Source organism: Flavisericum labens (assembly GCF_045446075.1).
Lineage (GTDB): Bacteria > Bacteroidota > Bacteroidia > Flavobacteriales > Flavobacteriaceae > Flavisericum > Flavisericum labens.
The window spans coordinates 57,672-173,014 of record NZ_JBJJBQ010000003.1; the positions used below are offsets into that span (position 1 = coordinate 57,672).

At 36.4% G+C, this 115,343-nt stretch carries 115 protein-coding genes and 1 pseudogene (2 of these 116 cut by a window edge); 64 read left to right on the top strand and 52 right to left on the bottom strand.

Going from position 1 to position 115,343, the window contains the following annotated elements; all coding sequences use genetic code 11:
- The 3 genes from ACIEHO_RS06680 to ACIEHO_RS06690 form a co-directional block, all read right to left on the bottom strand.
- A protein-coding gene (locus ACIEHO_RS06680) for a M3 family metallopeptidase (RefSeq protein ID WP_406969949.1) crosses the window boundary here: on the bottom strand, window positions 1-1,488 show its 5' portion. Its footprint begins 564 nt before the window's first position; only the first 1,488 of its 2,052 coding nucleotides appear in the window; its start codon is at window positions 1,486-1,488; its stop codon lies off the left edge, out of view.
- 148 nt (window positions 1,489-1,636) lie between these two features.
- Window positions 1,637-2,116 (bottom strand): 5-(carboxyamino)imidazole ribonucleotide mutase, encoded by a 480-nt coding sequence (gene purE, locus ACIEHO_RS06685; protein ID WP_406969951.1) that lies wholly within the window; start codon window positions 2,114-2,116, stop codon window positions 1,637-1,639.
- Window positions 2,117-2,119: 3 nt separating this feature from the next.
- Window positions 2,120-3,274 (bottom strand): 5-(carboxyamino)imidazole ribonucleotide synthase, encoded by a 1,155-nt coding sequence (locus tag ACIEHO_RS06690; protein ID WP_406969953.1) that lies wholly within the window; start codon window positions 3,272-3,274, stop codon window positions 2,120-2,122.
- Window positions 3,275-3,411: 137 nt separating this feature from the next.
- Here ACIEHO_RS06690 and ACIEHO_RS06695 point away from each other — a divergent pair, with 137 nt between their 5' ends.
- The 3 genes from ACIEHO_RS06695 (at window position 3,412) to obgE (ending at window position 5,799) form a co-directional block, all read left to right on the top strand.
- On the top strand, window positions 3,412-4,521 hold the full coding sequence (locus tag ACIEHO_RS06695) for an adenylate kinase (protein ID WP_406969955.1): 1,110 nt from the start codon (window positions 3,412-3,414) through the stop codon (window positions 4,519-4,521).
- A gap of 79 nt (window positions 4,522-4,600) precedes the next feature.
- Entirely contained in the window at window positions 4,601-4,738 is a 138-nt protein-coding gene (locus tag ACIEHO_RS06700) for a PLD nuclease N-terminal domain-containing protein (RefSeq protein WP_406970538.1), read from the top strand.
- A gap of 62 nt (window positions 4,739-4,800) precedes the next feature.
- Window positions 4,801-5,799, top strand: a complete 999-nt coding sequence (gene obgE / locus ACIEHO_RS06705; protein ID WP_406969957.1) for a GTPase ObgE — start codon at window positions 4,801-4,803, stop codon at window positions 5,797-5,799.
- Window positions 5,800-5,976: 177 nt separating this feature from the next.
- Here obgE and ACIEHO_RS06710 read toward each other — a convergent pair whose 3' ends face one another.
- The 4 genes from ACIEHO_RS06710 to radC form a co-directional block, all read right to left on the bottom strand.
- Window positions 5,977-6,852 (bottom strand): hypothetical protein, encoded by an 876-nt coding sequence (locus ACIEHO_RS06710; protein ID WP_406969958.1) that lies wholly within the window; start codon window positions 6,850-6,852, stop codon window positions 5,977-5,979.
- A gap of 69 nt (window positions 6,853-6,921) precedes the next feature.
- Complete coding sequence (locus tag ACIEHO_RS06715; RefSeq protein ID WP_406969960.1) at window positions 6,922-7,614, bottom strand: YjjG family noncanonical pyrimidine nucleotidase; 693 nt, start codon at window positions 7,612-7,614, stop codon at window positions 6,922-6,924.
- Complete coding sequence (locus tag ACIEHO_RS06720) at window positions 7,604-8,905, bottom strand: polysaccharide deacetylase family protein (RefSeq protein WP_406969962.1); 1,302 nt, start codon at window positions 8,903-8,905, stop codon at window positions 7,604-7,606. Before ACIEHO_RS06720 ends, ACIEHO_RS06715 begins: the two co-directional genes overlap by 11 nt.
- The gene (gene radC / locus ACIEHO_RS06725; RefSeq protein ID WP_406969964.1) at window positions 8,905-9,603 is read right to left on the bottom strand and encodes a RadC family protein; all 699 of its coding nucleotides are present in this window, start codon (window positions 9,601-9,603) and stop codon (window positions 8,905-8,907) included. Before radC ends, ACIEHO_RS06720 begins: the two co-directional genes overlap by 1 nt.
- Before the next feature lie 49 nt (window positions 9,604-9,652).
- On the opposite strand from radC, the gene ACIEHO_RS06730 reads away from it, so the two are divergent.
- Both ACIEHO_RS06730 and ACIEHO_RS06735 read left to right on the top strand, forming a co-directional pair.
- Window positions 9,653-10,540 (top strand): dienelactone hydrolase family protein, encoded by an 888-nt coding sequence (locus ACIEHO_RS06730; protein ID WP_406969966.1) that lies wholly within the window; start codon window positions 9,653-9,655, stop codon window positions 10,538-10,540.
- A 1-nt stretch (window position 10,541) separates the two neighbouring features.
- On the top strand, window positions 10,542-10,907 hold the full coding sequence (locus tag ACIEHO_RS06735; RefSeq protein ID WP_406969968.1) for a DUF2200 domain-containing protein: 366 nt from the start codon (window positions 10,542-10,544) through the stop codon (window positions 10,905-10,907).
- 121 nt (window positions 10,908-11,028) lie between these two features.
- Here ACIEHO_RS06735 and ACIEHO_RS06740 read toward each other — a convergent pair whose 3' ends face one another.
- Together ACIEHO_RS06740 and ACIEHO_RS06745 are read right to left on the bottom strand one after the other, a co-directional pair.
- A complete protein-coding gene (locus tag ACIEHO_RS06740) occupies window positions 11,029-12,384 on the bottom strand; it encodes a UDP-N-acetylmuramate--L-alanine ligase (RefSeq protein WP_406969970.1) in 1,356 nt (451 codons plus the stop codon).
- 83 nt (window positions 12,385-12,467) lie between these two features.
- On the bottom strand, window positions 12,468-13,205 hold the full coding sequence (locus ACIEHO_RS06745; protein ID WP_406969972.1) for a tetratricopeptide repeat protein: 738 nt from the start codon (window positions 13,203-13,205) through the stop codon (window positions 12,468-12,470).
- Between the two features lie 203 nt (window positions 13,206-13,408).
- Here ACIEHO_RS06745 and ACIEHO_RS06750 point away from each other — a divergent pair, with 203 nt between their 5' ends.
- Genes ACIEHO_RS06750 through ACIEHO_RS06760 form a run of 3 tightly spaced genes read left to right on the top strand, consistent with a single transcriptional unit; the run spans window position 13,409 to window position 21,697 of the window.
- Entirely contained in the window at window positions 13,409-19,699 is a 6,291-nt protein-coding gene (locus ACIEHO_RS06750; protein ID WP_406969974.1) for an alpha-2-macroglobulin family protein, read from the top strand.
- On the top strand, window positions 19,647-20,282 hold the full coding sequence (locus ACIEHO_RS06755) for a hypothetical protein (RefSeq protein ID WP_406969976.1): 636 nt from the start codon (window positions 19,647-19,649) through the stop codon (window positions 20,280-20,282). Before ACIEHO_RS06750 ends, ACIEHO_RS06755 begins: the two co-directional genes overlap by 53 nt.
- Window positions 20,282-21,697, top strand: coding sequence for a T9SS type A sorting domain-containing protein (locus tag ACIEHO_RS06760; protein ID WP_406969978.1), 1,416 nt, complete (start codon window positions 20,282-20,284; stop codon window positions 21,695-21,697). Before ACIEHO_RS06755 ends, ACIEHO_RS06760 begins: the two co-directional genes overlap by 1 nt.
- Here the strand turns inward: ACIEHO_RS06760 and ACIEHO_RS06765 are convergent, their stop codons facing one another.
- From ACIEHO_RS06765 to ACIEHO_RS06775, 3 genes are all read right to left on the bottom strand, one after another.
- Window positions 21,698-22,420 carry an SDR family oxidoreductase gene (locus ACIEHO_RS06765; RefSeq protein WP_406969980.1) on the bottom strand — a complete coding sequence of 241 codons (723 nt, stop codon included), beginning with the start codon at window positions 22,418-22,420 and terminating at the stop codon, window positions 21,698-21,700.
- 84 nt (window positions 22,421-22,504) lie between these two features.
- Window positions 22,505-23,026, bottom strand: a complete 522-nt coding sequence (locus ACIEHO_RS06770) for a DUF4136 domain-containing protein (RefSeq protein ID WP_406969982.1) — start codon at window positions 23,024-23,026, stop codon at window positions 22,505-22,507.
- A 153-nt stretch (window positions 23,027-23,179) separates the two neighbouring features.
- Window positions 23,180-24,463 carry a replication-associated recombination protein A gene (locus ACIEHO_RS06775; RefSeq protein WP_406969984.1) on the bottom strand — a complete coding sequence of 428 codons (1,284 nt, stop codon included), beginning with the start codon at window positions 24,461-24,463 and terminating at the stop codon, window positions 23,180-23,182.
- 212 nt (window positions 24,464-24,675) lie between these two features.
- Between ACIEHO_RS06775 and ACIEHO_RS06780 the strand changes: the two genes are divergently transcribed.
- Window positions 24,676-25,398: a rhomboid family intramembrane serine protease gene (locus tag ACIEHO_RS06780; RefSeq protein WP_406969986.1), complete on the top strand. Its 723-nt coding sequence runs from the start codon at window positions 24,676-24,678 to the stop codon at window positions 25,396-25,398.
- Here ACIEHO_RS06780 and rlmB read toward each other — a convergent pair.
- From rlmB to ACIEHO_RS06810, 6 genes are all read right to left on the bottom strand, one after another.
- Window positions 25,395-26,129: a 23S rRNA (guanosine(2251)-2'-O)-methyltransferase RlmB gene (gene rlmB, locus ACIEHO_RS06785; RefSeq protein ID WP_406969988.1), complete on the bottom strand. Its 735-nt coding sequence runs from the start codon at window positions 26,127-26,129 to the stop codon at window positions 25,395-25,397. The two genes, ACIEHO_RS06780 and rlmB, sit on opposite strands and share 4 nt — an antisense overlap.
- Before the next feature lie 84 nt (window positions 26,130-26,213).
- Window positions 26,214-27,098 carry a hypothetical protein gene (locus ACIEHO_RS06790; RefSeq protein ID WP_406969990.1) on the bottom strand — a complete coding sequence of 295 codons (885 nt, stop codon included), beginning with the start codon at window positions 27,096-27,098 and terminating at the stop codon, window positions 26,214-26,216.
- 23 nt (window positions 27,099-27,121) lie between these two features.
- Window positions 27,122-27,922 (bottom strand): hypothetical protein, encoded by an 801-nt coding sequence (locus ACIEHO_RS06795; protein WP_406969992.1) that lies wholly within the window; start codon window positions 27,920-27,922, stop codon window positions 27,122-27,124.
- Between the two features lie 67 nt (window positions 27,923-27,989).
- Window positions 27,990-29,528 carry a SusD/RagB family nutrient-binding outer membrane lipoprotein gene (locus ACIEHO_RS06800; RefSeq protein WP_406969994.1) on the bottom strand — a complete coding sequence of 513 codons (1,539 nt, stop codon included), beginning with the start codon at window positions 29,526-29,528 and terminating at the stop codon, window positions 27,990-27,992.
- A gap of 11 nt (window positions 29,529-29,539) precedes the next feature.
- Complete coding sequence (locus ACIEHO_RS06805; RefSeq protein ID WP_406969996.1) at window positions 29,540-32,698, bottom strand: SusC/RagA family TonB-linked outer membrane protein; 3,159 nt, start codon at window positions 32,696-32,698, stop codon at window positions 29,540-29,542.
- 274 nt (window positions 32,699-32,972) lie between these two features.
- Complete coding sequence (locus ACIEHO_RS06810; protein WP_406969998.1) at window positions 32,973-34,664, bottom strand: POTRA domain-containing protein; 1,692 nt, start codon at window positions 34,662-34,664, stop codon at window positions 32,973-32,975.
- A 177-nt stretch (window positions 34,665-34,841) separates the two neighbouring features.
- Here ACIEHO_RS06810 and rpsL point away from each other — a divergent pair, with 177 nt between their 5' ends.
- From rpsL to ctlX, 37 genes are all read left to right on the top strand, one after another.
- Window positions 34,842-35,216, top strand: a complete 375-nt coding sequence (gene rpsL / locus ACIEHO_RS06815) for a 30S ribosomal protein S12 (RefSeq protein ID WP_053975748.1) — start codon at window positions 34,842-34,844, stop codon at window positions 35,214-35,216.
- Window positions 35,217-35,237: 21 nt separating this feature from the next.
- Complete coding sequence (gene rpsG / locus ACIEHO_RS06820; protein ID WP_406970001.1) at window positions 35,238-35,714, top strand: 30S ribosomal protein S7; 477 nt, start codon at window positions 35,238-35,240, stop codon at window positions 35,712-35,714.
- A gap of 6 nt (window positions 35,715-35,720) precedes the next feature.
- Entirely contained in the window at window positions 35,721-37,847 is a 2,127-nt protein-coding gene (gene fusA / locus ACIEHO_RS06825; protein ID WP_406970003.1) for an elongation factor G, read from the top strand.
- An 11-nt stretch (window positions 37,848-37,858) separates the two neighbouring features.
- Window positions 37,859-38,164: a 30S ribosomal protein S10 gene (gene rpsJ, locus ACIEHO_RS06830; protein ID WP_076698044.1), complete on the top strand. Its 306-nt coding sequence runs from the start codon at window positions 37,859-37,861 to the stop codon at window positions 38,162-38,164.
- A 212-nt stretch (window positions 38,165-38,376) separates the two neighbouring features.
- A complete protein-coding gene (gene rplC, locus ACIEHO_RS06835) occupies window positions 38,377-38,994 on the top strand; it encodes a 50S ribosomal protein L3 (RefSeq protein WP_406970005.1) in 618 nt (205 codons plus the stop codon).
- Window positions 38,994-39,623, top strand: coding sequence for a 50S ribosomal protein L4 (rplD, locus tag ACIEHO_RS06840; RefSeq protein ID WP_406970007.1), 630 nt, complete (start codon window positions 38,994-38,996; stop codon window positions 39,621-39,623). Before rplC ends, rplD begins: the two co-directional genes overlap by 1 nt.
- Window positions 39,624-39,630: 7 nt before the next feature.
- Window positions 39,631-39,921 (top strand): 50S ribosomal protein L23, encoded by a 291-nt coding sequence (gene rplW, locus ACIEHO_RS06845; protein WP_406970009.1) that lies wholly within the window; start codon window positions 39,631-39,633, stop codon window positions 39,919-39,921.
- A gap of 10 nt (window positions 39,922-39,931) precedes the next feature.
- Window positions 39,932-40,759: a 50S ribosomal protein L2 gene (gene rplB, locus ACIEHO_RS06850; protein WP_406970011.1), complete on the top strand. Its 828-nt coding sequence runs from the start codon at window positions 39,932-39,934 to the stop codon at window positions 40,757-40,759.
- 3 nt (window positions 40,760-40,762) lie between these two features.
- A complete protein-coding gene (rpsS, locus tag ACIEHO_RS06855) occupies window positions 40,763-41,041 on the top strand; it encodes a 30S ribosomal protein S19 (RefSeq protein WP_013869040.1) in 279 nt (92 codons plus the stop codon).
- A gap of 6 nt (window positions 41,042-41,047) precedes the next feature.
- Window positions 41,048-41,455, top strand: a complete 408-nt coding sequence (gene rplV, locus ACIEHO_RS06860; RefSeq protein WP_406970014.1) for a 50S ribosomal protein L22 — start codon at window positions 41,048-41,050, stop codon at window positions 41,453-41,455.
- 7 nt (window positions 41,456-41,462) lie between these two features.
- The gene (gene rpsC / locus ACIEHO_RS06865) at window positions 41,463-42,179 is read left to right on the top strand and encodes a 30S ribosomal protein S3 (protein WP_406970016.1); all 717 of its coding nucleotides are present in this window, start codon (window positions 41,463-41,465) and stop codon (window positions 42,177-42,179) included.
- 21 nt (window positions 42,180-42,200) lie between these two features.
- The gene (rplP, locus tag ACIEHO_RS06870) at window positions 42,201-42,620 is read left to right on the top strand and encodes a 50S ribosomal protein L16 (protein ID WP_406970018.1); all 420 of its coding nucleotides are present in this window, start codon (window positions 42,201-42,203) and stop codon (window positions 42,618-42,620) included.
- A 13-nt stretch (window positions 42,621-42,633) separates the two neighbouring features.
- Window positions 42,634-42,825: a 50S ribosomal protein L29 gene (gene rpmC, locus ACIEHO_RS06875; protein ID WP_406970020.1), complete on the top strand. Its 192-nt coding sequence runs from the start codon at window positions 42,634-42,636 to the stop codon at window positions 42,823-42,825.
- Between the two features lie 12 nt (window positions 42,826-42,837).
- Window positions 42,838-43,095 (top strand): 30S ribosomal protein S17, encoded by a 258-nt coding sequence (gene rpsQ / locus ACIEHO_RS06880; protein ID WP_139001948.1) that lies wholly within the window; start codon window positions 42,838-42,840, stop codon window positions 43,093-43,095.
- A gap of 2 nt (window positions 43,096-43,097) precedes the next feature.
- Window positions 43,098-43,466, top strand: coding sequence for a 50S ribosomal protein L14 (gene rplN / locus ACIEHO_RS06885; RefSeq protein WP_130937892.1), 369 nt, complete (start codon window positions 43,098-43,100; stop codon window positions 43,464-43,466).
- 14 nt (window positions 43,467-43,480) lie between these two features.
- Window positions 43,481-43,792, top strand: coding sequence for a 50S ribosomal protein L24 (gene rplX, locus ACIEHO_RS06890; protein ID WP_406970023.1), 312 nt, complete (start codon window positions 43,481-43,483; stop codon window positions 43,790-43,792).
- A gap of 2 nt (window positions 43,793-43,794) precedes the next feature.
- Entirely contained in the window at window positions 43,795-44,346 is a 552-nt protein-coding gene (gene rplE / locus ACIEHO_RS06895) for a 50S ribosomal protein L5 (RefSeq protein WP_406970025.1), read from the top strand.
- A 3-nt stretch (window positions 44,347-44,349) separates the two neighbouring features.
- Window positions 44,350-44,619, top strand: a complete 270-nt coding sequence (gene rpsN, locus ACIEHO_RS06900; protein WP_106687658.1) for a 30S ribosomal protein S14 — start codon at window positions 44,350-44,352, stop codon at window positions 44,617-44,619.
- 68 nt (window positions 44,620-44,687) lie between these two features.
- Window positions 44,688-45,086, top strand: coding sequence for a 30S ribosomal protein S8 (rpsH, locus tag ACIEHO_RS06905; protein WP_406970028.1), 399 nt, complete (start codon window positions 44,688-44,690; stop codon window positions 45,084-45,086).
- 19 nt (window positions 45,087-45,105) lie between these two features.
- Window positions 45,106-45,648, top strand: coding sequence for a 50S ribosomal protein L6 (gene rplF, locus ACIEHO_RS06910; RefSeq protein ID WP_406970030.1), 543 nt, complete (start codon window positions 45,106-45,108; stop codon window positions 45,646-45,648).
- A 10-nt stretch (window positions 45,649-45,658) separates the two neighbouring features.
- Complete coding sequence (gene rplR / locus ACIEHO_RS06915; protein ID WP_406970032.1) at window positions 45,659-46,015, top strand: 50S ribosomal protein L18; 357 nt, start codon at window positions 45,659-45,661, stop codon at window positions 46,013-46,015.
- Between the two features lie 6 nt (window positions 46,016-46,021).
- Window positions 46,022-46,546: a 30S ribosomal protein S5 gene (gene rpsE, locus ACIEHO_RS06920; protein ID WP_406970034.1), complete on the top strand. Its 525-nt coding sequence runs from the start codon at window positions 46,022-46,024 to the stop codon at window positions 46,544-46,546.
- A gap of 11 nt (window positions 46,547-46,557) precedes the next feature.
- Window positions 46,558-46,737 (top strand): 50S ribosomal protein L30, encoded by a 180-nt coding sequence (gene rpmD, locus ACIEHO_RS06925; RefSeq protein ID WP_406970036.1) that lies wholly within the window; start codon window positions 46,558-46,560, stop codon window positions 46,735-46,737.
- A gap of 15 nt (window positions 46,738-46,752) precedes the next feature.
- Window positions 46,753-47,205: a 50S ribosomal protein L15 gene (gene rplO, locus ACIEHO_RS06930; RefSeq protein WP_406970038.1), complete on the top strand. Its 453-nt coding sequence runs from the start codon at window positions 46,753-46,755 to the stop codon at window positions 47,203-47,205.
- Between the two features lie 14 nt (window positions 47,206-47,219).
- On the top strand, window positions 47,220-48,575 hold the full coding sequence (gene secY / locus ACIEHO_RS06935) for a preprotein translocase subunit SecY (RefSeq protein WP_406970040.1): 1,356 nt from the start codon (window positions 47,220-47,222) through the stop codon (window positions 48,573-48,575).
- A 14-nt stretch (window positions 48,576-48,589) separates the two neighbouring features.
- The gene (gene infA, locus ACIEHO_RS06940) at window positions 48,590-48,805 is read left to right on the top strand and encodes a translation initiation factor IF-1 (RefSeq protein ID WP_007094967.1); all 216 of its coding nucleotides are present in this window, start codon (window positions 48,590-48,592) and stop codon (window positions 48,803-48,805) included.
- Window positions 48,806-48,889: 84 nt separating this feature from the next.
- Complete coding sequence (gene ykgO, locus ACIEHO_RS06945; RefSeq protein ID WP_013305171.1) at window positions 48,890-49,006, top strand: type B 50S ribosomal protein L36; 117 nt, start codon at window positions 48,890-48,892, stop codon at window positions 49,004-49,006.
- Between the two features lie 2 nt (window positions 49,007-49,008).
- Window positions 49,009-49,383: a 30S ribosomal protein S13 gene (rpsM, locus tag ACIEHO_RS06950; RefSeq protein WP_406970043.1), complete on the top strand. Its 375-nt coding sequence runs from the start codon at window positions 49,009-49,011 to the stop codon at window positions 49,381-49,383.
- Window positions 49,384-49,497: 114 nt separating this feature from the next.
- Entirely contained in the window at window positions 49,498-49,881 is a 384-nt protein-coding gene (gene rpsK, locus ACIEHO_RS06955; RefSeq protein WP_406970045.1) for a 30S ribosomal protein S11, read from the top strand.
- 172 nt (window positions 49,882-50,053) lie between these two features.
- A complete protein-coding gene (gene rpsD, locus ACIEHO_RS06960; RefSeq protein ID WP_406970047.1) occupies window positions 50,054-50,659 on the top strand; it encodes a 30S ribosomal protein S4 in 606 nt (201 codons plus the stop codon).
- Between the two features lie 95 nt (window positions 50,660-50,754).
- Window positions 50,755-51,747, top strand: coding sequence for a DNA-directed RNA polymerase subunit alpha (locus tag ACIEHO_RS06965; protein ID WP_167917005.1), 993 nt, complete (start codon window positions 50,755-50,757; stop codon window positions 51,745-51,747).
- 66 nt (window positions 51,748-51,813) lie between these two features.
- Window positions 51,814-52,284, top strand: a complete 471-nt coding sequence (gene rplQ, locus ACIEHO_RS06970; RefSeq protein ID WP_406970050.1) for a 50S ribosomal protein L17 — start codon at window positions 51,814-51,816, stop codon at window positions 52,282-52,284.
- 85 nt (window positions 52,285-52,369) lie between these two features.
- Complete coding sequence (gene carA / locus ACIEHO_RS06975; protein ID WP_406970052.1) at window positions 52,370-53,497, top strand: glutamine-hydrolyzing carbamoyl-phosphate synthase small subunit; 1,128 nt, start codon at window positions 52,370-52,372, stop codon at window positions 53,495-53,497.
- Window positions 53,498-53,632: 135 nt separating this feature from the next.
- Window positions 53,633-54,925 carry a phosphopyruvate hydratase gene (gene eno, locus ACIEHO_RS06980; RefSeq protein WP_406970054.1) on the top strand — a complete coding sequence of 431 codons (1,293 nt, stop codon included), beginning with the start codon at window positions 53,633-53,635 and terminating at the stop codon, window positions 54,923-54,925.
- A gap of 171 nt (window positions 54,926-55,096) precedes the next feature.
- Window positions 55,097-56,383 carry a citrate synthase gene (locus ACIEHO_RS06985; RefSeq protein ID WP_406970056.1) on the top strand — a complete coding sequence of 429 codons (1,287 nt, stop codon included), beginning with the start codon at window positions 55,097-55,099 and terminating at the stop codon, window positions 56,381-56,383.
- A gap of 71 nt (window positions 56,384-56,454) precedes the next feature.
- Window positions 56,455-57,369, top strand: a complete 915-nt coding sequence (locus ACIEHO_RS06990) for a dimethylarginine dimethylaminohydrolase family protein (RefSeq protein WP_406970058.1) — start codon at window positions 56,455-56,457, stop codon at window positions 57,367-57,369.
- Between the two features lie 152 nt (window positions 57,370-57,521).
- The gene (ctlX, locus tag ACIEHO_RS06995; RefSeq protein WP_406970060.1) at window positions 57,522-58,454 is read left to right on the top strand and encodes a citrulline utilization hydrolase CtlX; all 933 of its coding nucleotides are present in this window, start codon (window positions 57,522-57,524) and stop codon (window positions 58,452-58,454) included.
- Window positions 58,455-58,459: 5 nt separating this feature from the next.
- On the opposite strand, the gene ACIEHO_RS07000 is transcribed toward ctlX, so the two are convergent.
- Window positions 58,460-60,523, bottom strand: a complete 2,064-nt coding sequence (locus ACIEHO_RS07000; protein WP_406970062.1) for a tetratricopeptide repeat-containing sensor histidine kinase — start codon at window positions 60,521-60,523, stop codon at window positions 58,460-58,462.
- 503 nt (window positions 60,524-61,026) lie between these two features.
- Here ACIEHO_RS07000 and argS point away from each other — a divergent pair.
- Entirely contained in the window at window positions 61,027-62,811 is a 1,785-nt protein-coding gene (gene argS / locus ACIEHO_RS07005; RefSeq protein WP_406970064.1) for an arginine--tRNA ligase, read from the top strand.
- 113 nt (window positions 62,812-62,924) lie between these two features.
- Window positions 62,925-63,491: pseudogene (locus tag ACIEHO_RS07010) on the top strand (transposase); the annotation flags it as partial.
- A gap of 267 nt (window positions 63,492-63,758) precedes the next feature.
- On the opposite strand, the gene ACIEHO_RS07015 reads toward ACIEHO_RS07010, so the two are convergent.
- The 5 genes from ACIEHO_RS07015 to ACIEHO_RS07035 form a co-directional block, all read right to left on the bottom strand.
- Window positions 63,759-64,406, bottom strand: coding sequence for a DUF4145 domain-containing protein (locus ACIEHO_RS07015; RefSeq protein ID WP_406970068.1), 648 nt, complete (start codon window positions 64,404-64,406; stop codon window positions 63,759-63,761).
- A 161-nt stretch (window positions 64,407-64,567) separates the two neighbouring features.
- On the bottom strand, window positions 64,568-65,095 hold the full coding sequence (locus tag ACIEHO_RS07020; protein ID WP_406970070.1) for a DUF6933 domain-containing protein: 528 nt from the start codon (window positions 65,093-65,095) through the stop codon (window positions 64,568-64,570).
- A gap of 71 nt (window positions 65,096-65,166) precedes the next feature.
- Window positions 65,167-67,521, bottom strand: a complete 2,355-nt coding sequence (locus ACIEHO_RS07025) for a TonB-dependent receptor plug domain-containing protein (RefSeq protein ID WP_406970072.1) — start codon at window positions 67,519-67,521, stop codon at window positions 65,167-65,169.
- Window positions 67,514-68,413, bottom strand: coding sequence for a FecR family protein (locus tag ACIEHO_RS07030; RefSeq protein ID WP_406970074.1), 900 nt, complete (start codon window positions 68,411-68,413; stop codon window positions 67,514-67,516). Before ACIEHO_RS07030 ends, ACIEHO_RS07025 begins: the two co-directional genes overlap by 8 nt.
- Before the next feature lie 126 nt (window positions 68,414-68,539).
- Complete coding sequence (locus tag ACIEHO_RS07035) at window positions 68,540-69,055, bottom strand: RNA polymerase sigma factor (RefSeq protein WP_406970076.1); 516 nt, start codon at window positions 69,053-69,055, stop codon at window positions 68,540-68,542.
- A gap of 114 nt (window positions 69,056-69,169) precedes the next feature.
- Between ACIEHO_RS07035 and ACIEHO_RS07040 the strand changes: the two genes are divergently transcribed.
- The 3 genes from ACIEHO_RS07040 (at window position 69,170) to folD (ending at window position 73,477) form a co-directional block, all read left to right on the top strand.
- Window positions 69,170-70,921: a hypothetical protein gene (locus ACIEHO_RS07040; RefSeq protein WP_406970078.1), complete on the top strand. Its 1,752-nt coding sequence runs from the start codon at window positions 69,170-69,172 to the stop codon at window positions 70,919-70,921.
- A 176-nt stretch (window positions 70,922-71,097) separates the two neighbouring features.
- Window positions 71,098-72,426, top strand: a complete 1,329-nt coding sequence (gene ffh, locus ACIEHO_RS07045) for a signal recognition particle protein (RefSeq protein ID WP_406970080.1) — start codon at window positions 71,098-71,100, stop codon at window positions 72,424-72,426.
- Window positions 72,427-72,601: 175 nt separating this feature from the next.
- Window positions 72,602-73,477, top strand: a complete 876-nt coding sequence (gene folD / locus ACIEHO_RS07050) for a bifunctional methylenetetrahydrofolate dehydrogenase/methenyltetrahydrofolate cyclohydrolase FolD (protein WP_406970082.1) — start codon at window positions 72,602-72,604, stop codon at window positions 73,475-73,477.
- Between the two features lie 47 nt (window positions 73,478-73,524).
- Here folD and rluF read toward each other — a convergent pair whose 3' ends face one another.
- Genes rluF through ACIEHO_RS07080 form a run of 6 tightly spaced genes read right to left on the bottom strand, consistent with a single transcriptional unit; the run spans window position 73,525 to window position 78,665 of the window.
- Window positions 73,525-74,292, bottom strand: coding sequence for a 23S rRNA pseudouridine(2604) synthase RluF (rluF, locus tag ACIEHO_RS07055; RefSeq protein ID WP_406970084.1), 768 nt, complete (start codon window positions 74,290-74,292; stop codon window positions 73,525-73,527).
- Window positions 74,293-74,312: 20 nt separating this feature from the next.
- Window positions 74,313-75,134, bottom strand: coding sequence for an alpha/beta fold hydrolase (locus ACIEHO_RS07060; protein ID WP_406970086.1), 822 nt, complete (start codon window positions 75,132-75,134; stop codon window positions 74,313-74,315).
- On the bottom strand, window positions 75,135-75,500 hold the full coding sequence (locus ACIEHO_RS07065) for a cupin domain-containing protein (RefSeq protein ID WP_406970088.1): 366 nt from the start codon (window positions 75,498-75,500) through the stop codon (window positions 75,135-75,137). It abuts the gene before it with no gap.
- A gap of 38 nt (window positions 75,501-75,538) precedes the next feature.
- Window positions 75,539-76,516 carry a YitT family protein gene (locus tag ACIEHO_RS07070; RefSeq protein ID WP_406970090.1) on the bottom strand — a complete coding sequence of 326 codons (978 nt, stop codon included), beginning with the start codon at window positions 76,514-76,516 and terminating at the stop codon, window positions 75,539-75,541.
- Window positions 76,517-76,520: 4 nt separating this feature from the next.
- Entirely contained in the window at window positions 76,521-77,081 is a 561-nt protein-coding gene (locus tag ACIEHO_RS07075; protein WP_406970092.1) for a hypothetical protein, read from the bottom strand.
- A gap of 42 nt (window positions 77,082-77,123) precedes the next feature.
- The gene (locus tag ACIEHO_RS07080; RefSeq protein ID WP_406970094.1) at window positions 77,124-78,665 is read right to left on the bottom strand and encodes a helicase HerA-like domain-containing protein; all 1,542 of its coding nucleotides are present in this window, start codon (window positions 78,663-78,665) and stop codon (window positions 77,124-77,126) included.
- A gap of 350 nt (window positions 78,666-79,015) precedes the next feature.
- On the opposite strand from ACIEHO_RS07080, the gene ACIEHO_RS07085 reads away from it, so the two are divergent.
- A complete protein-coding gene (locus ACIEHO_RS07085; protein ID WP_406970096.1) occupies window positions 79,016-79,645 on the top strand; it encodes a 7-carboxy-7-deazaguanine synthase QueE in 630 nt (209 codons plus the stop codon).
- A 71-nt stretch (window positions 79,646-79,716) separates the two neighbouring features.
- Complete coding sequence (locus tag ACIEHO_RS07090) at window positions 79,717-80,037, top strand: DUF202 domain-containing protein (RefSeq protein ID WP_406970098.1); 321 nt, start codon at window positions 79,717-79,719, stop codon at window positions 80,035-80,037.
- A 151-nt stretch (window positions 80,038-80,188) separates the two neighbouring features.
- On the opposite strand, the gene ACIEHO_RS07095 is transcribed toward ACIEHO_RS07090, so the two are convergent.
- The 6 genes from ACIEHO_RS07095 to ACIEHO_RS07120 all read right to left on the bottom strand — a co-directional run bounded on the left by ACIEHO_RS07095 (window position 80,189) and on the right by ACIEHO_RS07120 (window position 88,982).
- Window positions 80,189-80,716 (bottom strand): DUF2911 domain-containing protein, encoded by a 528-nt coding sequence (locus tag ACIEHO_RS07095; RefSeq protein WP_406970100.1) that lies wholly within the window; start codon window positions 80,714-80,716, stop codon window positions 80,189-80,191.
- 313 nt (window positions 80,717-81,029) lie between these two features.
- Window positions 81,030-82,304 carry a YCF48-related protein gene (locus tag ACIEHO_RS07100; protein WP_406970102.1) on the bottom strand — a complete coding sequence of 425 codons (1,275 nt, stop codon included), beginning with the start codon at window positions 82,302-82,304 and terminating at the stop codon, window positions 81,030-81,032.
- A 57-nt stretch (window positions 82,305-82,361) separates the two neighbouring features.
- Window positions 82,362-85,703, bottom strand: coding sequence for a bifunctional amidotransferase subunit GatB/aspartate--tRNA ligase AspS (gatB/aspS, locus tag ACIEHO_RS07105; protein ID WP_406970104.1), 3,342 nt, complete (start codon window positions 85,701-85,703; stop codon window positions 82,362-82,364).
- A complete protein-coding gene (locus ACIEHO_RS07110; protein WP_406970106.1) occupies window positions 85,703-87,103 on the bottom strand; it encodes an amidase family protein in 1,401 nt (466 codons plus the stop codon). Before ACIEHO_RS07110 ends, gatB/aspS begins: the two co-directional genes overlap by 1 nt.
- A 2-nt stretch (window positions 87,104-87,105) precedes the next feature.
- Window positions 87,106-87,369, bottom strand: coding sequence for a hypothetical protein (locus ACIEHO_RS07115; protein ID WP_406970108.1), 264 nt, complete (start codon window positions 87,367-87,369; stop codon window positions 87,106-87,108).
- 350 nt (window positions 87,370-87,719) lie between these two features.
- Window positions 87,720-88,982, bottom strand: coding sequence for a porin (locus tag ACIEHO_RS07120; RefSeq protein ID WP_406970110.1), 1,263 nt, complete (start codon window positions 88,980-88,982; stop codon window positions 87,720-87,722).
- Between the two features lie 433 nt (window positions 88,983-89,415).
- Here ACIEHO_RS07120 and gyrB point away from each other — a divergent pair, with 433 nt between their 5' ends.
- The gene (gyrB, locus tag ACIEHO_RS07125) at window positions 89,416-91,365 is read left to right on the top strand and encodes a DNA topoisomerase (ATP-hydrolyzing) subunit B (protein ID WP_406970112.1); all 1,950 of its coding nucleotides are present in this window, start codon (window positions 89,416-89,418) and stop codon (window positions 91,363-91,365) included.
- A gap of 73 nt (window positions 91,366-91,438) precedes the next feature.
- Here gyrB and ACIEHO_RS07130 read toward each other — a convergent pair whose 3' ends face one another.
- From ACIEHO_RS07130 to ACIEHO_RS07145, 4 genes are all read right to left on the bottom strand, one after another.
- A complete protein-coding gene (locus ACIEHO_RS07130) occupies window positions 91,439-91,894 on the bottom strand; it encodes a hypothetical protein (protein ID WP_406970114.1) in 456 nt (151 codons plus the stop codon).
- A gap of 154 nt (window positions 91,895-92,048) precedes the next feature.
- Window positions 92,049-92,639 (bottom strand): porin family protein, encoded by a 591-nt coding sequence (locus ACIEHO_RS07135; RefSeq protein WP_406970116.1) that lies wholly within the window; start codon window positions 92,637-92,639, stop codon window positions 92,049-92,051.
- 31 nt (window positions 92,640-92,670) lie between these two features.
- Window positions 92,671-93,447, bottom strand: a complete 777-nt coding sequence (locus tag ACIEHO_RS07140) for a membrane metalloprotease (protein ID WP_406970118.1) — start codon at window positions 93,445-93,447, stop codon at window positions 92,671-92,673.
- Window positions 93,448-93,557: 110 nt separating this feature from the next.
- The gene (locus ACIEHO_RS07145) at window positions 93,558-94,031 is read right to left on the bottom strand and encodes a hypothetical protein (RefSeq protein WP_406970120.1); all 474 of its coding nucleotides are present in this window, start codon (window positions 94,029-94,031) and stop codon (window positions 93,558-93,560) included.
- A gap of 360 nt (window positions 94,032-94,391) precedes the next feature.
- Here ACIEHO_RS07145 and ACIEHO_RS07150 point away from each other — a divergent pair, with 360 nt between their 5' ends.
- A complete protein-coding gene (locus ACIEHO_RS07150; RefSeq protein ID WP_406970122.1) occupies window positions 94,392-95,408 on the top strand; it encodes a DUF6588 family protein in 1,017 nt (338 codons plus the stop codon).
- Window positions 95,409-95,617: 209 nt separating this feature from the next.
- Window positions 95,618-96,544: a malate dehydrogenase gene (gene mdh, locus ACIEHO_RS07155; protein ID WP_406970124.1), complete on the top strand. Its 927-nt coding sequence runs from the start codon at window positions 95,618-95,620 to the stop codon at window positions 96,542-96,544.
- Window positions 96,545-96,604: 60 nt separating this feature from the next.
- Here mdh and ACIEHO_RS07160 read toward each other — a convergent pair whose 3' ends face one another.
- Window positions 96,605-97,252, bottom strand: coding sequence for a hypothetical protein (locus ACIEHO_RS07160; RefSeq protein WP_406970126.1), 648 nt, complete (start codon window positions 97,250-97,252; stop codon window positions 96,605-96,607).
- Window positions 97,253-97,264: 12 nt separating this feature from the next.
- Window positions 97,265-97,465: a hypothetical protein gene (locus tag ACIEHO_RS07165; protein ID WP_406970128.1), complete on the bottom strand. Its 201-nt coding sequence runs from the start codon at window positions 97,463-97,465 to the stop codon at window positions 97,265-97,267.
- Between the two features lie 177 nt (window positions 97,466-97,642).
- On the opposite strand from ACIEHO_RS07165, the gene ACIEHO_RS07170 reads away from it, so the two are divergent.
- From ACIEHO_RS07170 to ACIEHO_RS07180, 3 genes are all read left to right on the top strand, one after another.
- Window positions 97,643-98,263 (top strand): hypothetical protein, encoded by a 621-nt coding sequence (locus tag ACIEHO_RS07170; RefSeq protein WP_406970130.1) that lies wholly within the window; start codon window positions 97,643-97,645, stop codon window positions 98,261-98,263.
- A gap of 155 nt (window positions 98,264-98,418) precedes the next feature.
- Window positions 98,419-101,412 (top strand): protein translocase subunit SecDF, encoded by a 2,994-nt coding sequence (gene secDF, locus ACIEHO_RS07175; RefSeq protein WP_406970132.1) that lies wholly within the window; start codon window positions 98,419-98,421, stop codon window positions 101,410-101,412.
- 155 nt (window positions 101,413-101,567) lie between these two features.
- Complete coding sequence (locus tag ACIEHO_RS07180; RefSeq protein ID WP_406970134.1) at window positions 101,568-103,943, top strand: TonB-dependent receptor domain-containing protein; 2,376 nt, start codon at window positions 101,568-101,570, stop codon at window positions 103,941-103,943.
- A gap of 48 nt (window positions 103,944-103,991) precedes the next feature.
- Here the strand turns inward: ACIEHO_RS07180 and ggt are convergent, their stop codons facing one another.
- The 6 genes from ggt to ACIEHO_RS07210 all read right to left on the bottom strand — a co-directional run bounded on the left by ggt (window position 103,992) and on the right by ACIEHO_RS07210 (window position 109,993).
- Window positions 103,992-105,689 (bottom strand): gamma-glutamyltransferase, encoded by a 1,698-nt coding sequence (gene ggt / locus ACIEHO_RS07185; protein WP_406970136.1) that lies wholly within the window; start codon window positions 105,687-105,689, stop codon window positions 103,992-103,994.
- Between the two features lie 148 nt (window positions 105,690-105,837).
- The gene (locus tag ACIEHO_RS07190) at window positions 105,838-106,329 is read right to left on the bottom strand and encodes a DUF192 domain-containing protein (protein WP_406970138.1); all 492 of its coding nucleotides are present in this window, start codon (window positions 106,327-106,329) and stop codon (window positions 105,838-105,840) included.
- On the bottom strand, window positions 106,316-107,239 hold the full coding sequence (gene lgt, locus ACIEHO_RS07195; RefSeq protein ID WP_406970140.1) for a prolipoprotein diacylglyceryl transferase: 924 nt from the start codon (window positions 107,237-107,239) through the stop codon (window positions 106,316-106,318). Before lgt ends, ACIEHO_RS07190 begins: the two co-directional genes overlap by 14 nt.
- A 55-nt stretch (window positions 107,240-107,294) precedes the next feature.
- Window positions 107,295-108,437, bottom strand: coding sequence for a peptidylprolyl isomerase (locus tag ACIEHO_RS07200; RefSeq protein WP_406970142.1), 1,143 nt, complete (start codon window positions 108,435-108,437; stop codon window positions 107,295-107,297).
- A gap of 1 nt (window position 108,438) precedes the next feature.
- The gene (gene gldI / locus ACIEHO_RS07205; RefSeq protein WP_406970144.1) at window positions 108,439-108,981 is read right to left on the bottom strand and encodes a gliding motility-associated peptidyl-prolyl isomerase GldI; all 543 of its coding nucleotides are present in this window, start codon (window positions 108,979-108,981) and stop codon (window positions 108,439-108,441) included.
- On the bottom strand, window positions 108,974-109,993 hold the full coding sequence (locus ACIEHO_RS07210) for a DHH family phosphoesterase (protein ID WP_406970540.1): 1,020 nt from the start codon (window positions 109,991-109,993) through the stop codon (window positions 108,974-108,976). The genes gldI and ACIEHO_RS07210 overlap by 8 nt, the downstream gene beginning before the upstream one ends.
- Before the next feature lie 87 nt (window positions 109,994-110,080).
- Here ACIEHO_RS07210 and ACIEHO_RS07215 point away from each other — a divergent pair, with 87 nt between their 5' ends.
- Entirely contained in the window at window positions 110,081-110,500 is a 420-nt protein-coding gene (locus ACIEHO_RS07215) for a nucleoside-diphosphate kinase (RefSeq protein ID WP_406970146.1), read from the top strand.
- 222 nt (window positions 110,501-110,722) lie between these two features.
- Here ACIEHO_RS07215 and ACIEHO_RS07220 read toward each other — a convergent pair whose 3' ends face one another.
- The 3 genes from ACIEHO_RS07220 to recF all read right to left on the bottom strand — a co-directional run bounded on the left by ACIEHO_RS07220 (window position 110,723) and on the right by recF (window position 112,489).
- Complete coding sequence (locus ACIEHO_RS07220) at window positions 110,723-110,914, bottom strand: cold-shock protein (RefSeq protein ID WP_019386352.1); 192 nt, start codon at window positions 110,912-110,914, stop codon at window positions 110,723-110,725.
- Between the two features lie 98 nt (window positions 110,915-111,012).
- Window positions 111,013-111,309, bottom strand: coding sequence for a DUF721 domain-containing protein (locus tag ACIEHO_RS07225; protein ID WP_406970148.1), 297 nt, complete (start codon window positions 111,307-111,309; stop codon window positions 111,013-111,015).
- Window positions 111,310-111,409: 100 nt separating this feature from the next.
- A complete protein-coding gene (gene recF, locus ACIEHO_RS07230) occupies window positions 111,410-112,489 on the bottom strand; it encodes a DNA replication/repair protein RecF (protein ID WP_406970150.1) in 1,080 nt (359 codons plus the stop codon).
- Between the two features lie 137 nt (window positions 112,490-112,626).
- On the opposite strand from recF, the gene ACIEHO_RS07235 reads away from it, so the two are divergent.
- Entirely contained in the window at window positions 112,627-113,397 is a 771-nt protein-coding gene (locus ACIEHO_RS07235; RefSeq protein ID WP_406970152.1) for a tetratricopeptide repeat protein, read from the top strand.
- Window position 113,398: 1 nt separating this feature from the next.
- Window positions 113,399-113,884 (top strand): 6,7-dimethyl-8-ribityllumazine synthase, encoded by a 486-nt coding sequence (gene ribH / locus ACIEHO_RS07240; protein ID WP_406970154.1) that lies wholly within the window; start codon window positions 113,399-113,401, stop codon window positions 113,882-113,884.
- A 232-nt stretch (window positions 113,885-114,116) separates the two neighbouring features.
- Here ribH and ACIEHO_RS07245 read toward each other — a convergent pair whose 3' ends face one another.
- Window positions 114,117-114,242 carry a hypothetical protein gene (locus tag ACIEHO_RS07245; RefSeq protein ID WP_406970156.1) on the bottom strand — a complete coding sequence of 42 codons (126 nt, stop codon included), beginning with the start codon at window positions 114,240-114,242 and terminating at the stop codon, window positions 114,117-114,119.
- Between the two features lie 94 nt (window positions 114,243-114,336).
- Between ACIEHO_RS07245 and ACIEHO_RS07250 the strand changes: the two genes are divergently transcribed.
- Both ACIEHO_RS07250 and mutL read left to right on the top strand, forming a co-directional pair.
- Window positions 114,337-114,621 (top strand): riboflavin synthase subunit beta, encoded by a 285-nt coding sequence (locus ACIEHO_RS07250; RefSeq protein ID WP_406970158.1) that lies wholly within the window; start codon window positions 114,337-114,339, stop codon window positions 114,619-114,621.
- A gap of 4 nt (window positions 114,622-114,625) precedes the next feature.
- Window positions 114,626-115,343 carry the start of a DNA mismatch repair endonuclease MutL gene (gene mutL / locus ACIEHO_RS07255; RefSeq protein WP_406970160.1) on the top strand. Its footprint extends 1,139 nt past the window's final position, so only the first 718 of its 1,857 coding nucleotides appear in the window; it begins with the start codon at window positions 114,626-114,628; its stop codon lies beyond the right edge, outside the window.

The window sequence follows — 115,343 nt, forward strand, 5'->3', positions numbered from 1 at the left end:
AAAATCCCAGTACACGCTGGTGCCCGACAAACCAGGGTAAGTGGTATTGGCCAGCATGCCATGAAGGGCATGCCCGAATTCGTGAAACAAGGTTGTAACTTCGTTAAAGGTTAAAAGCGATGGTTTGCTTTTTGTAGGTTTTGTAAAGTTACAAACGATAGAAACATGCGGGCGACTGTTTTCGCCATTTTTTATGTACTGCGGTTTATATGAAGTCATCCATGCACCGTTTCGTTTACCAGGTCTTGGGAAAAAATCGGCATAATAAATGGATACTAAATTTCCGTCTGTATCGGTTACTTTATAAGTTAGGACTTCCTCGTGGTATTTGTCTATATCGTTAATTTCTTCAAATTGCAAACCGAAAAGTTTTTTGGCAATGGTAAAAGAGCCTTCAATAACATTTTCGAGCTTAAAATAGGGTTTTAGTTTTTCGTCATCTAAATCAAACCGTTTTTGTTTTAACTTTTCAGAATAATAGGCACTATCCCATTTTTCGAGTTGCTCGATGTTGTCCAATTCTTTTGCAAATTGACTCAACTCTTCAAATTCACTCTCTGCAGCAGGTTTAGCTTTTTCTAACAATTCATTTAAGAACGATTCTACTTTTTCTGGAGTTTTTGCCATACGTTCTTCCAAAACAAAATGAGCGTGTGTTTTATAACCCAAAAGCTTGGCTCGTTCGTGTCTTAATTTTACAATTTCAAGAACGATGTTTTGGTTGTCTAGCTTATCGCCTCTAAACGATTTTTCGCCAGCAGCCAATGCTAGTTTTTTTCGTAATTCACGATTATCGGCATAGGTCATAAATGGAATATAGCTGGGGTAGTGCAAAGTAAACAGCCAGCCTTCTTTCTCTTTGCTTTCCGCCAATTGTTTGGCGGCTTCTTTAGTGCCTTCAGGTAATCCTGATAAATTGATTTCGTCAGTGATTAGCATTTCAAACTTGTTGGTTTCAGCTAATACATTTTCGCCAAACTTAAGTTTTAAAGAGCTCAATTTTTTATCTATATCTCTGAGGATTTGTTTTTTATCCTCAGGTAAATGAGCTCCATTTCTAGAGAAACTTTTGTATTTCTTATCGAGAAGAGTTTGTTGCTCGGTGGTTAATCCCAATTCATCCTTTTGCTCGTAAACCACCTTAACACGTTTGAACAAACCTTGGTTTAATGTGATGTCGTTACTGAATTCAGAAAGTAAAGGTGAAACCTCTTGCGCTATTTTTTGGATTTCTTCGTTGGTTTCAGCCGAATTCAAATTGAAAAAAATGCTCGAAATTCTATCTAACTGCTCTCCCGAAAAGTCTAAAGCTTCAATTGTATTTTCAAAAGTTGCCGATTCAGGGTTGTTAACAATAGTATCTATCTCAATTTTAGCCAGTTCAATGGCCTCTTTTATAGTTGGCAGAAAGTCTGAATATTCAATTTTTGAGAACGGAGGGGTGTTATATTTAGTGCTAAAAGGCGTAATTAGTGATTTCTTTATCATTTTATCAAAGAATGTGTTAAAACTTAAATTTACTATGTATGCATAGTAAAATTTTTATATTTTTGCCGCGACAATAAGGAAGAGTGACTAACTCATGAAATTATTTGTTAATAGCTGGAAAGCCCTGAACTTGTTTCGGGGCTTTTTTTTAAAGGTCTTTGGCCGATTCGTGGACTTTAATTTTAAGTCCTTCTTTGTAAGCTACAACTTTATCGAGCACACACTTGTCGCTCGAGCCAATAATTTGGGCGGCCAAAATTCCTGCATTTTTTGCGCCATTTAATGCGACAGTTGCTACGGGCACGCCGCCAGGCATTTGTAGAATGGATAATACAGAATCCCAGCCGTCAATAGAGTTGCTACTTTTTACAGGAACACCGATGATTGGTAGTGGTGATAGAGAGGCAATCATGCCTGGTAAATGGGCTGCGCCCCCAGCACCGGCAATAATAACGGAAAAACCTCTGGTGTGTGCGTTTTTGCCGTAATCGAATAGTTTTTCTGGTGTACGATGGGCTGAAACGATATCTACTTCAACTTCTATGTCAAAACCTTTTAAGATGTCTATGGCATCTTGCATTACAGGAAGGTCGCTTTTGCTTCCCATGATCACTCCTACTTTGCTCATAATTTATTCGCTTATAACTTTTATAGTTTTCTTTACTTCTTCAGCAATTTTTCGGGCTTGCCCCAAATTTTCGTTTACAATGGTAACGTGTCCCATTTTTCTAAACGGACGGGTTTGTTTTTTACCGTAAATGTGAGGGGTAACACCGTCCATTTTCATAATGTTTTCTATATTTTGGTAAACTACGTTCCCAGTATATCCTTCAGCTCCTACTAAGTTAACCATAACCCCGCCCACTTTGCTGCCTGTTCTACCCAGAGGCAAATCTAAAATCGCTCTAATATGTTGTTCGAACTGTGAAGTATAACTCGCCTCGATACTTTGGTGCCCAGAGTTATGGGGTCTCGGTGCCACTTCGTTTATTAAAATTTCGTCGTTTTGCGTTTGAAACATTTCAACAGCCAATAATCCTACGTGATTAAATGCTTTTGAAACGTTTAAAGCGACTTCACGCGCTTTTTTAGCCACCCCTTCATCAATCCTTGCCGGGCAAATTACATATTCTACTTGGTTTGCTTCTGGGTGAAATTCCATTTCAACAACCGGGTAAGTTTTGGTATCGCCAGATGGGTTTCGTGCTACAATGACAGCCAATTCGTTTTTAAAAGGCACTAAGTTTTCGGCAATACACTCGCCTTTTGGTAAGCCTTCTAAATCAGATAGTTTCCGCACCACCTTAACACCATTTCCGTCATAACCAAATTGGGCTGCTTTCCATACAAACGGAAAATGAAGTCCGCCGTTTTCAATAGCATCTTCAATTTCAGAGATATAAGCAAAACGCGAAAAAGGGGCCGTTGGTAAATTATGGTCCACATAAAACAGCTTCTGTGTAGCCTTGTTTTGAATGGTTCGCAATGTTTTTGATTCGGGATATACTTTTACCCCCTCTTTTTCCAAGGCTTCTAAGGCATCAACGTTTACATTTTCTATTTCAATGGTTAAAACATCAACTTGTTTTCCAAAATTGTAAACAGCATCAAAATCCATCAAATCACCTATATGGAATTCATCACAGGCAATTTTGCATGGCGCATCTTCGCTCGCTTCCAAAACACAGGTATGGATATCAAACTTTCTGGTGTTGTAGAGCAGCATTTTTCCTAGTTGTCCGCCACCTAAAATACCCAGTTTAAAATCTGAAGAGAAGTAATTCATTGAAAATATTTTAACTAAAATCATTAAATTGTTACGCAAAAATACACTTAAATCTTAAATTAGTTCCCAAAACACAAATCAAAAATGGTTATTGGTTAATCTATTGATTATCTTTGCCACTTTCAAAAATAATAACAGTGATTAAGCTACACGACAAATATTTTAAGCCATTTATTTCAGCACAGCAAATTGATGACGCTCTGCAGCGCATGGTTGATGAAATTGCTGAAGATGTAGGTGATGACATTCCGGTTTTTGTGGGCATTTTAAACGGATCGTTTATGCTAACTAGCGATTTTGTGAAAAAATATCCAAAAACCTGTGAGGTTACGTTTATAAAACTGGCCTCATACGAAGGGTTGAAATCTTCTGAAGATATTCAGAGATTAGTAGGGCTTACCCAAGATTTAACTGGTCGTACGGTTATTATATTAGAAGATATTATTGATTCTGGAAAAACCTTGGCCGAGGTGTACCGAATCTTTAAAAACGAGAAGGTAAAATCGTTAAAAATAGCCACGCTGTTTTACAAGCCCGAAGCATATAAAAAAGACTTTAAGCTACACTATGTTGGTATTGAAATTCCAGATAAATTTATTGTAGGCTACGGTTTAGACTATGATGGATTGGGTCGGAATCTAACAGAAGTATATCAAATTAAACAAACGCAACATATGACAAACTTAGTATTATTTGGTCCTCCGGGAGCAGGAAAAGGAACACAAGCAGAATTTTTAAAAGGGAAGTATAATTTGGTGCATATCTCAACTGGTGACGTTTTTAGGTTTAACATAAAAAACGAAACTGCTCTAGGTATGCTTGCTAAATCTTACATCGATAAAGGTGAGTTGGTTCCAGACCAAGTAACTATAGATATGTTGAATGCCGAAGTGGAAAAAAACACGGATGCCAAAGGCTTTATTTTTGATGGTTTTCCGCGTACCAATGCGCAGGCTAAAGCTTTAGATAAATTGATGGACAGCAAAGATTCACAAATTAATGCTATGATTGCTCTTGAGGTGGAAGATGAAATTTTGGTAGAAAGACTAATTGGAAGAGGCAAAACCAGTGGAAGAGCTGATGATGCCAATGAGTCTATTATAAGAAACCGAATAAAGGAATACTACAGCAAAACAGCCATTTTAAAAGATTATTATTCTGCACAAAACAAATACCATGGTGTTGATGGTGTTGGCAGTATTGAAGAAATTACCGAGCGTTTGAGCAAGGTAATTGATAAATTGTAGCATTTTGGAAATACAAGATTTCAGTTTTGGAATTGGAATATGGCAGGTTATATTGCTATCGGTATTCATTTTGCCATTATTGGCACTTATAAATATTCTTAAGAATCAATTTAATAGCAACGACAAAATGATTTGGGTTTTGGTCGTGTTGTTTTTGCCTTTTTTTGGGCCAATACTATATTTTATTATCGGTAGACCAAAACGTTTGAAAAAATAAAGAGTAAAGGTTTAAGAGTGTAGAAACTTTTAACTTTTAACTCATAACTTTTAACTTTATTTATGACCGAAGGAAATTTTGTCGATTACGTAAAAATGTTTGTTTCTTCTGGAAACGGAGGTAAAGGTTCTATGCATTTACACCGCGAAAAATACATTGCCAAAGGAGGTCCTGATGGCGGTGATGGTGGTCGTGGTGGACATGTTATTGTAAGAGGCAATGAAAATCTTTGGACGCTTCTGCATCTTAAATTTAAAAAGCATGTACGTGCTGGGCATGGTGAACACGGCAGTAGTAACCGAAGCTTTGGTGCTGATGGCGAAGATGTATACATAGATGTTCCTTTAGGAACTGTGGTGCGCGATACCGAAACGAACCAAATACTTTTTGAAATTACCGAAGAGGGAGAAGAAATAGTTTTAGCAGAAGGTGGTAAAGGGGGGTTAGGAAACTGGCATTTTAAATCGTCAACGAATCAAACACCTCGATACGCCCAACCGGGTATTCCTTTGGAAGAGAAATACGTAACCATGGAGCTTAAGGTATTGGCTGATGTAGGTCTTGTTGGTTTTCCAAATGCAGGGAAATCTACATTATTATCGGTGGTGACTTCTGCAAAACCTAAAATTGCCGATTACGAATTTACAACCCTAAAACCCAATTTAGGTATTGTTAAATATCGTGATTTTCAGACCTTCGTAATGGCCGATATTCCTGGGATTATTGAAGGAGCGGCAGAAGGAAAAGGTTTGGGGCATTACTTTTTACGTCATATTGAACGTAATTCCATTTTACTATTTATGATACCTGCAGATGCAGATGATATTAAAAAACAGTACGATATTTTATTAGATGAGTTACGTCGTTACAATCCTGAAATGTTGGACAAAGAGCGCATTATTGCCATTTCAAAAAGTGATATGCTCGATGACGAGCTGAAGGCTGAAATGAAAATGGAATTGGATAACGAATTGCCTATACCGTATCTGTTTATTTCGTCTGTAGCCCAAAAAGGTATTACTGAATTAAAAGATAAACTTTGGAAAATGTTGAATGATTGATTTTTAGAATTTTAATCATAAGATTGCTACATTTTGACTCCCCTAAGTGCGGGCTCTTTATCGCTGTTCGGCGTTACAAATGATTTTTTGTTTTAAATAACCGTCATTCTGAGCGATAGCGAAAGAATCTGTTTAACAGGAATTTCAGACTTTTAATATGGTTTAGCAGATATCAGTTTAAAATTTAATGTTAAGCTCCTTTTGCTTTACGCCTTCATCAGTATTGTATTCATAAATCCAGTTGTCACCCTGTTTATAGATAACAGCATTTTCGCCCTCAACTAAAAATAAATTTTCTTGTCCTGTTTTTTTGATTTTATAAACCACTTTTGGCGTGGTGTCAATCAATTGAAAACCATTTTCAGTTTTCTGGGCGTATAAAACGGGAGCCAAAGAGATTTTCAGTTTTATTTCTGAGCCTTTTTGGTTTCTAGATTCAACCATTTCCATGATTTCTTTTTGCTTTTTTTGGCTCATAGCAGCATTCACTTCTTCTGAGCTTTCAATTTTGGCAGCTCCTTTTAGTTTTTTAATTTCTTGCTTGAGTTGTTCAATTTCGGCTGCTGTTTCATTTTTTGCGGGAGCTTCAGTTGCTGACATTGATGGACTGTTTTCAATCGGTTTATAGTTGTAATCGAGTGCTTCAATAGATTCAAAGGCATCCCTCAAAGCTAAATTATAGGCGCTTTTGTAATCTTTCTCGCGGCTTTCCCCGATTTTAGATGTAAATACAGCTTGGCCATTGCAATCTTTAAGTGTTAAGATGAGCTTTGTTTTGAACAGTCCTGATTCTTTAATAAGATCAGAGTTTAAAGCCAAACAACGGTTTCGAATTAAATCTTCCGGATAATCGCTTCCTTCCATAAAAGCTTCAAAGCCATGTTTATTAAATAAAAACTGGGTTAATGCATTTAATTGATACTGGTTCGCTTCTTTTAAGAAATTATAACTTCTCGGTACAATAATGTATTTGTAATTGTTAATGGAATTTTGTGAAAATACTGCGGTAGCAATTAAGCCCGCAATTAGAAATGTGAGAAACTTGGTATTCATTTTTTTAATTAAGTTTTTAAAATGTAAAGTTACATTAATGCATCCTTGATAGGCAACACAATATACAACTTACAAATATTTCTTTAATTGTATAAGATTATTGATTTTTTTAACGCCATTTTCAATAGTGGCACTGTTGCACAAATCAAAATGCACAACATCCATACCAATGTGTTGCGCTCCCAAAATATCGGCTTCAAAATTATCGCCAACCATAATACTATTTTGGGCATTGGCTTTAGCTTGTTGTAGGGCGTATTTAAATATTTTAGGGTTGGGTTTTTTTACACCTGCATTTTCTGAATTGGTAACCGTTTTAAAATAAGTGATGATTTTAGCTTTGCTCAATTTTGTATTTTGTACCTCGTCAAACCCGTTGGTAATGATATGTAAATTGTAATTTAAACTTAAATAGTCCAGAATTTCGAACGTATTTTCAAATAAATGGTTAAAACTGGTTAAATGGGAGATATAGTCATTTGAAAGTTTTTCGATTAAATAGTCTTCAACTGAAAAACCAACAGCCTGGAACGTATCATTTAGTCTGGCAAATCGAAGTGTATTTTTTACAATCTTTTCTTCTCGGTAAAGTTTCCAATATTTAAGGTTGATGGGTTCATAATGATGTAAAAATGCCTCGATATCTAATTCAATTTTATTGATTTGGAATATTTTTTTAAATGCCAAAGCAGAATTTTTATCAAAATCCCAAAGCGTATGGTCCAAGTCGAAAAAAATATCGGTTATGTCGTTAGTTTTCATTTGATGAATCCAATATCATGTTAAACAACTCTTTAAAACCTTCCCAACGGTTATGGTAACTAAAAGTGTAATTGTGAAATATGGGTACAAATAAACCGTTAACCTGTTTTATTTCTTGAATTAAGGCTTTCAATACCTGCTTTTTATCGAGTAAAGACCGGTGTTTTAAAAGTGCATAATCCATAACATGGTAAGGTACAATTTTGAGAGGTGTTTGCACTTCATAGTCTAAATCGTAAAACAAAAACGGTGTACAGGTACCGGCTCTAAAACCGATATGGTTTATATAACCCATGGTGTAATCTTTCTTCACTTCCAATGAAATCAGGTTTCTGTAAGATTCTGGTAGGTTAAGCTTGGAAAATGATTGCCTTGAAGCTTCAAGATTGGTATTCATAATCTCTTCCATTCTTAATTTTTCTTTTTTTAAGATGGACAACTTTTCAATGGCGAAATAGGAAGTTTTAAGACCAACATCGCAATAGTCGCCAATATGCTTGATAAGAGAAGCATATTTTTTTTTGTTAGGATTTATGCCTTTATCGTAAGTAGTATAATCCCCAATTAAAAAGAAAAACAGAAACTTATAAGTGCTAGTTTTTTGCCTGTTAATAATGTATTTAAATGTGTCGTGCGGATCATGTTTAAAGCCTAAAACAACGGCAAAACGGGTGTACAAGTTTTTTATTCTAAGCTTGAGCAAGTCTTTAATAGTGCCACCCATTGACCTCATGATGCCTTTTAACTTGTATTTGTAGGCCGCTGGCACATCAATTATGGGCTGGATGCTGTATGTTTTAAAAGGAAACTTAAATTCTGGAAATTGCTTTTCCAGAGCAGATTTAAACTTATAAGCCCAAATATCTACAACGGGCTGGTGTAAAAAGCCTTCATTATAAGCTAAGCTTTCGGTAGCTGTAAACCTACCATATTCATCTTTTAAATGCGGAAGATATTCTTCATAGCGCGATAAAAGATAAAATGAAGCCGAAAAAATATCAAAAGGAATAGCGCTTTTTTCACCAATATAAAAGAAGCATTTGGTGTTTTCCCATTCGTGAATGTGAATTTCAATATCGTTCAACCCCTGTTCAAATAAAATATCGTGGCTTTTTACAAAAAACTCGTTACCGAGTTGTTTGTTTGTATAAGACATTTTTAGACTATCATGCGCAATAAAAACTTCAATTTGGGTGGTGAAATTAACTTCAATACCCAAAACTCTCTTACATATATGTCTAAAAACATACTTTAAACGTGGCGATATTTTTTGGGTGTAAACTAATAGCATTATAAAATGACTTCATCAGCAAAACTAAAGTATGCTTTTTCGGTTACAATAAGGTGGTCTAATACTTTAATATCTATACTTTGGGCGGCCAATTTTAATTTTCGGGTGATTTGTTTATCGGCCTCACTTGGTTTTAAAGTTCCCGATGGATGGTTATGCGCCAAAATTAAACCTGTTGCACCAACTTCCAAAGCGTTTTTAAGTACCAATCTAACATCAACCAAAGTACCTGTAATGCCTCCTTTACTCAGTTGGTTTTTTTGGATGACCTTATTGGAATTATTTAAATAAATAATCCAAAACTCTTCGTGTTCCAATTCGCCGATAACGGGCTGCATAAGTTCAAAAACATCATGGCTGGAGGTGATTTTTTTCTTTTGTAAAGCTTCTTCGCCACGTCTTCTTCGTCCCAATTCCAATGCTGCGGCAATACTTATGGCTTTGGCTTCACCAATCCCTTTAAACTCCATAAGTTGTTTGATGGAAAGCTTTCCCAGTTGGCTCAAATTATTGTCGGCACTGGCTAAGATTCGTTTACATAAGGCCACAGCACTTTCGTCTTTATTTCCTGAGCCTATTAAAATGGCAACCAGTTCGGCGTCACTTAAAGAAGCCCTGCCCTTGTAAAGGAGTTTTTCGCGAGGCTGGTCGTCTTGGTTCCAGTTTTTTATTGAAAAAGAAGGTTTTTTTTCTGTCACGCACTAAAGATAAATATTGTAAATTACAGTAGCAATAAAAACCAATATTATGAAGCCATTAAAAAAAGAGGATATTAGCCAAGATGTGTTCGATTTGTACGATGATTACGCCCACAACAAAATAGATCGGCGTAAGTTTATTGAAAAATTATCGCTTTATGCCATTGGTGGTATTACGGTGTCGTCCTTGCTTAGCTTTGTTAGCCCTAATTATTTGGATAACCTTATGGTTAAACCTAATGATAATCGAATAGATTCTGAATATATAACTTACGAGTCTCCAAAAGGTGGGGGTACTATTAAGGGCTTGTTGTCGAAACCAAAAGATGCCAAGGGCAAGCTGCCTGGGGTTGTTGTGGTACATGAAAACAGAGGGTTAAATCCGTACATTGAAGACGTAGGCAGACGTACTGCACTAGAAGGTTTTATTTCTTTGGCTCCAGATGCTCTAACTCCATTGGGCGGTTATCCGGGCAATGACGACGATGGCCGAACCTTGCAACGTCAACGCGATAGAAATGAGATGCTTGAAGACTTTATTGCGGCTTTTGAGTATTTAAAAAACCACGATGATTGTAATGAAAATATTGGAGTTGTTGGCTTTTGCTTTGGCGGATGGATATCGAATATGATGGCTGTAAACATTCCAGATTTAAAAGCAGCAGTGCCGTTTTATGGTGGGCAACCTTCGGCAGAAGAAACGGCTAAAATAAAAGCTCCTTTGCTATTGCAATTTGCAGAGTTGGATAAACGTGTAAATGCTGGTTGGCCAGATTACGAAGTAGCTTTAAAAGCAAATAACATAGAGCATACTGCCTATTTTTACGAGGGTGTAAACCACGGATTTCATAATAATACGACGCCTCGATATGATGAAGAAGCAGCCACTTTAGCTTGGGAACGTACGATTGCTTTTTTTAAGGAGAAGTTGCGATAAAATGAAACCAACCCCTGAACACAATGCTAGAATGGCGAAAATGACATTTTCATCGGTATATCCGCATTATGTTATGAAAGTTGAAAAGAAGAATAGAACCAAAGAAGAGCTGCATCAAGTTATTGAATGGCTTACGGGGTTTGATAGCAATAAAATAAAAGAACTTATTGAGGAAAAGGTAACTTTCGAAACTTTCTTTAAAAAAGCAAAGTTGAACCCCAATGCACACCTCATTAGAGGAGTTATTTGTGGCTACCGAATTGAAGATATTGAAAATGAATTAACAAAAGAAGTTAGGTGTTTAGATAAGTTGGTTGACGAGTTAGCCAAAGGTAGAAAGATGGAGAAGATTCTGCGGAAGGGATGAAATTCTGGGTTTAATGAATCACACATTATTATTCGATAATACTCAGTGTTCATGACTGTGGGAATCTGCAAAAATAAACTTTCTAAGATGAGATTCTGAAACAAGTTCAGAATGACAAAGCTTATCTGATTAAACCCTTAACCTCGTCAAAATCCAAACCACCATAATTTCCGGAACTCATTAAAAGCAAGGCTTTATTGTCGAAATTTTGTTCAAAAAGGAAAGCTTTAAAATCGTCTGGGTTGGTGTAGATAATTAAATCGTCTTGCTGAAACGCATTGGCAATTTGCTCGTGGGTGACTTCTTCCAGTTTTTTAATTTCCACAGCATGTGGCGAGTAAAACACTACGGCAACATCGGCAGCATCGAGTGAACCTTTGTACTCTTTTAAAAATTCAGCATTTAAACTACTATAGGTATGCAATTCCAAACAAGCTACTAAGGAGCGGTTACTGTATTGCTCCTTTACCGCTTTTGTTGTGGCTTCCACTTTACTTGGTGAATGGGCAAAATCTTTATAGGCGACACTGTTTTTACTTTCGGCAATTTTTTCAAGACGTTTACTGGCCCCTTTAAATGTTGCAATAGCTTCGTAAAAGTCATCTTCGTCAATGCCCATGTGTTGGCAAATCCATTTAGCACCAGCCAAATTATTGAGATTGTGCGCACCAAAAATTTCAATCGGCAGCGGGCCTTCTCGTGTTTCTAAAAGCGTTTCGCCGTTTTCAACCGTATATTCAGGAGTTCGATAAGCAATTTTTCTAATGGTATTTTCGCTGGCTTCAACCACACATTTCACTTCGGGGTCTTCTTCGTTATAATTTATGTTGCCGCCACTAACAATCGAATCGACAAATATGCTAAACTGCTCCACATAGTTTTCGTAAGTGGGGAATACGTTTATGTGATCCCAAGCTATACCGCTTATTAAGGCAATATTGGGTTTGTACAAGTGGAATTTCGGTCGCCTATCGATAGGCGAACTCAAATATTCATCGCCTTCCAAAACCATAAAATCGTTGTGTTCGGTCAGTTTTACCATCACATCAAAACCTTCCAATTGTGCGCCAACCATATAGTCTACATCACGGTCGTGATAGTGCATCACATGCAAAATCATGGAGGTTATGGTTGTCTTTCCATGGCTTCCACCAATAACCACTCGGGTTTTGTTTTTAGCTTGTTCGTACAAAAACTCAGGATACGAGTAGATTTTAACACCTAATTCTTGAGCTTTCAATAGTTCTGGGTTGTCTGCTTTGGCATGCATTCCCAAAACAATCGCATCTAGGTTTTTAGTGATTTTTTCGGGAAACCAACCAAATTGCTTAGGTAATAAGCCCTTGGCTTCCAATCGCGATTTCGAAGGTTCGAAAATCGTATCGTCGCTACCTGTTACTTGATATCCTTTATTATGTAAAGCCAGTGCCAAATTGTGCATAGCGGCACCACCAATGGCTATAAAATGTACGTTCATAAACTAAATTTGTAGATGGTAAAGATACTGATTGAATAATTTTTAGTAAAAGTTAAAGCCTTTTTATTTCAGTTGGTATTTTATCAATAGAGCTCTTCTTTAATTTCTTTTATTTGAATCAATAAATTTTCGTCTTGGTGCTTTTTGTAAGCTTCATTGAGGTTTGAAACAGCCTTTTTAGGCTGATTTTGCGAAAGGTAGAATTTAGTCAGTTTTTCGTAACAAACTAGCGAACCTCCTTCTTTTACGGCCATTTTATAAAATTTTTCGGCAAGCTCGGGTTCATCGTCGTACTCGTAAATAAAGCCTTTCGCTAAATAACCATCCACTTTTGAAAGAGCCTCAAGTTCGTTTGCAAACTTTAGTGCTTTATTTTTACTGCCACCAAAAATCCCGGGAAGCTCCATATACAATTCTACCAAAGCCCAACGGGTACCAATGTGCGAAGGATCTAATTCGGCGGCCTTTAAAAAAGAGGACTTTATATCACCAATATAAGTGACAGATTTTAGTTTGTTTTCTAAAGCCTTCATGCCCAATGCCCCACCAAATTTATAATGGTAATTGGCATTTTGGTTATTTGCTTCGACCAATTTATTGTATTGTTTTGTAGCGGCATCCCATTTCTTTTGTTTTGAATACGTATCACCCAACAATTCTATGGCGGTTAAATCATTTGGGTTGGATGCTATAAATCCAACAAGGAGTTTTTCTGCTCCACTAAATTGTTTTTTTTCAAACAGTATTTCGGCTTGTTCAAAACTAGTTTGGCCAAAAACTAAAATGGGGAATAAAAGCACATATAAAAATTTGGACATCATATTTTAAGTAGAAAATTCAAAGTTAATCTTTTCTTCTTCACTTTAAAAATAGCTAAATTCACTCATCTAAAACCTAGGTTGGCTCATTAGGGGTTTGTTTGGTATAGCTTTTGAAACTAATTTAGAGTAAAACCAGAGATTAAAGGCCCATTTAACATGATTTTATAAATTCAAAATGGTCATTATCGGTAAAACATATATAAATGAAACGTATTCTACCCATTTTTATGATTCTACTTTTTTCTAACTTTTTAGGAGCCCAAAGCAATGATTTTAATTATTTATGGTCTGAAGTTGAAAAACTTGAAGCTGAGGGATTGCCGAAATCGGCCTTAAAAATAGTTGAGGATATCGAGCAACAAGCCCTTAAAAATAACAACAATATTCAGTTAATTAAAACCATGCTTTTTAAGAGCAAATTTGCCTTGGTTTTGGAGGAAGATGCACAACTGAACATTGTTGACGATTTTAGGAAACAAATTGAAAAAGGCACCTTCCCTACAAAAAATATTCTGGAGAACATGCTCGCCCATATGTTTTGGCAGTATTTTAAACAGAATAGATGGCAGTTTTATAACCGCACCAAAACTTCTGAAAAAGTTGATGAAACTGACTTCCGTACATGGGATTTGGAAACCCTATTTGATGAGGTGCATGTACATTTTCAAAATTCGTTGGAGAATGGATTGATGCTTCAACAGGAAAAATTGAATCAATACAGTGTTTTGTTACAAGAAGTGAAAGGCTCTAAAAAGTTCAGGCCAACTCTTTATGATTTTTTGAGCCACCAAGCTTTAAGTTTTTATAAAACCAATGAAACGCACATAACCAAACCAGCTTATAAATTTGAAATCGACAATTCTGAATTTTTGGCTGATGCCAAAACGTTTTCAGAACTGAGAATAGCTTCAAAAGATTCAACCTCTTTACAGCTTAATGCGCTAAAAATATATCAGGATTTAATTCAGTTTCATTTAAAAGATAAATCGGCATATGCATTGGCCGATGTTGATATCGAACGTTTAAAGTTTGTAAATGAATATGGTATATTCAATAATCAAGAAGCTATTCTTTTAGGGGCTTTACAAGCTCAAAGTGAACAATTAAGCGGTCATGAAACTTCGGGGTTATATGACTTTGAAAAGGCTTCGGTTTATTTTCAGAAAAGTCAAAAATACCAACCAAAAAAGAGTAAAGAATACCGTTGGAAGGCTAAGGAAGCTCTAGAAATTTGTAATACCGTTATATCAAAATTTTCTAAAAGTACAGCGGCCGAAAAGTGCCAAACCTTAAAGTCCCAAATTGAATTCCCCTCACTCCAAATTACTGCCGAAGAATTTTTGCCCATTCAAACCAACTCGAGACTATTGGTGCGCTATAAAAATTTGAATGAACTTCAATTCAAAATATTGAAACTTTCAGAAAAGGAATTTGAAAAATTCAGTAAAATATACCGCAAGAATGAACAATTGGAGTTTTTGAACAAATTAGATGTCACTGAAACTTGGAAGAGCACACTTAAAAACGAAAGCGATTACCAAATACATAGTACCGAAATTTTAGTACCAAAACTAAATAATGGTCGCTATGTGGTTTGGGCGAAGGTTGAGAACGATGACGATATGTTTGGTTATGCACATATTCAGGTTACAAATTTGGCATTGGTTGAAACCGAAACGCCGCAAAATAAAATATTCCAAATTATTGATAGAACTAACGGTGCGCCTATTGCCAATGCTAAGGTTGAACTTAGTTTTTTCAAAAACAATAATAGGGCTACCAAAACAACCACTTACAATACCAACGATTTAGGGCAGATTGAAATTGAGAAAACCCAAGCCCGTTATAGTAATGTTTTTGCAAAGATTAAGTATCAAAATGATACTGCTTATTTTGGTCATTATTATATAAGTCAGTATTACGATAGAAACGAAGAAGAGGACACTTATAAGGCCTTTGTTTTTACCGATAGAAGTATTTATAGACCTGGACAAACCGTTTATTTCAAGGCCATAGCCATGAAAACCAAAGGTAATAAATCGGAGGTGGTAGCTAACGAACCTGTTTATGCTGTGCTTTATAATGTTAATGATGATGAAGTTGCTGAGTTGGAGCTAAAAACAAATGCATTCGGTTCCGTTTCAGGTGAGTTTATTTTGCCCAATAACGGTTTAAACGGTGAATACCATATTGAGTTTGATGGCGATGAAGAAGATTTTTACTTAGAACATTATTTCTCGGTGGAAGAATATAAACGACCAAAATTCCAAACGACATTTGAGCGTGTTACCGAAACCTATAAAATCAACGATTCCATTACCGTGAAAGGGCATGCCTTGGCCTACGCCGGAAGTAATATAACCGATGCCAAAGTGGTTTATCGCGTTCACCGAAAAGTGCAATATCCGCGTTGGTATTTTTGGTATCACCCTTGGTTTAATAGTGAGCCACAGGAAATTACCCACGGTGAAAGTACAACCAATGAAAAAGGCGAATTTGAAATCACCTTTAAGGCTCTTCCAGACCAAAGTGTGGAAAAAAGTAGTTTCCCGATTTTCAATTATGAAATTATGGCCGATGTTACCGATCTTAACGGTGAAACCCGAAGTGCAACAACTATAGTCAACGTGGGTTATCATGCTTTGGTTGCCCAAATGGACGTTCCAAATATGCTGGATAAAACCAGTAAAGACCATAAAGTTTCAATTGAAACCAAAAACCTAAATGGCGAATTTGTTCCCGCGAAAGGCACTATAGAAGTCTATAAACTGAAAGCTCCAAATGCGGTTTTGCGTCCACGTCCTTGGCCAGCACCAGATTATCAGGACATCCCTAAAGAAGATTTTAATAATCTATTTCCGTACGAAGCATATGCCAACGAACATCTGCCCGATAATTGGGAAAAAGGTGAGTTGGTGCTTACAAAATCATTCGATACAAAAGTTTCAAAACAAGTTGAGCTCGGTAAAATTAAAAAATGGCCTTTGGGGCAATACCTCATAGTTTTAAAAAGTAAAGATCGCTTTGAGCAAACCGTAACAGACCAAGCAAAAACAAGTGTGTTTAGCGAAAACGAAAAAACTTTGACCGATAAACAATTGTTTAGCATTAGCAGCGATAAGGACGCTTACGGTATTGGAGATGAGGCGCGAGTAACCATGGCTTCGGCTGCAGAAAATGTATCGGTTACCGTTTCAGTTGAAAAGGGTAACAATATTATTCAAACAGAAGTCATAGCGCTTAGTTCAAATAATAAGAGCATTAATATCCCTGTGAATGCCGACGACTTAGGTGGTTTTGTGCTGCATTACAGTTTTGCGGCGTTTAATAGTTTTCATTCTGGAACTTTGCATATTTCGGTGCCGTACCCTAAAACCGATTTAGAAATTGAAACCTTAACGTTTAGAGATAAACTACAACCTGGCACAGATGAAACCTGGCAATTTAAAATTAAAGGTCCGCAAGGTGAAAAAGTAAGTACCGAATTATTGGCAAGTATGTATGATGCTTCTTTAGATCAATTTAAACCACATTCTTGGAGTTTTTCGCCATTGTATAAACCAACCTATAATTCACGCAGTTACAGCCAATCCAACAGAAGTTTTGGAACTCATAATTTTAGGGTTTACAACAGCAAAATAAGTATCAGGTATCCAGAACAAGATTATGACCAATGGAATTGGTTTGGGTTTAGTTTTAATTTCAATAAATGGTATTATGACAACTATGTAAGGACATTAAGACTGAAAACGGTATCAAGATATGATGACTCGATTAAAACAGGTTTTGTTTCTGGTATTGTTATAGACGAACAGGGAAATCCTCTTCCCGGAGTTAACGTGCTTGTTAAAGGAACTGCTCGAGGAACAACAACTGATTTTGACGGTAAGTTTAGTATAAAAGTCTCCAAAAAAGAGACTTTAGTTCTTAGTTTTCTTGGCTTCGTAAATAGATCTATAAGTGTTGGTGAGGATAATTTTTTAAAATTATCAATGGCAGAAGATAGTGCTCAGTTAGATGAAGTGGTTGTTGCTGGATATGGAAATCAAAAAAGAACTTTGAGTGCGTCAGTATCTAGCGTACAAGCAGTTCCTATACAAGAAGAAATTGATATGGAATCGAAAGATATTGAACTTGAAGAAAAACCAAACTTCGATAACATTCAAATTAGAAAAAACCTTCAGGAAACCGCTTTTTTCTTTCCAAAGTTACAAACAGATTCAGAAGGTAATGTAAGTTTTAGTTTTACAACGCCAGAAGCCTTAACCCAATGGAAATTGCAATTATTGGCACAGACGAAAAATTTAGAAAGTGCGACTAAAACCTTAACTACGGTAACCCAAAAAGAACTGATGGTGATACCAAATGCGCCCCGTTTTTTACGCGAAGGCGATAAAATTACTATCAGTACAAAAATCGCAAACTTAACCGATAGGCAACTGTCTGGTCAAGCCAAACTCATTTTAACCGATGCTATTTCAGGAGTAGATATTACCGACAAAATTATTAAGTCGAGCGAAGTCGAGGCGTTTGTGGTTAACAAGGAAGGGAACACCCAAGTATCTTGGACATTAAATATTCCTTTTGATGTCGACGCTGTTCAATACAAAATAGTAGCTAAAGCAGAAGATTTTAGTGATGGTGAACAAAGTGCGCTCCCCGTTTTAAGTAACCGCATGTTGGTTACCGAAACATTGCCCATGTGGGTAAAGAGTAACGAAACCAGAACGTTCACTTTAGATAAATTGAAAACAAACACTTCATCAACGCTGAAAAACCATAAATTAACTTTAGAAATGACCTCCAACCCGGCATGGTATGCGGTTCAGGCACTGCCATACTTAATGGAGTATCCATATCAATGCAACGAGCAAACGTTTTCGAGGTATTATGCCAATGCCTTGGCCAGCCATATTGTAACTTCTAAACAAAGAGTTCAAGAGGTTTTTAATCAATGGGCGTCTCAAGACGCTTTAATTTCCAATCTTGAAAAGAACGAAGAGCTAAAATCTATTCTAATTCAAGAAACGCCATGGCTACGTGATGCGCAGAGTGAAACAGAACAGAAAAAACGTATCGCCCTGCTTTTTGATTTAAACAAAATGAACAACGAATTGCAGTTGGCTTTACGTAAATTAAAAAATAATCAAATGTCATCAGGTGCTTGGCCGTGGTTTAATGGCGGCTATGAAAATCGATACATTACTCAACATATTATTACAGGTTTTGGGCATCTGTCAAAACTTAAGGTCATTCAGAATAATAGTGAAGAAGCTATGCTTAAAAAGGCCATTAGATATTTAGATGGTGAATTTATTAAAGAATACAAGGACATCAGGAAATATGATAAAGATGTCGAGTTAAACAAGGACCATTTAAGTTACACGCAATTACATTATTTGTATATGCGAAGCTTTTTTCCTGATATAAAAAAATCAAAAGAAGTTGAGGACATTGTGAGCTATTACCAAACCCAAATCCAAAAGTATTGGTTAAGTCGTCCGCTTTACGCCAAAGGCTTAATGGCTCTAATATCGCATCGAAATAACGATAAAAAAGCAGCTTCAAAAATATTGAAATCCTTAAAGGAAACGAGCATCTTTTCAGAAGAGTTGGGTATGTACTGGAAAACAAACACCAACTCATGGTTTTGGTACCAATCACCTATTGAAACCCAAGCCTTGCTTATTGAAGTATTTTCGGAAATGGAAAATGATATTGAAACCATCGACAACCTAAAAATCTGGTTGCTTAAAAACAAGCAAACCAACCGTTGGAAAACCACCAAAGCAACAACCAATGCTGCTTATGCACTATTGCTAAAGGGCAGTGATTGGCTGAGTGTTTCCGATATGGTTGATGTGGTTTTGGGTAATCAAAAAATAGAACCCTCTAAATTAGAGGATGTAAAAGTTGAATCTGGAACGGGCTATTTTAAAACCTTCTGGAATTCTTCTGAAATTAAACCAGAAATGGCAGAAGTTACTATTTCTAAAAAAGGAAAAGGCATTGCTTGGGGCGGATTGTATTGGCAGTATTTTGAAGATTTAGACAAGATAACTTCGGCTGAAACACCACTTAAACTTGAGAAAAAATTATTCCTAAGGTCGAATACCGATACTGGTGAGGAGATTTCAGAAATTACCGAAAACACCAATCTGAAAGTAGGCGATTTGGTTCGTGTTCGTATTGAATTACAAAGCGATAGAAGCATGGAGTTCCTTCATATGAAAGACATGCGCGCTGCTGGATTGGAACCAGTAAATGTCTTGAGTGAATACAAATGGCAGGATGGCTTGGGCTATTATGAAAGCACAAAGGATGCCAGTACAAATTTCTTTTTTGATTACCTACCAAAAGGTGTGTATATATTTGAATACGATTTGAGAGTTAATAATGCAGGTGAAATGAGTAACGGCATAACCACTATACAAAGTATGTATGCGCCAGAGTTTAGTAACCATAGCGAAGGCAACAGAATTTCGATTAAATAAGGTGCTTTACAGAACGGGTTCTTATTTGTATGTTGCATTTTATAAATCTTTATATTTGCAAGCACCGCCCTATTTCAGTTTCATGGAAAAAAATGCACATATAAAATCTAAATTTCCACTAATACTTTTAATAGTTTTGGGTGTCATATCCTGTGGAGGTCAAAAACGAATTTCGAATACCGAGACAGCAATCGAAACAGCTCCTAAAATACTCTTCATAAATTATAAGGTTGAAAAAACTGCTGATAATACTGTAAGTGTCAAACTTATTAATAACAAAGTTGTTGATGGTAAATTAAAAGCAAAAAACACTTCTGAGCAGGGGGAAGTGGGCGATTTAATTTGCCTGCAAATAGATGAAAATAACACTATTTTGCAAACCCAAATTATAAAACATCCATTTATAAAAGTGATAGAATATGTTGATGAAACCAATTCATTTCAAAAAAAACGATTAGATTTAGACAGCATGCAACTTTCGTTAAGGCTTCAGCTAAAGAAAAATACTAAATATATTATTATTGAAAATTTCAATATTGAAAAGAACAACACAAAGCCTTTAATAAAAACAAAAGTAAATTAATGAAACAGCCAATTTTTTACATGTTATTTTTGTTTTTTATTGTGCGGGTTTCATCTCAAGTTTTTGAGGTTCAGGCTTTAAAAACTGCAGGTGATATCGATAAAAGAATCAATCTCGTTATTTTAAGTGAAGGTTACCAAGAAACTGAATTTGATAAGTTCGAAACCGATGCTACGAACTTTATGAATGCTATGTTTTCACAATCACCCTTCGCTGAATATGCCGATTATTTTAACGTTTATATTATAAAAGTACCATCAAACGAGAGTGGGGCAGATCACCCTGGTACGGCAACCGATGTTACAGAACCACAATCACCTGTAACCGATGTAGATACTTATTTTAATTCAACTTTTGATGCTTTTGGATATCATAGATACCTTTATTATGGCATCGACTATGCAGATGCAGCTAGCGCAGAATTAAAAATACGCTCCGTTTTAGCGGATAATTTTCCAACGTATGATCAAACATTAATATTGGTTAATTCGTCTCATTATGGAGGTACAGGTGGGGAATTCCCAATAGCATCAATCCACATGAGTTCCAGTGAAATTGCCATACATGAATTAGGACATTCTTTGTTTAATTTAAAGGATGAGTATCTCGTCCCCGATGTATATTATGCTGAAGCTATTAATATGACCCAGGAAACTGATCCGAGTTTAGTAAAATGGACGAACTGGGTAGGAGTTAATGAGGTTGGTGTCTATCCATATGGAAGTTCTGGAACTGCAGCAACTTGGAATAGACCCCATCAAAACTGCAAGATGCGTTATTTAGGGTATTCGTTTTGCAGCGTTTGTCAAGAAGGTATGATAGAAAGAATCCATAATTTGCTATCACCTATAGATTCTTATATGCCAGTTTCAAATACGGTTGATAACCCAAGTTTACCTATTGATTTTCAACTGAACTTGATAGCGCCTATTCCCAATACATTAGAACGTGTTTGGACGTTAAATGCTGTGAATTTCGCTAATAATGTTGATAGTATTTCACTTGAAGAAATTGATTTGTTAGAAGGAGAGAATACATTAACGGCAGTCGTTCATGATGCTACAGGCTTTTTAAAAATAGATAACCATGAAACCTCTCACATTTATACCGTAAGTTGGACAATTAACTATTCTTCATTAGGTATTGGTAATATAAAAAGTAGGATGAATAACTATGTTATTTCCATGTATCCAAATCCAACCAACAATACGATAAACTTAAAATTTGAAAGTGATGACGTAGCTATCGTCAATGTCGAGATCGTAGGGTTAGATGGCAGAAAAGTAAAGTCGATGAAATTATCAAACTTTAAAAACCAACAAATAGATATTAGCGCTTTTAGTCAAGGCATATATTTGACTAATTTTTATTCAAATAAAACATTATTGGCCACCAAAAAGTTAGTGAAAAACTAACTATTTTTTAGGAGGCCTGGTTGGGCGTACTTCTATTTTACTTGGTAAGGTTCGCGGATTCATTTTTAGTAAATCTACCGTTAGTTCACCTATGTCTTCAATTTGGATTTTCCAATCGTCGTTTTCACTGGGCGTTCGATTATTAAAATAAGTGGATACCGAACCAGGCATAATGGTACTTACTTTTACCCCATGGTGACGTAAATCTAACATAACGGCTTGAGTGAATCCGGTAAGGCCAAATTTACTAGCATTATATGCCGATCCATTGGCAAAAAAGTTGGTGCCTGCTAAACTTGAAATCGTAATAAAGTATCCTTTCGATTTTTTAAGTGCTTCAACGCTCGATTTAATGGTGTAAAATACCCCGGTTAAGTTTGTGTCTATAGTGTCGTGCCACTGTTCAATTGTTAAATCTTCTATACTTCCAAAATGCCCTAAACCGGCATTGGCTACTACAACGTCCAATTGTTTAAAGTGTTCTAAAACTTTTTGAACCGCATTTTGTTGACTCTCAAAATCCCGAACATCAGCTTTAATTCCAATAGCTTCGGCTTGGTTGGCATTGGTGTTTAAAATATCAGCTGCTTCTTGGGCAGCAGATTCACTTCGGCTGGTTATGGCTACATTAACACCTTCTGCCAATAAAGCTTGTGCAATACCAAAACCTATGCCTTTTGATCCTCCAGTTATTAATGCTACTTTATGTTTTAAATCGTTCATAGTTTTATCGTTTTGTGTAAAACTACAAAATGAAATAGCGACTAAAGAATTTTAGATGTTAGGATAATTATAAAATATACTGAGTTATTGTTTTGGGGGATATTCAGATAACATTTTTTCGGCAACGGCATTGAAGGTTTCTTCACGTCTTTCGGGTGAAGATTTTATGTCAAAGTCGAATTCACTAACAGCTTGCCAAAAGAGCTGTTTTTTATTTTCATCAACAAAATCGATAGTTAGTTGTTTGTTCACGTTGGATTGCGCGACAGGAATACCTATTGAAATGCCTCCGCCAACATTTCGGCCGCTACCACCCAAACCAAAACCAACAGTACTGCGTTGTGGGTCTTGGTATTCGGCGCTTTTGATGTCGATGAAAAAGTCTGGGGTTTCTGAAAGAGTAAAACCTTTTGTTGCCATTTGGAAATCGATGGCATCTAGGAGGCGTTTATTATCTAATTCACTTAAACCTGTTTCCATATTACCATAATATTGGTAGGTTTTATAGTTATTGAAAGTGGTTTGTTTATCGTAGTCGTAATTTACGCGAATTGGGGCACAGGAAATAATCAGTATAGCTATAATGGCGATTTTTAGAAATTTCATGAGGCTGATTTTAAGTAAGTTTAATCAAAAATTATTCCAATGTAGGTTTGTAATCTCGGTTTGCGCTAGGGATTGTAATGGAAAGCCCACAGCGAGGCACGAGCGCGGACTTGAAATGAAAAGCCCGACCCTTGTGGTAGCGCCCAAAATTAATTAATAGTTGTATTTGTCTTTCCATCGTTGTTTCAAAAACTCGCGGTGTGCATTTTCTCTGGGGTTGTTTCCAGGTTCGTAAAGTTTTGTGTTTTTTATACTATCGGGCATAAATTCTTGATTGGCAAAATTGTTTTCGTAGTTGTGGGCGTATTTGTAATTGTCGCCATAGCCCAATTCTTTCATAAGTTTGGTTGGCGCATTACGGATTTCTAGAGGAACGCTTAAATCGCCCGTTTCTTTTACCAATTGTTGTGCACTGCCAATGGCTTTGTAAGACGCATTGCTTTTGGGCGAACAGGCCAAATATGTGGCGCATTGGCTGAGTATAATTCTAGATTCGGGATAGCCAATGGTGCTAACGGCCTGGAAGGTGTTGTTGGCAATGACCAAGGCTGTTGGGTTGGCGTTGCCAATATCTTCGCTGGCCGATATGAGTAAGCGACGGGCAATAAACTTTACATCTTCGCCACCTTCAATCATTCGTGCTAACCAATAAACAGCGGCATTAGGGTCGCTACCACGAATGGATTTTATAAAGACAGAAATAATATCGTAATGCTGTTCACCGGTTTTATCATAGCGTACCGTATTATTTTGAACACGTTTCAGAACGGCTTCATCGGTAATAATAATCTTTTTAGATTCAAAAGAATTAACAATTAATTCAAAAATGTTGAGCAATTTTCGGGCATCGCCCCCCGATAGTTTTAAAAGTGCTCCGGTTTCTTTTAGGGTGATGTTTTTTTTCGATATCAGTTCGTCTTTTTCTAAGGCACGGTTTAGCAGAGTTTCTAGATCGGTTTTATCAAAAGCATTTAAAATATAAACTTGGCAACGTGAAAGTAGTGCCGAAATTACCTCAAAGCTGGGGTTTTCGGTAGTAGCACCAATTAGTGTAATCCAGCCCTTTTCAACAGCTTGAAGCAATGAATCTTGTTGCGATTTACTAAACCTATGAATTTCGTCAATGAACAAGATAGGGTTTTTGGTGGTGAACAATCCGCCACTTTTTTTTGCTTTTTCAATGACTTCACGAACATCTTTCACTCCAGAATTTATGGCACTTAGGGTGTAAAAAGGGCGCTCAGATTCGGTGGCTATAATATTGGCCAATGTGGTTTTTCCCGTTCCGGGCGGTCCCCAAAAAATCATTGACGGTATTAAACCCTGCTTAATGTGCTGTGATAGCGAGCCTCCTTTACCTACCAATTGTGATTGGCTTACATAGTCGTCCAAAGTTTTGGGGCGTAATCGTTCTGCTAAGGGTTCGTTTAGGTTCATAGATGTAAAATTAAAACAATTCCTTTGTAAAAAGGAATCTTATTTTACACTAATTTCTTCTGATACACAAAATCTCGAATTTTCAATAAGTGATAATACCTGCCAATTTAGCATCAACTATAAAGTTGGATTACTATTTGCTATCTTTATTTCAATGAAAGCCATTGTTAGTCATTAAATTGAAAACTTAATGCTGGCTCGTATTAAAAAGCATGGAAAACCAAAAACATTTTAAATTTTCAACTGGGGTAGTGGCATACCCTGTATTTTTTGTGCTCATTATTTGGTTGGTATTTTGGTTTGAGGTGCGTTTTGGTTACAATTTTAGTAAATATGGCGTTTATCCGCAAACCTTAAAGGGGTTGAGAGGTGTTCTGCTAAGTCCGTTTATTCATGGGGATATAAAACATATTTACCATAACACTATTCCGTTGTTTGTATTGTCGGTTGCACTGTTTTATTTCTATCGCCCCATAGCTTGGAAGATTTTATTCTACGGTATTCTGTTGTCGGGCTTTTTAACTTGGTGCATTGGGCGCCCGTCATATCACATTGGTGCTAGTGGACTAATTTATGTTTTGGTAAGTTTCACCTTTTTTAAAGGTGTCTTTGCTAAACACTTTCGACTTATAGCTTTGTCACTATTAGTGGTTTTTCTATACGGAAGTATGATTTGGTACACACTTCCTGTCGAGAAAGGTATTTCGTGGGAAGGCCACATGGGAGGATTGTTAACGGGGTTGTTGTTTGCTATAATATTTAAAAAGCAAATTGCTAAGCCCAAAAAATTTGCATGGGAAGAGGAAACTTACAACGAAGACGACGATCCTTTTTTAAAGCATTTTGATGAAAACGGAAACTTTATAGAATCCAAAGAAGATGAAGAAGAACAGCTTCAAATAAAATACACTTTTAAAGAAAAAGACAAAGATTAACGACGCTGCCTAACCACTTCATATAAAAAAGCACCACAAGCCACCGATACATTTAAGGATTCAATATCTCCCAATAATGGTAGTTTGGCTTTGGCGTCGACCACTTTTAAAGTGGATGGATTAATACCTCGACCTTCTGACCCCATAATGATAGCACACGGTTCAGTAAATGAAACATCGTAAAGGGTATCGTTAGTTTTTTCGGTGGCTGCTATAACTTTGATTCCCGATGCTTGCATGTAGAAAACGGCGTCTTTAATATGGTCAACCTTGCAAATAGGAACATTAAAAACAGCACCAGCACTCGTTTTGATGGTATCGCCATTTATTGGGGCAGCGCCTTTTTTCTGGATTATGATACCATCAACTCCAGTACATTCTGCAGTACGAATGATAGCCCCAAAATTCCGCACATCACTCAATTGATCAAGTAATAAAAATAACGGTGTTTTACCTGATTCTGTAACTTGTAAAATAAGTTCTTCCATATCGTGGAAGGCAATGGGCGATATTTGCGCTACGGCTCCTTGGTGGTTGCCTTTTGTTAGTTTGTTGAGCTTTTCAACCGGAACATAGGATTTATTTACGCCGTTTTTACGAATTAAGGACTCTAGTTCGCTAAATAACTCATTTTTTAAACCTTTTTGAAGAAAGACTTTATCTATGGTTTCTCCAGCTGTAATAGCTTCAATGATTGCCCTTGTTCCGAATATTTGTGTTTGGTTTTCCATTGGGGTAAAGGTATAAAAAAACCGCTCTAGAACAGAACGGTTTTTTTATTGTTTAAAAGTAAACTTACTTAAAAAATCCTTTGCTTAATTTTGGAAAACTACAGATCCAGAGTCTGAGTCTGTTACCGTATAATTACTTCCAGAAATTGTTAATACATATTTTATTAAATAAGCATCAGGGTTCTCTTCAACGGCTCCACCGTCCTCGGTGTTCCAAGTGCTGGATAAGTCAATCACTTCAAGAGATACGCCTGGTTTCCCAAGAGTAACCATAGCAGGAATATTTAGTCTGCTAGCTGGAGGCACTCCGCTTGCCTCCCAAAAGCTAGGTACTAGCCAATAGTCACCATCTGGCAAATCACCAGGTGATAATCTAATTTCTTCTGGACAACTACTATAGCTTGCAGCTAAAATTTCTTCCAAATCGGGTGAGTAGATTTCTAAATCAAGATCATAATCACAAAAATGGTGCTCGTCACCATCAGCATCCAAATAAGTGTCGTCCCAATCCATTCTGAAAATAAAGTCATCAGAGGTTGAGTTTTCAATAGAAAATGATATCGTTGGAGTTCCCACAACCTCATATAAATCAGGTACGGCCGATGGACTAATTTCTAAATCGACAGATTCAGACCCTTCTACTATTATATCGTCAAAAATGTTAACTTCCATAGTAGCAGAAGTTTGATAAGCTGGTACTACAGCAGAGCCCACAGAAAAGTCGTCATCGGAAGCTGAACCGCCTACTTTTGTAGCGATAAACGTTGTTGTTGTTTTTATCGGTTTATCCATGTTAATGGTAATATTAACAGTAGGTGAATCACTTTCACTTATACTAGAAGAAGATATGGTTGCCGAAACAACAGGTTTGGCACTTTCGTCAATTACTGGGTCAACATCATAATTGTCACAACCATAAGCAGCACCAATAAGTAAAACAAAAAGTAATATGTTTTTAATTTTTTTCATTTTGTTAATTTTTAAAGTTAAACTTATTGTCTCGTGTAAGTTGAAGTCCATGTGCCAGCCCAATTGCCTGTAAATGTTTGTCTATGTTGCATGGTAAGTATACCATTTTCAGCATCCCATGTTCCGCCAGTAATCGTTCCGAGATCCAAGAAGCCATATTCCAAATTATCGGTCGGTATGATTTCTCCGCATAACTCTACTATAGTTGCAAAATTGTCTAAGCCAAGGTTACCTGTGCAACTGTGACCTAAGAAGCCTCCATCACCGATTGCAAGAAACCAAGAACCATCTGCATTTTTAGTGATGGTTGTTGTTGTACCAGTGCTACCAGCATCACATCCATCATTTGTTACTATATAGGTACCTGATAAATCAGCAAAACACTGATAAATAATGGTTAAAGTAGTAGATTTTCCACTCGAAATAACATTTGTACCATTAGCGTCTGTAAATTCAAACGTTAATTCTGGAGCAACAGCTAAAGGAGGATCAATGCCGTCAGTTATAATACTTACTGGTATAGTTCCAATATAATTATTGGATTTACTTAAAGTAACTGAAGTCGAATTAAGTGTGTAATGAACACCTTCAATGGCGGTGGTATTACTTTCATCTACTGCAATAGTAAGAGTTACGTCTTCATTAAAATCAACGACGGTAGGCCCTTGAAGTTCTATATTTACATTAGCTGTAACGATGTTGCCATCCGCAACTGCACTTACTGTTTGGTTTAAATTGGAAAAACTAGTAAAGTTAGGTCCATCGTTAAACGTGTCTGCTAGATTTGAATCATCGAGCAAACATGAAGTAACTGTTAACCCCATAACAATAAGTAATGAAATGGATTTTATTATATTTTTCATGTTTATTTATATTTTAAATTATTGTTAATTACTGCATCCAAAATGTATGCCTGTCAAATGCGGCACCAGAAGTTTGTGAAGGCACATTGTCTGGGTTTGTAGCCGTTTCGGATTCCGGATACAATAAATTTGACGGGAAAGTTGCATTTCTTGCACCTTGAGGTATCGGTATATTAGCAGGTAGGTTGGTCCTAACCCTATCCATCCATACTTCAAAACCAGAAATGAACCCTAAGGCCACCCATTTTTGAGTAATGATCGCTTTAAGTTCTTCACCAGCACCTACCGCTATGTCCCAATTAACTGAACTGTTAAATCCGCCAGATTCGTAGGCGGCAGCTGCAGCTTCATTAGCTGTGGCTGCAGCAGACTCATCTTCTAAGCCTGAAACATTTAACTCATTAAATGAAGCGGCAATTGCCGCTTTGTAAAGCGCGCCAGCATCTCCAGAAATGAAACCTCTATGAGCGGCTTCGGCCTGTAAGAACAACGATTCAGAACCAGCCATAACAAATAGTCGTTGGTCACTTCCTTTTAAAAGACCTGGACCCAATTGTGAGGTAGCGGTTGTTCTATAATCATTAGTATAAACGTTTTGTGGTACACCGCGAAACTCACCATCACTTTCAGCTGGTTCAAAAAGTCTTGATAGTCTGTCATCACTGTTATCCTTTAAAAAATCTACAAAAAATTCATTGCCACGAGTAGCTTCATTGTTTCTTGCAGGAGCACCACCACCTGGAATTAAACCAAATACCGTGTAGAAAGGATTTTGTTTTTCATTATTATCTGAATAACCAGGATCAATGGACGCCGTGCCAACTAAGAATCCAATACCGTTATTCTCTATCTCGCTATACTTTGCCGATAAATTTTCACCAGTATTTACTTGGCGTAACAGCATCCTTAATTTTAAGGTATTGGCAAATTGTTTCCAGCGCACCATATTACCAATAAACATGGCATCATTGGTTACTGGGTCTAGAGTACCAGAAGGGGCATTATCAATCATGTTTATGGCAACGTTTAGCTCATCATAAATGGCGTCGTAAACGGCTTTATCATCATCATAACTAGGCTCTGTAAGATTACCTCTTCCAAAGGCTTCGGTATATGGTATATCACCGTAAGTATCAACGAGCATTGCAAAATGAAAGGATTTCATGATTTTTGCAATGGCTTTATAATAGTCCCACGTCTCGCCTTCAAAATTTTCAATTATATCATAGTTCATTAAGGTGAGTGTATATGTATTGTTCCATATTCTCTGATAGGTTGTGTTGATAATTAGATATTGTTGTTCAGGTTCGTACCAAACTCGGTCACCTGAATCTGAAATTACACCTGCATGAATACCTCCAATTAAGTTGAAAGAATCTCCAGACGCATTAAGTATATCGGCATTCCATAGCATATCAGCAGAATTTTTTAGAGCTGCCGGTAATAATAAGTCTGGAGTAGCAGAAGATGGACTTGCTGAACTTTGATTTACATCTAAGTAACTCTCACTACACGATACGGAAAGCATCAATATCGATAGCAGAATAAGATTTTTTATATTTTTCATTTTCAATTTTTTTAAAATTTAACATTTAACTTAAATCCGTAGGTTCCAGTTGGAGGACCTTGCGCTGAAGATCCAATACCAGTAATACCATTTGTAACAGTGGAGTTATTGGTAGCTCCAATTCCAATATTTTGGCCAGCTCCGGAATTAATTGAAAATTCTGGGTCTGTATAAATATTTTCGGCTGCTCTCCACATAATCAAGTTATTTGCCACAAACCCGACTGTAATGGCCTCGAAAGGTGTTTGCGATAATAACTTTTCAGGTAAAGTATAGTCAAGTGCTATTTCTCTAATTTTAATGGCTGTTGCATCAACAACGTAATTTTCTTTTATTTCGTTATAAGATGTTTGCCAAAAGTTTCTTGTACCATCCGTTGTTGGTCTGTCTGTATTTTCAACATATACCGGGTTTTCATCAGTTCCTGTATTGTAAACAGAATTAGGGAATATAAACGGTTGTCTGTTGGTCGAAACACTGTTTTTGGTTAAGCCTGCAAATTCCAAAGCTTCAACTAAAGTACTGTAAAATACATGCCCAGTTTTATAATCTGCGACAGCCCTTAATGAAAGCCCTTTATAGGCTAACTTCGTAGTTACACCTGCAATAATATCGGGTACTGTGCTACCTAGATTCACCAATTCTGAACTTGGTGCAGGGTTACCATTGTCTTCAACAATAATTCTTCCTTGTGGGTCTCTATTATAACCAGGAGCGAATAATGATGGGTATGGGTCACCAACCTTCGCAAAAATGGTGGCGGTGTTTTGGAAACCTGTACCTACCTGTAACCTCTCAGGACCACCTAAGTCAACAACCTCTGATTCGTTTTTGGTAAATGTGAATCCGACATCCCATTTGAAATTTTCCGTTTGAATTGGAACGACGTTTAAATCTATTTCAATCCCTTTGTTAGTTATTTCTCCAAGGTTGGTAAGATATGAGCTTGCTCCAGAAGCACGAGAAACACCTACTGAGTTAATTTGATCAGTAGAGGATACATCGTAATAATTGGCATCAAGTGTAATTCTGCTCTTAAAGAATTCTGCTCTAAAACCAGCTTCTATTGATGCTGGGAATTCCGGGCTCAAATTAGGGTCAACAGCAGCTGTAGTTGCTCTCAATCCCGCATTGTCCAGAGGGAACCCAGTTGGTACAAGGAAGTTCTCATTGGACTGGCCAATACCAGCATCATTACCTACTAAAGCATAACTGGCATTTAACTTAAAGAAATTAAGAACATCTCCTTTAAGTCCTTCTATAGCATCGGTAGCAATAAAAGAAATACCGGCACTGTAATAATCATAAGTATTATTTTGCACTGGAAGTGTAGATGAGGTATCCTGTCTCCATGCCCCTGTTAGGAATAAATAATCTCTAAAACCAAAAGTAACATCCCCTAGATAAGAGTATAACCTCTTTCTTGCATTTGTTTGTGGAGAAGCAAAGTTAGTTGAGTTGAACCCTAGTTCTCCTGTCCTAACTCCTACATTAAATATTTCACTAGTAAACAAATTGTTTCCAACAATATTTATTTGATTGCTTCTAAATTCTTCTAAATGCGTTCCAACAATGACCCTTAAACTAAAGTCATCTGATAGTTGCCCTTCTATATTAACCAATAAATCTGAGTTTAACCTAAAGTTGCTTCCCATACCACTTAAAACGGCATTAACTTCATCGCTTGGTCTTGTATAGGATGTTGGTTGATATGCATATGCTTCCTGAATGTTTTTGGTTTCTCTATTAAACCATGTTCCACCTATATTATAGGTAGCCGATACCCAATCGTTAAACGTGTATTTTAAATTTGCTATCGCTTGGATACGATTTGTATAATTGATATCTCTATTTTGATCTACAATTTGATATGGATTCTTAAAGTATGCATTGAAATAAGTTTCTGGAGTTGCATACAGCTCATTTCTCCAGTCTTTATAATCACTTAACCTATAGTGGGCAGGTGTGTTTAATAAGATTCTATAAAAGCTCCCGTCAGTAGGACTAGGACCAGCAACATTTGCTTTATCCTGGAATAAAGAAACTGAAGCACCAGTTTCTAATTTACCATATTTTCGAGTAGCGTTAAACCTGAAATTGTCTCTCCAATATTTATCTCCTGGTGTAATACCGGTTTTATCTACACGTTGAGCAGAAAAGAAATATGTTGAGTTTTCATCTCCACCACTTAAAGAAATACCATTTTGGGTAGTAATACCTGTATCAAAAAAGCTCTCTCTTCCTTTTCTAACTGGCGCATATGGCAACATTTGAAAAGTGCCATCTGCCAAAACCGGTCCAACCTGTCTTAAAGTCCCGTCATACCTTGGTCCCCAACTTTCATTTTCATCGGGCGTATAGTTGAATGCGTTACTAGAACCACTACCATATTGACTTTGTGTTTCAGGGAAAAATTTGAGAATTTCAAAGGTAACTGCAGAATTAACGGTAACACTTAATTTTCCATTGTTTTTACCTCTTTTGGTCGTAATAATTAATGCGCCATTCGCACCTTGTGACCCATATAAGGTTACAGAAGAAGCTCCTTTAAGGATATTTACAGATTCAATATCGTTAGGGTTAATGTCTCCCAATGCAGTATCTGCCTGAGGAATACCATCGATAACAATTAAGGCATCGTTATTTCCAGATAAAGATGAATTTGCTCTAAGCCTAACAGTAGAATTTGGTTTTACACCGTTATCACTAAAGTTAATATTCAAACCAGAAGATTTACCAACCAATGCGGATACAGGATCTACTGGTGCGGCTTGAACCAAAACATCTTGCTCGATTACAGTTGTAGCATAAGCTAACTCCTTAGGTTTACGTTTAATACCTAAGGCAGTAACAATTACTTCCTCCAAAGCCTCAGCACTTTCGCTAAGTGTTACATTAATGGTGTTAGAAACACCAATAACAACTTCTTGGGAAGTATATCCAACAAAACTAAAAACCAGAGTTGCCCCCTGACTAGCTGTGATTGAATAATTACCATCGAAATCTGAAGATGTACCTGTTGCAGTACCTTTAATTAAGACAGTTGCTCCAGGCAGGGGTAGGCCAGAGCCGTCCGAAACTGTACCTGAAATTGTCTTTTCCTGTGCAAAAGTTAATTGCACAACAAACGCTAGTAATAGCGTTAGAATTCCACTAAACTTTGTTTTCATTTTATAATTATTTGAATTAGTCAATGTCAAAAGTCATAAAATAAAGTTAATAAAACAATAATTTGCCGTTAAAATTTTGATTTCGGGCTGAATAACATTGTGGTTTTTGCATTAAAAAACAGAAATGAGGTAATAAAATTTAATAATTTTTAATGTTTACTATGAATTCTATTGTTGGAAATCATTTAGTTATGCACGCATAGTTGTTTTTTGTGGTGTGATTCCCATCTTTAATTGTTTGCTCGACTTTTTTTGTTTTGGCGAATGAATAACTTTAAAAATTTGCAGTTAAACTAAGATGGACTTTTGAATTTGATAGTTTAAAATTAGAATCTTCAGTTTTGCCATTGGCGTAATTTAGTTTGAAGAGGCCTGCATTTGTAAGGATGCCAAAACCAAAGCCGTAGCCAAAAAGTTTTTGCTGGGTATCTGTTATTTTGTTTTCAAAGTAGCCAGCGTCAAAAATGCTATGTATATATATGGAGTTGCTTAGCTGGAATCTGTATTCTGAATTGATAAAGCTGAAAAGTGAAGCAAATAGGCTGTTTTCTTCAAAACCTCTAATGGAATTTATGCCGCCAAACCGAAAAAGTTCGTTTTCATAATAAGAGTCGCTAATCAAGTAAGAGCCTTTCGTTCTTAAATAAATGGCGTTTTTGTTGTTCAGGTTGAATATATTGAAAGCGTCTAAGTTTAGTTGCACTTGTTTTTCAGTGCCAAAGTCCGTTTTTCTTTTGCCAATTCCTGTTTCTATGAAAAATTTCGATTTTATTGGGAAAAGTAAATGGTAGGGTTGTGTATTGGTGTATAAATGTCCAATATTAAAAAGGTTAGTGTTGTAATCTTGTATTGTGGAAGATGTTGTTGAGCGTAAATAATTTGATTCTGTTGATGTAATGCCTCCATAAACTTTATGCTTGGCGTTTATCTGGTAATGCAATTTGGCCATTTGGTTTGTAGTGGTAAACGAGGAGTCTTTCTTGAATATCCTTAGAGCCACATCTACGCCTATGGGAGATTTAAACAGATAGGGTAAAGTAGCATGGGCTTCAAACGTTTTTTGGTCGTTCTCGTCACTTTTGTAAAGTAGTTGAAGCGATTCCCCAAAATGTAGGTTGTTGGTTAGGTTCAAATTCAGGTAACCGTCAAACTCAAGTTTATTGGTGTCTTCATTGGTGCCAAAACCCAAAAATCCATCAAAAGCATTACTCGTGGTTTTTTCAATGTATAGATATAAAACGGTAGAGTCTTTTGAAAATAACACTTCGGGAGGTTTAAGCTGTTTAGCAAAATTAAGATTAGCGAGCTGCTCAGTTTTGTTTTTGACGGTTGCTAAATCAAAAACTTGTAAAGGCTTAATTTTTAAGAAATGTTTTAGATATGCCTTAGGAAACTTTTCGTAGCCTTTTATAACAATGTCGTTAATTATTCTTTTTTTCTGGCTGATGATAACTTCGAGCTCGGCGTCGAGAGAAGTGTCGCTTTTAATTTTTATGTTCGAAAGCTGAAGTTTTGAAAAAGGAAAACCTTGGCCTGATATTTTGGAATTTAAATAGTTTAGTGCATTTTCTACTTCTTGGAAATTCAGTTTAAAATAGTCTTTTGTTACCTCGTTGGAAACGTTTTTTAATTCTGAAATGTCGATGTCATCTTCTTTGTAATATACATAAATGGTGTTGAATTTATGATTCAGCTTAAACTGGGCTAAAAAAGAAGAGTCGTTTATTTTGGTAATGTGCTTTGTTTGGCATTCAATATAACCTAGTTTGTAAAGTTTGTTTTGTATGGAGTCTACTTCTGTTTTTATTGAGGTGTAGTCGTTGTGCATTTTTATGTAACGTAATGAATCAATCGTGCGGCTTTCAACTTCGGTTTCGCCTTTGATTTTTAGGGTAAGGTTTTGACAAAATCCTTCCGAAGAAAAAAGCACATATATAATAAGGAGTAAATATGTTGTTTTTTGCACGTTACGATGGGCTGTTTTTTTCTGTAAATCTAACGGAAAATATAAGCTAATAATATGGTTGAGGTTAATATTTTTAAATTCGACTGAAAATTAATGAATTAGGATTTGAATAATTCATTTTAATTTCTACCTTTGCAGCCCTCTTAAAAGAGGATAATAAAAATTATATTAAAATTTATGCCAACAATTTCGCAATTAGTAAGAAAAGGAAGAGCCAAAATTACCAAGAAGAGTAAATCGGCTGCTTTGGATTCTTGTCCGCAAAGACGTGGTGTATGTACTCGTGTTTACACAACAACTCCTAAAAAACCTAACTCAGCAATGCGTAAGGTAGCAAGGGTTCGTTTAACAAACGGAAACGAGGTTAATGCATACATTGGCGGTGAAGGACATAATCTTCAAGAGCACTCGATAGTATTGGTAAGAGGTGGAAGGGTAAAAGATTTACCAGGTGTTAGATATCACATTGTGCGTGGCGCGCTTGATACCGCAGGTGTTAACGGCCGTACGCAACGTCGATCTAAGTATGGTGCAAAACGCCCTAAAAAGTAATTAAAACTTTAAGAAGAAGACATGAGAAAAAGAGCAGCAAAAAAGAGACCGCTTTTACCGGATCCACGTTTTAACGACCAGTTAGTAACTCGTTTCGTTAATATGATGATGTGGGACGGAAAGAAGTCTGTGGCTTTTAAAGTATTCTACGATGCTATTGATATTGTAGATTCAAAAAAAACTGACGAAGAAAAAACAGCTTTGGAAACCTGGAAAGATGCGTTATCAAACGTAATGCCTCACGTAGAAGTACGTAGTCGTCGTGTTGGTGGTGCAACATTCCAAATCCCGATGCAAATTCGTCCAGACAGAAAAGTTTCAACAGCCATGAAATGGTTGATTAGTTACTCAAGAAAACGTAACGAAAAATCTATGGCGTTACGATTAGCTTCAGAGATTTTAGCAGCAGCTAAAGAAGAAGGAGCAGCGGTTAAGAAAAGAGTAGATACTCATAAAATGGCAGAGGCTAACAAGGCATTCTCTCACTTTAGATTTTAATAAGAAATGGCAAGAGATTTAGAATATACAAGAAATATTGGTATTGCCGCTCATATTGATGCTGGTAAAACTACTACAACAGAGCGTATACTTTATTACACTGGTGTAAGTCATAAAATAGGTGAGGTGCATGATGGTGCAGCTACGATGGACTGGATGGAGCAAGAGCAAGAACGTGGTATTACCATTACTTCGGCTGCTACAACGTGTACTTGGCAGTTTCCATTGGAGAATGCGCAACCAACTCCTGAAACAAAAGGTTACCACTTTAATATTATTGATACTCCTGGACACGTTGACTTTACTGTAGAGGTAAACCGTTCGTTACGTGTGTTGGATGGTTTGGTTTTCTTATTTAGTGCAGTTGATGGTGTTGAGCCGCAATCTGAAACTAACTGGAGACTTGCAGATAACTACAAAGTGCCACGTATCGGTTTTGTTAATAAAATGGATCGCCAGGGGTCAAACTTCTTAGGGGTTTGCCAACAGGTGAAAGATATGTTGAAATCTAACGCAGTGCCAATTGTATTGAACATTGGTGACGAGATAGATTTCAAGGGTATAGTAGATTTAGTTAAGAATAGAGCTATTGTCTGGCATGACGAAACTCAAGGGGCAACTTTTGATGTTATCGAAATTCCTGATGAATTAAAAGAAGAGGCACGTAAGTATAGAGCTTTGCTTATTGAAGAAGTAGCAACTTACGACGAGAACCTATTGGAAAAATTCATGGAAGATGAAGATTCTATTACAGAAGAAGAAGTGCATGCTGCACTTAGAGCTGCTGTGATGGATATGGCCATTATTCCAATGATATGTGGTTCTTCGTTCAAAAATAAAGGGGTACAGTTCTTATTAGATGCCGTATGCCGTTATTTGCCTTCACCTATGGATAGAGATAGTGTTATTGGTACAAATCCAGATACTGGTGCTGAAGAGAAACGTAAACCATCTGTGAAAGAACCGTTTTCTGCATTGGCATTTAAAATTGCTACCGATCCATTTGTAGGTCGTTTGGCTTTCTTCCGTGCTTATTCAGGACGTTTGGATGCGGGTTCTTATATCTTGAACAACCGTTCAGGTAAAAAAGAGCGTATTTCGCGTATATACCAAATGCACTCAAACAAACAAAACGCTATCGATTTTATTGAAGCTGGGGATATTGGTGCGGCAGTAGGGTTTAAAGACATTAAGACTGGTGATACCATGTCTGATGAAAAACATCCTATTGTTTTGGAATCAATGGATTTCCCAGATCCAGTAATTGGTATCGCTGTTGAGCCTAAAACAAAGGCCGATGTGGATAAGTTAGGTATGGCTTTGGCTAAATTAGCTGAAGAAGACCCAACATTTACAGCAAGAACAGATGAAGCTTCAGGGCAGACTATTATTTCTGGAATGGGTGAGCTTCACTTGGATATTATCGTTGATCGTCTTAAGCGTGAGTTTAAGGTAGAGGTAGACCAAGGTCAGCCACAGGTAGAGTACAAAGAAGCGATTACACAACGTGCACAGCACAGAGAAGTTTACAAAAAACAATCTGGTGGACGTGGTAAATTTGCTGATATTGTATTTACGCTAGAGCCAGCCGAAGAAGGAAAAGTAGGTTTGGAATTTGTTTCTGAAATTAAAGGTGGTAACGTTCCTAAGGAATTTATTCCTTCAATTGAAAAAGGATTCAAAATGGCTATGGTTAATGGTCCATTGGCAGGCTATGAAGTTGATGCTATGAAAGTAACCTTAACAGATGGATCTTACCATGATGTGGATTCGGATCAGTTGTCTTTCGAATTGGCTGCAAAACTTGGATTTAAAAATTCAGCAAAAGCTGCAAAAGCAGTAATTATGGAGCCCATTATGAAACTTGAGGTAATTACTCCTGAAGAAAACATGGGTGACATTGTAGGTGATTTAAATAGACGTCGCGGACAAGTAAGTGATATGGGCGATAGAGCAGGAGCAAAAACTGTAAAAGCTACCGTGCCATTATCAGAAATGTTCGGTTATGTAACTACATTAAGAACATTATCGTCTGGTCGTGCAACGTCAACAATGGAATTTTCACATTATGCTGAAACGCCTTCAAATATATCTGAAGAAGTGATTAAAACAGCTAAAGGTGTTGAAGCTTAAAATCTAAGAAAATGAGTCAAAAAATCAGAATAAAATTAAAGTCTTACGACCACAATTTGGTAGACAAATCTGCCGATAAAATCGTAAAAACAGTAAAAAGTACTGGAGCGGTTGTAACAGGGCCAATTCCATTACCAACGCATAAGAAAATCTTTACTGTTTTACGTTCACCACACGTAAACAAGAAATCAAGAGAGCAATTCCAATTATCTTCTTATAAAAGATTAATGGATATTTACTCTTCTTCATCAAAAACTATTGATGCTTTGATGAAGCTTGAATTACCAAGTGGAGTAGAAGTAGAGATTAAAGTTTAGTTAGGGTTTGGCTTTTAATTTTGAAAGTCTTAGCCGAACGAACACTGAGCGGGGTCGAAGTGTCTCTTTAAAAGAATACTCGATTTCTGTTGAAGTTTAAAATGTCCCACCGATGCGGTCGCGGGAAAAGCGGAAAAATACATTTCAGGGACGAAAGGTATTTTGTCCCTGAGTTTTTTTAAATAAGTAATTAATAAATTAATAATTAAATTATGTCTGGGTTAATTGGAAAAAAAATCGGTATGACCAGCATCTTTGATGAAAGCGGGAAGAACATTCCTTGTACAGTAATCGAAGCTGGACCATGTATCGTTACCCAAGTCAGAACCGAAGAAGTTGATGGCTACGAAGCTGTACAACTTGGTTTCGATGACGCGACAGAAAAAAGCGCTACTAAAGCAGACCTTGGTCATGCTAAAAAAGCGGGTACTTCTGTAAAGCGTAAAATCGTTGAATTCAAAGGTTTTGATGAGGAGTACAAATTAGGTGATTCAATCACTGTAGATCACTTCAACGAAGGAGAATTTGTTGATGTTTCTGGAATTTCAAAAGGAAAAGGATTTCAAGGTGTTGTAAAACGTCATGGATTTGGAGGTGTAGGTCAAGCTACTCATGGTCAGCACAACCGTTTAAGAGCTCCTGGTTCTATCGGTGCTGCATCATATCCTGCTAGAGTGTTCAAAGGCATGAAAATGGCCGGAAGAATGGGCGGAGAGAAAGTGAAAGTTGAAAATTTAAGAGTTTTAAAAGTAGTTGCTGAAAAGAACCTACTTGTTGTTAAAGGTTGTGTACCTGGACACAAAAACTCTTATGTAATTATTAGAAAGTAATGAAAGTAGCAGTTTTAGATATAAACGGAAAAGACACGGGTAGAAAGGCAGACCTTTCTAAAGATGTGTTTGCTATTGAGCCTAATAATCACGCGGTATATTTGGATGTTAAACAATATTTAGCAAACCAACGCCAAGGTACTCACAAATCGAAAGAAAGAGCTGAGATTGCTGGAAGTACGCGTAAGATTAAAAAGCAAAAAGGAACTGGTACCGCAAGAGCAGGTAGTATAAAGTCTGGTGTGTTTAAAGGTGGTGGTCGTATGTTTGGTCCAAGACCAAGAAATTACAGCTTTAAACTTAATAAAAACGTTAAGCGTTTAGCACGTAAATCGGCCTTAAGTATCAAAGCAGGAGAAAAATCAATTACAGTTTTAGAAGACTTTAATTTTGAGTCTCCAAAAACAAAAAACTTCACTGCAGTATTGAAAGCCTTAGAGTTAGAGAACAAAAAGTCTTTGTTTGTGTTGGGTGGGTCAAATAATAATGTATATTTGTCGTCGCGCAATTTAAAAGGCTCAGAAGTTATAATAGCTTCAGAGTTAAGTACATACAAGATTATGAATGCTAATCAAGTGGTTTTTTTAGAAGGTGCCTTAGAAGGAATTGAAACAAACTTAAGTAAATAAGAAACAGATGAGTATCTTAATTAAACCTATAATCACAGAAAAAGCGACTGCAGATAGCGAGTTAAGAAACTGCTATACTTTCGCGGTGAACACAAAGGCGAACAAGGTAGAAATCAAGAAAGCGGTTGAGGCTGCTTATGGCGTTTCTGTTGAAAAAGTTCGTACTATAAATGTCCGTCCAGATAGAAGTACCCGTCACACAAAAACAGGTATTCAACATGGTAAAACAAATGCAGTTAAAAAAGCAATTGTACAACTGGCGGAAGGTGAAATGATTGATTTATACAGTAACATGTAATTAGACAAAAATGTCAGTAAGAAAATTAAAACCAATCACACCAGGACAGCGTTTTAGAGTAGTAAATGGGTATGACGCCATAACTACTGATAAGCCGGAAAAGAGCTTGCTCGTTCCGAACAAAAGGTCTGGTGGTAGAAACAGTCAAGGAAAAATGACCATGCGCTATATAGGTGGAGGTCATAAGAAGAAGTATCGTATTATCGATTTTAAAAGAGACAAAGCAGGAATCCCTGCCGAGGTTAAATCTATCGAGTACGATCCAAACAGAACAGCTTTTATCGCTTTGGTAAATTACCAAGATGGCGAAAAGAGATATGTTATTGCTCAAAACGGTTTACAAGTTGGGCAAAACATTGTATCTGGTAAAACAGGGGTTGCTCCAGAAATTGGAAATGCCATGCCATTAAGTGAAATTCCATTAGGAACTATTATTTCTTGTGTAGAGTTGCGTCCAGGACAAGGAGCTGTTATGGCTCGTAGTGCTGGAGCTTTTGCTCAATTAATGGCAAGAGATGGTAAGTTTGCTACAATAAAATTACCATCAGGTGAAACAAGATTGATTCTTGGAACTTGTATGGCAACTATTGGAGTGGTATCTAACTCAGATCACCAGTTATTAGTAGGTGGTAAAGCAGGTAGAACAAGATGGTTAGGTAGAAGACCAAGAACTAGACCAGTGGTAATGAACCCTATTGATCACCCAATGGGTGGTGGTGAAGGTAAATCTTCGGGAGGTCACCCACGCTCTAGAAACGGTATTCCAGCTAAAGGTTATAGAACACGTTCTAAAACAAAAGCAAGTAATAAATATATTGTAGAACGTAGAAAGAAATAAGACATGGCAAGATCATTAAAAAAAGGACCTTACGTTCATTATAAATTAGAAAGAAAGGTAGCTGCAAATGTTGAAGCTAACAAAAAAACTGTAATCAAAACTTGGTCTAGAGCCTCAATGATTACTCCAGATTTTGTTGGACAAACTATAGCAGTTCACAACGGCCGCCAATTTGTGCCAGTATATGTTACTGAAAACATGGTAGGTCATAAATTAGGAGAATTTTCACCAACACGTTCATTCCGTGGGCATGCAGGTGCTAAAAACAAAGGTAAAAAGTAGTAAGCTATGGGAAGTCGTAAAAAACAAATGGCAGACGCTATTAAGGAAGCAAAAAAGCAAGTGGCTTTTGCAAAACTTAATAATTGTCCTACGTCACCAAGAAAAATGCGCTTAGTAGCCGATTTAGTAAGAGGTGAAAAGGTAGAGAATGCACTTAATATCTTAAAGTTCAACAATAAGGAAGCATCTGGTCGTTTAGAGAAGTTGTTATTATCAGCTATCGCTAACTGGCAAGCTAAGAATGAAGATGCCGATGTTGAATCTGCAGAATTATTTGTAAAAGAGATTAAAGTGGATAGCGGATCTATGTTAAAAAGATTGCGTCCAGCACCCCAAGGTCGTGCACATAGAATTAGAAAACGTTCAAACCATGTAACATTAGTGGTTGGAGCTAACAATAACACACAAGCTTAATAAGAGTATGGGACAAAAGACAAATCCAATCGGAAATCGCTTAGGAATTATCAGAGGATGGGAATCTAACTGGTACGGAGGAAACGATTATGGTGACAAACTTGCCGAAGACGATAAGATTAGAAAATACGTTCACGCGCGTTTATCTAAAGCTAGTGTAAGTAGAGTAATTATTGAAAGAACTTTAAAACTTGTAACCGTTACTATCACAACGGCTCGTCCAGGTATCATTATTGGTAAAGGCGGTCAAGAGGTAGACAAGTTGAAAGAAGAGCTTAAGAAAATTACTGGAAAAGAAGTTCAGATCAACATTTTTGAAATTAAAAGACCTGAACTAGATGCATTTTTAGTAGCATCAAGTATTGCCCGTCAAATTGAGAATCGTATCTCTTACCGTCGTGCAATAAAAATGGCTATTGCTGCTACCATGAGAATGAATGCAGAAGGAATCAAAATCCAAATTAGTGGTCGTTTAAATGGAGCTGAAATGGCACGTAGCGAGCATTACAAAGAAGGACGTATTCCTTTATCAACCTTTAGAGCCGATATTGACTATGCTTTAGTTGAGGCACACACTACCTACGGTAGATTGGGTGTTAAAGTATGGATTATGAAAGGCGAAGTATACGGTAAAAGAGAGCTTTCTCCGCTTGTTGGGTTATCCAAAAAGCAAGGAAAAGGTGGAGCCGGACGTGGAAACAAAGGTCCTCGTCGTAGAAAGTAATTTTTTATAAAGTAAAGAAAAATGTTACAGCCAAAAAGAACAAAATTTCGTAAGCAGCAAAAAGGTCGCATGAAAGGTAATGCCGGAAGAGGGCATCAACTTTCAAGCGGAACTTTTGGAATAAAAGCACAAGACTCTGTATTTATTACATCTCGTCAAATAGAAGCAGCTCGTATCGCCGCTACACGTTACATGAAAAGAGAAGGTCAACTTTGGATTAAAATATTTCCAGACAAGCCTATCACTAAAAAACCTCTTGAAGTACGTATGGGTAAAGGTAAAGGTGCTGTTGAACTATGGGTAGCAGTTGTTAAACCTGGAAGGGTGCTTTTTGAAGTAGGTGGAGTGCCGTTAGACATTGCTAAAGAGGCATTGCGTCTTGCAGCACAAAAACTGCCAGTAAAAACTAAGTTTATAATTGCTCGAGATTACGAAGCATAATTTATTTGATATTATGAAACAATCAGAAATTAAAGAATTATCTGTAGCTGAGTTACAAGAAAAGCTTAGTGAAACTAAAAAGAGTTATGCTGATTTAAAATTAGCTCATGCAATTTCTCCTTTAGAAAACCCAATTCAACTGCGTAACGTAAAACGTAGCGTAGCCAGAATTGCGACTGAATTAACTAAAAGAGATTCACAATAATTCTGCTGAAAGATGGAAACAAGAAATTTAAGAAAAGAACGTATAGGAGTTGTTACAAGTAACAAGATGCAGAAATCTATTGTGGTTTCTGAGGTGAAAAAAGTAAAGCACCCTATGTATGGTAAGTTCGTGTTGAAAACAAAAAAATATGTTGCACACGACGAGCAAAATGACTGCAACGAAGGAGATACTGTAAGAATCATGGAAACACGACCTTTAAGTAAATCTAAATGTTGGAGATTAGTTGAAATAATTGAAAGAGCTAAGTAATTATGGTACAACAAGAATCAAGACTTAAAGTAGCAGACAACACTGGAGCAAAAGAAGTATTAACAATACGTGTTCTAGGTGGGACTAAAAGAAGATACGCTTCTGTAGGAGACAAAATAGTAGTTTCTGTAAAAGACGCAACACCTAATGGAAACATTAAAAAAGGTGCTGTTTCTACTGCAGTAGTAGTACGTACCGTAAAAGAAGTGCGACGTCCAGACGGATCTTATATTAGATTTGACGACAATGCCTGTGTATTATTGAACCCTACTGGTGAGATGAGAGGTACTCGTGTATTTGGCCCTGTTGCTAGAGAGCTTCGTGATAAACAATTCATGAAGATTGTATCATTGGCACCAGAGGTGCTTTAATGCAAAATATTAAGATGGGAAAGCTTAAAATAAAAACTGGAGATACCGTAAAAGTAATTGCTGGAGACCATAAAGGAGCCGAAGGTAAAGTACAAAAGGTATTGATAGAAAAGAACAAAGCGATCGTTGAAGGCGTAAACTTGGTAAAGAAACATACTAAACCAAGCGCACAAAACCCTCAAGGCGGAATCGTAGAGAAAGAAGCAGCTATTCACATTTCTAACTTATCGTTGTTAACCTCAAAAGGAGAAACAACTCGAGTAGGATACAGAATGGAAGGCGATAATAAAGTAAGATTTTCTAAAAAATCTAATGAAGTAATATAGTTATGGCATATTCACCAAGACTTAAAGAAGAGTATAAAAGCAGGGTAATTGCAGCTCTTACAGACGAATTCGGATATAATAATGTAATGCAAGTTCCTAAACTAGAAAAGATAGTTTTATCTAGAGGTGTAGGTGCTGCAGTAGCAGATAAAAAGTTAATTGACCACGCTGTTGATGAATTAACAACTATATCCGGGCAAAAAGCCGTAGCAACGATTTCTAAAAAAGACGTTGCATCTTTTAAATTACGTAAAGGAATGCCAATTGGCGCCAAAGTAACTTTACGTGGTGAAAGAATGTATGAGTTTTTAGATCGTTTAGTAACTTCTGCACTTCCACGTGTAAGAGACTTTAATGGAATAAGAGCTACAGGATTTGATGGACGAGGTAATTACAACCTAGGTGTTACCGAGCAAATCATCTTTCCAGAAATTAACATTGATAAAGTGAACAAAATTTCTGGTATGGATATTACATTTGTAACGTCTGCTGAAACTGATAAAGAAGCAAAATCATTATTAACCGAATTAGGATTACCTTTTCAAAAGAACTAAGATATGGCTAAAGAATCAATGAAAGCCCGTGAGGTAAAAAGAGCGAAAACAGTAGCGAAGTATGCTGCAAAACGTAAAGCTTTAAAAGAAGCTGGAGATTACGAAGCACTACAAAAGCTGCCAAAAAACGCATCTCCTATTCGTCAGCATAATAGATGTAAATTAACAGGAAGACCTAAAGGTTATATGAGAACATTTGGAATTTCTCGTGTAATGTTCAGAGAAATGGCCAACCAAGGGCTTATTCCTGGAGTAAAGAAAGCAAGTTGGTAATATTATTTAAATAATCGGGTTTAAGGTTCGAAATAGTTCGAAAACCAAGACCACAAAATCAATTCATTATGTACTCAGATCCAATTGCGGATTATTTAACAAGAATTAGAAATGCAGTGCGTGCTAACCACAGAGTGGTTGAGATACCTGCTTCTAATTTAAAAAAGGACATTACTAAAATATTATTCGATCAAGGATATATATTAAGTTACAAATTTGATGATTCTACTGTACAAGGTACTATTAAAATAGCCCTTAAGTACAACAAAGAAACTAAAGAACCAGTAATTAAAAAACTTCAAAGAATTAGTACTCCAGGTTTACGTAAGTATGCAGGTGCTAATGATTTACCTAGAATCCTTAACGGTCTTGGTGTTGCTATTGTTTCAACTTCACATGGAGTTATGACAGGTAAACAAGCCCAAAGAGACAATGTAGGTGGTGAAGTTTTATGTTACGTATACTAATTTTTAATACCGAAAAGAAATGTCAAGAATAGGAAATAATCCAGTAGCCATTCCAGAAGGTGTAACAGTAGACGTTAAAGATAACGTAGTAACTGTAAAAGGAAAATTAGGCGAGTTAACACAAAATTACGATTCTGTTGAAATAAAAGTAGAGGATAGTAATGTGTTAGTAACACGTTCATCTGATGCTAAAGATCAGAAAGCTAAGCATGGTCTTTACCGATCATTGATGCTTAACATGATTGAAGGTGTTTCAAAGGGTTGGACAAAGGAACTAGAATTGGTAGGTGTAGGTTATAGAGCATCTAACCAAGGACAAAAATTAGATTTAGCATTAGGTTTTTCACATAACATCGTTCTTAATTTAGCTCCAGAAGTTAAAGTGGAAACAATTTCTGAAAAAGGTAAAAACCCTATCGTTAAACTAACTTCTCATGATAAACAATTAGTTGGTCAAGTAGCAGCGAAGATTCGTGGTTTTAGAAAGCCTGAGCCTTACAAAGGAAAAGGAATCAAGTTTGTTGGTGAAGAAATAAGAAGAAAAGCAGGTAAATCAGCTTAATAATTAAGTTATGGCATTGACAAAGAACGAAAGAAGACTAAGAATAAAAAACAGAATCCGTAAGGTTGTTTCTGGTACAGAAGCAAGACCAAGATTGGCTGTTTATAGAAGTAATAAAGAAATTTATGCTCAATTGGTAGATGATATAACTGGTAACACAATCAGTTCAGCATCTTCAAGAGATAAAGATATTAGTTCTGCGAAAGCAACTAAAGCTGAAGTGGCTAAATTAGTAGGTAAATCACTTGCTGAAAAAGCGTTAAAAGCTGGGGTAGAAACTGTTTCTTTTGATAGAGGCGGTTACTTATACCACGGTAGAGTTAAACAATTAGCTGAAGGAGCTAGAGAAGGCGGACTAAAATTCTAAGATATTATGTTTCAAAAATATAAAAGTGCAGAGTTAGTAAAACCAGGTGGATTAGATCTTAAAGATCGTTTAGTTGGTGTACAAAGGGTTACAAAAGTAACTAAAGGTGGTAGAGCATTTGGTTTTTCAGCAATAGTAGTTGTTGGTGATGAAGCTGGTGTTGTAGGCCAAGGTTTAGGAAAATCTAAAGACGTTGCTAGCGCTATTGCAAAGGCCGTTGAAGATGCTAAGAAAAACTTGGTTAGAATTCCAATTATCAAAGGAACTTTACCACACGAACAAAAAGGTAAATACGGTGGAGCTAGAGTAAATATTATTCCTGCTGCTCCTGGTACAGGTGTAATTGCTGGTGGTGCTGTAAGAACAGTATTAGAGGCAGTTGGTGTACACGATGTATTATCAAAATCTCAAGGGTCATCAAACCCTCATAACGTTGTAAAAGCAACTTTTGATGCTTTGTTACAATTAAGAGACGCTAATGCTATCGCAAAAGACAGAGGTATTTCACTTGAAAAAGTTTTTAACGCTTAATACAGACAGAAATGGCAAAGATTAAAGTAACAAAAGTTAAAAGCGCTATCAATCGTACGCAAAGACAAAAAAGAATTTTAGAATCCTTAGGTCTTAGAAAGATTGGTCAAGTAAAAGAGCACGATGCTACACCAAACATTCTTGGTATGGTAGCTAAAGTTTCACACTTAGTTTCTGTAGAAGAAGCTTAAAAATATAAACTGAAAATGGATTTAAGTAATTTAAAACCTGCAGAAGGTTCAGTAAAAAGCCAAGGAAAAAGAATAGGAAGAGGGCAAGGTTCTGGTAAAGGTGGTACCGCTACACGTGGACACAAAGGGGCTAAGTCGCGTTCTGGTTATTCTAAGAAATTAGGATTTGAAGGAGGGCAAATGCCACTTCAAAGACGTGTTCCTAAATTTGGTTTCACTAACATTAACCGCGTGGAGTATCAAGGCATCAATTTAGATACTTTGCAACAATTGGTTGATGATAAAAAGATAGAAGGTACAGTTGATTTTGAAACATTGTTCTCTAAAGGCTTGGTTGGTAAAAACGACCTAGTAAAAATATTAGGTAGAGGAGAGCTAAAAGCAAAATTAAAAGTATCTGCACATAAGTTTACTGCTTCGGCAAAAGCTGCGATTGAAGCTGCTGGAGGAGAAGCTGTAACTATATAAGACTTGTTATAAGTATGAAATTTATAGAATCAATAAAAAATGTTTGGAAAATAGAAGAACTAAGAAACAGAATCATTGTGACTTTGAGTCTGTTGTTAGTTTATCGTTTTGGGGCGCAAGTGGTTTTACCTGGTATTGATGCCGCTCAATTAGGTGGTTTGGCCGACAAGACCGACAGTGGCTTGTTAGGACTGTTAAACGCTTTTACGGGTGGAGCATTCGCTAACGCTTCGGTATTTGCACTTGGCATCATGCCTTACATTTCTGCTTCTATTGTTGTACAGTTAATGGGTATTGCTATTCCTTACTTGCAGAAACTTCAAAAAGAAGGCGCAAGTGGACAAAAGAAGATAACTCAAATTACTCGTTGGTTAACCATAGCTATCTGTTTGGTTCAAGCACCAGGATATTTGGCAAGTTTACCAGCTTTGGGTATTCCAACAAGTGCCTTTTTATTAGGAACAGGGCCTTTATTTTATTTTTCTTCAGTTACCATTTTGGTAACAGGCTGTATCTTTGCGATGTGGTTAGGAGAAAAAATCACCGACAAAGGTATTGGTAATGGTATTTCCTTATTAATTATGGTAGGTATTATAGCTACGTTGCCTCAAGCGTTTTTACAAAATGCAGCTACTAGATTAGAAGGTGGAGGTAACGGTGGATTAATGATGGTACTTATTGAGTTTGTTATTTGGTTTGTCATCATTTTGGCTTCTATCATGTTAGTTATGGGAGTAAGAAAGATTGCAGTACAGTATGCAAGAAGAACGGCTAGTGGTGGTTATGAAAAAAGTGCTGCTGCAGGTTCAAGACAATACATTCCTTTAAAGCTTAATGCTTCTGGGGTGATGCCAATTATATTTGCGCAGGCTATTATGTTTGTACCAGGTTTAATAGGGGGTTCGTCTTTCTTGAAAGAAACAGCAACAGGTACTTGGTTGCAAACTAATTTTTCGGATATTTTCGGGTTGGTTTACAACATAACATTTGCTTTGTTGATTATTGTATTCACCTATTTTTACACGGCTATTACAGTGCCTACAAATAAAATGGCTGACGATTTAAAGCGTAGTGGTGGTTTTATTCCAGGTATCCGTCCAGGTTCTGAAACCTCTGAGTATTTAGATAAGATAATGTCTCAAATAACCTTACCAGGTTCTATATTTTTAGCACTTATTGCAGTATTCCCTGCATTTATTGTTAAGCTAATGGGGGTACAGCAAGGTTGGGCTTTATTTTTCGGAGGAACCTCACTATTAATCATGGTGGGTGTTGCAATAGATACTATGCAGCAAATAAACTCTTATTTGTTGAACAGACACTATGATGGTTTGATGAAGACAGGTAAGAATAGAAAAGCAGTAGCTTAATATATTATTATACTATGGCAAAACAAGCAGCAATAGAGCAAGACGGAACAATTATAGAGGCATTATCAAATGCTATGTTTCGTGTTGAATTGGAAAACGGTCACATCGTGACTGCCCATATTTCTGGTAAAATGCGTATGCATTACATTAAGTTGTTACCAGGAGATAAAGTAAAATTAGAAATGAGTCCTTACGATTTAACTAAGGCTCGAATAACTTATAGATACTAAAAGTTCCAAGTTTAAAGTTCAAAGTTTAAAGTGTTTTAGCCTTGAATTTTGAATCTTGAACTACGAATTTTAAATTTAATTAAGATGAAAGTAAGAGCATCAGTAAAAAAAAGAAGCGCAGATTGCAAAATTGTGCGTAGAAAAGGAAGACTTTACGTCATTAACAAAAAGAATCCTAGATTTAAACAAAGACAAGGGTAATTATGGCAAGAATTGCAGGTGTAGACATACCAAAAAACAAAAGAGGAGTTATTGCTTTAACTTATATCTATGGAATAGGTAGAAGCAGAGCCAAAGACATTTTAGCAGAAGCTAAAGTTGATGAAAGTACAAAAGTTCAAGACTGGACCGATGACCAAATTAGTGGTGTTCGTGAGGCAGTTGGAGCTTTCACTATTGAAGGTGAACTACGTTCTGAAACACAATTGAACATTAAGCGATTAATGGATATTGGTTGTTACAGAGGTATTCGTCATAGAGCAGGTCTTCCGTTAAGAGGGCAACGTACTAAAAACAACTCTAGAACCAGAAAAGGTAGAAGAAAAACTGTTGCTAACAAGAAAAAAGCAACTAAATAATAATTAATAAAACAGTCATTAGTCATTAGTATTTGGACGTTAGAAGAATCTGTTTGAAATGTAAAAGTTTAGGATTCCAATAACTAAAAACTAGCAACTAAAAACTAAAAGAATATGGCAAAAGCAAGCACAAAAAAACGTAAAGTTATTGTTGATTCTGTAGGTGAAGCTCACGTTACAGCATCATTCAACAACATTATTATTTCACTTACCAACAAAAACGGAGATGTAATTTCTTGGTCATCAGCTGGTAAAATGGGATTTAGAGGTTCAAAGAAAAACACGCCTTACGCTGCTCAATTAGCTGCTGAAGATGCTGCAGGAGTAGCACAAGAAGCTGGTTTGAAAAAAGTGAAAGTTTACGTAAAAGGACCTGGAAATGGTAGAGAATCTGCTATCCGTTCAATCCACAATGCTGGTATTGAAGTAACCGAAATTATCGATGTTACTCCACTACCTCATAACGGTTGTCGTCCGCCAAAAAGACGTAGAGTTTAAAAGATGCATTTACTGAAATGAATATCAATTGTTTTTACAATTGATATTCATTTTTTATACGTACATTTGCAGACTGAAAAAAATAAATAACAAGTATAACCGAGAGTACTGCGATTATCGAAGGATAAGATTAAGACCTTAATTCATAATCACTCTCAAAATAAATTCAAAAATGGCAAGATATACTGGTCCTAAAACTAAAATAGCTCGTAAGTTTGGCGAAGCTATCTTCGGAGACGATAAGTCTTTCGAAAAAAGAAATTACCCTCCTGGACAACACGGAAATAACAGACGTCGTGGGAAAAAATCTGAATACGCAATCCAATTACAGGAAAAACAAAAAGCTAAATATACCTATGGTATTTTAGAGCGTCAATTTAGAGGATTGTTTAAAAAAGCAAGAGCTGCACAAGGAATTACTGGTGAAGTGCTGTTACAATTATGCGAATCTAGATTAGATAATGTTGTTTTCAGAATGGGAATTGCTCCTACACGAAGCGCCGGAAGACAGTTGGTTTCTCACAGACACATTACTGTAAATGGCGAGTTGGTAAACATTCCATCTTACCAATTAAAAGCTGGTGACGTTGTAGCTGTAAGAGAAAAATCAAAATCGCTTGAAGCTATTGAAAAATCACTTTCAAATTCAAGCCACGTTTACGAGTGGATTACTTGGAACAATGCAACCAAACAGGGAACATATGTTTCTGTACCGGCTAGAATTCAGATACCTGAAAACATAAACGAGCAATTCATCGTCGAATTATACTCTAAATAATAAATTAATCATATTGGTATTTGGCCAAAGGGTTTATTAGTCTTCTTCAAACTTATAAACCGCGCAACTAAATAACAATTAAAACGAAGAAAAAAATGGCAGTATTTAATTTCCAAAAGCCCGACAAAGTAATCATGATTGATTCTACTGATTTCGAAGGAAAATTCGAATTCAGGCCCCTAGAACCTGGTTATGGATTAACAGTTGGTAACGCTTTAAGAAGAGTTTTATTATCTTCTTTAGAAGGATTTGCAATTACATCAGTTAGAATAGAAGGTGTTGATCATGAGTTTTCAGCGATTGCTGGTGTGGTTGAAGATGTAACAGAAATCATCTTAAACTTAAAACAAATTCGTTTTAAAAGACAGATTGAAGATATTGATAACGAGTCAATTTCAATTTCAATTTCTGGTCAAGAGCGCATTACAGCGGGCGATTTCCAAAAATTTATCTCAGGATTTCAAGTATTAAATACAGAATTAGTAATCTGTAACCTAGATCCTAAAGTAAATTTGAACATGGAAATTACCATTGAAAAAGGTAGAGGTTATGTGCCTGCAGAGGAAAACAAAAAAGCATCTGCACCAATTGGCACTATTTTTACTGATTCAATTTACACGCCTATAAAAAACGTTAAGTATAGTATTGAAAACTATCGGGTAGAGCAAAAAACCGATTATGAAAAATTGGTTTTTGAAATCATCACAGACGGTTCAATTACGCCACAAGACGCTTTAACCGAAGCAGCAAAAACATTAATTCACCACTTCATGTTATTCTCTGATGAGCGTATCACTTTAGAGGCTGATGAAATTGCACAAACGGAGACTTATGATGAAGAATCACTTCACATGCGTCAGTTGCTTAAAACGAAGTTGATTGATATGGACCTTTCAGTTCGTGCACTTAACTGTTTAAAAGCTGCAGAAGTAGATACTTTAGGAGACTTGGTATCATTCAACAAAAATGATTTAATGAAATTCAGAAACTTTGGTAAAAAATCTTTAACTGAGCTTGAAGAGCTGGTAAACGTTAAAGGTTTAAACTTCGGAATGGATTTAAGCAAATATAAATTAGATAAAGATTAATTCTAACTCTCTTATAGTTTGCTCCTTGAAAAAGTAGTAGCAAGATAAGGGTTTAAAACAAATGTCATGAGACACGGAAAAAAATTCAACCACTTAGGCAGAAAAACTGCTCACAGAAAATCAATGTTGGCTAATATGGCTTGTTCTTTAATAGAGCACAAGCGCATCAACACTACGGTTGCCAAAGCAAAAGCTTTAAAGCAATTTGTTGAGCCCATGATTACAAAGTCTAAAGAAGACACTACTCACAACAGACGTATTGTAATGGCTAAACTTAGACAAAAAGATGCAGTTACTGAGTTGTTTAGAGAAGTAGCTACAAAAATAGCTGATAGACCTGGTGGTTACACAAGAATCATCAAACTAGGAAATCGTTTAGGTGATAATGCCGATATGGCTATGATTGAGCTTGTAGATTACAACGAAATTTACAACGCAGAAAAAGCCAAGAAGAAAACAACTAGAAGAAGTAGAAGAGGTGGTTCTAAGCCAGCTGCTGCTCCAGTTGAAACTCAAGCGACAAACGAAGAAGAATAAATGTTAATAAGCATTTAAAATATAAGGGATAAACTATTTTAGTTTATCCTTTTTTTTGTGCAATTTTGTAAAACTTTTCAAATTTATGAAATATCAAAAAAGACAAAAAGCCATCGTACTTCTAGCTGATGGCACAATTTTTTACGGTAAGGCAGTAGGTAACAAACAAGGTACTTCGTTTGGTGAAGTGTGTTTTAATACTGGAATGACCGGATATCAAGAGATTTTTACCGACCCATCGTATTATGGGCAACTTATGGTAGCAACTAATGCGCATATTGGTAATTATGGAACCAATGTAGATGAAGTAGAATCTGATTCTGTAAAAATAGCCGGATTGATTGTTAAGAATTTCAGTTACGATTATTCAAGACATGCTGCTGACGATTCATTGGAGAATTTCTTGAATGAAAATAACCTTTTGGCCATTTCAGATGTAGATACCAGAGCTTTGGTTAGTTATATCAGAGAACACGGAGCTATGAACGCTGTCATTTCAACTGAAGTTGATGATGTTGAAGGTCTTAAAAAGCAGTTGGCAGAAGTGCCCAATATGGAAGGCTTGGAATTGGCTTCACAAGTATCAACCAAAGAGCCTTATTATTTTGGTGATGAAAACGCCACCTTAAGAGTAGCAGCTCTAGACATTGGTATAAAAAAGAACATTTTAAGAAACATAGCCAATAGAGACGCTTACATTAAGGTGTTTCCATACAATGCTAAATTTGAAGATTTAGAAGCATTTAATCCAGATGGATACTTCTTATCCAACGGTCCTGGTGATCCAGAACCTTTAATTGAAGCGCAAGCTGTTGCCAAAGAAATTATTAATAGAGACTTACCTTTATTTGGTATTTGTTTGGGGCACCAAGTTATTGCACTAGCAAATGGAGCAACAACGTATAAGATGTACAACGGCCACAGAGGTATTAACCACCCAGTTAAAAACTTAATAACAGGAAAAGGTGAAATCACTTCTCAAAATCATGGATTTGCTGTAAATAGAGAATCGGTTGAAGGTAATCCAGATTTAGAAGTAACCCATGTACATTTAAATGATGACACGGTAGCAGGTTTGGCCATGAAAAACAAAAATGTGTTTTCGGTTCAGTATCATCCAGAGGCTAGTCCTGGGCCACATGATTCGTCTTATCTTTTCGATCAATTTATTGAAAATATTAAAAAGCAAAAGTTAAGCGCTAGTCAGGTGTAGATGGTTAGTTTTAAAGATAGTAGTTACTAAAACGTTATAGCCGTTTTTGTGATAAATTCTTTAAAAACATCTAAAATTAAACGAGATTTAAATGTAAATTTGAAGCAACAAAATAGAATATAAAACAAACCAATTATGAGTATAATAATTAACGTTCATGCTAGACAAATTCTAGATTCGAGAGGAAACCCTACAGTTGAAGTAGATGTAGTAACAGAAAATAACATATTAGGTAGAGCTGCTGTGCCGTCAGGAGCATCAACTGGAGAGCACGAAGCTGTTGAATTGCGCGATGGTGGCAATACCTACATGGGCAAAGGTGTATTAAAAGCTGTAGAAAACGTAAATACCGTAATTGCTGAAGAATTAATAGGATTCTCTGTATTTGAACAAAACCTAATTGATAAGGTAATGATTGATTTGGATGGTACTCCAAATAAATCAAAATTAGGTGCCAATGCTATTTTAGGAGTGTCGTTAGCAGTTGCCAAAGCAGCAGCCAACGAACTTAATATGCCATTGTACAGATATGTTGGTGGGGTTTCTGCTAATACGCTTCCGGTTCCAATGATGAACATTATCAACGGAGGTTCGCATAGTGATGCACCGATTGCTTTTCAAGAGTTTATGATTATGCCTGTAAAAGCTAAAAACTTTACACACGCCATGCAAATGGGAACCGAAATTTTCCATAATCTTAAAAAAGTATTGCACGATAGAAATTTAAGTACAGCTGTTGGAGATGAAGGTGGATTTGCTCCAAACTTAGAAGGAGGTACTGAGGATGCTTTAGATACGATTGCAAAAGCAGTTGAAAATGCTGGATATAAATTTGGAGACGAAGTTAAGATAGCTTTAGATTGTGCTTCGGCTGAATTTTTTGTAGATGGGAAATACGATTATAAGAAGTTTGAAGGCGATACTGGCGTTATAAGAACAAGCAAAGAACAAGCTGAATATTTAGCAGAATTAGTTTCAAAATATCCTATCATCTCCATTGAAGATGGAATGGACGAAAACGACTGGGAAGGTTGGAGTTATTTAACCGAATTGGTTGGAGATAAAGTGCAATTGGTAGGAGACGATTTATTCGTAACAAACGTAGAACGTTTATCAAGAGGTATTGAAAATGGAATTGCAAACTCAATCCTTATTAAAGTTAATCAAATTGGTTCATTAACTGAAACTATTGCAGCAGTAAACATGGCTAAGAATGCTGGATATACATCTGTAATGTCTCACCGTTCTGGTGAAACTGAAGATAATACTATTGCCGATTTAGCTGTGGCACTTAATTGTGGACAAATAAAAACGGGTTCTGCTTCACGTAGTGACCGTATGGCAAAATACAATCAGCTTCTTCGTATCGAAGAAGAATTGGGAGACGTTGCTTATTTTCCACAGGAAAAGGCTTTCAAAGTGAAATAATTCTCATTGAAAATTTTTAACAAAAGCGATTATTTTTTAATAATCGCTTTTTTTTTGTCAATAATTTTAATAATATGTTAATCGATTAAATGAATCGAAATAATTCTTAAAAAATAAGGGGATATTTCGTAAATTAGCGTTCTTCTAAACAAAAAAAACTCACTTAAACGAATGGCAAATACAGCTAGTATAGAAATAGACGGGAAAAAATATGAATTCCCTTTAGTAAAAGGGACAGAAAATGAAGTTGCAATTGATATTACTAAACTTAGAAGCGCAACAGGTGGTGTAATTACTATAGATCCAGGATATAAGAACACAGGGTCTTGTGAAAGTGCCATTACGTTTTTGGATGGCGAAAAAGGAGTTTTAAGATACCGCGGATATTCTATTGAAGAATTGGCTGAAAAAGCAGATTTTTTAGAGGTGGCATACCTTTTGATTTTTGGAGAATTGCCTACAAAAGAGCAGAATGATAAATTTCATGATGATATAAAGGCAGAAGCCGTAGTCGATGAAGATGTAAAGAAAATTGTTGATGCCTTCCCAAAAGTGGCACATCCAATGGGCGTTATTTCATCTCTAACTAGTGCTTTAACTGCATTTAACCCTTCTTCAGTTAATGTAGATTCTGAAGAGGAAATGTATAAATCGGTTGTAAGACTATTGGGTAAATTCCCTGTTTTAGTTGCATGGACTTTTAGAAAAAAAGTAGGCAGGCCATTAAACTATGGGGATGATACCATAGGTTATGTTGAGAACATCTTAAAAATGATGTTTAAAAAACCAAATGGCGAATACGAACAAAATAAGGTGCTGATAAATGCTTTGGATAAGCTTTTAATTTTACATGCCGATCACGAGCAAAACTGTTCAACATCTACCGTTAGAATTGCTGGTTCGTCACATGTTGGATTATTTGCATCCATTTCTGCTGGTGTTTCAGCGCTTTGGGGACCACTCCACGGTGGAGCAAATCAAGCGGTTTTAGAAATGCTTGAAGCCATAAGGGCTGATGGTGGCGATACTAAAAAGTATATGGCCAAAGCTAAAGATAAAAACGATCCATTCCGTTTAATGGGCTTCGGTCACCGCGTGTATAAAAACTTCGATCCACGTGCCAAGATTATTAAAAAGGCAGCAGATGAAGTATTGAGCGATTTAGGTGTTGAAGATCCTATTTTGGATATAGCCAAAGGTCTTGAAAAGGAAGCTTTAGAAGACCAGTATTTTGTTGACAGAAAGCTATATCCAAATGTAGATTTCTATTCAGGAATTATTTATCGAGCAATGGGCATACCAACCGATATGTTTACTGTAATGTTTGCATTAGGTCGCTTGCCTGGTTGGATTGCACAATGGAGAGAAATGCGTTTACGAAAAGAGCCTATTGGACGACCAAGACAAATTTACATTGGTGCAACCGAAAGAAAATTTTTGCCAATCGAGGAAAGGTAGAAACATTTTTTCGTTTTAAAATAAACAAGGCTCCGTAAATATTAATTACGGAGCTTTTTTATATTTACAACATGATAGAACTCAATGTTAAAGACGAAATTTCGCGGTTGCGTGCTGTTGTTTTAGGAACCGCAAAAAGTAATGGGCCAATACCAAAAGTAGAGGAGTGTTACGACCCTAAGAGCATTGAGCATGTTGTGGCAGGAACTTATCCCAAAGAAACTGACATGATTCGCGAAATGGATTATGTAGCTAAAGTTTTTGAGAAATATAACGTACAGGTCTTTAGACCCGAGGTTATTAAAGATTGCAACCAAATTTTTACTCGCGACATTGCTTTTGTTATCGAAGATAAAATTATCCGATCTAACATTTTACCTAATAGAGAAAAGGAAGTTGAGGCCATTAGATATGTTTGGAATCAAATAGACCGTTCAAAAAGAATCCTTCTGCCTGATGAATGTCATGTTGAAGGAGGCGATGTTATCCCTTGGAATGACTATGTTTTTATAGGAACGTACTCGGGCGAAGATTATCCGCAATTAATTACTGCACGCACCAACATGGATGCTGTAATTGCCGTTCAAGAATTATTCCCTGATAAAACTGTAAAATCTTTTGAACTGAGAAAATCTAACACCAACGCGAAAGAAAACGCATTGCATCTCGACTGTTGCTTTCAACCATTAGGTAAGGGTAAGGCCATTATCCATAAAAACGGATTTATGGTTGAAAAAGAATATAATTGGTTGGTCGATTTTTTTGGCAAAGAGAACATTTTTGAAATCACCAAAGATGAAATGTACGAGATGTACAGTAATATTTTTTCCATTTCAGAAGAAGTCGTTATTTCAGAGCAGAACTTTACCCGTTTAAATACTTGGTTGCGTCAACAAGGTTTTACTGTTGAAGAAGTGCCATATGCCGAAATTGGGAAGCAAGAAGGGTTACTACGATGCACTACATTGCCTTTGGTGCGTGACTGATTTTTTTCTATAAGGTTTTATTTTGACCTTATAGGTGTTCAAATTAACCACAACAACCCTGCAAGGTTATCTAAACATTGCCTTACTATTATTTATTAATTGAGCACAGGTTATTTAATTAATCCTACTTTTGTAATACTCAAGTAAAAAACATGCAACAATCCACAAATACCATATTGATGGTTCGCCCTGTTAATTTTAGGATGAATGAGCAAACAGCTGTAAATAACTACTATCAAGAGCAAGCAGAGGAATTGCCCAATGCCACCAGCACAAAGGCGCAAGATGAATTTGATGCTTTTGTTGAAAAGTTGGAGGCCATTGGTGTAAATGTAATTGTGATTAATGATAGAGAGGAAACTGATACACCAGACGCTGTTTTTCCTAACAACTGGGTGTCTTTTCATGAAAATGGTGATGTTGGTTTATACCCCATGTTTGCCGAAAATAGAAGGTTGGAAAGGCGAGAAGATATTTTACAAACTATCGAAGAAAAAGGTTTTGTCATTAATCATGTAATAGATTATACAAGTGCAGAAGAAGACGGTGTTTTTCTTGAAGGAACCGGAAGTGTAGTTTTAGACCGTGTAAACAGAAAAGCCTACTGCGCCCTATCTCCACGTGCCGATGAAGATTTGTTCATTGAGTTTTGTGAAGACTTTGAATATACACCAGTAATTTTTGTCGCCAAACAAACCGTTAATGGGCAGCGGAAGCCTATTTATCATACAAACGTGATGATGAGCGTGGCTGAGACGTTCGCCGTAATATGTTTAAGTAGTATTGATGACAAAAAAGAACGTAAAAATGTGATTAAAAATTTACGTGAAGATAGTAAGGAGATTATTGATATTGCAGAAAGTCAGCTAGAACACTTTGCTGGAAACATGCTTCAAGTAAAAGGCAATGACGATGCGTCATTTTTAATAATGAGTGAATCTGCATTTAATGTTTTGACTCATGAACAGAAAGAAGCAATAAATAAACATACTAAAATCGTTTACAGTTCATTGGAGACCATTGAATCTTGTGGAGGTGGTAGCGCTCGTTGTATGATGGCCGAGGTGTTTTTGCCTAGAGCCTAGTTTTTCTATTCGACTGGAATAGATTTTGGCAACTGAACATAAAAGGTGCTACCAACGCCTTGGGTGCTTTCTACCCAAATTTTACCATTATTCAGTTCTACTAATTCTTTACAAATAGACAACCCCAAACCAGTTCCTTTTTCGTTAGCGGTTCCCATGGTCGTAAATGAGCTGCTTTTAAATAACTTCTCTAAATTCTGTTTAGAAATACCGACTCCGGTATCCGCAACACTAATTATACAGCTACCATTACTAATATGATTTGACACAGTTATGGTATCGCCACGATTACAGAATTTTAAGGCATTGGCCAATAAATTTTGGATAACAATTTCAATCATGCTTCTGTCGGCATAGGCAAAATCACGTAAAGAATGGTCTACTAACTCGATTCCCTTATTTTCCATACGGGGCTCAATAAGTTTTACCTTGTCCTCAAAAATTTCTTGAATATCAAACAAACTTGGTTTAGGTTCTAAACTTTGCATTTGCGATTTGGACCAGTTAAGTAGGTTGAACAATAAAAGAGTTGCATTATTGGCATTTTCACTTAACTCAGGAATTAAATTATCGAACTCTTCCCGCGATAGCGAACCATCTTTAAGCAAGTCAATAAAACCATTTATGGATGATAATGAATCTTTTAAATCATGTGATACTATGGAGAACAGCTTGTCTTTAACATTATTAATGTTTTCCAGATGCGTGGTTTGTTCTTTGAAGGCTTCATTCTGTAATTCAATTTTCATGTTTTTTTCTTCCAGCTCCTGCATATACTTAATATTACTGTTGCGTCTTAAGTATAATAGCACTAAGAAAGCAGAAACAATGGCTATAGCAGCCAACAAACCATATAAAATCAGCTTAAATTTTCCTAATTGATTTTCAGGTTTTGCAGTATCAACTAAGGTCTGTTTGGTATCACTAGCAGCTTTCGTTTCAGTATCCTCTAAATTAAAATTAAGCCCTTCGTGCTTGGCCGTTGGCTGATAAACTTTAACTTCATTGTTTTTCAGTTCATTATTCAGTTCGTAATATTCACGCTGCCAAACAAAAGCCCTATCAAAATACCTTCTTGTCGAATCGAGTGTTTTAAGTAGTTTGTAATGCTTTAGTAGCTCAATCTTATTATCGAGGGCTTTGGCTAATTCTCCTGCTTCCAATAATTGTTTTTCTGCAGTTTTTAATCGGTCTTGTCTAATATTTAAATCTCCTAAATTGTTCAGTGTCAAAAGCATGCCCAATTTGGTCTCGTTACGGTGGTTTATGTTGTAACCTTGAACTAGGTATTTCGAGGCGTTACCGTAATCATTAAATTTAAGGTACTCACCACCTAATTTGGGGAGAACAATACTGCGTAGCGAGTCGTTTTGAATATCACTGTCCTTTAGTACTTTTTGATAATAGTCAATGGCTTTCCTGTGTTCTTTTTTATTGGAGTAAAGTTCTGCCAATTTTAAATTCGATTCATTAATGCCTTTATAATCGTTTAAGATGGTTTGCTTTTCTAATGCTTTTAGGTAAAATTCGGTTGCCTTATCGAATGCATTAATATTGTAATAAGCTTTAGCCAAATTGCTATAGGCCAAGTTGAGGTCTTTATTCAGATTACGTTTTTCTAATTCGTTTATGGCTGAAAGCGAAAACTCCAAACCTTTTGAATAATTCCCTCTTTTTATTTCAATGAGGCCAATACTATTGTTGACTTTTGCAATCCCTAATGTGTCTTTTAGCTGTTTAAATAGCGTCTTGGCTTTATTGTATCCACTAATCGCATTTATATAGTCACCTTTGCGGGAATAAATTAAAGATTTGTAATAAGTAATTTCAGCAATACCTTCAGTGTAATCTAAGCTGCGAGAAAGTTTTTCACTTTCAATAATGTACTTTATAGCGCGGTTGTAGTCTTTTTCATTATATAGCGAGCGGATAAGTTTTAGTGAAGTGTCTACTTTTAAGGAGTCTTGATCTTGAAAAGCCAATTCAATAGCCAAACTATCTATATCATTGGTTTGCGAAAAACCTGAAGATATAGATAACAGTATCAAAAAAGTAATTATTCTCCTCATTATAGCGTTTAGATCACAACGGAATAAAGCCACTCTTAAAGGTGTCTTAAATTTGAGGGAAAATAAGAAAGCTCTACTAAGCTGTAATTGTTTGTTAGTTAATTATTAATCCAATTAAATTGGATTAATACCATTACTACACAAAAGTGATAAAAAAGAGGGTCTATATTATAATTTCTGCGTCTTAATACCAATAAATTAGATGAAATGACACACGAAAAAACCGTAAAAAATCGACGAATAGATAAAAGGCAAAAAACATAGAAAAAAAGCATACACGCCAATAAAATGCATGCATTTTCTTTTATTGTTGCTAAAGTGTTTTAATGGGTTGAAAATGGATGTTTGTATGTTTTATGCGGTTTTGATTTCAGAAACACTAGGTTTGAAAAAAATTGAATACTCGATATCTTTTAAAGAAAGACTGCATAGAGATCTCTTGAAAAATCCGTCCAAATCTTGACTTAAAAAGTCTATCTTTGCACACTTATAAAATGAGTAAAATGAGTCTGCAAAAATCCCTTACAATCGACGTAAAACAAGCAGTAAAATCCAATTATAATGTGCAATTGGAAAGCATAGAATTTCAAGCCACCAGAAAGGAATTTGCCGGCGATATTACTGTGGTGGTCTTTCCTATGTTACGTTTTGTAAAAGGAAACCCGGCACAAATTGGTGAAACTATTGGTAACTTTTTGGTTGAAAATTCAGAATACGTTAAGGGGTTTAACGTGGTAAAGGGTTTTTTAAATGTTATAATTAGCGACTCGTATTATATTGATTTTTTTAATGGTATTAAGGGTGATAATACTTACGGTTTGCAGGAACCCAACAAAAATGACAAAGCCATAATGGTGGAATACTCTTCGCCAAATACTAACAAACCTTTGCATTTAGGTCATATTCGTAACAACTTATTGGGCTACAGCGTTGCTGAAATTTTAAAGGCTTCAGGTAAAAAAGTATACAAAACCCAAATCATTAACGACCGGGGCATCCATATTTGTAAAAGCATGTTGGCTTGGAAGCTTTTTGGGAATAGCGAAACGCCAGAAAGTACGGGTTTAAAGGGTGATAAATTAGTCGGTAATTATTATGTAAAATTCGATCAAGAATATAAAAAGGAAATTCAGGATTTAGTAGCCAACGGAAGTTCGGAAGAAGACGCTAAAAAAAATGCACCCATTTTAATTGAAGCCCAAAACATGCTGCGGAAATGGGAAGCTGGTAATAAAGAAACTGTTGCCCTTTGGGAAAAAATGAACGGTTGGGTTTATGACGGATTTGACATAAGCTACAAAAATCTGGGTGTTGATTTTGATGTTTTGTATTATGAAAGTAATACGTATTTATTAGGCAAGGAGTTTGTTGCCGAAGGATTAAAATCGGGCGTGTTTCAAAAAGAGGAAGATGGTTCGGTGTGGTGCGATTTAACCGATGAGGGACTTGATAAAAAAATTGTGCAACGTGCTGATGGCACTGCAGTTTATATGACCCAAGATATTGGTACGGCCATACAGCGTATTAAAGATTTTCCAGACGTGGGGGGAATGGTTTACACAGTGGGTAATGAGCAAGATTATCATTTTCAAGTGTTGTTTTTAATTCTGAAAAAATTAGGATTCGATTGGGCCAAAAACCTCTACCACTTAAGTTACGGTATGGTGGATTTGCCCAGTGGAAAAATGAAAAGTCGTGAAGGAACCGTGGTTGATGCCGATGATTTAATTGACGATATGGCTAAAACCGCTGAAGAGATTTCCGAAGAATTGGGGAAACTCGATGGCTATTCGGAAGAAGAAAAACAGGAACTATATAAAATTATCGGTTTGGGCGCTTTGAAATATTACATCTTAAAAGTAGATCCTAAAAAGCGAATCTTATTCGACCCAAAAGAATCTATAGATTTTCAAGGAAATACTGGGCCTTTTATCCAATATACTTATGCGCGAATCCAGTCTATTTTACGTAAAGCTAACTTAAGTAATGCAGACTCCCTAAATGTATCAGAAGTGTCTCTGCACGCCAAAGAACGCGAACTCATCAAGCAAATTCAGTTGTTCCCCGAAGTGGTGCAAAACGCGGCCGATAACCACAGTCCGGCATTAATTGCTAATTACACTTATGATTTGGTAAAAGAGTTTAACTCTTTTTATCAAAATGTATCGATTTTAGGAGCGGATTCTGAAACTGAAAAAGTATTTCGTGTACAACTTTCAAACACAGTAGCTAATACGATTAAAAATTCATTTGGGCTTTTAGGGATTCAGGTGCCGGAGCGGATGTAGGGTTTTGGTAGGCTTGTCTCTAACCATAGCGAGTTATGCATTGTCCCTGTTGCACAACCTTTCAAATATAGTTTAAAATTTCAATTTTTGCATGAAACTTCTTATTTTTAAGAATGCAAGGCAAAAAACAATACCAAGAGAAACTGTTCAATAGTTTTCAGTTAAGTGACCGTGTACCGGAGTACAATTTCTATCGTCGCTTAAAAGATGTTTTACATTTAGATTTTCTATACCAGAAAACCAAAGACTTCTATGGTAGCAGTGGTCAAAAGAGTATCGATCCCGTGGTGTTCTTTAAACTATGTCTGGTAGGGTATTTAGAAAACATCACCAGTGACCGTAAGCTTATTGAACATTGTAGCATGCGATTGGACATTCTATACTTTTTAGGTTACGATATTGACGAGGAACTGCCGTGGCATTCAACCATTAGCCGTACGCGGGGACTGTTTCCTGGGTCAGTTTTTGAAGCGGTGTTTACCAGGGTATTTGAGATGTGCGTATCGGCAGGTATGGTCAGTGGCCACACCCAGGCCATCGATAGCGCCCCTGTAAAGGCCAATGCATCGATGGACAGTTTGGAACTCAAAGTACCAGAAGCCGATTTAGACAGGCATCTACGAGAGATATGCCATATAAGTAAAGGGGACCAAGACAGACCACTGCGTCAGGCCAATAAGTGCATGCAGCTATCTGCTATTGCATACAACCTTAAAAAGTACCTGAAATTTGTAGAAAAACACAGTAAAAGCGGAGCGGCAAGCCTGCCTGCGCTTTTATCTCGTGTTCTAGCAGTAGTAAGGCTAATATTAAGCCCGTATGACCGACTTAGATTTAGCTTTTAAATCATGATGGTATAAAACAAACGCCCTTAAAATGGGCGTTTTGTATCATGATTTTGTAAAATTATGGGCTTGTGCAACGGTTACCATTGTTGTGAGCTGGCATTATTTTCCATCTCTTTTATTTATAGCTTCTTTTAAATTGTCGGGAACAGTTTCATCATAAAATTTGTCGATTTCATTTGGTTGGGTTATCATTACGTCAGCTATAATATTTACGAATGCAAATAATTTTCTTGCTGTTTCAATATCATCTTTCAGGTCGATAACTCCAGGATGAACTGCATTATTTCCTACAACTCTCACAGAGTCTAAAGCTTTCTGCATTTTTGAGGGAAGTCCTTTCGCTACTAAATTTCCAATATCGGTATTAATATTTTTTCCCGGTTCTCCTAAATGGACACAAAGTTTTTGTATCGCAAGTCTTAAAAGTGCTACTGCTCCACGAGGTGATAATTCTATAATGTTCCTTGCTTCTGTGTAATCATCTTTGATGTCATCAGGTAAGTCAGGGTTCGGAAGTGGTGCAGTTCCGCTGTATGGATAAATCATTTTTGCTTCTATCCAAAAGGAATGTTGTCCACAATGGTCACATTCCGAAATATTATTATTATCGATTGTTCCTTTTAAAGAAATTCCATTATGATTTCTAGTACTTTTTGTGGTTAGAAACCAATGCTGTTTTGCATACGCTCCACATAATGGACAATTGTATGCGGATTCGCCAAATTTCGGATATTTAATATTTGTCATAAATGTTCGTTTTTCCCTGCTTGCTCACAACGTTGTTGTGTATGGTTAGTTGCGTGGTTAAGCAACTAATTTAGTAAACAAAAACGAACCCGAGAAAATTCCGAAGGAATTTTCCAAATAAGCACTTGCCAAAGCAATTATTTTTACACGTCTTAAGTTTGTCAATCGTTTAATACTTTTTTCATTTCGTCAATCGAATTTGTATAATCTGACATTTTTCTTCCTTTTCCGATGTGAATCGGACTTGTATTCAGTCGGTTTGTCAAATCTTTTATTGGCATATTTTCTAAATTTCCAAATTCGTATTTCCACCAATCTAGAGATTCCAGATTATGATTTTGAAATCCAGTTGTGCTACGATCATTATTAGTCGGTAGAAAATCTAGTTCGCCAATAATTGAATCCAGATTTTCAAAATCCGTCATTATTCCGTCATAAATTAGTTGTCCGAAAAGTGCATCTTTAAAAATTTGTTCAATCTTGCTCAAGTCAGATGATTTTATATCAGTCAGAACTACGTTGTATTTGGTTAGTCCGTTTGTGATTAGCCAACATTTTTTTCTGTTAACATAAAATACCGTTGCATTCCAGTTCCCAAGAATTCCACAATCAGTATTTTGGTCAGTCGTGATAAGTTTCTTGACTAACTTTTCTAATTTTTTAGTTGTATGTATTTTAGTTCGTCTCAAATGGTGTACAACTACATAATATTTATTCCGTTAAAGATACTTATTATTCTTACAAAATAAACGATTGCCTATTAAAAATAAACCCTAAAACTTATATTGGGTGTAATACCCAACGATTCGTTTTCCACTTTGTTAATGTTGCTATCGCTGTCTAGAGTGTAATAAGTATTGATAATGTTTCGTCTGTTGAGTACATTCCATACTGAAGCACCAATTGTAGCTCGGGTAGTGTGAGAAATATTAAAGTTATATGTCATGGAACAATCTGCACGTAAATAATCATCTAAACGGCTACTGTTTGGTGAGGCGTAAGTAATGGTGTTGTCCTCTGGGGTATCATTAATACTGGGTTCGGTGTTGGGCTTTCCAGAATGCCAATTAAGCCCCAAAGCCAGTTTAATATTGTTATTGGTATACGTTCCGGCAAAGGTAACGGCATGCGTAATATCGACATTGTTGGGAAAAGGCTGTCCGTCATTTAAATCATCAAAATCGTAATTGTTAGAGCTGTAGGAATAGGATATCCAACTGCTTACTACATCGCTAAATTGTTTGTTCAGTAGCACATCAACGCCTTTAATTTCGTAACTACCTATGGCGTTTACAAATTGATATTGGTTTTGAAAGCCTTGACTTCGGGTGGTAATACCTTTTACTTTTTTAATATAGGTTTCGGCACTAATCAAGAATTTATTTTTATTGAAATGAACACCCGTTGAAAGTTGTTTGCTTCTTAAAACCGGAATAGGGTTTATGGTTTGGTTACCGTTTACAATAACCTCGGTGTTGTTATTAGAAAGTACCCAACGGCGTTTTTCAATGCCTAAAAAATCGTTTTGTAGGTCGATGATTTGTGAGGTGGTTTGGCTTTTAAATTCGCCTAAAACCTCAAACCTAAAATGGTTTAAAAACCGCTGGCTAAAACTTAAACGTGGTTCGGCTAAAACCAAATCAAATTCATTGATGTAATTTAAACGTCCGCCCAAATTTAATCGGGTTTTGGCATCATCCGATAAATATTGGATTTCGGCATAGGCTGAATGCGTGCGCAAAACATCTTTTACATAACTCCTAAAAACGGGGTTGTTAACGTCTTCTAGGTTGCTAATGCCCACTTCGGTAAACTGGTAACCGCCATTTATATTAAAGTTGAGGTTATGGGTGTAATTAATATCCAGTTTTGCGCCGCCGTCGTACACTTCATTTTCTTGAATAAGGCGTTGGTTATTTAGGGTATCAAAATTAGTAGCATCCAAATCATAATTAGTTACGTAAACCTGGGTGCTAGTTGATAGTTTCTTGTTCCAGTCACGGGTGTAAGTCACGCCAAAAGCTAAATTGTTTTGTATTAAGTTGCTGTTTAGTGCTTCGCTTTCATCATTAATTACAGATTGCTCGTCGTAATTAAAATGGTTATTTACATTTAGAAAGTGAAAACGGAGTTTGTCTTTATTGGTGACATCATAAAGGAATTTGGCTGTGATATCATAAAAATAAAAATTTTCGTTTTGTGAGATGAAATTGTCGTTCTGCTTGGCGTCGTTAAAATCGGAATCTTGAAAAATGCGTTTAAAATACTGCTCGTAAGTTGAGGTATTAATAAGGTCTGTTATTGAACGCCGTGCAGAAAGTTGTAATTCGGTGTTTTTTGAAAGTGGAATTTTAGCAAAACCATCGGCATTAATAAAGTTTATACCCATTCCGGCATTAAATTCGTTATCGATTTCGTCGGGCAATTGCATGTCGATAATACTCGAAATACCATCGCCATATTTGGCGCGCGTTCCATTTTTAAAAATCGAAACTTTTTTTGTGGTATGCGGATTAAAGGCTGAAATGAGCCCGAAAAAATGCCCTGATTGATACATTTTTATCCCATCCCAAAGTAAAAGGTTTTGGTCGTGTGTACCACCACGAACATTAATGTTCGAAACGGTTTCATCGGCGCTTAAAACCCCTGGAACTGCTTGAATGGTTTGTAGAACATCTGGTTCAATCAATCCTGGCAAAATACCGAATACCTGTGGTTTTATGCTTAAAGAGCCATCGTTGAGTTTGGTGATTCCCGTGGTTAAATAATTGGCAACAAAAACCTCGTTCAACTTTTGGGTGATAAATTTGGTTTCTGAGAGTTTTGGAGTTTTAATGACGATAAATTTGTTGTCCAATAGCTCAAAATCCAAATCGGTTTCCATTGCAAGGAATTTTATTGCCTCTTCCAAGGATAAATCCATACGAGGAGTACTCACTTTTTTGTTCTTGATAGTATCATCAACATATGAAAAACTAACGCCAAATTGTTCCGAAAGGGTATTTAAAATTATAATAAGTGGCTGCTTTTCTTTTTGAATGTTTTGAGCCTTAAGCGTTACAACATTCAAAAAAAGCAAAGAAAAAACAATAGAAATAAAGAGGTTTCTATTCACGCTTTAATGTAATAGTATGGTTGGTTTTACTATAGGTTACATGTAAAGGTAAGGTAATTGATTTTAGGGCGACATCTAAACTATCGTGGGTAAAACTACCTGTGAATAATTGTGAGGAATCTATATTCAACAAAGTAATATCGACATTGTATTGTCTTTCAAATTCAGCAATAACCATTTTGTACGGCATGCTTTTAAAGGAACTGGTATTATTTAACCACGAAGGCTCGCTGCGGTTTTCTTTTTCTTTAGCAATACTTTTCCCATCTACAATTAAAAAGCTGTCACCAGGTTTTAATTTCGTTTCTTGAGAATTGTGGGTTACCCCAACAAGCCCTTCGTAGCAAATAACTTCAAAATAATTGTTCCGTTGTTTTACGTTAAATTGAGTGCCGTAAACGGTAACGGTACCCGCTATTGTTTTTACTGTAAACGACGACCCTTTGGCGACCTTAAAAAAGGCTTCGCCTGCAAGTTCTACTTCACGCTCATTTTTCCAATCTTTTTTATTGAATGCTAAATGCGATTTGGCGTTTAGCGAAACACTGGAATCATCTGGCAGTTCTATGGTTGTTTTTTGAGCGTATTTGGTAGCTACAGTAGTATCTAAAGTGGTGGTGTAATAGTACATGCCAAAGCAAATCGCTAATATGGCGGCAATGCGCAAAATTGGTTTCAGCCAATTTGTTGCTGGCTTTTTTGAGCTTTTAATAGCAGATAAAACGTTATTCAGTTCTATAGAGGTATCGTAATCATCTGCTTTAAAAGCCTGCAAACTAGTATTTAACTTAACTAAATCGTTATAATCTTGAAGCTTTTTAAAAGCTTCAAGTTCTTGCTGATTTAGGTCGTTATCCAGCCATTTTGATATGAGTTCTTCTCTGTTCATCATGTTCTATTCAATAATATAACAGTTCAGTTTTATTTTTCCCTACCCTGTTTTAAAAAAAAAGTTTAAAATTTTAGTTTTCGGGTTTCAAGTTGGTAATGGGCAGGCCTGAAATTTGAAATCTAAAGCTCAAAGTTCCTTAATATCCTTGCGTAATTTTTCTAATGCACCATAAATACGTTTTTCAACGGCCTTGGTCGAAATATCTAAAATTTCAGCTATTTCCTTAAAACGTTTGCCTTCAACACGATTCATCATAAACGCTTCTCGCTGGGCTTCAGTTAAATTAGCCAAGGCTTTTTGCAGTTTAACGTTATATTCACTTTCCTGCATCAAAAACTCAGGGCTTTCATTCGTGCTCGTTTTAGGTTTGGTCTGTTGGTATTTTAAAACCACTTTTTGGTGGGCGGCTTCGTTGAGCATTAAATTATTGGCAGTAGTAAACAAAAAGCTCTTTGCTTTATCGGGAGAAATTTTTGCACAGTTTTCCCATAATTTGATAAAAGCCTCTTGAACTTTGTCTTTTGGGTTTAGTAATTCGCCAAACTTATAGTATAGAAAGTTGTGTAGGTCTTTTGAGTGTTTTTTGAAAATGGAAGAAAAAATATGTTCCTCACAAATATGGTCATGCAATTGTTTTCCCATTATTATTGGTAGTTGGTGCCACTAAAATAAAAAAAATGCAGATACAGGGTAGGAATTTTTAAAGTTATCCTGTTTTATAAATAAAAAGCTATGTTTAACCCAAAATCACTTACTATGAAAACTAACATGAAGACGTTATTATTGATCCCTTTTTTTGCCCTTTTATTGTTCACTTCTTGTCAGGAGGAGGCTGTTGAAATCACACCTGTTGACGAGAGTGAAGCCCTTGCACCCGAATCAGAATTAACCAGCTTAATGCTCTCCACTTCTACCATGGACGGATCTGCTGATAACATTATTGATGGTGCCAGTTGTTTGGCCGTCGAGCTACCCATTACAGTTAAAGTAAATGGGCTGGAAATCATTATCGACTCTAAAGAAGATTTTAAGATTATTGAAGCCATTTTTAAAGAATTTGATGATGATGAAGACCGATTAGACATCGTTTTTCCAATTGCTATTATTATGGCAAACCACGAAGAAATTGTGATTGAAAGCCGCGTCGCTTTAAACGAGTTGATTGCAGAATGTCGTGGTGAAAACGAACCTGATGACGATATTGAGTGTATCGATTTCCAATACCCTATTTCCTTTTCAGTTTACGATACTGATTTCCAAATTATTGATGTTATAAACATTGAAAGTGACAGACAATTATACCGTTTCATTACACGTGTAAAAAATAACGAAGTATTTGCAAGCCTTAATTTTCCGGTAACCATGGTGTTGGCCGATGGCACTGAAATTGTGGTAAGCAATAATATTGAATTGGCACGTACCATTAAAGAAGCCAAGGATGCTTGCGATGAAGATGACGATAACGATTATGGGGACGACGATTTTACAAAAGAGCGTTTAGATAAATATTTAGTAACATGCCCTTGGGTAGTTTATGAATACCAAAGAAACAGTATAGATAGTACTGAGGATTTTAAAGAGTTTGCCTTAAACTTTAAAGAAGATGGTGTTGTGGTTATGCGTGCCAGAGGTGGCGATATTTTAACCGGAAGCTGGAGTACTCGTGTTACCGATAGAGGAGCACTTTTAAAAATGGAGTTTGAAAATTTAGCCGACTTTACATTGGAATGGTTTGTTTACGATATTGAAGAAGGCAAGATTAAACTATATCAAGAAGGTGGTAACAGAATTATCATGAAGATAAATTGTGATGTGGTTATCGATATTACTAAAGAACGCATAGAAAACTATTTACAAAAATGTTTATGGCGAGTGGCGCGCTTAAGTATTGATGGCGCTGATAATGAAAAAGATTATATAGGTACACCTCTAAAATTTTACGAAAACAATGTTGTTAAACTAAGAGTAAACGGCGAGTTGGTTGAAGGAACTTACCAAATAGGATTTAGAAATGTTGGGTTTACCTTGCAAATTATGATTGAAGGCAGACCAAATTTAAAATTAGAATGGCTAATCACATTTTTGGAAGAAGGCTTAATTAAACTAGAAAATGCCAACAATAAAATGATTCTTGAAAGACACTGCCCAGATGTTGATGGTGATTTAAATTACCTTGACGATGTGTTAACAAATGGTTTATGGGAAGTTGCGGCATACCACGTTGGAAATGTAAACAAACCAGAGCCTTACTACATGTACACTTTAGATTTTAGGATAACAGGAAGAGTTGTGGTAACAGACCCTAATAACGGTGTTTTTAGTGGTGCTTGGTTGTCTTACAGAAAAGAAGGCCTAAACTTAGGCTTATATTTTGGAATTAACGAACCATTCGCCCAATTGAACCATAGATGGAAAATAAAAGAAATTGCCCCCAAAAGAATTGAGTTGAAAGATCTAAATGCCAATGGTGTTATAGAACGCATATTGGTTCTTGAAAAGAAAGCATAATTATGTTTTGGTGAAATGGAAATCCAAATTTTCGGTTGGTTAGGTTAATTGTTAGGGTTTCCTTATTAAGGCTGTCAAATTATATTGGCAGCCTTTTTTATGCACATTATATAATGTTTCTTGTCATAATACGCTTCAAATCATTAAATTTGCATCTCTAAAAATTTAGAAGAATTATGTTTAACAATTTAAGTGATAAACTAGATAAGGCCTTACACGTTTTAAAAGGTCACGGAAGCATTACCGAAGTAAACGTTGCAGAAACTCTAAAAGAAGTAAGACGTGCGCTATTGGATGCCGATGTTAACTTTAAAATAGCTAAGGAGTTTACCAATAAGGTTAAAGAAAAGGCGCTTGGGCAGAATGTTTTGACTACACTTCAGCCAGGGCAATTGATGGTGAAAATTGTTAAAGACGAACTTACCCAGTTAATGGGGGGTGATGCCGAAGGAATAGATTTATCTGGTAACCCGAGCGTGATTTTAATGTCGGGTTTACAAGGGTCTGGTAAAACCACCTTTTCCGGTAAGCTGGCCAATTATCTAAAAACTAAAAAAACTAAAAAACCATTATTGGTAGCCTGTGACGTTTACCGTCCTGCAGCGATAGACCAATTGCATGTTGTTGGAGATCAAATTGGTATTGAGGTTTTTAGCGATAAAGGAAACAATGATCCTGTAGCTATTTCGCAAGCGGCTATTGCCCATGCAAAATCTAATGGGCACAATGTAGTCATTATTGATACCGCTGGTCGTTTGGCTGTTGATGAAGCTATGATGACCGAAATATCGAACATCCATAAAGCTATTCAACCACAGGAAACCTTATTTGTAGTAGATTCCATGACGGGGCAAGATGCCGTAAATACAGCAAAAGCCTTTAACGATGTATTGAACTTTGATGGGGTTATCTTAACCAAATTAGATGGTGATACTCGAGGTGGTGCAGCCATTTCAATTAAATCGGTAGTAAACAAACCTATCAAGTTTATTGGTACGGGCGAGAAAATGGAAGCTATCGATGTGTTCTATCCATCGCGTATGGCCGATCGTATATTGGGTATGGGGGATGTGGTGTCTTTAGTAGAGCGTGCCCAAGAACAATTTGATGAAGAGGAAGCTAGAAAACTTCAAAAGAAAATTGCCAAAAATCAGTTTGGTTTTGACGATTTCTTGAAGCAAATCCAGCAAATCAAGAAAATGGGGAATATGAAAGATCTTATGGGTATGATTCCTGGCGCTGGAAAAATGCTGAAAGATGTTGATATTGATGATGATGCATTTAAAGGTATTGAGGCTATTATTCATTCTATGACACCAAAAGAACGTACCAATCCCTCTGTTTTAAATGCCAGTAGAAAAAAACGTGTGGCTAAAGGGTCTGGTACATCTGTCCAGGAAGTTAATCAACTTTTAAAGCAGTTTAACCAAATGAGCAAAATGATGAAAATGATGCAAGGTGGTGGCGGCAAAAAAATGATGCAAATGATGAAGAATATGCGTTAATCTTGTTAAAAGTTAAAAGTTAAAAGTTAAAAGTTAAAAGTTAAAAGTTAAAAGTGTCATGCTTAGCGCAGTCGAAGCATCTCATTATATAATAAATAAAACAAAAACTTTGCGCCTTGGCGACTTTACGAAATACTGTTTGTGAATTCGTGCGTGGCGAGCAAAAAATAAAAGGATGACAATCTTAGACGGTAAAAAAGTAAGCAACGATATAAAAGAAGAAATTGCTGATCATGTAAAAGCCATGGTGGCAAAAGGCGAAAAAGTGCCTCATCTCGCTGCGGTTTTGGTAGGTTCAGATGGTGCAAGTATGACTTACGTTAATGCCAAAGTAAAAGCTTGTGAACGTATCGGGTTTAAATCCACACTTATTGAATTGCCCGAGTATACTTCAGAAGAAAAATTACTTGAAAAAATCAACGAATTAAATATCAATGATGAGATTGATGGGTTTATCGTGCAGTTACCGTTACCTGAACAAATTGATGAGCAAAAGGTACTAATGGCCATAGACCCCGATAAGGATGTAGATGGGTTCCACCCTGTAAACGTAGGTAGAATGGCTTTGGATTTACCAACGTTTTTACCAGCAACACCATACGGTATAATGGAACTTTTGGAACGCTACCAAGTGGAAACCTCAGGTAAAAATGTTGTGGTTATGGGAAGAAGCCATATTGTTGGTCGACCCATGAGCATTTTAATGAGTCAAAAAAGAACGGCTGGAGATGCCACAGTTACAGTTGTACACAGCCGAACTAAAAATTTGCCGGAAATAACCAAAAAGGCAGATATTATTGTTGCAGCTATTGGTATTTCAGAATTTTTAACTGGCGATATGGTTAAGGAAGATGTTGTAGTTATAGATGTAGGTATTACCCGTGTACCAGATGCCACCAAGAAAAATGGTTATAGATTGGCAGGTGATGTAGAATTTTCAAGTGTAAGCCAAAAAGCAAGTTATATAACTCCTGTTCCTGGAGGTGTGGGACCAATGACGATTGCCATGCTACTGAAAAATACGCTTTTGGCTAGAGAAAGACACGGATAGAAAAATATTAGATTTTATAAATTGCAAAAGGGTTTTAGCTTAAGTGTTTAAACCCTTTTTTGTTTTCCTCGAGACTTGCTTTTAAATGTTTTGGTAGAATCCTTTAAAAGCTCATTGAGATCGGTAAACTCATTCTTAGTCAATTCGCGATATTCACCAACGGGCATATCCAATTTTATATTCATTATTCTTACCCGTTTTAATGTTTGCACTTCGTAATTTAAATACTCGCACATGCGGCGAATTTGTCGGTTTAAACCTTGGGTCAATATAATTTTGAATTTATAAGAGCCTAGCTTTTTAACCTGACATTTTTTTGTGGTTTTGTTTAAATCGGCAATATGGATTCCTCCTGCCATACGTTCAATAAAGGTTTGGGAAATGGGTTTGTCAACAGTAACAACATATTCTTTCTCATGGTTATTGCTAGCACGCAAAATCTTATTTACAATATCACCATCATCAGTGAGTAGAATTAAACCTTCGCTGGGTTTATCGAGTCTTCCAATCGGGAAAATACGTTTAGGGTAATTTATAAAATCGATAATGTTATCCTTTTCAACCGAAGTATCGGTAGTGCATACAATGCCAACAGGTTTGTTAAACGCGAGATAAACAAAGGACTCCTTGGTGTTTTCTATTAAGTTTCCGTCAACGGCTACCACATCGTTTGGTGCAATTTTGGTTCCCATTTCGGGTACAACACCATTTATGGTTACTCGCCCTGCTTCTATAAGCTTGTCTGCTTCACGCCTTGAACAATACCCAGCCTCACTTAAAAATTTATTGATGCGTTTTAGTTCTGTTTTTGCCATAATTCAAAAATACAATAAACCTAGTCTTCTAAAAAGTTTAAAATGTGTTGGTATACATTTTCAGATTTAAGTCGGTGTCCCAAACCAATAGTTTTAACCAATGTAGAATTTTTGTATGCGCGGTGAATGTCTAAGGCTTCTTTGTAGGAAATTATTCGGTCTTTTCTGTCGTGAATGATAAGTCCCTGGGCTTTTATGTTTGAAAAGAAGTTTTCTACGTTATAGTATTCAGGTAGATGGTTGAAACGTTTAAGGTAGTAGCGGTCTATGGCTTTTTCAACAGTTTTGTTGTATCCCATTATGTTTACATAGTTACCAACTGAAATAGCTAAGTTTGATGGAGCGCCCAATAAAACTATTTTTTCAATGGAAGAAAGATTGTGGTTTTCTTGAGCAATGACGCTTGCTGTACCGCCAATAGAATGTCCTATAACACAATATGGATTAAAAGTTTCAACGGCTATTTTGATGCACTCAGAATATAACGGGGCATTAAATATTTTATTCCCAGAAGCTCCATGAGCTGGGGCATCAATAGCTATAATGTTATGGTTTTTCTGTTTTAAAAGTTCAATAAGATCTTTCCATCTAAAGGAATTACTGTCCCAGCCATGAGCCAAAAGGATTGTTTTGTTTTTTCCTTTCCAGCGGTATGTTCTAATTTTAAAATCGTCGTAGTTTAATTCTGTTTGTTCTGTAGAATCTAAATATTGAATGGCTTCTTCGCTTAGTTTTGCCTCTCGCGGGGTTGAAAATACTTTAACCGCAAGTTTGGCCGCTAAGCTAGGGGACAGGTAGCTGATTAGGTTTATGGACCTTCCTACTATTTTTATGGTGTTCATTTAATCTTCTCTGTTTACGGAATCCATAGAAAATGCGGGTATACAAATAGCAATATATTCGCAAACTTCGGTAAACGGATTGGAATATTGGACTCTGGTGTTTTTTTCAATTTTAATGGATTGACCGGCTTCTAAAACCACGGTTTCACCTTCAATAATAAATTGTTTTTTGCCTTTAATGATAAACGTGTATTCATCAAATTCTGGTGTTTGAAACGGTTCGCTCCAACCTGCGGGTGCTTTCATGTGGGCGATACTAATATTTGTTGTTCCGGTGGAAGTCTGTCCGAAGTGTTCTTTTATAACTTTGCCGTCTGTAGTTGGTACTACAAAAGGTTTATTTTGTATGGTGTATTTTTTTTTCACAAAATTATTTTTTTCTTTCAATCATCAATCATCAATCATCAATGGTCTTTCATGGGTTTTCTTTTTATCATACCACCTTTTAAATCTTTTACCATGCCCATAATGATAAAGGCCTTTTTGTCTATTTTATCAATCTCAGTTTGTAGTTTGGCTAGCTCAAGCCTCGTTACAACCGTATAGATAATGTCTTTGTCGTAACTATCTCCACTACTACCATAACCCCCTTTACCCGCATAAATAGTGCAGGCCCGATGTAGTTTTTTGGTTATCATGAGTCGTAATTCTTCATGCTGATTTGATATAATGGTTACTCCAATATATTCTTCAACACCGTCAACAACAAAATCGACCGTTTTGGCCGCTGATAAATAAGTTAATATGGCATAAAGTGCAGTTTCAACAGATAAAATATAAGCGCCCGCAGAGAAAATAATGATATTGATAATCAATAGGACATCACCTATAGTAAGGGATAGTTTTCGGCTTAAAAAAATGGCCAATACCTCGGTGCCGTCAATAACACTACCGCCTCGCATGGACATGCCAATGCCTAGACCTAAAAAGAAACCGCCAAAAACAGCTATAAGTAGTTTGTCTTCTGTAATAATTGGATAATCTACAAAATGAACCACAATAGCCAAAAAGGTAATGGCTGCAATACTTTTTAGAGCAAACTTTTTACCGATGGTTCGGTTGGCTAAGATTAAAAATGGCAAGTTGACTAAAATCAATAGCAGGCCAAGTTGTAAGGAGGTAACGTTTTCCAACAACAGAGAAATACCCGTGGCGCCGCCATCAATAAATTTATTGGGTAATAAGAATCCTTTTAGTCCAAATCCTGCAGAAAAAACACCGATGATTATGAAAATAAATTCTTTAATGGCGTGCGATAGCTCCACCTGAAATTTTCTAACCAAAGGCACTATTTCCTTTTTGCTTACAGTCTTGCCGTCTCGCTTTTTTTTAAGCTTTTTACGGGCGGCGTCAACTAATAGTTTGGCTAAAAATGGATTCATATAGTTAGTACTTGTTCCAATTTATGAAAAAGTATTTGATTTTTGCGTTATCTGGTATGTGTGTGGCTTCAAATTTTAAATCCATATCAAATCTCAAATTGGCAGGCAGTTCTTTTTTGTCGATGGTGAAATCACCGTGAATTTCATCTACAGCCACCACAATGGAGTTGATTAGGTTACTAATTCTTGAAATTTTGTAATTGTTCTGAATCTCTTTAAAAGTGCTTAAAGTACTTACTCCTTTTTCAGTTTTATAACGTTCATCAAAAATGCGTATGCTTGTTATGGTTGATGTAGAATCCAGTGGTTGACTAGGCGTGAGCCTCAAAAGTTTTTTTCCGCCTTTTTCATAAATTTCTATATGATTCGGGTTTCCTGAAAACTCATCGCCACTAATAGATTTTACAATAGAATCTTTAGCATAAATGGTTTCTAAATCTTTAACTTGAGTAGAATCGGTTAACTTACCGATATGCTGTTTTGAGACTTCAAAAGGCTTTGGTTCGTTGTTGCAGCTTATTACTAAAAACATTAGGGCAATAAAGCCTAAAATTGGGAAACGCATAAATTGAATTTGAGTTTAAATTAGTATATGTCGATTGCCGACTTATTTTTTCATCAGTTTGGTTAAGATACCAAAAACACTTCGTATAAACGTAGCGCTGGTTAAAACTTTTACGATAGGATTCATTCTGGTACTTCTTCTTCTAGTAGTTGACGTTCTTTTTTTAGATTCTACTTTTTTAAGTGCTTCTTTTTCTTTTCTAGCTTTTTCCTTGGCCTCTTCGGCCTCAGCCTGAGCTATTTTATGGTTAAGCATTTCGTATGCACTTTCCCTATCTACAGTATCATTATATTTTTTAGCCAATTTAGATTGCGCAAGTAGTTGGCTAAGTTCGGTGTCTGATAAAATATCCATTCGACTCATTGGCGCACGCATCATGGTAGCTGCCAATGGCGTTGGGCGTCCTTTTTCGTCTAAAGCAGAAACCAAGGCTTCACCAATTCCTAGTGATGTTAATACCTCGGTGGTATCGTAATACTCAGAGTCTGGATAATTTTGAGCCGTTAATTTTATGGCTTTTCTATCTTTTGCAGTGAAAGCCCTCAAGGCATGCTGTACTTTTAAACCCAATTGCCCCAAGACTTCTTCTGGAACATCGGTTGGGTTTTGAGTTACGAAATACAATCCAACCCCTTTACTTCTTATCAGTTTTACTATGCTTTCAATTTGATTTAAAAGCGCTTTTGAAGCTTCATCAAAAATTAAATGTGCTTCATCAATAAACATGATGAGTTCTGGCCTACCGCTATCGCCTTGTTCTGGAAACGTAGAATATATCTCCGCTAACAAACTCAACATAAACGTTGAGAATAATTTTGGTCTATCTTGAATATCGGTAAGTCTGATTATGTTAATATAACCACGTCCGTCATCATCAACTCTTAACAAATCTTGCACATCAAAGGAGGTTTCACCAAAAAACAAATCGGCACCTTGTTGTTCAAGCTCTACAATTTTTCTAAGGATAGCGCCTGTTGATGCTGTTGAAATGCGTCCGTAAGCTTCTGTAAATTCTGCTTTTCCTTCTTGGGTAGCATATTGAAGGATTTTTTTGAAATCCTTCAAATCCAATAAGGGTAATTTATTGTCGTCGCAGTATTGAAAGATAACTGCGACAATTCCCGATTGGGTTTCGGATAAATCTAAAATTCGAGATAATAATACCGGACCAAATTCACTAATGGTAGCACGTAGTCTGACCCCATCTTGCTCTGAAAGGGTTAAAACTTCAACAGGAAACGATTTGGCCTCAAACGGTAAACCTATTTTTTCGTGGCGTTCATCAATTTTCGGGTGGCCAGGGCTTGGTTTTGCCAAACCACTTAAATCGCCTTTAATATCCATGAGTAATACAGGAACTCCTTTTTCGCTTAAATTTTCTGCCAGTACCTGAAGCGATTTTGTTTTCCCTGTACCTGTGGCACCCGCAATAAGTCCATGTCTGTTCATGGTTTTTAAAGGGATTTTAACATGTGCTCCAGTAACGGTTTCGCCACCCAGCATGGCCGCTCCTATAGGAATGTATTCGCCTTTGGTAGTGTAGCTTTCAGTTATAAAATCAAAAAAAGTTTCCTTAGTTGCCATGCTAAAATTTTGCATAAAAATACAGGAAATAAAAAGAAGAAAAAAATGTGGTTTTTAATAAAATTTATACATTATATTTAAATAAATAATAGGTGATATGAATTCTATAATCAAGAAATAATAAACGAATATCTGTTATCAATCATAAATTTGTTTGTCACCCTGAACTTGTTTCAGGGGCTCATCATAAAACAGAGATTTAAAAATAATATGAAATGCTGAATCAAGTTCAGCATGACAAAAACAAGGTGTTATGGCTAAAAGCGGACAATCAATAATAATAATTAAATAAACAATAGAACTTTATTAATAATAAAGATTTATAAGGTATTGTGTATCTTTGCGCCCTTATGGATTTAAAGGTACAAGAGTTAGTAAACAAAGGCGAAATGTTACCACTTATGGAAGAATTTTATACCATACAAGGTGAAGGTTTCCATAAAGGTACTGCGGCCTATTTTGTACGCATTGGAGGTTGCGATGTAGGATGCCATTGGTGCGATGTAAAGGAGAGTTGGAATGCCCAGTTGCACCCACCCACCCAAACCACTAAAATTGTTGAAAACGCCAAAAAATATAGCGATACCATTGTAGTTACTGGTGGCGAACCTTTAACTTGGGATATGACTCTGCTGACTTCAAAATTGAAAGCTGAAGGTTTGCAGGTACATATTGAAACTTCTGGTGCTTATGAGTTAACCGGGCAATGGGATTGGATTTGCCTTTCGCCTAAAAAAATGAAACTGCCTACAGATGAGGTTTACGCCAAGGCCCACGAGTTAAAAGTGATTATCTACAACAAAGACGACTTTCGTTTTGCGGAAGAACAAGCGGCTAAAGTAAACAGCAACTGTATACTGTATTTGCAGCCCGAATGGAGCAAACGCGATAAGATGATTCCCGAGATTGTAGATTATGTGATGAAACACCCCAAGTGGAAAGTCTCTCTACAAACCCACAAGTATTTGAATATTCCTTAAAAAATTGCTTATTTTTAGGTGTATAAATAAAAGAGACTTCTCTTATGAAAGCACCTGTAAAGTTGAAAAAAATGAAACTTCTACGCTTTGGGCGCGATTTTAAGCCCGACCAAGAAGTTATTCTCCGCGATTATTTGGCCATAGAGCGTACTCGTTTGGCTAACGAGCGTACCTTGCTATCGTATATCCGTTCGTCGTTATATTTACTTTTAGGGAGTATTGCTCTTTTTCAGATAAAGAATTATCCAAATTTTGAATATTTGGCACTGGCCTCTTTGGTGTTCAGTATTATATTTTTTGTAATAGGTGTGTACCGGTTTACGCTACTTAAAAAGAGTTTAAAGCGGCTATACTACATGACTGAAGCCAATGGTGATAACGATGATAAATAGAAAGCCTGTCTAAAATCACCGTTTTTTGTCAACCTGAACTCGTTTCAGGTTCTCATGGATTTAGATAAACAACCTTTTGAGATTCTGAAATAAATTCAGAATAAAACGTTTTGGGCTTTTTAGACAGACCCTTTATGCTTTAATAAAAATGTTAAATACTCACAGGAACAGAAACCCTAACCGTATCCCATGCTAAAACCATGGCGCCGTCATGAAAGGTAATAGAAAATGCTTCTATGGAATCGCCACTAGCTACAGGGGCTTTTACCCGTAAAGCATCATTGCTTTCCTTGTAATTGTAAGCGCCCCAAACATCGGTGTCGTTGCTTAAAATAATAGTCCATTCAGTGTCGTCTGGAATGGTGTACAACGAGTAAGTACCAGCTTTTACAATTTTACCACCAAATTGGGTGTCTTGGTAAAATTTAATTTCGGTAGCTTCATTGGCTCCGGTTCTCCAGACTTTGTCATTGGGCGCTAATTGGTTTAAATCACGCCCTTTTAGTTGCGGTCTGCTGTAAATAACCTTAACCATGGGTGGTGCATTTCTGCTGGTTTTGTAGTAGCTAATGTCTAACGGACTTTTATCTAATCCAGAAAATTTTTGAGCCATAGCGTCAGTTGATAAAAGCATAATAAATGCACAAACTATGGAAGTTACAAGCGTTAGTTTTTTCATTTTAAGTTTTTTAGTGATTTTTAAAATTTTAAAGTTTTAAAGTTAAGCCGAAAAACTCATAAAGTTTTTATAAAAGTGACATGTTTATGTTAAAGTTTGCCTGTGGTAAGTTTGTTTAAAGATTTCAATTTAAAAAATGCTTAATACTGTCTCGCCTGATTAGTATGTCATTATTTGTACACAATTATAAAAATTTGCAGACTTTATTCAGGACGGGTCATTTGCTTAAGCTTTTATTTTAAGGAGGTATGGCAAGGTTCTTGGTTGGATTGTTTCACTTAAAGGTCTTAAAAAAATTTGCAGAATAAAAAAACTAGTTCTTAATAAATTTTAATGATTCTCTACCGCTGTTATTATGAAAATTAATTAGATACATGCCCGAGGAAAGGTCTTCAATAGAAAATTTATATTTTTTTGTTGTTTTATTTAAAATGATATCTCTACCCAATTGTCTTATAAATTTGGCATTTAAATCATATAGCTCGATTAATAAATTATCGCTAGAATCAAATTTAATATCAAATTCAACGAACGATTCTGTAGGATTGTTTTTTAATTTGATGTTTAGAGTTGTTTTATTCCTTTCTAAGAATTGTTTAGTGTTTAGAGTTTCTTCGGTGAATTTATATAACGATGTTCCGCTTGCAAAAGCCAAAGTAGTACTGATAATAAAAATTCTATTTAAATTGCTGCCAATGTTTAAGTTGGTCCAAGTTTGTCCGCCATTTTCGGTTTCATAAAAACCAGTTGTATGTCCACCCATCCATCCTTTGTTCTCACTTATAAAGCCAACGGCTTGAATATCGGTCTCAGGGGCATCATAAGTATTCCATGTCGCCCCTCCGTCAGTTGATTTAGCTAACTTCCCAAGGTTTGGATTTACAGCTGATATAGAGCCAAAAATTACATTTGGGTTGCTTTCTAATATTTGCATTTTCCAAAAATATTCCCCAGTAATATTTGAATTATAAAGTTCGCTCCAAGTTAAACCTCCATCTGTTGTTTTGAGTATGGTTGCACCATTATCATTTCTGCCTGAAACGAAACCTATGTCTTCGGTTAAAAAATAAATTTCTACCAATGCATTTGCATAGGCAGACATGTCTATAAATTGCCACGTATTTCCACTATCAGTAGATTTAATAATGTGTGCCGGTGTAAAATAAGCGCCACAACCATATATTGTTGAAGTGCCAACAGTATTCAAACCACAAATAGCAGGCGGATTTGGAGATATATTTGTTACTGCTGTCCAATTATCTCCGCCATCTGTAGTTTTGAAAAATTTGTCATTTAATGTGCCAAGAAAACCAATGTCTTCATTTAAAAATTCAATGGTTCTAAAATAATAGTTGCCTTCAAGTGTAACTTCGTTTAACTGTTCGATCCAATTTTTACCTCCATCTGTGGTTTTATAAACGGCAGCATAATACCCGTTTGCAGCCCAACCAATATTTTTATCAATAAAGAATATATCATCAAAACGTTGGTTATTTGTGTTTGAAAAAATGTTTGTAACGGGTTGCCAAGTAGCCTGAGCACTTACATTTAAATAAAAAACTAGAAAAACAAATAACAAAAATTTCATTAGATAAGCTATGGTTCTAGTTTGTTCATAAATAGTGATGCATCATCAATATAGGAATTATTTCTTAATCACCTTAACATTCATTTCTTCTACCTTTTTATCGGATAACATGGATGGCGCACCAAACAGTAAATCATCACTAGTTCCCGTTTTTGGGAAGGCCATCACTTCTCTAATGGATGCTTTTTTCTCTAAAATCATCATCAATCGGTCAACACCCCATGCAATACCACCGTGCGGTGGCGCACCATAATGGAAAGCTTTATACATAGTGCCTACGCTTTTCATCATTTCCTCTTTGTTGTAGCCCATGTTTTTGTACGTGGCTTCTAAAATTTCGGGTTTGTGGGCACGCACTGAGCCACCGCCAATTTCGTAGCCATTTAAAATAAGGTCGTATTGTTGGGCAATAATGCTTCCAATATTTTCTTCCTTGCCATTCATGTGTTTTTCAATATCATAAATTGCGGGCATCGAGAAAGGGTTGTGGGTAAATGTCCAGCGGCCTTCGTCGGTTTTTTCAAACATAGGGAAATCAATAACCCATGCTGGACGTAATTCCTTAGGGTTAATCAATCGCAACATGTGGCCTAACTCCTGGCGAACGGCATCCAATGCTTTGTTGGCCGTAGCATAATCGGCAGCCGAGAAAAACACAATATCACCCACCTGAGCATTGGTAGTTTTAATAATTCCGGCGGCGATATCTTCACCTAAAAATTTGATAATAGGCGATTGTAAATCGTTTTCATTTACAATAATATAGGCCAAACCACCCAAGCCGTGCTGTTGGGCAATGCCTGTTAGTTTTTCAATTTGTCCTTTTGATAGACGTTTTTTACCCTGTTCTTCTGCCGATACCCTAATGCATTTTACAATGCCGCCTTCTTCGATAGGTTTGCTAAATACCTGGAAGGTGGTGTCTTTTACAATTTCGGTAATGTCTTGGAGTTTTAAACCGAAACGTAAATCGGGTCGGTCGCAGCCATAATAATCCATGGCTTCCTTGTACGTCAGCACTTCAAACGGATGTAAAATCCATTTTTTGCCATATATTTTTTTAACGATGTCATTGAACATATTGGTGTTCAAATCAATAATTTGCTGCATGCTGGCGTATGCCATTTCGATATCCAACTGCGTAAATTCCGGTTGGCGGTCGCCTCGCGAATCTTCATCCCTAAAGCAACGGGCCAATTGAAAATACTTTTCGTAGCCACTTACCATCAACATTTGCTTAAACTGTTGCGGTGCTTGCGGAAGTGTATAAAACGCCCCGGCCTGCTTACGCGATGGCACGATAAATTCACGAGCACCTTCATCGGTTCCGGCACTCAAAATAGGTGTTTCAATTTCCAAGAAATCTTGGTCGTCCAAGATATCGCGCATCAACTTAATGACTTTGTGTCGATTTACGATAACGCGACGCACATCGTCATTTCTATGGTCTAAATATTTATACTGAAAACGGGTGTTTTCGTTGGTTTTAGTAGCGCGTTTAATTTCGAACGGAAGTGTCTTCGATAGGTTTAAAATATCCAGTTCGGTGGCTTCCAATTCAATGGTTCCAGTTCTTAAACTCGGGTTGTAGTCGTCTTCTTTTCTTTGAACGATGGTTCCCGAAACGGTAATAACAGACTCTGGTTTTAAGCGTACCAGTTCATCTAAATTAGGAAACGATTCACGACTTAATCGCACTTGGAATTTTTCGGTACTCGAATCGCGTAAATCGATAAAAATAAGTTCGCCATGGTCACGCACACTCGATACCCACCCTGAAAAGGTTACTTTTTCGTTGATGCTCGCTTCAGAAATATCAGGAATAATATGTGTACGGTATTCGTCTTTTATAACGATGGGTATTTGCGGGAGGACCTCTTCGTCTTTGGCTTCAGTTTTTTGACCTTTAGATTTTGACTTTTCTCCACTTCTGCCTTCCGTCTTCGAGCTTCCAGCATCAACATCCTCAGCAAGCTGACTTAAAATACCTTCGCGAATCACTTTTCCAGAAGCGCCTTTGCCAATTATTCCAATCACTTTTCCAACCAAAATGCCTGCTTTACCTTGGTTTCCAGCTTTTATATCGTTGGCAATGGTTTCGTTTTCTGAAATCACTTTGGTGATAACCGCTTCTATTTTTTCCTCAGAAATGGTATTGTCGTCAAAATATTGATTGTAGTCAAAATGACGGTCTTTTAAATAATTGGTTATCCCATTTTGTACTAAAACCGAGGTGATTTTTTCCGCTTTAAAAAGCTGGAAGATTTCAATTAAATGTTCTATTCTATGGATGTCGCCATAGTCATCAGCACCAATGTTGTTAACCAAAGTTTTAGCCACAAAAGATGGGTCTTTTATCACGTCATTTATTTGCATAAATGTTTTAGAGCGCAACGAATCTGCCGTAAAAAACTTAGCATCTTGTGGTAAAACACCACCTTTAATCAAAATAGATTCAACGGCAAAGGGTAGCGAGCTAATGTCGACGTCAATCGTTTCTACAACGTTCTTTATGTTTACAAAAGGTAAATCTGGTTCCGAAATAAAACGGTAATCGGCCTCAAATTCCTTTTTACGCATGGTTTTGGTTTGCTTTAAATCGGCATCAAAAAGCACAGTGGTTTGGTCAGGTCTAAACTCTTTATGCTCTAAATAATAGCTGAGTTGCTTTTCAACTTCTTCCTTTAAAGCGTCCACCATAAACTTGAATGAGTTTAAGTTTTTGATTTCGGTACGCGGATTTAAATTGTAAGTGTGTTTTTTACGAAGCGACACCGAAACATCCGATTTAAATTCCCCTTTTTCAAGGTTGGCTTCGCTTATTTTTAAGTTTTGAACAATACGCTGAATGTACTGTGCGTAGGTTGAAGCATCTTCAATATGACGGATACATGGTTCGGTTACAATTTCAATTAGCGGCACACCAGCTTTGTTGAAATCGACCAACGAAATTTTCTTTTCGTGCATCAATTTTGCGGCATCTTCCTCGATATGGACTTGCGTTAAATTAACGGTAAATTGCGAACCGTCGTTACGGAAACACGATACTTGGCCGTCAGGAATCACTGGGTTGTGAAACTGCGTAATCTGTATGTTTTTGGGGTTGTCTGGGTATTCGTAATGTTTTCTGTCCCAAGAAATGACCTCGTTTTCAAAAGTCGACTTTACCGCCTTACCAAAGAAAACAGCCTTTTTAATAGCCTCTTTATTAATGGCAGGTAAAACGCCCATTTGCCCAGTACAAACAGAGCAGATGTTTTGGTTTGGAGTTTCTGTTTCTTCGTTAGCGCAAGAACAGAAAAGTTTGGTTTTCGTATTCAAACGAACGTGGGTTTCCAGTCCGATGACTAACTCCAGTTCGTGTTGTTTTAGTAGCTCGTTTAATTGCTCCAGGTCCATTATATTGTGTCTTTTAAGAAGTTAGCAAACTTCAAAACAAGTTCGTCGTTATTTTTTGCGGCCGTAATTTGTAATCCCATTTCTGTGCCTTGCGGAACGGTTAATGTGGGCAGTTGTCCCAAACTGAAACCAACCGTGTAAGCATCACTCAAATACATAGCCAGTGGATCTTTTAAGCTGTCTCCAATTTTTGGAGGCGTGCTTGGTGTTACTGGGGAAATGATAACATCAACCGCTTTAAAATCTTCTTCGAAATTATTGGAAATGGCATCACGAAGAGCCAATCCTTTTAAATAGATTTCATCTGAAAACCCTTGGGACAATACCTGATTCCCACCAACAATACGGCGTTTGGTTTCTTCTGAAAAATTTTCTGAGCGCGTTACAGCGTAAGTTTCTTTTAAATTTTCGGCTTCAATGCGGTTGCCGTAATTCGTGCCGTCTAATCTTGAAAGGTTAGAAGCTGTTTCGGCCATAGCCAAGGTGTAGTATGTTGAAACTAAAGTGTTCGATTCAAAGAAATCCAACGCTTTTACTTCAATGCCTTTGGCTTTAATCTTTTCGATAGCTTCTAGAAAATCGGCTTTCACCTTTTCGTCGATGGCTTCACTTTCAATAAAGTTTTTAAAGTAACCTACGGTTTTGATGCTTTCGGAATTGGAAAGACTTTCCTCTGAAATAGCTTCAGAAGCATAAGTGGTTTGGTCTTTTCCGTCTTTTCCACTCAAGGCGTTTAATACAATACGAATATCTTCAACCGACTTGGCTATAGGGCCAACACAGTCCGTAGAGGAGGCGTAAGCCATCAATCCGTAACGTGAAATGCGTCCATAAGTGGGTTTTAATCCATAAACATGGTTGTAACCTGCCGGCTGACGCACCGAGCCTCCGGTATCACCACCAATGGAAAATACGGTATAATCTAAAGCGACGTTTACCGCCGAACCACCACTGGAACCACCACCAACCAACTCGGGGTTAATCGCGTTTTTTACAGCGCCAAAAATGGTGTTCTCACTCGATGAGCCGTGGCCAAAACTATCGCAGTTTTCTTTTACGATGGGAATGGCACCTGCATCCAATAATTTTTGAATGGCCGTTGCTGTGTATGCCGATTTGTAATCTTTTAAAAGTTTGGAACTAGCAGTCGTTACCGTTCCTTGCACCATGTAAACATCTTTAATACCGAATGGAATACCTTCCAAAAGCCCGATGTCTTCGCCATTAGCAATTTTATCGTCTACTTTTTTAGCCAATTTTAGGGCGGTATCAATTAAGAGACTGTTTACGGTTTTGTGGGTGTTTTGGGTTAAAGCATCTAGTTTTTCTTGAACCAAAGCGGTGCAAGTTATCTCTTTGCTCACCAATTGCTGATGGATTTTACGTATCTGAGAGTCCATAATTATTCTTCTATAACTTTAGAAACTACTAAATAGCCGTTCTTTTCTTTGGGGAAGTTTTCAATGATGATTTGCTTTTCAGTATCTGGACTATCTATCACCACATCGTCCCTTAAATCATCTAACGACACGCTATTATGAGGGTGAGAAGCATGGTTGTTTGATGCGTTGGCGTTTTTAATCACCTCAAACAATTTGTTTACGGCCTCACTAGGCTTCGCTCCTTTAATGCTCGACAATACATCGACTGTCATAATTTTACTCATGTCTTAATTTTTTTAGGTTGAGATATTTCAAAAACAGTATCTAAAAAAAAGCCTTCCGTAATCGGAAGGCTTTATATATTTTTATAACAATAACCTTCCTGATCCTAAAAATTAGGATTATTGAAATTATTATTATTATTATTATTGTTCATAATTGGTTTTGCGGCTCAAATATATGTAGAAATAATGTACTAAACACTATTTTTATTGATAACCTCCTTGATATTGTCGAATTTTTAAAAAACCATATTATTATTTATCAGTTTTTTAAGTAAAGTTAAAAGTCGTTAGTTTTACTTGTGAGCGTAAACAGTTTTGCTGTCTTGAACAGTGTTTGAAAACAGATTAATTCAATTCAATGAAATTTGGTACTGTACAACTGCCATTCCTTTGTAATTTTTTTGCTGTAAAGTAACGGCATCAAAGATGGGGCGATGTTGGTAGCCTAGGCTTATTTTGTCGTCATGGGAGCCGTTTACAAAAAAGTTTACGGTAAAATCATAAACAATCATACTGTCGTTCAATACATCCCAATCAGAATGTTGCACGGCAATATTTGGTTGGATAACTGCCATGTGGTCGAAAATTTTTGTTTCCTTAAACGCGTAACCAAATTGCCCGTACCATGTGGTGCCCGTGCCAATCATCGGGAAGGCCACTCCCGAACCATTAAAGTCCGTTCCGCCGCCAGTTGTGGGATTGTTGGCGCCCACGTTACGGATATAATCTTTGCCGAAATCATAATCATAAAACCCTAAATATGCGGTTATAGCATTGCCGTTAACAAGTGGAAGGTTTAAGAACGAGTCAGCCGAAAAATGCGATATATCATAAATATTAGTATCTGGTAGACTGGCGTCACCATCACTCATAGCTTCGGGCTGAAATTGAAACCCGGCACCAATATTAAATACTTTTTTCTTTTGCATGTATGTACCGGTTTGGTAAGCTGACTTATTGGATTCATGCTCAAAAAACTGGTATTTTACGTATGCCGAGGTTTTTACCCTGGGCTTGTTGTTGGCGAAATTTACTGCGCCAGCGGGAACGGTTTTTACGTAGAAAGGTCTGTTAAAGGCCATTCGATAATCAAACTTACCGGCTTGTCCTTTTAGCCAAAACCCAAATAAACGTCCAATGTCATCATTAATCTGAACCGAATTTAAAGTAAATAGAGGCGAATCCAGTCCCATGAGGGTTTTGCTAGAACGAATGTTCCAGCGGTTTAAACCCTGCCATCCAGATTTACCTATACCAATTTCAAAGTATTTGGCAAACGAGTATTCAACATATAAATCCAGCACTTCAAGTGGAAAATCTTCACCTTTAAAATTATAGTTGTTGCCCCCAAAAATGGCATAGGCATATACTTTGGGTGATATTTGTGCAGAGATGGGAATACGCAACCTCCTAATGGAAATATCAAAAAACTCTGGTGTAGGTTCACCGTGAATTATGGAACCCTCGTTTAAATCGGAATACCTTAACCAGAACTGCGAGGTCAGGTTCCAATTAAAAGTAGGTTTGAATTTTTCATTTTGACCTACTAATAACGACGGACAAAATAGAGCTATAGAGAACATCCAAATTAAGGTTCTTTTGTTAAGTATCATATCAAATTTGTTTCTAAAAGTTCTGTGCAAAATTAGGTTGAACTATCATACTAAAAAGTGACATGCATCATATTTATTGATAAAATTTCTTTTTTGTAGAACATCAAAATTTCTCAGTTTTCCAACGTTTTTATTTGAAAAAACAATGAATGTTATGTGTAACGGAACTTTATATAAGCTTTTGTGCGGATTTTTTGTTGCGGTGACTTAATGTTACAGGTGTAAAACCATGTTAAATCCATTTTAAGACACTTTTTAAGCGATTTAAGAGACTTTCAAGTAATCAACAAATGTTGATAATTTTCTAATTGAGTCGATGAATTTCTTTTTAAAGGGGTTAAAATTTCGTATATTTGTTCGTGTTCAAAAGGATGCTTCTAGGCATCTTTTTTTGTGAAAAACACCTAAACTTAAATTAAGATTAAAAGAGGATATGAGCGAAGCAAAAGAAGAATTTAATAAGCACGGCTATTCGGCCGATAGTATTCAGGCGCTTGAAGGTATGGAGCATGTGCGTATGCGTCCATCCATGTATATTGGTGATGTAGGTGTACGCGGTTTGCACCATTTGGTTTATGAGGTAGTAGATAACTCTATTGACGAGGCGCTGGCTGGGCATTGTAACAATATTACGGTTACCATTAATGAAGATAATTCAATTACAACCGAAGATGACGGACGTGGTATTCCAGTAGATTTACATAAAAAAGAAGGTGTTTCTGCACTGGAGGTAGTAATGACTAAGATTGGGGCCGGAGGTAAGTTCGATAAAGATTCTTATAAGGTTTCAGGTGGTTTGCACGGTGTTGGTGTAAGTTGTGTTAATGCATTGTCTGAGCATTTAAGAGCTACAGTATATAGAAATGGACAAATTTGGGAACAAGAATATGAGCGTGGAAAAGCGTTATATCCTGTAAAAGCCATTGGTGAAACGGATAAAAGAGGGACTATTGTAACCTTTAAACCAGATTCAACCATTTTTACCCAAACATTAGAGTATAGCTACGATACTTTAGCTAGCCGTTTGCGAGAGTTGGCTTATTTAAATAAAGGCATCACGGTACATTTAGTGGATAAGAGAAGCAAAAAAGAAGATGGGTCTTTTGAAGGTGAAACTTTTCATTCTGAAGAAGGTCTAAAAGAATTTATAAAATACTTGGATGCTACCCGTGAGCCATTAATGCGCGATGTTATTGCCTTTGAAGGTGAAAAAAACGGTGTACCTGTTGAAGTAGCTATGGTTTACAATACTTCGTATGCAGAAAATTTACATTCGTATGTAAATAATATCAATACGCATGAGGGTGGTACACACTTATCAGGATTTCGTCGTGGTTTAACACATACTTTAAAGAAATATGCCGATGAATCCGGCATGCTTGATAAATTGAAGTTTGATATTGCAGGTGATGATTTCCGTGAAGGATTAACAGCTATTGTATCTGTAAAAGTTCAAGAACCTCAATTTGAAGGGCAAACCAAAACTAAATTGGGTAACAGAGAAGTTTCTGCGTCTGTAAGTCAAGCGGTTTCTGAAATGCTTACCGATTATTTGGAAGAGCATCCAGACGATGCCAAAATCATAGTTCAAAAGGTGATTTTGGCCGCACAAGCGCGCCACGCAGCGCAAAAGGCTCGCGAAATGGTACAGCGTAAAACGGCCATGAGTATTGGTGGCTTACCTGGAAAATTATCCGATTGTTCCGAGCAAGACCCATCAAAATGTGAAGTGTTCTTGGTTGAGGGTGATTCGGCAGGTGGAACGGCAAAACAAGGTCGTGATAGAGCGTTTCAAGCTATCCTTCCACTTCGCGGTAAAATATTGAATGTTGAAAAAGCCATGACACACAAGGTTTTTGAAAACGAAGAAATAAAAAATATTTTTACAGCACTTGGTGTTACTATTGGTACTGAAGAAGACAGTAAAGCCTTAAACCTTTCGAAATTACGTTATCATAAAGTTGTCATTATGTGTGATGCCGATATTGACGGTAGCCACATTGCCACTTTAATTTTAACTTTCTTCTTTAGATATATGAAGGAGTTGATTGAAAACGGACATATTTATATTGCAACACCACCATTATATTTAGTTAAAAAAGGTGCTAAAAAGCAATATGCTTGGTCTGATAAAGAGCGTGATGAAATTGTTGCTGAGTTTGGAGAAAGTTCAAAAATCCAACGTTATAAAGGTCTTGGAGAGATGAACGCCGAGCAACTTTGGGATACCACAATGAATCCTGAGTTTAGAACGATGCGTTTAGTGCAAATAGATAATGGTACAGAAGCCGATAGAATTTTCTCTATGTTAATGGGTGATGAAGTGCCACCACGTAGAGAGTTTATCGAAAAGAATGCTATTTATGCGAATATTGATGCGTAGGCAGAAATAAAAAGCGTAAATAAAAATAGGCTATCCAAATTTGGATAGCCTATTTTATATTAAAAACCTGCGCTTAAAACAGCCCTAACCGAACATTTGGTGTGCTAATGCCTACTCTAGTGTTTATGCCACTTCTTTGTTGGGGGTGTCGGTAATAATACCCATCATATCTGTAATAGTAGAATGAGGCATGATGGTAATAATGGTCACTATGGTGACAGTGATTACTACAGTGTTCATAATGTGCGGAATAAGCATCTCTTTTACCTTGCATATATGCCGTGTAGGCAGCTCTATCTTTTTTCTTTAAATTTTTCTCATAGGTTTTTTGTTCTTTCCAGAATTTCTCTTCTTCCGCTTCAGTTTTGGCAGTAAATTGTTGTTCAAATTTGGCATCTTCCTCAGCTCTTTTTTCATAGTATGTTTTCTTGTCAATTTTAGTTTCACTTTTTAACTCTTGTTCTTGGGCTTGAGGGTTAAATGATAATAAAATAGCTAAAATGAATACACTTGTTTTAAATATCCTCATGACTTTTTGTTTTATTAATGTTTTGCCTTTGTGGCCTTTCTATTAATAAGACAACTAAAAATCGATTTACCCTACCTATCAATAATTTTTGTAAAAAAAAGGTTGGTTTAAATACATAAACCAACCTTTAAACTTTATTTTATTTTCTGTTTTTTTAAAAATCGAAGCCAAGTGAAAATTGCCAAACTCTGTTTTGAGGGCTGCCCTCGTCATAAATATCACCCATTCCCAAATGGTACCGCACCCCTAAAGTTACTCCAGATTTGGTTTTAAAACCACCACCAAAGTTAAAGCCCCAATCGAAATTATTCGGATCAAACTCTTGCGAAGTGTCAAAAAGACCAAAATTACTGTCAAACTCCTCTTTATGTGAAATGGCCAAGCCAATTTGTGGTCCCGTTTCTAAATAGAAGGTTGATGCAGGATAAATCTTTAATGATAATGGAAGATTTAAATAATCAAGCTTTTGCGTAAATGTGCCACTACCGTCTTTTAGTTCGTACCCTTGTTGCGAATAAAGTAACTCTACTTGCAGAGCCGCTGATTCTGCTATAAACGATTCGCCATAAAGCCCGATATGAAATCCGTGACGTTGACCGGTTTCTGTTTCGCCATCAAAACTAACAGCAGCTAAATTGTATCCGAATTTTAATCCTGTATTTGATGTGCCGCTTTTGCCGTCTTGGGCTGTTACGTTCATTAAAATTGCTAAAATCGATAAGATTGTTAAAAAATAGGTTTTCATAATTATAAAGATTTTGGGTTCTTATAGTTTTTTATTTTCCGCCGTTGGCTTGCAAATCGGCTATGCATTGTGCATCCAATTGTGGAGCGCTTCCGGAATTGACCACATTGCCAATGGCTGAACCAGATTCGGCTTCCCAATACATTAAACAATTTTCAACATTGCAGTGTTTGGGGTGTTCTTCGTCTTCATGGTCACTTTGAAGTGCAGCCCCTAGATTGGTCAATCCTAAAATATGGCCAAATTCGTGGGTTATTACTGTGGTTTCTAAAACAGACCGATTGGGTTCTGTTGGACTATTGCTGAATTCTCTGATAGTTTCTTCGTAAATAACAAAGGACGTATTCCAATATGCTGACCCTAAAACTACGTTGTCATCATCATTTTTATCAGACTCGCCGTCCACGAAAAGTGCCCAAACAGCAATCGTATTACCGTTGTTGTAATTGGTGCGATGGGTGTTTTCAATATCTGCAATCTCATCAATAGTGAAGGTGGTTTTTCCTGATGATGGAATGGCTTTTTTCTCAACAACAATACCATCGGGCTTGTAAGTCCTGGCTTCCAAAAAGGAGACAAAATTATTAATAGCCTGTTGGGTAGGTTCAAAACCTTCAACATAAGCCAGTTCAATTTCCATCCTAGTAAATGTGTCGTCGGAAAGTAAATCGTTGGATGAACTACCCGTAGCTTGTTTGTTTGCATTAACATTTATGGTGTCTTCCTGATTCTCAGAATTCGTGTCTTTTGAGCAACCTTGAAGTAAACCGAAAACGATTAATAACAGCATTGAGATTTTAACTTTCATATTTCCGAACTTTTTTTAACGTCCATTACAGGCTTATTATTTTGAAAACAGCTGTCCGAAAAAGGGCAGCTGTTTTAACCAACACATACGTAGCAAATACAAATCTAGTTTTATATTTGGGCTAAAACAAGAGTTATGGCTGCATTTGTTGTGCTTTGTAATTGGATAGAATTCTCAGTGTAACTGGTTACTTTCCATTTGCTGTTAAGTAATTCGAAAGTGGCGTTTCCAGTAAAATAAAAGCTTAGGTAAATATTTGTTTCTGAGGCTACTTCGTAAGTGCCTTCAATATTACTGATTGTACTGTTAACTATATTGGTAGCCGTACAGTTTAAGTTATCAGCAAAATCGATGGTGAATTCGGCAAATTCGTTTGCTTTATCTACACCGGCTGAGATAAACGACTGTACTTTAAATGAACCTTCAATTAAAATGGTTTCTAAATTTTTAGCGTTTTCTTTGGCTTCTTCTTCCTCGTCGATTTTATTTTGTAAATCCATGTCGCTGCTAATTTCAACTACGCTGTTGCTTTGTCCGTTTAAACTAGCCGTAATAGGGTAGTTTATGTCAGCGAAACTATTCAAGATGGCAATCAGGTTGTAGTTAATTATGATGCGCCAAATAATGAAAACTTAGATGATTTTATGAGATTGGATGCCTCAATGAACTATAATTTTAATATTTCTAATAATACCCTGGCAACATTACGAGCCGGCGTTATTAATTTTTTAAACAGAAGGAACAGTGTTAATCGTTATTACGAAGTGGATTCTAACGACTCTAATTCTGCTGTTTTAATAGATAATAATTCAATTGGCTTAACTCCAAACTTAAGTTTTCGTGTACAGTTTTAAAATATAAAAATCGATAAAAAGCATTTTTAGACGATAAAATGTTGTTTTTTGTGGTTTTTTTTCTATGTTTGTAAAACAAAATTAAAAGTAATGAAAAAGATATCTCTACTTGTTCTATTGAGTTTATCGGCATTTATATCCAAAGCCCAAAGTGACATTGATGCACTTTTAGCCGCTGGTGTTGATGATGCACAGCGTTTTGCAAACGATTATTTAATGCCAGGAACCAATGGTTTAATGCACAGTATGAATGCCAGCTGGTTTAATACCGCTGATGCTAAACCTTTAGGTGGTTTTGAAATTTCAGTTGTTGTTAATGCTTCGTCTGTGAAGGATGAAAACAAAATGTTCAATTTAAACACGGCCAATTATAATAATATAGCTTTTCCTGATAGTTCACCTTCAAAAATGGTATCGACGGTATTAGGGGAAAATGACCCAGCCATTTTTGTTGAAGTAGAATATGAGGATCCTATTTTTGGAAGCCAAACAGAGACCATTGAATTACCAAATGGTATAGGATCTAGTAGTGCTAATTTATTGCCAACGGCCTTTATTCAGGGTGCTTTGGGCCTTAGTAAGGGTATAGAGGTTAAAGCGAGATTTGTTCCAAAAATAGATACAGATGATGTAGCTTTAAGTATGTACGGAGCAGGCTTACAATTTGAAATGACTAAATGGTTGCCCGCTGATAAATTATGGCCAGTCGCCATTTCTGGTTTAGTTGCGTATACTCATTTGGATGGATCTTACGATTTAACAGATTCTTCAATAATTGATGGTGAAAATCAACGGATAGAAAACAGCACCAATACCTGGTTGTTCCAACTTATTGCTTCAACAAAAATGCCCGTTATTAATTTTTATGGCGGTTTAGGAATGATAAAAGGAAAATCTGAATCTGACCTATTGGGAACTTATAGGGTTACTAATGGTTTTATTACATCAGAGCCAATTGTTGACCCTTTTTCAGTGTCCAGTGAATTATCCTCAGTAAGAGGAACTGCCGGACTTAAATTAAAGTTAGGATTTTTTAGGCTTAACGCTGAATACCATATTTCAGAATTCAATGCCTTTTCATTAGGTATAAACTTTGGGTTTAGATAATGAAACACCAGTAAAAAAATAATTTATTTAGTTTTAGTTAGTTATATTTAATTTTTGTTTAAAAGTGCGGGATTTAGTCCTGCACTTTTTTATTAAGAGCGTTTTAATTCGTAATTTCGCATGACTTAAATCATAAATTAGCTGGTGTTTAGGCCAGATATTTGACATATTTAAAAATTATTTAACACGTAACTAAAAAATAAGTAAAAATGAAAGTAACAGTAGTAGGTGCAGGAGCAGTTGGTGCAAGTTGTGCAGAGTATATTGCTATTAAAAATTTCGCTTCAGAAGTTGTATTGCTTGATATTAAAGAAGGCTATGCAGAAGGGAAGGCTATGGATTTAATGCAATGTGCCTCATTAAACGGATTTGATACAAAAATTACAGGTGTAACCAACGATTACAGTAAAACTGCGAATAGTGATATTTGTGTTATTACTTCGGGAATTCCGCGTAAGCCAGGAATGACCCGCGAAGAATTAATTGGTATTAATGCCGGTATTGTAAAATCTGTATCTACAAGTTTACTTGAACATTCTCCAAACATGATTCTTATTGTGGTAAGTAATCCAATGGACACTATGACCTACTTGGCGCATAAGTCGCTTGGTATTCCAAAGAACAGAATTATAGGCATGGGAGGTGCATTAGATTCAGCTCGCTTTAAATACAGATTGGCAGAGGCTTTAGGAGCGCCTATTAGCGATGTTGACGGTATGGTAGTTGGTGGACACAGTGATACGGGAATGGTTCCTTTAACGTCTCACGCTACTAGAAACAGTATTAAGGTTTCTGAGTTTTTAAGTGAAGATCGTTTAGAGCAGGTTGCTGCTGATACTAAAGTTGGTGGGGCGACTTTAACAAAATTATTAGGTACTTCTGCTTGGTATGCGCCAGGTGCTGCCGTTAGCGGATTGGTTCAAGCTATTGCATGCGACCAGAAGAAAATATACCCTTGTTCTACGTTTTTAGAAGGCGAATACGGTTTAAATGACATCTGCATTGGTGTACCGGTGGTTTTAGGAAAAGGTGGTATTGAAAAAATCGTTGACATTCCTCTAAGCGATGCAGAAAAAGAACACATGAAATCGAGTGCGGAAGGTGTTAAAAAGACCAACGGACTGTTGGACGTATAACAAACAAATTTTCGAATAACAAAAAAGCCATCAAAATTTTGATGGCTTTTTTATTGATTACTATTCTTCTTTTTCAGTAAAAATAATCTTTTTTAATTCTTCTTTTTCTTTAATAGCTTTTTCTTTTTGAGTTTTAATTTTTTCTTCTAATTCGTTAAGTTTTTCGTTAGCTTTTTTAATAGCGTCTTCTTTTTTCTCAATTTCTTCAGCCTCAACTTCTTTGTTTTGTTTGGCTTCTTCCAGACGTTCTTTCGCTTTTTTTACTTTTTCACGACCTTTAACCAATACATCTTCACTCGAGGCGATTTTGTATTCTTTCTCTTCAACTTTGTCTTGAGCCTCTTCAGAGCGATAACGACCAAATTCTTTACCAGTCAAATTGCCTTTGTTTTTTCCGTAGGCGTTTCCTTGGTTTTCTTTTGTTTTCTCTTTCAATAGAACGTCACGATCATTGGCAGGTTCATTCTTTTTAATCTTTTCTTTGAGCGCTGTTACTTCCTTTTTAGAATGGTCTTCAATATCATCTTTTTGGCCTTTTGCCTTTTCTTGGCCTTTTTTCTTTAATTCCTTTGCTTCAGAATTTCCCTTTTGTTTAATGTTTTCTTTTTTGTGTTCTAAGCTTTTGCCTTTTTCTTGAGCTGATACGTTTTGGAACCCTATGAATGCAAAAATTATAGCTATTGAAAATATAAGTTTTAAATTTTTCATCTTTTATTTTTATTAAATACTATCTAATTCTTTTAATTGTTCTTCAACTTCATTGGTCGTTTCTTCCAAGCTTTCAATGCCTTGGTTGATGTTGACTTCAATGGAATCTATTTTTTTGATAGCCTTTTCTACCAACTCCTGTTCTTTTTTCTTGTTATCTACGCATGATATAAAAAATAACATGCTTAAAAATAGAAAGAGTAATTGTTTCATAAATTTTAATTTTTAAGGTTAATTAAGTTTAATGCATCAGTTTTATCTGACGTTAAATTATTCAATTATATTATATACGTGAAAAATTGGTCTATTGGTTGTCAACTAGAAATGGTTTAACTTCTGTTAATAGAAACAAAGTCTATAAAATGGCAATTATTTTTTTATATTTGGCGCATGGTGGCAAGATGGTGCATTAGCATTTTTATTTTTACCCTTACATTGTTTGGAGTGGTGAGTCAACAGCAAGTGGCTCTACCAAACCAAGAGATTGTATTGGAGTTTACAGATATTGATTTATCTGCAGAACATGCACAAGGCACTATTGATGCGATTAAAAAGCAATTACAAGAACTTGGTGCCGAAAATATCCAAGTCAATACCGAGGAAGGGCATGTAAACATTGCTTATTACAGTTCATCTGACACAGCAAGCATTAAAAAAACACTTTCTAACGGCAGTTATTTAGCGCTCAACTGTACAGCAAATTCTAAATCCGAAAAGCCATCTGTACCTTCAGAGAACAATGATGTCGCACATTACAATTTCGATGTTTTTGAAATTCAAAATGATGATGGTCATGGTAGAAATTTAAATGGAAACCTCGTTCTTGAAGTAGAGACTAAAAGCGATCGTTTTTTAGAACCCAATTTCCATCTGTTTTGCAATCAAATTGGCTCAAGAAATGAAAATGAGTCTGTAGAACTAGCTTATGCCATTCGAAGAAATATTGCCGTTGCAATAAAAGATACACCTCATAAAATTCCCGAAGGTCGTGCCGGACCAACATTTTACTAGGAAGTTTGTAATTTCCGCACCTACATTAAATTACCCGAGAGTCGTTGTAACATAAGTTGTACGGCTATAAATTCAATAAACAAATAAAAATTGTCAAATCATAAGGTAAATGATTTATTTTCCCGTTTTATAATTTGACATTAAACAATATAACAATGCAAAACAAAGGATTAGTAAAATTATTCGCGATTTTGTTTGGTTTGGTCAGTCTTTATCAGCTGTCCTTTACATTCAAAGCCAATTCTATTGAAAGTGAGGCTGAAGAAATAGCCATCAACAAAATTTCAGAATCAGAAGATGATTACCGTGGCAAGCGCAGCCAAGAAGAAGCCAATTATCTTCAATCTATTGCTACCGATACAGTTTACAATATAGGAATAGCAAAATTCACTTATAACGAGGTGAAGCAAAAGGCCATGAATCTTGGCTTGGATTTAAAAGGAGGTATAAACGTAATCCTTCAGGTGTCTGTAAAAGACATTTTGAAAGGCTTGGCCAACAATACCACAGACCCTGTTTTTAACAAAGCTTTAGAAGATGCTTCAGAGCTTCAAAAGAACAGTCAAAATACGTATCTACAAGATTTTTTCACTGCTTTTGACAAAATAAAAGGCGAGACCAAATTAGCCTCACCAGACATTTTTTACACCAAAGCTTTAGATGGTGAAATTGACGGAAGCATGAGTGATGATGAGGTTAAGGATATTATTGAAACCAAAATTGATGAGTCGATTGTTTCTGCATTCGAAGTATTGCGTAAACGTATTGACGAGTTTGGTGTAACCTCGCCAAATATTCAACGTTTAGGAACTTCAGGACGTATTTTAGTGGAGTTGCCAGGTGTTAAAGATGTAGAAAGAGCAAAATCTCTTTTACAAAGTACTGCGCAGTTAGAGTTTTGGGATGCTTATAAAGGTGAGCAGTTCTACCAATTTATATCTCAAGCCGATGCCGTTTTAAAGGATATTGTTGAAGATGATACGCAAACCGTTGAGGTAGAAAGCCAAGATGAGGAAGATGCGCAAGATTCACAAATTGATGATTTATTAGGTGATAGTGAAACCGATTCAACAGCGGTAGATAACAATATCAACCCATTAGGGAAATTAATTAAAGGTGTGGGTTACCAAGGTGGTCCTATTATTGCCAAGTTCGAAATTAAAGATAAAGCAACAGTTTTAGACTATCTTAACAGACCTGAAGTAAGAGCATTGCTTCCAGCAGAAATGCGTTATACGAAATTCGTTTTCGGAAAACCTGAACAGAATAGTGAGTTGGTTGATTTGTACGGGTTAATTGGTAATCGTGAAAATGTGCCACAATTAAGTGGGGCTGTAGTTACCGATGCTAGAAACCAGTTTGGCCCAACGGGTAAATCTGAGGTGTCTATGCAAATGAACTCAAAAGGTGCTAAAATTTGGGAAGAAATGACAGGTAATGCCTATCAGCAAGGTAGCCAAATTGCTATTGTTTTAGATGATGTGGTTTATTCTGCACCGGGTGTAACTTCTGGACCAATTGCTGGAGGGAGTTCTTCTATTTCTGGAGATTTCACACTTAACGAAGCGATTGATTTAGCAAATGTATTAAGAGCAGGTAAATTACCGGCTTCGGCAGATATTATTCAAAGTGAAGTTGTTGGACCTTCTTTAGGTCAAGAGGCTATTGACAGCGGTACAACATCGTTCTTAATTGCATTGGCGTTAGTATTGCTTTGGATGATTTTCTACTACGGAAAAGCAGGTGCATTTGCCGATACCGCTATGATATTGAATATTGTTTTAATTTTCGGCGTATTGTCTGGTTTGGGAGCCGTGTTGACACTTCCTGGTATTGCAGGTATCGTACTTACCATTGGTATGTCGGTTGATGCGAACGTACTTATTTTTGAGCGTATTCGAGAAGAATTGGCCAAAGGAAAAGGACAAATTGAGTCTGTTAAAGATGGTTTTAGCAATGCCTTGTCATCTATTTTAGATGCTAATATCACAACAGGTTTAACGGCATTAATTTTATTTGTGTTCGGTACAGGACCAATTAAAGGATTTGCTACGACCTTACTTATAGGTATTTTGACATCTCTTTTTACCGCTATTTTTATTACTCGATTGTTAATTGATTGGTACGTAGATAGAGGTGGTAAATTAGATTTCTCTACAGGAATAACTAAAAACCTATTCAGAAACATAAGCATCGAATTCTTGAAAAAACGTAAAACCGCTTACATTATCTCAGGAGTGCTTATCGTTTTAAGTTTAGGGTCGTTATTAACAAATGGGTTAGATCAAGGTGTCGATTTTGTTGGAGGTAGAACGTACCAAGTTCGTTTTGCCAACGATATCAGTGCAGAGGAAATTACCAACGTATTATCTCAGCCAGATGTTTTTGCGAGTGCCGATGCTAAAACTTTTGGAGATGCCAACCAATTAAAAATCACTACAAAATATAAGGTTAACGAATCGGGGGCTGAGGTTGATGAAGAAATAAGAAAAACACTTTACAATGCTTTAGTACCTTATTTGGAAGGTGTGTCGTACGAACAGTTTATGGATCTTAACGATGAAAATAAACAAGTTGGCTTATTGGAATCGTACAAAGTAACTCCAACTATTGCTGATGATATTAAGCAAGCCTCTATTTGGGCTATTTTAGGCTCGTTGATTGTGGTATTCTTGTATATCTTATTCCGCTTTAAAAAATGGCAATATTCATTGGGTGCGGTTGCTGCCGTATTCCACGATGTGTTGATTGTTTTGGGTGTATTCTCAATTACTTACAAATTCATGCCATTCAACATGGAAATCAATCAAGCGTTTATTGCTGCCATTCTTACGGTAATAGGTTACTCGTTAAACGATACCGTGGTTGTGTTCGATAGAATTCGCGAGTTCTTTAACGAGCATACCAGCTGGCCATTTAATCGTGTGGTGAATGCTTCATTAAGCAGTACTTTAAGTAGAACGTTAAATACTTCGTTAACTACACTTGTAGTATTGTTGGCTATCTTTATTTTTGGTGGCGATTCTATTAGAGGGTTTATGTTTGCTTTAATTGTTGGTGTAATTGTGGGTACGTACTCATCATTATTTATTGCAACACCAATCATGTACGATTCAGTAAATAAATTAGAAGATAATAAGAAGAACTAAGACTAACTCGAAATTTCTTCTTAAAGCCTATCAACTTTTGTTGGTAGGCTTTTTTTATTACTAGGCTCCATATAAACATATGAATCGATTAAAATTAACTTTTTGTTATATTGTTCTCAAAAATAAAATTATGATCTTTAAGCTTATTTTTTTCCATGATTTTAAAGCAAACTTATAATTATATTTTATTTAAGGTGTTCCTGCTCATTGGTTTTGTGGGTATGGCGCAGACTGTAAAAATTCAAGGAACCATTTTAGAACAAACCAGTAATCAGCCTTTGGCCTATGCTACGGTCATGTTGGTCGATAGAGATACCAATGAGCCTATTTCGGGCACAACCACTACCGAGGAAGGTTCTTTTGTTTTAAAAACGGAAGCGACCAAATTTTATATAAAAGTGAGTTTTATTGGTTTTTTTACAAAGACCATACGAGATTTCCAGATTAGCAATGACACCATAGATTTGGGAACCACCTACCTTTCTGAAGATGCCGAACAGCTTGACCAAGTTTTGGTGCAGGCCGAAGTGTCCCGAACGGAATTCAAATTAGATAAGCGTGTTTTTAATGTGGGTAAAGACATAGCTAGCACCGGTGCCAGCGCTTTGGAAGTGCTTAACAATGTTCCTTCCGTAAATGTAAATATCGAAGGTGCAATCAGTCTTCGCGGAAACACCGGCGTACAAGTGCTTATAAATGGTAAGCCTTCCATTTTAACCGATGATGGTGGTGCATTAGGAAGCATCACTGCCGATATGATTGAGAGCATTGAAATCATCACCAATCCATCAGCAAAATATGATGCCGAGGGCACTTCTGGCATTATCAATATTATTATAAAAAAAGAGGAGCGTAAAGGGTTGAATGGGTCTGTAAGTTTAAATACGGGTGTTCCAGATAATCATAGTATTGGTATAAGTTTAAACCGGCGTTCAGAAAAGTTTAATCTGTTTACCCAACTTGGTTTGGGACGTAGAAGTTATCCCCGCGACAGCGAAAACATTAATGCTGATTTAATAAACGACAGCACTCTTTATAGCAACGGAATAGATTATAGAAATGAAAAATTCTATAACATTACTTTGGGTACAGATTATTATATAACCCCCACCAACGTGTTGACCCTTTCGGGAAATTTTGCCTATGAAATTGAGGACCAACCATCGTCTTATAATTTTAGCCTTTTTGATGAAAATGAGGCTTTGCAGTCTGAATGGAAGCGTTCTGAAAGTACAGAAGCCACCAACCCCAAATGGCAATATGAACTGATTTATAAAAAAGATTTTGAAGACCACGAAGACCACGATTTGTTGTTCAGTGCCACAGGACGATCGTTTGCAAAAGATTTAACATCGCTCTTTATCGATAAAACCATTTCTGGTAAGTATAAAGATGGTTCACAAAAAACAAGAACCGATTTTGCCGAAGATAATTTCACCTTTAAGTTAGATTATACCAAACCTTTTTCAGAACAATGGAGCATTGAAACGGGGGCGCAATACAACATAAATGATGTAAGTAATGATTACGAAGTTGAAAATTTAGTAAATGGAAATTTTGAAACGGATATGGGGCTTACCAACATTTTTAATTATGACCAAAAAGTATTGGGTGCCTATTTTTCGGCTGCTTACGAAGGTGAGAAGTGGGGTTTAAAAGGTGGTATGCGTTTAGAGCAAACCGATTTAAAAACCCTTTTGGAAAACACAGACAAAAGCAATAATCAGAATTACACCAATTTATTCCCAAGTGTGCATACATCTTATAGGTTTTCTGAAGTTTTGTCGATGCAGGCAGGATATTCTAAACGGATTTACAGGCCACGTCTTTGGGATTTAAACCCGTTTTTCAATATCCGGAACAGTTTTAGCATCCGGCAAGGAAACCCAGAATTGATGCCCGAATTTACAGATTCGTATGAGGTAACCACCATTTTAGATATTGGGAAAACATCGTTAAATTTTGGAGTATATCATCGCTACACTACCGATATGATAGAACGCATTACCACCTCTCAAGATAATGTAAACAGAACAAGGCCAGAAAACGTTGGAACCAACAGCACTTTGGGTATTGAGTTTAATACAAAATATTCGCCTATTGATTGGTTAACTTTTAATGTTGATTTTAACTACAATAGTTTTAATAGGGAGGGGATTTTTGAATCTCAGGTATTCGATTTTAAAGGTGACCAGTGGAGTTCTAAACTTATGGCAAAACTCAAATTACCCGCAAATATCGATTTTGAAGCAACAGGTAATTACCAATCAGAATATAAAACGGTACAAGGTAATAACAGTGATATTGCTTTCCTTGACTTAGGCCTAAGGAAAAAAATACTAGATGGTAAAGGTGTTTTAAATGTAGGTGTTCGTGATGTGTTCGCTTCGCGATACTTTGAAAGTTTTACCACTCAAAATACATTTACAAACTTTTCTAGAAGTACTCGTGGTCGTTTCGTAACCCTAGGTTTTAGTTATGGTTTTGGAAAAGGTGAGGCCATGGAATATAGTGGCGGAAGGCGCCACTGATTTTAGTCTTTTAAATTTAAAAGATAGTATTGCTTAGACCGGCATTAATTAATAACCAGCTGCTTGCCCGTCTTTTCTACTTTCCGAAGCGCCATGGTACACTTGGTTTTCTTTGTCCCATAAAATAGCTTGGTATCCGCCATATCTACCTCGGCCAAAACCCACCTTATGCCTTTTGCCTATAAGACCTCTTACTGTTTGATATGAAATGCCAGATTCTACCCTGACTTCTCCTGTTCCTTCCTGAGGATCCCCTGTTGGAGTAGAAGAACCTGAGTGGTCCCAACGAGGTGCGTCCCCGGCTTCCTGTAAATTCATTCCAAAGTCAATGAGGTTCATTACTATTTGGGTATGACCTTGTGGTTGAAAGTCACCCCCCATAACACCAAAGCTTACAAATGGTTCTGAATCTTTTGTGATAAAAGCAGGAATAATGGTGTGAAAAGGCCTTTTGTTGGGTTCATAAGTGTTGACTTGCCCACTTTTTAAACTGAACAGCTCGCCACGATTTTGAAGCATAAAGCCTAGTTTAGGAGGAACCATTCCTGAGCCCATACCTCGATAATTACTTTGAATTAATGAAACCATATTTCCATCTTTGTCAGCAACCGTCATGTAAATAGTTTCACCAGCACTTATTTCACCAGCCGTATACTTTGAAGCGCTGTCTTTAATTAGTTTCCTTCTTTCATCAGCATAACTATCCGATAGTAATCTTGTAACAGGCACTTTAGCAAAATCCATGTCAGCATAGTATTTTGCTCTGTCTTCAAAAGCTAACTTTTTAGCCTCTGTGAATAGGTGAAGGTGCTCTGTGCTTCCAAATTCAATATTAGAAAAGTTGTAACCTTCTAATATTTGAAGCATTTGTAGTGCGGCTATTCCTTGTCCATTTGGAGGAAGTTCCCAAACATCATATCCTCTATAGTTTACCGAAACTGGCTCTACCCATTCAGAATGATGCTCAGCTAAATCTTTTTCTGACAAGAAGCCACCTTGGTCTTGTATAAAATTTGCTATTGTTTTTGCGATGTCACCTTTGTAAAAAGCATCTCGCCCTTCTTTGGTAATTTTTTTATAAGTGTTAGCCAGATAAGGGTTTTTGTATATTTCCCCTTCGTCTACCAAGTTACCCTTGTTTTGTTTAATATAAGTGTCTTCAATATTTGGATAGCCCATATTCATATAATAAGGGATAGATCTTTGCATATACCAAGCAATAAGTTGGGTTAGGGGGAAACCGGTCTCTGCATAAGATATGGCTGGAGCCATAATGTTCTCCATTTTTATGGAGCCAAATTTTTTATGTAGTTCAAACCAACCATCTACAGTGCCAGGAACACTAACAGGAAGCGGTCCAAAAGCAGGTATTTTTTCCATACCTTTTTCCTTAAAATACCCTAATGTTAACCCTATAGGAGATCTTCCGCTGGCATTAAGTCCATAAAGCTTTTTAGTTTTTGCATCCCAAACAATGGCGAACAAATCGCCTCCAATACCACATCCTGTAGGTTCCATTAGTCCTAATGCCGCATTAGCTCCAATAGCTGCATCAATGGCATTTCCACCATTTTTAAGTATGTCCAGACCTATTTGGGTCGCCAGTGGATGGCTTGTTGCAACCATTCCGTTTCGTGATAATACTTCAGATCTGGTAGCAAAAGATGCACCTGTCACTCTATCTTGACTGAATAAAAAGAAGTTAAATATGAAACTTGCTGAAATACTTAGAATAAATGCTTTCATAAGATTACTTTTAAAGTTACCCGTTGCTATGAGCTTTTAGTGCCTGAGTAAAGGATATAAAACTTAAATATATGCATTTTTTAATTGCATGCCTTCGTCGTTAAAGGAAGATTTATGAAGTTTTTTAGAAGGTCAAGTTCTGTGGTTTTTAAAAACTCAAACTATCTCCAACTTGAAGATTCCAGGTGTCTGCAAGTCCTGCATTAACTTCCAATACATATTGTGCGGGTTGGTTTGATGGTAATGCTGACTCATCAAAAGGCTTGGCGTTTTTTTGAAAGCTCACAATCTTTTTGTTTGTTCCAATATAAATGAGGTCTAATGGTATTTGCGTGTTTTTCATGTAAAAATACCGTAGGCGTTCGTCATCAAAAACAAACAACATGCCTTGTGTGTTTTTCATACTGCTGCGGTACATGAGCCCAGTTTCACGGTCAAACTCGGTATCGGCAATTTCGATATCTAAAGTTACTAAGGTAGAATCGGTCCTTTTATAAATATTGAGTTCGCCTTCCTTTTTAAAAGAAACTTCGGTTTGTTTTATTTCTTTTTTATCATTTTTACAAGCACCAAAAGCCAATAAAAACATTAATAAAACACCAAAAAAATACCGAATGGAGTGCATATTACGTTGTAGCATTTTTAGGTTTGTAAACAAACATAAAGTACAGGCCAATAAGTATAAATGGGATACTGAGCCATTGCCCAGTATTTAGCCCGAACCAATTAATGTATTCGTCGCCTTGGGGTTCTTTAACAAACTCCACAAAAAAGCGGACGGTCCAAAGCAGGATTAAAAACAGTCCAAATAAAAATCCGTTTTGGTTCTTCTTTTCGGTTTTTGAATAGAAATACCATAAAATGAAGAACACAAAAATATAGCAAAACGATTCGTAAAGTTGCGCGGGATGGCGGTATGGCACTTGCTCCAATAATTCTGGATTACCGGCAATGGCATCGTATGCTTTTTGCACGTTCTTGGTGCCAGCAATGCGCATGGCTTCATACTTATTATAAAAATCTTGAATAAAGCGTACGCCCAACGGGAAATCGCCCGATTCTTTTCCAATAATTTCCGAATTGATGAAATTTCCAATTCTAATAAAAATAGCACCCGATGCTACTGAAATAACCACGCGATCTAAAATCCATAGCAACGATTTGTACTTGTATTTTCTTCGGTATAGATACATGCCAATAATAATACCGATGGCTGCACCGTGACTAGCCAATCCTTGAAATCCGGTAAACTCAAAGCCGCCTTTAAACTTAAAAGGCAGGAATATGCTAAAAAAGTCTTCTGATATCAATTCGGATTGATAAAATAGCACATGTCCCAATCTAGCGCCTAACATAGTAGCCAAAACGGTGTAAATAAAAAGTGGGTCTAGATAATCTAAAGACACTTTTTCTTTGGTGAAAATACGTTTCATGATATACCAACCTAAAATAAAGGCCACTACCCACATGAGGCTATAAAAGTGAAGTTTAAAATTTCCAGCAATATCAATGCCCGTAATTGGGTTCCAGTCGAATTTTAAGAGTTGCATATATGTTGTTTTTCGCCGTAAATATAACGTATTGCAAAGTGTTTTGTGTTAAAGTTTATTTAAGAAGTTCTATAATTTCAACTTCAAAAATAAGGTTTGATTTTTCAGGAATACCACGTGTGCCCGATTCGCCATAAGCCAAATGATACGGAATAAATAAGGTGGCTTTATCGCCCACGCTTAGTTGTTGTAGTCCCTCTTTAAACCCGGGAATCATACTGGCGTCTGGACCAATGTTGGCTGCGATAGGTTGGTATCTATCTGAAGCTTTTCGTAGTGGATTAACCGCATCTAAAGCTTCTGCAATTTCAAGTTTACTGGTTTCCAATAATTTTCCGTTTTCAAAATAAACGGCATAATGGGTTAAAACCTCGGCATCTTCAGGCAGTTTTTTCCCAGTGCCTTTTTCAGAAATGTAATATTGTAATCCCGATTCCAATGAGGAAGCTTGTGCTTTTTGGTTTTCAAATTTCTCTTTTGATGCTTTTAAAATAGCTTCAGCTTTAGCCTTTTTTTCTCTCTCTAGATGTTCAGCTTCAATAAAATGATTTTTAAAAATTTCAGGAGCATCAAATCTCTTGGCTAATTTTCCTTTTCTGATAATTTTCACTTCCTGAATAGTATCACCTTGCTCAATCGAGTCGACCACCTCTAGTCCTAAAACGATTTCACCAAAAACCGTATGGCAACTTACACGACGGTTTTCACAGTTTTTTGGATGACCGTCTTCGTCAAAAGCATCCAACCAAGGCGTAGCTTTGTGAGTGATGTAAAACTGACTGCCATTAGTGCCAAAACCAGAATTCGCCATGGCCAAAACACCTTTTTTGTCGTGTTTTAAACTAGGGTCGAACTCGTCGTTAAATCGGTAACCTGGGTTGCCAGACCCATCGCCATTGGGGTCGCCGCCTTGAATCATAAAATCTGGAATAACACGGTGGAATATTAATCCGTTATAAAAATTTTTCTTTTTTAACGAATCGTTCACCAAGGTATTGGTGCCTTCCGCCAACGATATAAAATTAGCTACGGTAGTAGGCGTTTTTTCTTGTTCGAGCTTAGCTACCATAATGCCTTTGTTGGTAGTAAATTCAGCATACATGCCGTCTTCAAGCTCAGGGTAAGGTGCTTTGCAAGATGAAAATTGGACAATAAATATGAGCAATAAAACTTTACAAGCTAATTTGAGTGGTGCCATTTTAATTGGTTTGATTGGAGGTAATTGAATTTACGGTTACTTCACAAACTAAAGGTGTGTTGCTGCCTATTCTGTTTTCATCGCCGTAATAGCCGTATGCTTTTTGCGATGGGAATAAAAAAGTAACGGTTTCACCAGATTTCATAAGTTTTAAACCTTCGCGAAGGCCAGTAAAAATCTCTTCTCTGTCCATGGCATAGCTCTGCGTTTTTAAATCTTCGGCAGAATATATAACACTTCCGTTTAACGATTTTATATCATAGTTAAAGTTGACAATATCACCAAAAGCAGGGGTTTTTAAGGTATCGTTTTCAATTTTAGTATTGTAGTAGTACCAGAAACCAGTTTCTGAAGTGAGATACTCCTGTTGTTGCTTTTTTAATATTTTCTCTATGGAAGCCTGTTCTTTGGCATTCAATTTTTTGTTGCGTTCAATCGATGCATCAATAAACGACCCAGATTTCACAGAAATGGGGCGTCGTGCTTCGGGTGTTTTACAGCTAAAAAGCAATAAAACAAAAGCGAGTTTTAGTAATTTATTCATTATTCAGGGCTTTATTATAACTAGGCAATATACTAATAAATTTTTCAACGGTTTCGTGTAGTGATAAATGGCTCCTGCCTCCCGCAGCGTTAATGTGCCCTCCACCGTTAAAGTGTGCTCTAGACATTTCATTAACCGAAAAGTTGCCTTTTGACCGCAGAGATATTTTTATGATGCCTTCTTGTTTGTCTTCAATAAAAATGACAGCTAAAATAATACCGTCCAACGAAAGGCCATAATTCACAACACCTTCAGTGTCACCCTTTTTGTAATTGAATTGGTTGAGTTCTTCTTGGGAAAGCGTAATGTAAGCTGTTCTAGATTCTGGTATGACCTTTAAATTACTGAGCGCACGGCCTAACAGTTGTAGGCTTTCATAACTATTGGAATCAAAAATATGGTTGTGTATTTCAGAGTTGTTAGCACCTCTTTCAATCAAATTGGCAACTACATGGTGCGTGGTACTTGAAGTAGACGCAAATCGAAACGACCCCGTATCGGTCATAATACCTACATATAAACAGGTGGCGATATCTTTGTCTATTAAATTGGTGTCACCTAACATATCGATAAAATGATACACCATTTCGCAAGTAGAACTCATGCTTACGTCGCTATAAGTATAAAGCGCATAATCGTCAGGCGATTGATGGTGATCAATCATAATTTTAGTGGCCTTACTTTCTTCTAAAACGGATTCCATATCGCCCGTTCTATGGAAGGCATTAAAATCTAAAGTAAAAACAATATCGGCATCATTAATCAGAGCGTCGCAAATTCTAGATTGTGAATCGTACTTTAAAATAGCATCGCTTCCTGGAATCCATTTTAAAAACGAAGGAAAATCATTTGGTGTTATAACATGCACTTTGTGGTTGCCTTTTAAAAGAAACTGGCAAAGCCCCAATGAGGAACCAATAGCATCGCCGTCTGGGTTTTTATGAGGTACAATGACAATCTTTTTTTTTGTAGCCAATAACGCTTTAATGCCTGAGATATCTTGTTTTTTCATAGGTGACGAAGATACGATATTTTTAAAATTAGATAACTTGCATTTCATTAGAAATACATTACTTTTGCACACAAATAAAATTATAAAATGGCAACAAATAGAACATTTACCATGCTTAAGCCTGATGCGGTTGAAAAAGGACACATTGGTGCGATATTAGAAAAAATTTCGGCTTCTGGCTTTAAAATAGTAGCGATGAAATTAACGCAAATGACAAAAGCTGATGCCGAGGAGTTTTACGGTATCCATAAAGAACGTCCGTTTTTTGGTGAATTGGTTGAGTATATGACTCGTGGGCCTATTGTTGCTGCTATTTTAGAAAAAGATAATGCCGTTGATGATTTTAGAACTTTAATTGGCGCTACAAACCCAGAAGACGCTGCTGAAGGAACTATTAGAAAATTATATGCAGATTCTATAAGTGAAAATGCAGTACATGGCAGTGATAGTGATGCAAATGCTGCCATTGAAGGTGCTTTCCATTTTTCTGGTCGCGATACATTTTAAGACATATTGAAAAAACTGAATTAGAATCCTGCTTATTGGCGGGATTTTTTATGTGAAAATTTGATTGTCCGTCTTATGTTATACTATTTTGTTTTTGTCATGCTGACCTTGTTTCAGCATCTCATTATGTTTATGAATCAATATTTTATGATCATAGATGGTCATAAAAAAAGCCTATCAAAAAATGATAGGCTTTAATTGTAATTGTTAAATAGTATATCGTTAGACTACTTTTACGTTTACGGCGTTTAATCCTTTTCTACCTTCTTGTAGATCGAATTCTACAACATCACCTTCACGAATTTCATCGATTAGTCCTGAAATGTGTACGAAATGTTCTTTGTTGTTGTCCTCTTCAATAATGAATCCAAAACCTTTTGAATCGTTGAAGAATTTTACGGTACCTTTACTCATTGTATTTGTATTATATAAATTAAAGTGCCAAAGGTAATATAAATAATGATCGCTTGTTGGATTTTGGGTAATTATTTCTGTTAAAATTTAACATTTAATCATCTTAAAACCAGTTTTTTAATTATTTTCTTTCCCAATTCGTCGTTCAGCATAGTGATGATTTTTTGTTTGCCGTAACTTAACTCTTCCCTTAAAACACTCGAACTTAATTGTACGTACAGGGTCTCTCGCTCTAGGTTTACCGAAGTGGTGTAATTATTAACGCCGTTTCCCATAAGTTTGGCCCAAGCATCAGCCACATTTACCTTGTCCAAGCCTTTCTCTAACTTATTGGTTTCTATAAATTCTTTAAGTGCATCGCTTATATTGATGTGTTCGTTGTTGCGTTTGGCCATTTTATTATAATCTGTTGGTTTGATGCGTTTTGTTTAAACGATAAAGTATTACCTTTAATTCACAATAGAATTAGGGCGTAAAATTATCAAAATTTAAGCACTATAGCTTAAAAACCTCATAACTTTGATGCACCTGTTTTACTGCATTTTCGGTACGTTCGGCGTGCGTGTCACTTATAAAAAGCTGTCCAAAATTTTCATCGTCCACTAGTTTAATGATTTGTGCTACACGGTTTTCATCCAGTTTATCAAAAATATCGTCTAATAACAAAATAGGATTAACCCCACTTTGTGCTTTAATAAAGTCGAATTGCGCTAATTTCAAGGCAATTAAAAATGATTTTTGTTGTCCTTGACTGCCAAATTTTTTAATTGGGTGGTCTTCAATGTTAAAATGTAAGTCGTCTTTATGAATACCCACACTAGTATACTGTAAAGCCTTGTCTTTGTTGATAGTGCGTTGCAGTAACATATTCAAATCATCTTCAAAAAGAGGGCTGTGGTACACTAAATCAACCGCTTCGTTGCCGTTACTAATGGCTTCGTAACGCGATTTAAAAATAGGAATGAATTCTTTTAAAAATCCATTGCGCTTTTCAAAAATAATGGAGCCATATTCGGTCAATTGGCTGTTGTAAACATCTAAGGTGTCTTTGTTAAACGTGTGGTTTAAAGCAAAATATTTTAATAGGGCATTTCTCTGAGCTAGTATTTTGTTATAGTTTATCAGATGGCTCAGGTAGTTTTTGTCGCTTTGCGAAATCACGCTATCAATAAATTTCCGGCGCGTACTACTACCTTCAATAATTAAATCGCTATCGGCTGGCGATATAATGACCAAAGGTAAAAAACCAATGTGCTCGCTGAATTTTTCGTAGGCTTTTCCATTGCGTTTAATGACCTTCTTTTGTCCGCGTTTAAGACTGATGGCTACTTTTTCCGTTTTCTCTTCCTTTTCATATTCGCCATTAACTACAAAAAATTCTTCGTCGTGTTTAATGTTTTGTAGCGCTATAGGATTAAAGTAACTTTTTCCAAACGATAAATGGTAAATGGCATCAAGCACGTTGGTTTTTCCAATACCGTTATTGCCTACAATGCAATTTATTTTATCATTGAAAACGAACGATTTACTGTCGAAATTTTTATAGTTTAATAAAGAAAGTGATTTCAAAATCATACAAAAAGCAACTTATAGGGCGTTTAGGCGGTTAATGCCTAAAAAGAACTGCAAATTATTGAAAAATATCAAATAAATACCCTTTTAGTTATGAAGAAAAATTATATTTTTGCGCCACATTAATTTATACTGAATAAATGGCAACTTACAAGAAGAAAGGTTACAAACCAAAAACAAAAGTAGAGAAAGAGCAAAATATTGAAGAAGGATCAACTACTGCTGAAGTTTTTAATACGCTTGACGAAACCGCATCAAAAACAGAAGATTTTGTAGCTAAAAATCAGAAATATATTTTCATTATTATAGGTGTTGTAGCACTAGTCGTTTTAGGTTCTCTTGGTTATAAAGAGTTTATTGCTAAACCAAAGCAAACCAATGCGATGAACGATATGTTCCAAGCACAAAAATACTTTGATCAAGCCGTTACGGGTACTGCAAAAGATTCTCTTTACAATTTAGCATTGAATGGCGGTGAAGGTAAATTTGGTATGTTAGATATTATTGAGGAATATAGTGGAACACCATCTGCAAACTTGGCCACTTATTATGCAGGTACGGCTTATTTAAGATTGAAAGATTACAAAAATGCTGTAGAATACTTAAGCAATTTTAAAAGTGACGATGAAATTTTAGCGCCATTGGCTAAAGGAAATATTGGAGATGCTTTTGTACAGTTAAACCAACCGGAAGATGCTTTGGGGTACTATGAACAAGCTGCTAAAATGCGTGATAATGAATACACGACACCCATGTATTTATTTAAAGCGGGTGCTATTGCTCTAGATTTAGGAGAGGCCGATAAAGCTTTAAAGTATTTTAAAAGAATAAAAGACGATTATTCAAATTCGGCTGAAGCATCAAAAGTAGAAGTGTTTATAGGAAAAGCCCAAGTATTGGCAAATAAATAATATGGCTACGGCAAATAAAAATTTATCCGAATACGATAAAAACACAATCCCAAGCGCGAAAGATTTTCGGTTTGGGATTGTTGTTTCAGAGTGGAACGATACAATTACCGAGGGTTTGTTTCAAGGGGCTTACGGTGCATTGATAGAGAATGGTGTGCCTGCCGATGATATTATTCGGTGGGATGTACCGGGCAGTTTCGAGCTCGTTTACGGGTGTAAAAAAATGCAAGAGCAATATGTTGACGCCGTTATAGCCATTGGTAGTGTTATTCAAGGTGAAACCAAACATTTTGATTTTGTGTGTGAGGGCGTAACCCAAGGCATAAAAGACCTAAACGTGTTAAGTGATGTTCCTGTTGTTTTTTGTGTTCTTACAGACAATACGATGCAGCAAGCTATTGAGCGTTCGGGCGGTAAGCACGGTAATAAAGGTACAGAAGCCGCTATTGCAGCTATAAAAATGGCCGACCTTCGTAAAAACAGTTAGTTTTTTTCTAATGGATTTTACGTCACTGCGAGTTTTACTTTTTTGTAAAACGTGGCAGTCTGTATAAGAGAAAGATTGCCACAGTCGCACCTCCCCCGCAATGACAAATCAATTATAGTTGTTAACATTTTTTAGCAATCCAATCCTAACTTTCTCCCTATTTTTAAGTACTTTTGAAAGACAAGCAGCGCTAGATTTTGTTTAAACAACGTAAACATAGAACCTTTAATTATCAGCCTCGTTTTTCTAAAGAAGGTGAAACAAATTCTAGTTCGTCTGATAGTGATTCAGGCACCAAGGAATTTGTTTCGAAATGGCGCAGTACCAATAGCGCCAAAACCAAAGTAAGAGGTGCCATATCGATTAAAATTCTAATTTTAGTTTTGGTACTATTATTGATTTGTATGTATGTGTTGGACAAAAAATACATGTAATACAAAAACGGAGTAATTATGGGACTTTTAAAATTAAGGAAAAATAAAAAATTTAGCTATACGCCACGTTATTATGACGATAAAGGCGAAGGCAACCCTTATGAAATAAAGCACAAATTTGATGAATATCGAAAAACCGTTGGATCTAATAAAGGTATTAAATCTAGGTTCAATGATGCATGGGACGATTATAAAAACCCAGATAAGAAGGCAAATAAACGTATTTTAATTATTGTTGCTATCTTAATTTTGGTGTTTTTGTTCATCATTGATTTCGATTTATCTATTTTCTTACCCAAATAAATTTATGGCAGACATCATTCAGCTTTTACCTGACCATGTTGCGAACCAAATCGCTGCTGGAGAAGTTGTACAACGTCCGGCTTCCGTAGTTAAAGAGCTTTTAGAAAATGCCATTGATGCTGGTGCCGACACAATAAAACTTATAATAAAGGACGCTGGAAAAACGCTCGTTCAGGTTATTGATAACGGCAAGGGCATGAGCCATACTGATGCAAGGTTGAGTTTTGAACGTCATGCTACCTCAAAAATTAGAAATGCAGAAGATTTGTTTCAGTTACATACTAAAGGTTTTCGCGGGGAGGCTTTAGCTAGTATTGCAGCCATTGCCCATGTAGAATTAAAAACCAAACAGGCCGAGGACGATGTGGGAAATTGTTTGGTGATTGAAGGAAGTAATGTTGCGTCGCAAGAGGTGGTGGTCACGCCAACCGGAACATCGGTTTCTGTAAAGAACCTGTTTTTTAATATTCCAGCCCGTCGAAATTTTTTAAAATCAGACGCCGTTGAACTAAGGCACGTTACCGATGAGTTTCATCGTGTGGCTTTGGCTCATCCCAATATCGCATTTGCCATGTACAATAATGGCAGTGAGACTTTTAATTTGCCGGTGAGCAATTTTAGGCAGCGCATTGTTAATATCTTCGGAAATAAAACCAATGAAAAACTGGTGCCCGTTGAAGAAGATACCGAGGTGTTGAAAATTTCAGGCTTCGTAGGTAAAC

Excerpts from the sequence above, each read along its gene's own strand:
- purE (WP_406969951.1), bottom strand. The coding sequence starts at position 2,116 with ATGAGCAAAGTAGGAGTGATCATGGGAAGCAAAAGCGACCTTCCTGTA.
- ACIEHO_RS06690 (WP_406969953.1), bottom strand. The coding sequence starts at position 3,274 with ATGAATTACTTCTCTTCAGATTTTAAACTGGGTATTTTAGGTGGCGGA.
- obgE (WP_406969957.1), top strand. The coding sequence starts at position 4,801 with ATGACCGAAGGAAATTTTGTCGATTACGTAAAAATGTTTGTTTCTTCT.
- ACIEHO_RS06710 (WP_406969958.1), bottom strand. The coding sequence starts at position 6,852 with ATGAATACCAAGTTTCTCACATTTCTAATTGCGGGCTTAATTGCTACC.
- ACIEHO_RS06715 (WP_406969960.1), bottom strand. The coding sequence starts at position 7,614 with ATGAAAACTAACGACATAACCGATATTTTTTTCGACTTGGACCATACG.
- ACIEHO_RS06720 (WP_406969962.1), bottom strand. The coding sequence starts at position 8,905 with ATGCTATTAGTTTACACCCAAAAAATATCGCCACGTTTAAAGTATGTT.
- ACIEHO_RS06730 (WP_406969966.1), top strand. The coding sequence starts at position 9,653 with ATGAAGCCATTAAAAAAAGAGGATATTAGCCAAGATGTGTTCGATTTG.
- ACIEHO_RS06735 (WP_406969968.1), top strand. The coding sequence starts at position 10,542 with ATGAAACCAACCCCTGAACACAATGCTAGAATGGCGAAAATGACATTT.
- ACIEHO_RS06740 (WP_406969970.1), bottom strand. The coding sequence starts at position 12,384 with ATGAACGTACATTTTATAGCCATTGGTGGTGCCGCTATGCACAATTTG.
- ACIEHO_RS06745 (WP_406969972.1), bottom strand. The coding sequence starts at position 13,205 with ATGATGTCCAAATTTTTATATGTGCTTTTATTCCCCATTTTAGTTTTT.
- ACIEHO_RS06750 (WP_406969974.1), top strand. The coding sequence starts at position 13,409 with ATGAAACGTATTCTACCCATTTTTATGATTCTACTTTTTTCTAACTTT.
- ACIEHO_RS06755 (WP_406969976.1), top strand. The coding sequence starts at position 19,647 with ATGCGCCAGAGTTTAGTAACCATAGCGAAGGCAACAGAATTTCGATTA.
- ACIEHO_RS06760 (WP_406969978.1), top strand. The coding sequence starts at position 20,282 with ATGAAACAGCCAATTTTTTACATGTTATTTTTGTTTTTTATTGTGCGG.
- ACIEHO_RS06765 (WP_406969980.1), bottom strand. The coding sequence starts at position 22,420 with ATGAACGATTTAAAACATAAAGTAGCATTAATAACTGGAGGATCAAAA.
- ACIEHO_RS06770 (WP_406969982.1), bottom strand. The coding sequence starts at position 23,026 with ATGAAATTTCTAAAAATCGCCATTATAGCTATACTGATTATTTCCTGT.
- ACIEHO_RS06775 (WP_406969984.1), bottom strand. The coding sequence starts at position 24,463 with ATGAACCTAAACGAACCCTTAGCAGAACGATTACGCCCCAAAACTTTG.
- ACIEHO_RS06780 (WP_406969986.1), top strand. The coding sequence starts at position 24,676 with ATGGAAAACCAAAAACATTTTAAATTTTCAACTGGGGTAGTGGCATAC.
- rlmB (WP_406969988.1), bottom strand. The coding sequence starts at position 26,129 with ATGGAAAACCAAACACAAATATTCGGAACAAGGGCAATCATTGAAGCT.
- ACIEHO_RS06790 (WP_406969990.1), bottom strand. The coding sequence starts at position 27,098 with ATGAAAAAAATTAAAAACATATTACTTTTTGTTTTACTTATTGGTGCT.
- ACIEHO_RS06795 (WP_406969992.1), bottom strand. The coding sequence starts at position 27,922 with ATGGGGTTAACAGTTACTTCATGTTTGCTCGATGATTCAAATCTAGCA.
- ACIEHO_RS06800 (WP_406969994.1), bottom strand. The coding sequence starts at position 29,528 with ATGAAAAATATAAAAAATCTTATTCTGCTATCGATATTGATGCTTTCC.
- ACIEHO_RS06805 (WP_406969996.1), bottom strand. The coding sequence starts at position 32,698 with ATGAAAACAAAGTTTAGTGGAATTCTAACGCTATTACTAGCGTTTGTT.
- rpsL (WP_053975748.1), top strand. The coding sequence starts at position 34,842 with ATGCCAACAATTTCGCAATTAGTAAGAAAAGGAAGAGCCAAAATTACC.
- rpsG (WP_406970001.1), top strand. The coding sequence starts at position 35,238 with ATGAGAAAAAGAGCAGCAAAAAAGAGACCGCTTTTACCGGATCCACGT.
- fusA (WP_406970003.1), top strand. The coding sequence starts at position 35,721 with ATGGCAAGAGATTTAGAATATACAAGAAATATTGGTATTGCCGCTCAT.
- rpsJ (WP_076698044.1), top strand. The coding sequence starts at position 37,859 with ATGAGTCAAAAAATCAGAATAAAATTAAAGTCTTACGACCACAATTTG.
- rplC (WP_406970005.1), top strand. The coding sequence starts at position 38,377 with ATGTCTGGGTTAATTGGAAAAAAAATCGGTATGACCAGCATCTTTGAT.
- rplD (WP_406970007.1), top strand. The coding sequence starts at position 38,994 with ATGAAAGTAGCAGTTTTAGATATAAACGGAAAAGACACGGGTAGAAAG.
- rplW (WP_406970009.1), top strand. The coding sequence starts at position 39,631 with ATGAGTATCTTAATTAAACCTATAATCACAGAAAAAGCGACTGCAGAT.
- rplB (WP_406970011.1), top strand. The coding sequence starts at position 39,932 with ATGTCAGTAAGAAAATTAAAACCAATCACACCAGGACAGCGTTTTAGA.
- rpsS (WP_013869040.1), top strand. The coding sequence starts at position 40,763 with ATGGCAAGATCATTAAAAAAAGGACCTTACGTTCATTATAAATTAGAA.
- rplV (WP_406970014.1), top strand. The coding sequence starts at position 41,048 with ATGGGAAGTCGTAAAAAACAAATGGCAGACGCTATTAAGGAAGCAAAA.
- rpsC (WP_406970016.1), top strand. The coding sequence starts at position 41,463 with ATGGGACAAAAGACAAATCCAATCGGAAATCGCTTAGGAATTATCAGA.
- rplP (WP_406970018.1), top strand. The coding sequence starts at position 42,201 with ATGTTACAGCCAAAAAGAACAAAATTTCGTAAGCAGCAAAAAGGTCGC.
- rpmC (WP_406970020.1), top strand. The coding sequence starts at position 42,634 with ATGAAACAATCAGAAATTAAAGAATTATCTGTAGCTGAGTTACAAGAA.
- rpsQ (WP_139001948.1), top strand. The coding sequence starts at position 42,838 with ATGGAAACAAGAAATTTAAGAAAAGAACGTATAGGAGTTGTTACAAGT.
- rplN (WP_130937892.1), top strand. The coding sequence starts at position 43,098 with ATGGTACAACAAGAATCAAGACTTAAAGTAGCAGACAACACTGGAGCA.
- rplX (WP_406970023.1), top strand. The coding sequence starts at position 43,481 with ATGGGAAAGCTTAAAATAAAAACTGGAGATACCGTAAAAGTAATTGCT.
- rplE (WP_406970025.1), top strand. The coding sequence starts at position 43,795 with ATGGCATATTCACCAAGACTTAAAGAAGAGTATAAAAGCAGGGTAATT.
- rpsN (WP_106687658.1), top strand. The coding sequence starts at position 44,350 with ATGGCTAAAGAATCAATGAAAGCCCGTGAGGTAAAAAGAGCGAAAACA.
- rpsH (WP_406970028.1), top strand. The coding sequence starts at position 44,688 with ATGTACTCAGATCCAATTGCGGATTATTTAACAAGAATTAGAAATGCA.
- rplF (WP_406970030.1), top strand. The coding sequence starts at position 45,106 with ATGTCAAGAATAGGAAATAATCCAGTAGCCATTCCAGAAGGTGTAACA.
- rplR (WP_406970032.1), top strand. The coding sequence starts at position 45,659 with ATGGCATTGACAAAGAACGAAAGAAGACTAAGAATAAAAAACAGAATC.
- rpsE (WP_406970034.1), top strand. The coding sequence starts at position 46,022 with ATGTTTCAAAAATATAAAAGTGCAGAGTTAGTAAAACCAGGTGGATTA.
- rpmD (WP_406970036.1), top strand. The coding sequence starts at position 46,558 with ATGGCAAAGATTAAAGTAACAAAAGTTAAAAGCGCTATCAATCGTACG.
- rplO (WP_406970038.1), top strand. The coding sequence starts at position 46,753 with ATGGATTTAAGTAATTTAAAACCTGCAGAAGGTTCAGTAAAAAGCCAA.
- secY (WP_406970040.1), top strand. The coding sequence starts at position 47,220 with ATGAAATTTATAGAATCAATAAAAAATGTTTGGAAAATAGAAGAACTA.
- infA (WP_007094967.1), top strand. The coding sequence starts at position 48,590 with ATGGCAAAACAAGCAGCAATAGAGCAAGACGGAACAATTATAGAGGCA.
- ykgO (WP_013305171.1), top strand. The coding sequence starts at position 48,890 with ATGAAAGTAAGAGCATCAGTAAAAAAAAGAAGCGCAGATTGCAAAATT.
- rpsM (WP_406970043.1), top strand. The coding sequence starts at position 49,009 with ATGGCAAGAATTGCAGGTGTAGACATACCAAAAAACAAAAGAGGAGTT.
- rpsK (WP_406970045.1), top strand. The coding sequence starts at position 49,498 with ATGGCAAAAGCAAGCACAAAAAAACGTAAAGTTATTGTTGATTCTGTA.
- rpsD (WP_406970047.1), top strand. The coding sequence starts at position 50,054 with ATGGCAAGATATACTGGTCCTAAAACTAAAATAGCTCGTAAGTTTGGC.
- ACIEHO_RS06965 (WP_167917005.1), top strand. The coding sequence starts at position 50,755 with ATGGCAGTATTTAATTTCCAAAAGCCCGACAAAGTAATCATGATTGAT.
- rplQ (WP_406970050.1), top strand. The coding sequence starts at position 51,814 with ATGAGACACGGAAAAAAATTCAACCACTTAGGCAGAAAAACTGCTCAC.
- carA (WP_406970052.1), top strand. The coding sequence starts at position 52,370 with ATGAAATATCAAAAAAGACAAAAAGCCATCGTACTTCTAGCTGATGGC.
- eno (WP_406970054.1), top strand. The coding sequence starts at position 53,633 with ATGAGTATAATAATTAACGTTCATGCTAGACAAATTCTAGATTCGAGA.
- ACIEHO_RS06985 (WP_406970056.1), top strand. The coding sequence starts at position 55,097 with ATGGCAAATACAGCTAGTATAGAAATAGACGGGAAAAAATATGAATTC.
- ACIEHO_RS06990 (WP_406970058.1), top strand. The coding sequence starts at position 56,455 with ATGATAGAACTCAATGTTAAAGACGAAATTTCGCGGTTGCGTGCTGTT.
- ctlX (WP_406970060.1), top strand. The coding sequence starts at position 57,522 with ATGCAACAATCCACAAATACCATATTGATGGTTCGCCCTGTTAATTTT.
- ACIEHO_RS07000 (WP_406970062.1), bottom strand. The coding sequence starts at position 60,523 with ATGAGGAGAATAATTACTTTTTTGATACTGTTATCTATATCTTCAGGT.
- argS (WP_406970064.1), top strand. The coding sequence starts at position 61,027 with ATGAGTCTGCAAAAATCCCTTACAATCGACGTAAAACAAGCAGTAAAA.
- ACIEHO_RS07015 (WP_406970068.1), bottom strand. The coding sequence starts at position 64,406 with ATGACAAATATTAAATATCCGAAATTTGGCGAATCCGCATACAATTGT.
- ACIEHO_RS07030 (WP_406970074.1), bottom strand. The coding sequence starts at position 68,413 with ATGATGAACAGAGAAGAACTCATATCAAAATGGCTGGATAACGACCTA.
- ACIEHO_RS07035 (WP_406970076.1), bottom strand. The coding sequence starts at position 69,055 with ATGGGAAAACAATTGCATGACCATATTTGTGAGGAACATATTTTTTCT.
- ACIEHO_RS07040 (WP_406970078.1), top strand. The coding sequence starts at position 69,170 with ATGAAAACTAACATGAAGACGTTATTATTGATCCCTTTTTTTGCCCTT.
- ffh (WP_406970080.1), top strand. The coding sequence starts at position 71,098 with ATGTTTAACAATTTAAGTGATAAACTAGATAAGGCCTTACACGTTTTA.
- folD (WP_406970082.1), top strand. The coding sequence starts at position 72,602 with ATGACAATCTTAGACGGTAAAAAAGTAAGCAACGATATAAAAGAAGAA.
- rluF (WP_406970084.1), bottom strand. The coding sequence starts at position 74,292 with ATGGCAAAAACAGAACTAAAACGCATCAATAAATTTTTAAGTGAGGCT.
- ACIEHO_RS07060 (WP_406970086.1), bottom strand. The coding sequence starts at position 75,134 with ATGAACACCATAAAAATAGTAGGAAGGTCCATAAACCTAATCAGCTAC.
- ACIEHO_RS07070 (WP_406970090.1), bottom strand. The coding sequence starts at position 76,516 with ATGAATCCATTTTTAGCCAAACTATTAGTTGACGCCGCCCGTAAAAAG.
- ACIEHO_RS07075 (WP_406970092.1), bottom strand. The coding sequence starts at position 77,081 with ATGCGTTTCCCAATTTTAGGCTTTATTGCCCTAATGTTTTTAGTAATA.
- ACIEHO_RS07080 (WP_406970094.1), bottom strand. The coding sequence starts at position 78,665 with ATGGCAACTAAGGAAACTTTTTTTGATTTTATAACTGAAAGCTACACT.
- ACIEHO_RS07085 (WP_406970096.1), top strand. The coding sequence starts at position 79,016 with ATGGATTTAAAGGTACAAGAGTTAGTAAACAAAGGCGAAATGTTACCA.
- ACIEHO_RS07090 (WP_406970098.1), top strand. The coding sequence starts at position 79,717 with ATGAAACTTCTACGCTTTGGGCGCGATTTTAAGCCCGACCAAGAAGTT.
- ACIEHO_RS07095 (WP_406970100.1), bottom strand. The coding sequence starts at position 80,716 with ATGAAAAAACTAACGCTTGTAACTTCCATAGTTTGTGCATTTATTATG.
- ACIEHO_RS07100 (WP_406970102.1), bottom strand. The coding sequence starts at position 82,304 with ATGAAATTTTTGTTATTTGTTTTTCTAGTTTTTTATTTAAATGTAAGT.
- gatB/aspS (WP_406970104.1), bottom strand. The coding sequence starts at position 85,703 with ATGGACCTGGAGCAATTAAACGAGCTACTAAAACAACACGAACTGGAG.
- ACIEHO_RS07110 (WP_406970106.1), bottom strand. The coding sequence starts at position 87,103 with ATGGACTCTCAGATACGTAAAATCCATCAGCAATTGGTGAGCAAAGAG.
- ACIEHO_RS07115 (WP_406970108.1), bottom strand. The coding sequence starts at position 87,369 with ATGAGTAAAATTATGACAGTCGATGTATTGTCGAGCATTAAAGGAGCG.
- ACIEHO_RS07120 (WP_406970110.1), bottom strand. The coding sequence starts at position 88,982 with ATGATACTTAACAAAAGAACCTTAATTTGGATGTTCTCTATAGCTCTA.
- gyrB (WP_406970112.1), top strand. The coding sequence starts at position 89,416 with ATGAGCGAAGCAAAAGAAGAATTTAATAAGCACGGCTATTCGGCCGAT.
- ACIEHO_RS07130 (WP_406970114.1), bottom strand. The coding sequence starts at position 91,894 with ATGAGGATATTTAAAACAAGTGTATTCATTTTAGCTATTTTATTATCA.
- ACIEHO_RS07135 (WP_406970116.1), bottom strand. The coding sequence starts at position 92,639 with ATGAAAACCTATTTTTTAACAATCTTATCGATTTTAGCAATTTTAATG.
- ACIEHO_RS07140 (WP_406970118.1), bottom strand. The coding sequence starts at position 93,447 with ATGAAAGTTAAAATCTCAATGCTGTTATTAATCGTTTTCGGTTTACTT.
- ACIEHO_RS07150 (WP_406970122.1), top strand. The coding sequence starts at position 94,392 with ATGAAAAAGATATCTCTACTTGTTCTATTGAGTTTATCGGCATTTATA.
- mdh (WP_406970124.1), top strand. The coding sequence starts at position 95,618 with ATGAAAGTAACAGTAGTAGGTGCAGGAGCAGTTGGTGCAAGTTGTGCA.
- ACIEHO_RS07160 (WP_406970126.1), bottom strand. The coding sequence starts at position 97,252 with ATGAAAAATTTAAAACTTATATTTTCAATAGCTATAATTTTTGCATTC.
- ACIEHO_RS07165 (WP_406970128.1), bottom strand. The coding sequence starts at position 97,465 with ATGAAACAATTACTCTTTCTATTTTTAAGCATGTTATTTTTTATATCA.
- ACIEHO_RS07170 (WP_406970130.1), top strand. The coding sequence starts at position 97,643 with ATGGTGGCAAGATGGTGCATTAGCATTTTTATTTTTACCCTTACATTG.
- secDF (WP_406970132.1), top strand. The coding sequence starts at position 98,419 with ATGCAAAACAAAGGATTAGTAAAATTATTCGCGATTTTGTTTGGTTTG.
- ACIEHO_RS07180 (WP_406970134.1), top strand. The coding sequence starts at position 101,568 with ATGATTTTAAAGCAAACTTATAATTATATTTTATTTAAGGTGTTCCTG.
- ggt (WP_406970136.1), bottom strand. The coding sequence starts at position 105,689 with ATGAAAGCATTTATTCTAAGTATTTCAGCAAGTTTCATATTTAACTTC.
- ACIEHO_RS07190 (WP_406970138.1), bottom strand. The coding sequence starts at position 106,329 with ATGCTACAACGTAATATGCACTCCATTCGGTATTTTTTTGGTGTTTTA.
- lgt (WP_406970140.1), bottom strand. The coding sequence starts at position 107,239 with ATGCAACTCTTAAAATTCGACTGGAACCCAATTACGGGCATTGATATT.
- ACIEHO_RS07200 (WP_406970142.1), bottom strand. The coding sequence starts at position 108,437 with ATGGCACCACTCAAATTAGCTTGTAAAGTTTTATTGCTCATATTTATT.
- gldI (WP_406970144.1), bottom strand. The coding sequence starts at position 108,981 with ATGAATAAATTACTAAAACTCGCTTTTGTTTTATTGCTTTTTAGCTGT.
- ACIEHO_RS07210 (WP_406970540.1), bottom strand. The coding sequence starts at position 109,993 with ATGAAAAAACAAGATATCTCAGGCATTAAAGCGTTATTGGCTACAAAA.
- ACIEHO_RS07215 (WP_406970146.1), top strand. The coding sequence starts at position 110,081 with ATGGCAACAAATAGAACATTTACCATGCTTAAGCCTGATGCGGTTGAA.
- ACIEHO_RS07220 (WP_019386352.1), bottom strand. The coding sequence starts at position 110,914 with ATGAGTAAAGGTACCGTAAAATTCTTCAACGATTCAAAAGGTTTTGGA.
- ACIEHO_RS07225 (WP_406970148.1), bottom strand. The coding sequence starts at position 111,309 with ATGGCCAAACGCAACAACGAACACATCAATATAAGCGATGCACTTAAA.
- recF (WP_406970150.1), bottom strand. The coding sequence starts at position 112,489 with ATGATTTTGAAATCACTTTCTTTATTAAACTATAAAAATTTCGACAGT.
- ACIEHO_RS07235 (WP_406970152.1), top strand. The coding sequence starts at position 112,627 with ATGGCAACTTACAAGAAGAAAGGTTACAAACCAAAAACAAAAGTAGAG.
- ribH (WP_406970154.1), top strand. The coding sequence starts at position 113,399 with ATGGCTACGGCAAATAAAAATTTATCCGAATACGATAAAAACACAATC.
- ACIEHO_RS07245 (WP_406970156.1), bottom strand. The coding sequence starts at position 114,242 with ATGGCACCTCTTACTTTGGTTTTGGCGCTATTGGTACTGCGCCATTTC.
- ACIEHO_RS07250 (WP_406970158.1), top strand. The coding sequence starts at position 114,337 with ATGGGACTTTTAAAATTAAGGAAAAATAAAAAATTTAGCTATACGCCA.